We start from the raw sequence: 90,179 nt of genomic DNA on the forward strand, positions 1-90,179 counted from the left end.
TTATGCAGTTACTTTCGCAACAACACCAGCACCTACAGTACGACCACCTTCACGGATCGCAAAACGTAGACCTGGGTCCATTGCGATTGGGTGGATTAATTCTACTGACATTTCAACGTTGTCGCCTGGCATAACCATTTCAACGCCGTCTTGTAATTGGATCGCACCAGTTACGTCAGTTGTACGGAAGTAGAACTGTGGACGGTAACCATTTAAGAATGGAGTGTGACGACCACCTTCTTCTTTAGAAAGTACGTATACTTCTGCGTCGAATTTAGTGTGCGGCTTGATTGTACCTGGTTTAGCAAGTACTTGACCACGTTGTACGTCTTCACGCTTAGTACCACGAAGTAAGATACCACAGTTCTCACCTGCACGGCCTTCGTCAAGAAGTTTACGGAACATTTCTACGCCAGTTACAGTTGTTTTAACTGTATCTTTAATACCAACGATCTCTACTTCTTCACCAACTTTAACGATACCAGCTTCTACACGGCCTGTTACTACAGTACCACGACCAGAAATTGAGAATACGTCTTCGATTGGCATTAAGAATGCTTTGTCGATAGCACGTTCTGGTTCTGGGATGTAAGAGTCAAGCGCTTCAACAAGAGCAAGAACTGAAGACTCACCATATTGACCGGCATCGCCTTCCAACGCTTTAAGCGCAGAACCACGGATAACTGGAGTGTCATCACCTGGGAAGTCATAAGTAGAAAGAAGTTCACGAACTTCCATTTCTACTAATTCAAGTAATTCTTCATCATCAACAAGGTCACACTTGTTTAAGAATACGATGATGTAAGGTACACCAACCTGACGAGAAAGAAGGATGTGTTCACGAGTTTGTGGCATTGGACCGTCAGTCGCAGCACACACAAGGATCGCGCCGTCCATCTGAGCAGCACCAGTAATCATGTTTTTAACGTAATCGGCGTGGCCCGGGCAGTCAACGTGCGCGTAGTGACGAATTGGAGAATCGTATTCTACGTGTGAAGTATTAATTGTAATACCACGTGCTTTTTCTTCAGGTGCTGAGTCGATTTGTGAGTAATCTTTCGCTTCACCGCCGTAAGTTTTTGCACAAATTGTTGCAATCGCAGCAGTTAAAGTTGTTTTACCATGGTCAACGTGACCGATTGTGCCCACGTTTACGTGTGGCTTATTACGTTCAAACTTAGCCTTAGCCATGTTTATAGTCCTCGTTTACGTCGAACACAATTCTGAGCAAAAACTCAGCATCGACATATCGCCTAAAAAATCAAACACCCAATACTTGAAAAGCAGACTAATAAGCCTGCTTTTTAAATCTTTGTAGAAAATCTACTAAACTGTATCTGGAGCTCTTATCGAGATTTGAACTCGAGACCTCTCCCTTACCAAGGGAGTGCTCTACCACTGAGCTATAAGAGCGATTATCCTTCGATGGAGCGGGAGACGAGGATCGAACTCGCGACATGCAGCTTGGAAGGCTGCCGCTCTACCAACTGAGCTACTCCCGCACTGTGTTGGTATATATACCACTTCAATCGAAGTTAATGGTGGTGAGAGAAGGATTCGAACCTTCGAAACTTTCGTAGCGGAGTTACAGTCCGCCCCCTTTGACCGCTCGGGAATCTCACCATATCACACTTATTTCAGTGTTGTTCTTTACTTCACAACTACACACCTTTAAGATGGTGCCGGCACACGGATTCGAACTGTGGACCTACTGATTACAAGTCAGTTGCTCTACCAACTGAGCTATGCCGGCTCTTCTTAGTGTTTCGTACGTTTCGTATCGGAACGGTGTGCAGTTTAGCAAAACTTCCAAACGATGCAAGCGGTTTTTTAAAAAAAACCGCTAAAAACTCATAAAATCAATCCGTTTGATGATAATTCAACCGCTTTGATCACTGCGCGAGCTTTTATTTGCGTTTCATTCCATTCAGATTCAGGATTTGAGTCCGCTACCAAGCCTGCTCCAGCCTGTACATAGACCTTTTTATCTCGAATAACACAAGTACGGATTGCAATCGACATATCCATTTCGCCGTGCCATCCTAAATATCCCACTGCCCCACCAAACACACCTCTTTTCACAGGCTCAACTTCATCAATAATTTCCATTGCACGAATTTTTGGTGCACCCGATAAAGTACCTGCTGGGAAAGTTGCTTTAAATACATCTAGCGCATCGATATCGTCACGAACTTCGCCTTGCACATTTGAGACAATGTGCATGACATGTGAATAGCGTTCAATCACCATTTGATCCGTTACTTGGACCTTACCTATTTTTGATACGCGCCCCACATCATTTCGACCAAGGTCAATCAACATTAAATGCTCAGCGATTTCTTTTTCATCAGAAAGTAAGTCTTTTTCTAAAGCAAGATCTTCTTCTTTAGTTTTTCCACGTGGTCTGGTACCTGCAAGAGGGCGCACTGTCGCAATACCATTTTCTAAACGAGAAAGAATTTCTGGCGATGACCCTACAATATGGAATGGCTTTTTATCAGTAATCGTTTGCCCTTGTACCAAGAATAAATAAGGCGATGGGTTCAAATGACGTAAAGCACGATAAACCTGTAAAGCCTCCCCATCGAAATCAGAGACCATACGCTGTCCCGGAACAACCTGCATCACATCACCAGCACGTATATATTCTTTAACCTTTTCGACTGTTTCTAAGAATTTCGCTTTACCAGTAATTGACTCAAAATGTGGAGGTGTATGAGGCTTAGCTTGCAGACTTACTGGTGTAGCTAACAATTGCTCTAATTGATCTAATTTTTGCTGAGCGTCTTCATAAGCATTACTCTGCTCTGTATCCGCATGAACAATTAAAAATAAAGTATCTTTAAGGTTATCAAAAACTATGACTGTCTTTGATAGCATTAACCATAAATCCGGCAATGTAATTGGGTCAGCTGTAGGAACATTCTTTAAACGTGGCTCGATATAACGGACTGCATCATAGCCTAAATAACCTACTAATCCGCCCGTAAAACTCGGTAAGTTTGGCAAGAGCTCAGCAGATGGCACTTTAAATTGCTTCTGAAATTCACGAATATACTGAAATGGGTCTTGGCAATCTTCTTGTGTAATTGAGCCATCAGCATGTTGTATAGACAGAACACCTGCATTACATGAGAAAACCGCCGACTCACCTAAACCAATCATAGAATAGCGTGCCCAATTTTCGCCACCTTCGACTGACTCAAATAAATAAGCTTGTGTATGGTCTTTAAAACGAGCAAAAACAGATAAAGGAGTTTCTGTGTCTGCTAAGCGTTGGCGATAAACTGGAATCGTGTTGTAACCAGCAGCCTTGAGTTGCTCGAATTGCGCTAATGTTGTCATGAATTTTCTCTAATATGGTTTCGATTTAAAAGTGTGTTTTTCTAGATTCGGTTTAGACACGCCATCGAAAAACCATACGCTTATTCATTCTGATCTCCATTTCATTCATTAGATAATTAACTCAGCAAGACTATCAACAACTTGCTGAGGTTGGCAATCATAGATATTTTCTCCATGATTATAGCCATAGCTGACCACAATACAATCAATTCCAGCACGACGCGCAGCCTCAATATCATTACTTGAATCGCCAATCATTAACGATTGTGAAGCAGATATTTTTAGGCTTTGCATGCAATGCAATAATGGCAATGGATGAGGCTTTCTCTCTGGTAAGCTATCCCCACCAAGTACGACTTGAAAATATGGAGAGAGCTGTAAAGCATCAAGCAAACCTTGAGCAAGTTGTACAGGCTTATTGGTAACGCATGCCATTTGTATATTCAAAGTTTTACAATGTTTTAAAAACTCGGTTACACCAGGATAAATTTGAGTATTTACACAGAGTTCTACACTATATATATCAATAAATTTTTGTAATAAGACTTTGTGCTGTTCAGGATCTAATTTTCCAAAAATATGAAGCAGAACACTTTCACAGAGTTTTGAAGCTCCTTTACCCACCCATTCTCGTATTTGAACTTCTGTTACCAATGGCCAACTTAGCGCCTCTAAACTTAAATTCATAGACCGATACAAATCAGCAGCAGAATCAACCAACGTCCCATCTAGATCAAATAAAATTAAATCGCGCTTACTTAGTTGTGCAACAGACATCTTTTTTCTACTCAAAATTAAAAAGGCATGCGTTTAGCATGCCTTGATTGTAAAAGCAGCAACGGATTATTTAAAGAATAACCATGCCAATACAGCTAAAATTACTAAAATAATAATAGTGATTAAACCAACTGAGGCATTCTTCTGTTGCTCTTTTTCTTCTGCAACACGAGAAACTGGTTCATCAAAAGCGATAGGTGTTTGCTGTTGCGCATTAATATCCACACCCTCTGGAATAGGTGCAGGTTTTGGAATAGAAATATTCTGCGGCATACCATCGCGACGAACTTCTACTTCTGCGGCACGCTCTGCAAGGCTCGGCATTCCTTGATCGCTTAAATCTGGAGAGGATGTCGTATTTACAGGTTCGGCTTCAATTTCAGGTAATTCCGTGATTTTCTGTGCAGGAGCCAATACAGAAAATTTAAAACTAGCAAACTGAACAATATCACCATCATGCAACTGCTTTTCTTGCTCAATACGAATATCGTTTACAAATGTGCCATTCGATGAATTAAGGTCTTGCACCCATAGCGCTTGATCTTTTAGAAGCAATGCAGCATGGCGACGTGAAATTTCAGCAGCTTGCAACAACACATCGGCATCTTGATGACGCCCTACCAACATATCACGATCAACATTAATTTCTTGGCCAGTAATTTCACCAGTAATTGCTTGTAGTTTCCAAGTCATGCGTATGTCCTATTCATTTTTTATCAATCATAACATGCTACTACTGTGCTGTGCTTGTGCGCAGTGTCGTTGTTGTTACTGTATTTTTAGTACGATTAACTTCAGGATCAGGTAACTGCAAGGTTTGCTTTTGAACTGCTGGCTCTACCGCTACAGGTGTAGTTGCCGTCGAGGTTTTTCCACCTGAAGGAACCTGTTGATAATTTTTTGGCTGAGAGGCAATACTAGGTGGTGTCATCTTTTGATTATAGACATCATCAACTTGCTCAGGCAGTTTTGCAAAATTGCCGTTTTTATCCATAGCCAATTGCAAGCTATAAAGCTGGCTATAGCGCTGCTGAGACAAACGGCGCACATCATTTGCATCACCCACAATTGTTGGGTGGATAAAAACAAGAAGGTTACGCTTCACATTACTTCGAGTATCCGAGCGGAATAATCTACCTAAGTATGGAATACTGCTTAACCCAGGAATACCTTGACGGTTAAATTCAACATCATCAGATACTAAGCCACCCAAGACTACTGTCTGTCCATGCTCAGCCAATACAGCTGTTTTTATAGCACGTTTGTTTGTAATCAAATCGGCAGCCTGCCCCTTACTCGCCTGAACATTTGAAACTTCTTGTTCAATTTCAAGTCGAACTGTGCCATTTTCACCTATGTGAGGTATAACTTTTAATGTCACCCCCACATCTTTACGCTCAACCGTGGTGTATGGGTTGATCCCCGTACTGTTTGTAGTGACCGATCCTGTTACAAATGGAACGTTTTGACCGACAACAATATAAGCTTCTTCATTGTCCATCGTTACAATAGAGGGGGTAGACAATAAATTAGAAGCTGTATTCTCTTTTAAAGCTTGAATTAAAGCTCCATAAAGCTGGCGAGAACCATCCGCACCCTCTTTATACTTCCCTAATGCAATTGAACTACCGGCTCCAATTGCACTTCCCAAACCAGAAGCACCGCCAGTTAAGTAACCTGCTGCCAATGAAGCCAGACTTGAACCTGCATTGGTAAAGTTAATTAGACCAATACCACTATTAATGTCACCAAGTGCCCATTGCACCCCTAATTGATCGGCATCTTTACCTGAAACCTCAATAATCGCAGCTTCAATCAGAACTTGCTGACGACGAACATCGAGCTGCTGAATAGCAGATTCAATTTCGCGCATTAATTGAGGATCTGCCTTAACCACTAACGAGTTTTGGGCATTATCCGCAATAATGCTTACCCCATTTTGGCTAAAGCTAGAGATATTGTTCTGATTATTATTGTTCGAATTACCGTTTAAATTAATAGATGGCGTAGAAATTGAACTACCATTTGAACCAGAGGTATTTGAACTAGAATTCTGGTTATTACCCATCAAATTATTGATCGGATTCGATGAATTAGAAGAATTGTTATTACTATTTGACGAAGAAACAGCTTGACCTGTTACGAGGCCTTGCAAAATCTCAGATAAATTTTTTGCACTTGCATATTTCAATCGAAAAACTTTTAAACCACCTAAACGGTCGGCCGAAGGGACATCCAGCATTTCAATCATGTGGCGAATACGCTTACGCGTTTCAGGATCACCCTTAACTAAAATACGATTGGTTCGATTGTCTGCAATAATACGGATACGTGCACCATTAAAATCTTTAGATGCTCCCGTAGCACTCATGGCCTCAAGTTGAGTAATGATTTCTTCCGCTTGGCTCGATTGAAGGTTTATTGCCTCAATATCATTCTGGCCAGTACCATCTAGATTACGAATAATATTTTCAAGTTGATAAATATTTGCCGCACGGTCCGAAACAATCAGTGCATTAGTCCCTGCAATTGCAGCCATATGTGCAAATTGCGGCATTAATGGACGAAGTGCTGGAATTAAATCATTAGGATTGGTATTTTCAAGCCAAATGACTCGGGTAACGATCTGATCACCACGCAATTTATTTCGCGAGTCGTAAGGAATTCCCGAATTTTTAACATTGCTATCTGGAACCAGCTTAATGGTGTTACCCGAAGGAATTGCCACTACCCCATTCACATTTAAGACCCCAAGGAATAGGTCGTAAACTTCATTTTTATTGAGGGGTTTATTCGATATTACTGTGACGTTACCACGCACTCGTGGATCTACTGCAAAGTTTTTACCCGTAATGTCTGCCACTTCATTAATAAAAGCAGTTAAGTCAGCATCACGTAAATTGATCTTCCATGTTTGGGCATAGACGCTGCTGCTCACTGTCGCAATCAATGGGGCTGCTGCAAGTAATGCCCAAAGTGGACGTTGATGATTCAATAAAGCCATAACTTGCGATAATTCCTAACTCTTATGGTGACGTGTTATCACTAAAAATTTTGTTGTATGGTCATCACTTGATCACCACGTTTTATTTCTATTTTCACTTGCCCAGCTCGACGAGCCTGTTCAAGTAACTGCACATCCGTTTGTCCCTGCCCAACCGTTTGACCGTTTAAAGAAACAATCCGATCACCCGGCCTTAAACCTAACTTATTTCGAAGCGCAGTGGGTGTACGTTCTGTAACTTCAAAACCTTCACCAGAGTTCCCACTAACGCCCATGTCACGCAGATATTGTTCACGGTTGCCTTGCATTTGCTGAATAGCCTGTCCTAACGCCTCTTGAGTCGTATTAACAGGTGCCGATGACTGAGGCGCAGTAGCAGTTGGCTGTGAAGCATCTGGCGTCATAGGTTGATATAAACCGTTTGGCAAACCTTTAAATTGGAGTTCACGAGTACTTCCATTACCTTGACGCAATATCACGTGATCCCAATAAACTTCTGCTAACTGATAAGAGGTAGAACCTATTGTTTCTCCTACACGATATCGGTCAGCAATATTATCTAGCTTAATAACAGCCGAAGAAAAACGGTTCGGATAGCCCAGCATTACGCCTTGTAATTCTAGGTTGACATTTTCCTGAGCCGCATTGGCTGAAGGTTCATTAAAAAGCGAAAAAGTACTAATGTTAGGAATTTGCGGCTGCTGTGATCCTAACTCGACTCGATCAAATTGCATCATTTGAGGAGGGGCAATTACCCACCAAAATAATGAAGCTAATTTCCAACACAACCATAAAACCAAAAAGGCAAATACAACTACACTTAACCGATCTAATTTTTGCCACTGTAATTGCTGTAATTTTTCAATCCATACTTTCATTAGTTACCCCCTTGTATTAAGGGTTGACGAGAACTAATGACAAACGTATCTAAACCAGCTTTTCCATCATAAGATGGGATATTAAGTAATAACCTTTGGGTAAGCTGTACATCAAGCATCATGTTGGCATCTAATAAAAGATTCGCCATTTTTTGACTGCGTTGATCACGTATATCAACTTGTAATTGTCCATTTTGATCCGTTAATTGCCCATTTAAAGAAGGCATATTCATACGGTCTTGACGATCACCAATATTATAAATTAAAGCACCGCCACCCCAATGTAATTGACCATCAACTGCTGCGAACCCCTGCTCCTTCTTATAATTAAACTCAATATCTTTCAGTTGAATGCTGTTCGCAGGCCATTGCCAATTCACAATTTGTTTTAATGTTTCAGGTGCAACCTGACCATTCATAGCCTTTACAATTACTTTTTTCCCCACACCATAGCCCATTACCCCAGATAATTGGGTATTTCCACTATGGATATCTACATCAGAAGCGAACCTTAATAAAAACAGGTCTAGAGGTCTAGTTTTCCAATGAATCGAGCCTCTCAAAGTACCACGCCGCCAATCTGCTTGGCCTTGCCAGATATTTCCACTTACATTGTGTAGAGTTTGATTATTCTTTGAAAATTTAGAAATAAGCCACGTCGCCGGGATCTGTAAAATAATAAAAATTAAAAATGCAATGAGGGCAAAAAACCACCACTTCCATTGCTTAGACTTTTTCTTCATTCAGCCTTACCAACATGCAAATTATCGTCCTTATTTTGAGAGTAGCTCCCTAGTCTGACATTATGCATACTTTTTCAACATCGCCAATTCACTTCATATAAAAAAACCAAGCAATCGGGCTTGGCTTCGGTATTAAGACTATAAGTTGAACGTATGACAAAATCATGAAAACTTGACGCTCAATGAACTAAATGCACATTTGATCTCAACAATTCATTTAAAGAGCAATTTAAACACTCAATTTTTTAAATAATATTTATAGCAAAATTTTGAGATATTTTTATCAATAAAAAAGCCAAGCAAATTTGCTTGGCTTTTAAAAACGGAAATTTGATTAGATTAAGAAATCTTCAAGTTTTGCGCCTTTTTCAATTTCAGCAACTAACCAGCGTGGTTGTTTACCGCGACCAGTCCAAGTCTCTTCAGCATTGTTTTTGTTGCGGTAACGAGGCTCAACAGATTTACGAGTTGTTTTCTTACGTTTTTGAGCACCAAACTCAAGAAGTTGTTCAACACTGAAACCTACATTTTCAGCAATCTCGATAATTTGATTATAAGCATCTTCGATTGCTTGATCTTTTTTACTTGCAATTAAAGCTTCTGCTTCTTCTTGTAAGCGTTTTAACTCTTCAACAGATAATTCACTGATATCCGGTTTCATTAATAAATACTCCAGTCTTACAGACAATTCAAAATAATACAGACAAAATTTAAAAACATAAAATCAAGACCAATATTATTTATAATCTATTCAATAAGCAATAGTTTGAAAGCCGTGTTCATCAGAATAACCAAAAAAATTACCTTTTAATTACATTACCAATTATAAATGAAATATATTTTATTAATATTTATTTAAGATAAATGTATTAAGTCATGCCCAACTGATTTTTCTAGCTCAATAATTTTTTGTTTTATTTCCTGTGGTATTTCACATTTTCGTTCTGTTAATTTATCTACGCACACCATAACAGCTTCACCAGTAGCGACTATTTGTTGTTGGGTTTCACTCCACAATATATAAGCCATACGGAATGCGCTATTACGGAGCTCTTCCACGCGAACACCAACTTTCAATACGTCAGGATAAAAAACAGGCTTTAAATATTTACACTGACTTGAAGCAACAACGGTATATAAATGTGGGGTTAATATATTGATTGCTTCCATATATAAAATACGTGAGCTTTCAATATATCGATAATACTGTACATTATTGACATGACCAAAAGCGTCCATATCTCCCCACGCTACTTTCTGTTCATATATTACTGGGTAGACAGACAGTTCTTTCATTTTTACCTCATATTTTAAACTTTAAAAAATTTGCATCATTTTCAAAGATTAGATTTAACTGTTTGATTAACACGTCATCTTCTTTAAGCGTAGACTTAATACGTAAATAGCTCATTAAAATATTATCTGGATATAATGATAATAATGTTTCAGCTTCTGTTTGACGTCCAGTTGCCATATAGACATGCCATTTTGCAAAGGTTAAAACTGGCAAATTCATATATTGATTTTCAAATTGAATAATTTTTTCTTCAACATCGGCATAGTCTGGAACTTGTTTAAGCAACTGTTGCTGAAACCATAGATAAAACACTTCTGGGTCAAACTGCTCTTTTAACAAATGTAGCGTTAAGGCCGCATGCTGCATGCTCATATCTGGCATACGTGCTAATAGTTTTAGCCATAATAACTTACTGCTATAAGGTCGAGTTTGAATCTCAGACTCTAAATCCAAATAACGTTGCTGTAAGGCATGTAAGTCATCGATAGACGCTTGGTCAAATTGCTGAAGAAGCTGCTGTAACCATAAATCACGGTGTTCTGCATCTAGCAAACCGTATTTCATAGAACGTAAATATACCCATGGATGTTGCAGCGCTAATTGCCCCCATAAAGCCGTTAATCTTTGCTGGTAAGCAGTTTCTATTTCTTGTAACCACGGTGATAACTGGTGTTGATATAAAAATTCGAGATGAGTTAATGCACGATCGGCTTCATTTTCGGCTAAAAAGATTTCAATTCGCTGTAACTCTGCCAATTCAAATGCCATCGGTGGTGATTGATCGAGAGCAGCCAATGCTTTTGGATAGTCCCCACTTAAAACCAGAAACTTGGCATCGATAATATTTTTTAAAAGCCCTGATTGAGTAAAAACACGTTCAACAAATACACGTTGATCTTCGGCCGCTTCTAATAACCAAACAATACCTAATTGTTCATAAGGATGAAGGTTTTTAAACTGGAAGATGTTTTCACTTTTTCTTTGTTCACGAGATGAATAACGTTTAATCCACAGCCACAAGAGTTGAGCAATAAAATTTATCACTACAAAAGTAAGAGTTAATCCCCAGACATTTGTTTGCAGCTGCAATTGCCGCCAGTAAATATAGGCATACCCCATTCCATAGCCATAACTAAATAAAGCTAGGGCTGCAAAGAGTATTAAGCTGATTACGAAATAAACCCACAGGAGGTGTTTCATATATCCTCCTTATGAGCCGATTAGCCCAAGTGTAGAGAGTTTAGGAACTGGCACCACAGATAAATGTGCCACTTTAGCAATACGTTTTTTTAACTGCTGACTGGTTGCATCAGGCATTTCATCTAACTTTTGCATCACAGATTGCAACTCATTTTGATACTCAGTCATTTTTCCTTGATTGAGTGCCTGTTCGGCAATTAACAATCTTAATTGCACTTCTTTAAGCACAACGCTTCGACTCATTAAATTAATAGACGGCGTTTCTACTTTTTCTATACGGAACCACTTTTTCCACCAAGACACAGTCTCGGATTGATCCATTTCAAGTTTAGGCTGGCTTAAGGCTTGTTGAATATTCTTATCAATGTTCTGTAATAAATCATCGATTAATTGATGGCGTTGATTTTGAGCCAAAGTGAACTGTTGAACTACCTGTTTATCCTGCTCGAGCGATTGATTCAAGCTATGCTGCAATGCAGGAGCAATTTCATAGTGTACAAGCGATTGCTGTAACTGATTTAATTGATCAACTGCATAAATCAACTGCTGCTGATCAATCGCAAATTGAATTAAATCTAACTTTTGTTTAATTAAAACTGTAGGTGCAATACCTGTCGGTGGAGCATCTGGTTGAACTACTGAACTCGCTTTATTCCCTGTACTTACGGGTTGATTCTGCAACTGTCGCTGTAAAGCAACCAATTGATCATTTAAATTGGCATAGTGCTGTTCTGATTGCAGCAGACTTTGTTTAAGCTCGGGAACAGTACGAGAAATTTGCCACATATCGTAACTGAGCTTAGCCAACCAAGCTACGCCCAGTAAAATGATGATAGAAACAAGTTTTCTCATACGAATCCTTATAATGCCTGAATGTGATGAATCATCCCCGAAGGCGATAAATTTTCAAGTTGAATAATGTGAAAATGAGCCTGTTGCTGATCGCGATACTCTTTAACAATTTGAAAAAGACGAGGTCCTAAAACCAGATATACGCCATCAGGTTGTACATTATTTTTTGAACAAAGCTCTAACCAATATTTCCAGCTCGCTTCACTGGTAATTAAGACGAGCCATTTATTTAAATTATAATTTGAATTCTGTGTCAGATGTTTGAATGTAGAATATGAAGCTTCTGGGCACTGCCGATGATATAGAACAAAATTTAAAATCTGAATTCCTTGTTGTTGCAAGGTCTCCATCATAAATTGGCGTCCACCTTCTCCCCGCCAAAAAGCCACACTACCCGTCTGTTGCATATTGTGCAGAATAGGTAGGTTCAACATCCCCTCAGAAGTTTCAACATCTGGGATATGTGCTTCTATTCCATATTCGTTTAGACAATTGGCTGTTGCTTGCCCTACCGCAATCCACTGAATATGTTTTAAGTCGCTAATTTTTAAACCACTTTTTACTAAATACTCCATACCCAATTCAACAGCAGTTGGGCTGACGACAACAATAGCTTGCGCCTTAATTAATTGTTGGTAAAGCTGAAGTAAGTGTTCAGAAAAGGGTTTTGCAACGAGCTCTAAAAGGGGTAAAGACTCAACCTGATAACCTTCATTTTGCAAAGCTTCTGTTAGTTCAGCTGCACGCGAATCAGGTCGAGTATTAATAAACAGCATGGTTTAGTAGAGGGCCTTTAATAGCTCGCCAGCACCTTGATCAAGTAAGTTTCGAGCAAGGTTTTCACCCAATTGCTGAGCATTATTGGCCTCATCTGTTAGTTCAGCACGTAATAATGTTTGGCCATCAGGGCTTCCAACACGACCTTCGATATGGATTTGACCATTTTGCAGTGTGGCATAACCCGCAATTGGGACCTGACAACCGCCTTCAAGATAGGCATTAAATGCACGTTCAGCACGTACACAAACATCTGTTTCTTCGTGTAATAAAGGTTGAATTAAAGCCAATACATCTTGGTCAGCTGCACGGCACTCTAAACCCAATGCACCTTGTCCCACAGCAGGCAAACTAATATCTGGTGTCAAACAATGACGAATACGTTCTGACAAACCTAAACGCTTCAAACCGGCACTAGCTAGAATAATTGCATCGTATTGACCTTCATCTAGCTTCGCTAACCGTGTACCAACATTTCCACGCAAGTCAATAATTTGCAAATCAGGACGTTGTTTTAAAATCTGCGATTTTCGACGCAAGCTTGATGTACCGACTTTTGCACCTTGTGGTAAATCAGCGAATTTTTCAAACTGATTTGAAACAAAAGCATCTAACGGATCTTCACGTTCGCAAATGACTGCTAAAGTTAAACCTTCAGGCAAAGCCATTGGGACATCTTTCATTGAATGTACGGCTAAGTCTGCACGCCCATCTAAAAGTGCTGCTTCTAATTCTTTAACAAACAGCCCTTTGCCCCCAATTTTTGCTAAAGGCGTATCTAAAATTTTATCGCCCTGCGTGACAAATTTAACCAGTTCCACCGTTAAATCAGGGTGAAGCTCCTCTAAACGGGCACGAATATGTTCTGCCTGCCAAAGAGCAAGTGGGCTTTGTCGTGTAGCAATTTTCAAGGTTTTCATAAATTCAAGCATGGGCTGATCAAACAATACACCCTAAACTTAACTTGATCCCTTAAAATTGCAAGTAAAATCTCGCAAGTCCAAGATAACTCTTTTAAATTTAGAGCTGATGAATTCGCTCTCTAAGCGTAGACAAATGTCGACGACTTACTGAAAGTCGCTCATCTAAGCCACGTAAACGAACCTGATATTGCCCAGAGCTAACGAGCTCTAGTCCATCTAAATATGTGACTGCAACTAAGGCATTTCGATGAATACGAATAAACTGATCTGCAAATTCGGTTTCAAGCTCTTTTAATGTTTCATCTATTAATACACTGCCATTTTTATGTCTCACAGTGACATATTTCTGGTCTGCTAAAAAGTAATAGATATTTTCAACAGGAATCAGCTCAACACCACGATAGGTTTTTGCTGCAATTTGATGACGCTGTGTTTTTAAATCTTGTAAAAGCTCAGAATTCGGTAATGCATTGAGTTGTGCTTGAGTAAGTTGAGTTAGCTGAGTTAAAGCTTGCTCAAGTTCAACCGGATCAATCGGTTTAAGAAGATAAGCTTGAGCCTGAGCTTTAAAAGCTTCTAATGCATGCTGATCGTAGGCGGTACAAAATACAATCGCAGGTCGAGGATTTAGCTGACTTAACTGTTCTGCACAGACAAGTCCATTCATACCTGGCATTTGAATATCAAGCAAGATTACATCCGGTTGATGAAGCCGTGCTTGTTCCAATGCCTCCTGTCCATGATGAGCCGTTGATACAACCTCATGTCCCATCTTTGAAACTAAACGTGATAAACGCTCCACTGCAAGTGGTTCATCATCACAAATTAGCACCTTCATTCATCCTCCTTGTCACCGTTAACTTGGTCCATTTTTTTATGGTTAACTCTGACTGACTTATTATTTTGTTTGATATTGATAGCTCATAATAGTGGTATATAAAGCTTCACCTTTATAAACCTGAAATCTAACGGTGTTCCCATAATACGCTTTCAGGCGCTGCTTAACATTTTCAAGAGCGATTCCATGCCCTTTCCGTGAATTTATTGTATCGTCTGTATATGGGTTGGTAATGACTATACTGACCTGATTTTGCAATATTTCAACCAATACCCCTATAGTTGCTTTGCCCATCATTGGTTCTACCCCATGAAAAATACTATTCTCTAACAAAGGTTGTAATGTCAATAAAGGAATAGTGATCTGTTTTAATTGCACAGATGAAAGCTCGATCTTCCAGTCTATTTTTAAACGTTCTCCCAAACGGACCTGTTCAATCATTAAATATTGTTTACTCAGCTCGATTTCTTCATGCAGACTCACCAATTTTAATTCTTGGAAACTTGCTCGAAATAAACGCGACAAACTAATGAGCATGCTTTCTGCTTTATCTGGATCTATCGCAATTAAACTCACCACATTATTTAAACTATTGAATAAGAAGTGAGGATGAATTCGTGCTTGCATGGCCTGAATACGGGCATTTAACTCGGCATATTGCTGATGCAACCATTGTTCCCTGACATATAAATAACGTAAGCAGAAAGCCCCGAGTAATATTCCATAGCTTAGATATAAAGGTACATTGGTAAAATAAATACTCCAGCCCTGCGTTAAAGAAGCATGTTTATTTAAAAGACCAAACTGAAAAAAATTACTCATTAAAGTGGTCAAAACAACAATACTTTGCAGCATGACAAAACCAATAGCCAAAGCAAATTCTTGACGCAAGCTGCTAAAAAAACCTTGAAAGTGTTCAACCAATGCAAAAAAGGACAATATTACCCAGTTAATAAAAATGATGTATTGAAAAAGCCTTCCCCCGCTTAAGGCTTGCCAAGACTGCGCTTCAGCCAATGCCAAGACCAGTGCCAAAACATTACTTGCGATAATTAATTCGAATAAGTGTTGCCAACGCCCGCTTTTCGTAAAAAAATAGGAGGAATTTTGATTTCGGTATGCTGTAGGAAACAACTTTGTTTGTTGAGCTTCGGCAAGTGATATACTCTTTTTTATTTTACTGAGCCACCATGACCACATCTTCAAATCCCCCTAATTCAGTAACCCCAGACCAAACCTCAGGTATGTGGGGTGGTCGTTTTTCTGAAGCGACGGACGCTTTTGTAGCCGAATTTACCGCCTCTGTTCAGTTTGACCAGCGTTTTTATAAGCAAGACATCGCTGGTTCGATTGCGCATGCTACCATGCTTGCGAAAGTTGGCGTACTGACAGAAGCAGAACGCGATGACATTATTGAAGGTTTAAGCACCATTCGCTCAGAAATTGAAGCTGGAAACTTTGAATGGCGCATCGATCTTGAAGATGTTCACATGAACATTGAATCACGTTTGACTCAACGTATTGGCATTACAGGTAAAAAATTACACACTGGCCGTAGCCGTAACGATCAGGTTGCAACTGATATTCGTCTTTACCTGCGCGACGAAATTGATGATATTTTAAAATTATTAGAACGTTTACAAAAAGGCTTGTTAGGCTTGGCTGCCAAAAATGTAAATACAATTATGCCAGGCTTTACACACCTACAAACTGCTCAGCCTGTGACTTTTGGTCATCACTTGTTAGCATGGTTTGAAATGTTAGTGCGTGATACCGAACGTCTTCAAGATTGTCGTAAGCGCGTTAACCGCATGCCACTTGGTTCAGCTGCTCTTGCTGGTACCACTTATCCAATTGACCGCGCATACACAGCAGAACTTTTAGGTTTTGAAGCTGTATCTGAAAACTCGCTTGATGCTGTATCTGATCGTGACTTTGCCATCGAATTTAATGCGGCGGCTGCACTCATCATGATGCATTTATCACGTATGTCAGAAGAACTGATTCTTTGGACTTCTGCACAGTTCAAATTTGTGAATATTCCTGATCGCTTCTGTACTGGTTCTTCAATCATGCCACAGAAGAAAAACCCAGATGTTCCAGAACTTATTCGTGGTAAATCTGGCCGTGTATTTGGTGACTTAATTAGCTTACTTACGCTCATGAAAGGTCAACCATTGGCATACAACAAAGATAACCAAGAAGACAAAGAACCTTTATTTGATGCAATCGATACGGTTCGTGGTTCACTCATGGCATTTGCAGACATGATTCCTGCATTGGTTCCAAATATTGAAATCATGCGTGAAGCTGCTCTTCGTGGATTCTCAACTGCAACTGACCTTGCTGACTACTTAGTGAAAAAAGGCGTTGCGTTCCGTGATGCGCATGAAATTGTAGGTAAAGCTGTTGCATTAGGTGTTGCGGAAGAAAAAGACTTATCTGAACTCACACTTGAGCAATTACAGCAATTCTCTGACTTAATTACAGCAGATGTGTTTGACAAAGCCTTAACTCTAGAAGCTTCTGTAAATGCTCGTGATCATATTGGTGGAACTTCTCCAAAACAGGTTGAAGCTGCAATTGCGCGTGCCCATACACGTTTAGAACAGTTATACGCTTAAGGATAAAACATGAGTCGCCAAGTATTTTGCCGTAAATATCAAAAGGAAATGGAAGGTTTAGACTTCGCTCCTTTCCCAGGTGCTAAAGGCCAAGATTTTTTTGAAAATGTTTCTAAACAAGCATGGCAAGAATGGTTACAGCATCAAACTACGCTAATTAATGAAAAGCGCTTAAACGTGTTTGAACCAGAAGCTAAAAAGTTTCTGGAAGAACAACGTGAGAAATTCTTCAATAATGATGAAAGTGTAGAAAAAGCTGAAGGCTGGAAACCAGAATAATCGGTTTGTTTTAGCTTATTCATCATTAAAAAGGCGGGTCTATATACATAGATCCGCCTTTTTTTACGTGAAACTTACACAAACATAAAAAGCCTTACATAGAGCGCACAGGACTCTACATGACATCAAAAAGCGAAGAACTTAATATCACTCTATAGCAAGAAGAACACGATCCCTGTCGTGTTTATGCACTTGATTTTCTGTCCTGAACTTCCCCCCAAAGTTCGGGACATTTTTTTATCTATTATTTTTTTAAAAACAAAAAAGCCTTGTTTTAAACAAGGCCTTTAAATATTTCAGCTCAAGATTACTTTTCGTGGACTTTGGCTTCAATTTCTTCAATTTTGGTATGACGAGCATCAAAGCCTTTCGCCATATAAATCACTTGCTCAGCAATGTTACGTGCATGATCGCCAATACGCTCTAATGAACGTAAAACCCACATGACATTAATCACACGAGCAATATGGCGCGGGTCTTCAATCATATAGGTCATTAATGTACGTGTTGCTGATTGATATTCACGGTCAATGTCAGCATCAGCTAAAAGTACACGTAAAGCTTGATCTGCATCTAAACGTGCAAAAGCATCAAGTGCATCATGAATCATGACACGAACTTGGTTACCAATATGACGTGTTTCCATGTAGCCACGCGGTGACCCGCCTTCTTCACACAGGTTTTGTGCAATACGGGCAATTTTCGCTGCTTCATCCCCAATACGCTCAAGGTCAGTATTGGCTTTGCTCATGGCAATCACCATACGTAAGTCAATCGCTGCCGGATGACGACGCGCCAAAATCAACGTTAAGCCTTCATCAATATCACGTTCATATTGATTGACTGTATTATCTTTAAATTGAACATCAATCGCTAAATTTGCGTCGGTATCAAGTAAAGAATGAATTGCATTTGCAACCTGCTGTTCGACCAAGCCACCCATGGTCATAAACTTTGTGTTTACATCTTGCAAATCTTCATTAAATTGAGAAGAAATATGATGGCTTAACACCGGATTACTCGGACTCAAGGGAAGCCTCCAACATGATGGCGCGGGAATAAAATGATTGAGCATTAAAACACAGCAATCATTAAGTTTTTATGACAAAATTAAATTTCAGATAAAAGCTTTTAATTACTGATAAGTTAACCAGCTATTAAGCTCAACCAGATCTTTTTCACCTAACTGGCCTACCGCAGCTTTTAAACGAAGTACATTCAATAAATAGTCATACTGAGCATTAAGATAATCCTGTTTTGCAGAAAAAGCATTACGCTGCGCCAATAAAACATCAACCATACTTTTTAAGCCTTCGTTATAACTCGCTTTTGAAGCTTGAGAAACTAAAGAAGATGAATCCATTGCAGCCTTTCTTGCTTCAAGTTTGGCTTGATCTGTGTCTACCTGCATAAACGCACTTTTCACATCGACATTGGCACGGCGAATGGCTGCATCAAGTTGTGCCTGCGCTTTACTGACTTCTACAGTGGCTTTTTTAATTGATGTTCGGGTCCGTCCACCATTAAATAGATTCCAGTTCATTTCTACCCCGACCTGATCAAATTTTCCGTCAGTCGAAATGAGTGTCTCTGGTGTTTGTTTGGTATAGCCATAACTTGCTACGGCATCTATTTGAGGATAAAGCGCTGCCTTTTCGACACGGCGCTGATCTTCACTATATTTTTGCTGTAAACGGGCTTGCTGGATCTTTAAGTTTTTTTGCTGGGCCAAAGAAAGCCAGTCATTAAGTTCTGCCGGATAAGGCTTTTGAAAATTAAAATCACTGCGCAGTACAGCGAGTTTATCTTGATAAGAACCAATATATTCAGACAGCTGCTCTTGAGCTAAAAGTAATTGAACATTGGTTGAAATACGATTGGCTCTGGCATTTTGATATTGAGCATTTGCTTCACTCACATCACTACGCGCCACCAAACCTTCTTTGAGTTTGGCATTCATCATATTGAGCTGCTCAAGCAAAGCTTTTTCTTCTTGTAAGTATGCAACACTCAATGCCTGCTGACGCAACACATTAAAATAGGCTTCTGCCACATTTAAAACATGATCTTGTTTTTGCAGCCTTAAGGTAATTTCACTTAAGGCAACCGAAGTTTTAACTTGCTTATAACCTTCCCAAGCATCCATTCGAAATAATGGCTGACGTGCAGTGAGAGTGGCTTGTCGAGTCGTTGATGTATTACTTACCAAAGCATCTGACAGGCCTTCTTGATCAACACCCGGAAAATTTGAACGTTTTACAGTTTGCCGATTACGGGTAATATTTCCAGACAATGTGACAGTGGGTAATAATGCCCCTGTTGCTAAGCCTAAGTTCAGTTGATCTGCTTCATATTGTTGTTGATTGGCTTGCCACGTCGGGTCATTTTGTTTTGCGCGCCCATAAGCTTCAACTAAATCTAGAGCAAAACTCGAAGATGCAAAACTCCAAAGGCCAACAGCGACCATTAATTTTATTTTCATTGTTCAAATCAACGATAAAACTTGCCTTTAAGACTAAGAAAAATTCAAATCAAACTCAAGCCATTAAAAGTTTTAGTTTTTTAAGCGTTCTTAGTTTTTGACAAGATTAAAATACAAATAAAAATCAAAAACATGCCAATCCAACCCACCCATGAAACATGCTCACCAACCAAAACAATCGCAAAAATCGCAGCCACTAAAGGTTCAAATAAAGTTAAGGTCGTCGCTTTGCTGGCATTTACTGTTTTTAGACCAAATCCAAAAAGCAAATAACCCAAAAACATAGGAATTAGCATCATATAGCCAGCCACAAGTAGATTGGTTGAGCTTTGTAGTAACCCTCCACCTGTAATCAACAAAGTAGGAAGCAAAATAACCGCTCCACCTCCCATAATCATGCCCATTGCAGCTTTAGCAGCAACACCCCGATCTATTAATCTTTTCGCGGCCCATGAATAAAGCGAATAAGTTGTAGCAGCGACCAGCCCAAGAAAAATACCGAAAAATTTATTCCATTGATTTGTACTCTCTTGGACCGCATGACTTTCCCCCATCGATAACATACTTACCCCAAGCACACCGCACACAAAACTGAGAAACCAAATAGGAGATAAAGCTTTGCGATCAAAGAATCGCTCTAAAATTGCTGCGATTAATGGAGCGGTACCAATTGAAACCACAGTGCCAATCGTAATGCCTGCATAATACATTGAAGAATAAAAAGCCAAGGGATAAATACCCACCGCCGCTATGCCTAAAAGCAGTATTGAAAGATTTTCTCTTATAAATTGTCGGTTTTCACGTATCGCTCGTGATGCAACCAAAGCTTGTAAAAGACCTCCACCACCCATCGCTACAGCGCCAATAGCAAGTGGGCCAAGAGTCGGTGCAAATGCTGCCGCCGTACCTGTTGTTCCCCACAAAACAGAAGCAACCAAAATCGCAATTGTGCCTCCATAACTACTATTTTTAATGAGGCTAATCATGTGGGCATTCTCTATTTAAAATATCTTCTGCCATTTGTTTTGCTAACAGGAGTTGTCGGCTGTTGCCTTCTAAGCCTGCTCGTGCCATAGAACCTTCTAAAAGAAAAGAAAGCTGGGTGGCCACATAGTTAACGCGCTGTGAGTCTGGTATTAATTTTTTTAAATGTTCAGCAACAATAGCTTCTACTTCTTCTTTATGCTGCCTTACAGAACTACGCCCTGCACTATTCGCCGGAAACTCAGCCGCAGCATTCAATAACCCACAACCTCGAAAGCCTTTTTCATAGGCAAATTCCGCATGGTCTTGATAGGCATCAAATACGGCCAAGATGGCTTGTTTCGCTGTTTTTATTTTTTCTAAACGCTTTTGGTAGAGATCAAGCCACTCTTGATGGCGTGCAGCAATGTAGGCATCGACAAGCTCACCTTTTGAAGAAAAATTATTATAAAGCGACATCTTCGCAACATCTGCTTTAGCCGTAACTGTGTTGATTCCTGTTGCCGTAATGCCATCGTTATAAAACAAAGTTGAAGCGGCATCGAGAATTTTCTGTCTTGCTGTTTTATCATTCATAATTTTTTACTTAAGTAGACCGACCTACCTAATAATAAAGATTTCTAACAATGATGCAATCTTTTTAAGCGTTATAATTTGAGCAATATTAATTTCTATAAAAGTACAATGATGAAAAAAGTTCTAATAATGAGTATGTGCGGTGCACTACTTTTAGCTGGATGTAATAAAACATCAGAGCAAGATCAGGCTGTATCTAAAGAGCAAAAAACAACTGAGCAAAAGGCCACTCAAAAACAAGACAGTAGCTGCTTACAAATTATGGTAGCTATGCACACGATTAATCAAAACAGCAAAATAGAAGACTTAAATCAAATTAATGAAAAGCTTAAAACCTGTGTTCCCTCTTTAAAAAATCATGAGCAGCTTAAGCTGATTGATGCATCAACTGCCATGTATCAACGTTTTCTAAAACAAGACTACACTGAAAAAACAGGTAGAGCTTTTGAAGCATTTGGCTATGCCGTTTTAGAACACAAACAAGATCTTAAAAAGGTCATCCAAACTCAAAAAAAACTCTTCGCCCAACTAAGCCCGCGTGATCAATATTTACTTCAACATGAAGGCCAAGCCTACATTGAACTTCTCTATCAAGGTGAAGGCATGTTTACCTATCGACGCCAACCAAGCTATTTAGTTGATGTTTTTTCTAAGTCCTTACCCGCGGACCAAAAAGAGTTTTTAACTCGTATGGCGAAAGACAATCAGGATATTTTTTATAATGATGGTGCTTTGGCTATTTCATGGAAAGAGCTCACTGAACGCGCATTATTTTGGGAAAAGTTTATTCAAAAGTATCCAAAGAGCCACTTTATTAATGATGCAAAACGACTATTTAATGAATATCGCTATTTTATTTTCTTTGGCTTAGACAATACGCCCGTGTCAGATGAATATGCGCCGAACACATGGTTTGATAAAGATGCTCTTCAACAAATTCGGTTTTTGTCTACACAAAATCAGTCGAGTCTAGCGAAACCCGCTCAACTGTTTCTTAAATTTATTGCTACGCCTATCGATGAGCGCAATAAGCAATTTAAAATAGATTTAACTAATAAAAATGGTGATAAAAAATCAAATTATCAGATGACTCATGAACAGCTTGAGCAGCTATTAAAATTTGATTCGCCATGGAACACGGAAGTCTATCGTGACTGCCATATGGATGCGGTTTGTATAGATACAAATTGACAATGCCAGCCAACCTAAAACATGTTAGTCTTTAAATCGCTTGACGGAGCGCGAGTAATAGCTCGCTGAGATTGTGTAAATTCTGTGTTGTCGCAACACAAGTTTGATCACAAGTACCGTTGAACCTGATCAGGTTAAGACCTGCGTAGGAATCAAGCCATCTGAAAACTTACAGCCTTAAATTTATCTCATAAAGATAAATCTGCCATCGTTTTTGGTCGTGCTTGATTCGTTGATGTTATTCATAAGGATCATGTGATGAACCAGTTAACGAATCTTTCTTCTGCTGAAATTTCAGCACAACATGAACAAGATGCAAAAGATTTAACTCGCATCTTACCCGCTTCTAAAAAAGTTTATATTGAAGGCTCTCGCCCTGACATTCAGGTTCCAATGCGGGAAATTTCTTTAACCGACACCCCTACCGGTCTTGGCGGTGAACATAACCCTCCTGTTATGGTATATGACACTTCAGGTGTTTATACCGACCCAAATGTTCAAATCGATTTAGACAAAGGTTTACCTTCAGTTCGCCAAAACTGGATTGAAGAGCGTAACGATACTGACGTACTTTCTGGCTTGACCTCAAAATTTGGTCAGGAACGTTTAAAAGACATTCGCACCGCTGATATTCGTTTTGCCCATATTCAAAATCCACGCCGTGCTAAAGCAGGCAAAAATGTCACTCAAATGCACTATGCCAAGCAAGGTATCATCACACCTGAAATGGAATATATTGCAATTCGTGAAAATCAACGCCAGCGTGAAGGTGTTGATATGCGTCAACATGCTGGTCAGAATTTTGGTGCAAAAAACTTAAAAGAAATTACACCTGAATTTGTTCGCCAAGAAGTTGCTGAAGGTCGTGCAATCATTCCTGCAAACATTAACCATCCAGAACTTGAGCCAATGATTATTGGTCGTAATTTCTTGGTTAAAATTAATGCCAATATTGGTAACTCAGCACTTGGTTCTTCAATTGATGAAGAAGTTGCGAAAATGACTTGGGCAACCCGTTGGGGTGCCGACACCATTATGGACTTGTCGACAGGTAAAAATATCCATGAAACACGTGAATGGATTATCCGTAACTCACCTGTTCCAATCGGCACCGTGCCAATCTATCAAGCACTTGAAAAAGTTGATGGCGTTGCAGAAGACCTAACATGGGAAATCTTCAAAGACACACTGATTGAACAAGCCGAACAAGGTGTTGACTACTTCACGATTCACGCAGGTGTATTACTTCGCTATGTACCACTTACAGCAAACCGTTTAACAGGTATTGTGTCGCGTGGTGGTTCAATCATGGCGCAGTGGTGTCTAGCGCATCATGAAGAAAATTTCTTATACACTCATTTCGATGAAATCTGTGAAATCATGAAAGCTTATGACGTTTCATTTAGCTTAGGTGATGGCTTACGTCCAGGCTGTATTCAAGATGCAAATGACGAAGCACAGTTCAGCGAACTTAAAACATTAGGCGAACTGACTCACCGTGCATGGGAACATGATGTTCAAGTCATGATTGAAGGCCCTGGTCACGTGCCAATGCACATGATCAAAGAAAACATGGACCTTCAACTAGAAGTGTGTAAAGAAGCGCCATTCTATACGCTTGGACCATTAACAACAGATATCGCTCCGGGGTATGACCACATTACTTCTGCAATTGGTGCAGCCATGATTGGCTGGTATGGCACAGCAATGCTTTGTTATGTCACACCGAAAGAGCATTTGGGTCTACCAAACAAAAAAGATGTTAAAGACGGAATTATTACCTACAAGCTTGCAGCACATGCTGCCGATCTTGCGAAAGGACATCCAGGTGCACAGGTACGTGATAATGCCTTATCAAAAGCTCGTTTTGAATTCCGTTGGGATGATCAGTTCAACCTAAGTCTGGACCCTGACACAGCGCGTAGTATGCACGATGAAACCTTACCAAAAGAAGCACATAAATCTGCTCACTTTTGCTCAATGTGTGGTCCAAAATTCTGTTCAATGAAAATCACTCAGAATGTACGTGACTATGCCAACAACCTCACCAATAACGATTCAGAGGTTGAAGAAGGCCTCAAAGCGATGAAAGAGGTTTATCAGGAACAAGGTCAAAAACTGTATCATAAAGTGTAAATATTCAAAAAAAACACTTGCCTAGCCCTGATTCTCGGTTAGGATGAAATAAATAGATTTCGTCCTGATCGAATCATGAGTATTGTTGAACGTCCAAGTTATACATCTAAAGATGTCGAAGTAACATCACGTGAATCTCTATTCCGTGGTTTTATTCAAGTTGAAAAAGTCAGCCTTCGACATCGTCTATTTAATCAATCTGAATATACTCATGTATTGCAGCGTGAACTCGTTCATCGGCCTGAAGCAGCTGGTGTATTACTCTACAACGATCAAAAACAACAGTTTGCTCTGATTGAACAGTTCCGTGTTGGGGCTTTAGATGACTCTCACTCCCCATGGCAGCTAGAAATAATTGCAGGTGTGTTAGATGGTGATGAATCACCAGAAAGTTGTATTCGACGAGAGAGCCTTGAAGAATCAGGTTGCGAAGTTCAAAATTTAGAGCATCTATTTAGCTTTTACCCGTCAGCTGGTGCTTGCTCAGAGTTATTTCATCTCTATGTTGCCCAAACCAATTTACCCGCTGAAGGGGGTGTTTTTGGCGTAGATGATGAGGGTGAAAATATTCAACTACACTTATTTAATTATAGTGAAATCCAGACTCTACTCGACAGCGGACGTTTAAGAAATGCTCCTGTCATTATGGCATTACAATGGCTGGCCCAACACAGCAAAACGATAATAAACCCGAAGAGGTAGGACGGTGACTTTTCAAGTCTCAACACTTTCACAAAAAGACCATGTCATTATACAAATTACCGATACCCACCTATTGGAGTATCCGCACTTAGAATTTGTGGGTATAAATCCTGAAGAAAGCTTTCATGCGATTATTCAACAGATACTTAATAAACATCCTGAAACTGATGCAATTATCCATACTGGGGACCTAGCTCAGGCACCAACGCCTATTACCTACAAACGTTATATTCAATATATGCAAACGCTTGGTCTGCCCTTTTTTCAGACCTTAGGTAATCATGACAATGTTGACCATTTCCCATTGCATAAAGAGAATCATCAGGAACCTGTAGTTATTTGCTTAGGAAACTGGCGGGTTATTTTATTAAATAGTGCGGTTAAAGGTCATATTGATGGGCATCTATCAGCAGAACAGCTAGACAGCTTAACGAATTTACTTGAAGAGTATGCAGATAACCCGATTTTGCTGGCTTGTCATCACCATCCTTTTGCCATGAAGTCAAAATGGATTGATCATCACAAGTTACAAAATTCTAATGCCTTGCTTACTACCTTGGCTCCATTTAAAAATGTAAAAGCTTTAGTCTGCGGGCATGTTCACCAGGACTCAATAAACACTTGGCAAGGGATCGAATTTTTCTCTACACCCTCAACAAGTGTGCAGTTTAAACCCTTTAGCAATGATTTTGCTTTAGATCAAAATGCTCCCGGCTATCGTTACATTCGTCTAAAAAACGATGGTAGTTTTGAAACCGAAGTCTTCCGTCTTGAAAATTTTCAAGGCCATATAAACACTGATATTTCAGGCTATTAGCCCTATTTCTTATATGCTTATATATAATTATGACTGGGGTAAACACGTTTTGAAAATATTTACGGGTCGGAATGACTATCATCTTGCAGGAAAAATCTATATGATGACGACCCGATGGGAAAATCCCATCGATGGTTTTCTATAAAAACACTTGCATATCACCATATTTTTTGCGTATAGATAATACGTGTATGATGAGGAATGCCCTATTATGGCGAATGACAACCACAACCAAGTTTTGGATGAACATACAGAAGTTGTAGTGGAAGGTGACAAAGCTTCTGCAAAACGTGCACGTAAAGTGAAACCTAAAACTTCTGACATAGGCACAACTGCAAGTTTATTTGGTATTGCACCTTATCAACCTAAGAAAAATGAAGAGTACATGTCTGAAGGACAGCTCGAGCATTTCCGACAAATTCTGCAAGCATGGAAAGCTGAATTAATGTCTGAAGTTGATCGTACTTTAAATACGATGCAAGACGAATCAACTGCACTGCCAGATGTAAACGACCGTGCTACCCAAGAAGAAGAATTTGCAATTGAATTACGTACACGTGACCGTGAACGTAAGTTAATTCGTAAAATCGAACAATCTATGGAAGCTATTAAGAATGAAGACTACGGTTTCTGTGAAACTTGTGGTATTGAAATCGGCTTACGTCGTTTAGAAGCACGTCCAACTGCAACTTTATGTATTGATTGCAAAACTTTGGCAGAAATCAAAGAGAAGCAAAATAACGGTTAATTGTGACTGTTGATAATTCTCCAGCCGAGCACAACTCGGCTCTTGCGCAGCGGCGAAACGATGTTTCGCTGATTCGCTACTCAGGTCGGTTTGCGCCATCGCCAACCGGCCCTTTGCATTTTGGATCACTCATTACTGCTGTTGCCAGCTATTGCGATGCAAAAGCCCATCAAGGCAAATGGCTCGTTCGTATCGAAGATACAGATATCCCTCGTATTTATCCCGGCAGTGAAGAGCATATTCTCACATCACTGGAAGCCTTCCAGTTCGAACCCGATGCAGAGATCATCTTTCAAAAAAATCGTTTAAATATTTATGAAAGCGTATTAGACCAACTCAAAAAAGAAGGTCTTATCTATGCATGTCAATGTACCCGCAAAATGCTTGGTTCAAATGCAATCTATGCAGGTACTTGCCGCGATCTCAATCTTGATTTTCAAGGTCAAGCGATTCGGGTAAAAGTTCAAGATCAGCAGATCTGTTTTGATGACCGATTACAAGGACATCATTGCTCCAATCTACAACACGATCTTGGAGATTTTGTTCTTAAGCGCCGTGATGGGATTATTAACTATCAACTTGCAGTCGTTGTGGATGATTATCTACAAGGCATTACCCATGTCGTTCGAGGCGCAGACTTATTAGATAACACCGAACGTCAGATTTGGCTAGGTCAGCTTCTAGGTTATCCTCAACTAAGCTATATGCACCTACCCCTTGCAATGAATGACCAAGGGCAAAAGCTCTCTAAACAAAATCTAGCTCAAGCACTCGATTTATCAAAAGTACCTGAATTACTTCAAAAAGCGATACTAGCCTTGGGACAACCCAACGTTGATTTAGATCAACCTAGACTGATGCTCAAACAGGCTGTAGCACAGTGGAATGTTGATTTGATTCCCCATGAGCAAGAGCTCAGCGGAACATATCTATAAATAATAAAAAAGCCCGATATCAAATCGGGCTTTTTAAACTTCTAAATACTCAATTAGAAGTTCGACTCTTCTCGTTCTGGATTGACTTCTTGTGTTGATGCATCAATCTTTAAGATTAAGCTAATCATCGCAGCACACATCATTAAAGACGTACCACCATAACTAATGAATGGCAAAGTCAAACCTTTCGTCGGCATTAAGCCCATATTCATGCCCGCATTTACTAAAATCTGGAGCAAGAAAATAATACTAATGCCATAAGCTAAATAGCCTGCACGAAGGTAATGATGTTTCAAAGCACGGTGACCAATTTTGATACAACATGCCAGCATCAAGAAAGACAAGCCAATAACAATAGAAATACCCACGAAACCAAACTCTTCACCTAGCACTGCCAACATAAAGTCAGTATGCGCTTCAGGTAAATAAGATAGTTTTTGTACACTGTGCCCTAAGCCTGTACCAAACCATTCACCACGGCCAAAAGCCATTAATGCATTTGATAACTGATAACCTACCCCTAATGGATCTGCCCATGGGTCAGTAAACGAAATCAAACGCTGGAAACGATAGGGTTCAAATAAGATCAAAAACACAATACCTGTGACAATCGCACCAAGCATGATTAAGAACTGAGTTGGCGGCGCACCCGCTAAAAAGAACACCCCAACCATCATCATGACAATAACGACCGTTGCCCCTAAGTCAGGCTCAGCAATAATTAAACCGACCGTGATTGCCATTACCCCACTTAAACGCAATAAGCCTTTCCAATGAGTACGAACCTCTTTGGCTCGGCGCACAACGTAGTCTGCGGTAAAGATTGCCATCATGACTTTGGCAACCTCGGTTGGCTGTAATGTAAAGCCACCGATCTTAATCCAACGTGTAGAACCGTTGACTTCCGAACCCACCACCAAAGCAGCAAGCAACAGAACCATGGTTAATAACCACAGCGGGAAGGTATTTTTAAACCACGTATTCAGTGATATTCGATAGGTCAAATAAGCCACTACACCCGCAGCGACAATCGAAATACCATGACGAATCACATAGTGGAATGGGTTTTCATGCATATATTCAGCATAGGGCATCGAAGCAGATGCAACCATCACGGAACCGATACACAACAATGCAACGACACAGAAAATCAGGACATTACGTGGCGTCACTTCCGCTGGCCATTTAGGCAATATCCGTTCATACCAATGATTGATTTTCTGGATTGTGGTCTGAGCTAAGCCTGCCATACTACATTCCTAATCATGTTTTCTTTAAACCAACGAATTGACGCAGGCAACAAACTGCTGACCACGGTCATTATAACTTTTAAACATATCAAAACTTGCACATGCTGGTGATAACAACACCACATCTTCGGCCTGTGTTTCACGTTGAGACAGCTCTACAGCTTCTTTAAGCGTTGCTGCATGTAAAATTTTGGTTGCACCTTGAATGGCTTGTTCAATCACCGGAGCATCCTCACCAATCAATACCACAACTTTGGCATATTTTTCGATAGAAGAGCGTAATGGACCAAAATCCTGACCTTTACCTTGACCACCTAAGATCAAGGCAACCTTACCTTTTTTCACTTCAATGGCAGCACCTAAACCATCAATCGCTGCAAGCGTAGCGCCAACATTGGTGCCTTTGGAATCATTGTAATAACGTACATCATGCACAGTCTTTACATATTCACAGCGATGCTCTAATCCTTTAAATTGTTTTAAGGTTTCAAGCATAGATTCCATAGGCAGGCCTATTGCCTCACCTAATGCTAGGCAAGCTAAAGCATTTGCTACGTTATGCATGCCTTGAATATATAAATCTGAGCTTTTAATTAAACGCTGTAAACCACGCGCAAGCCAAAGCGTGCCATCACCATCTCTTAAAACACCATATTGATTTAAATCTGGTGCATTTAAACCAAAGCTTTGCATTGGTGTGGTATCTGGAACAAGAGGACGACTTAAAGCGTCATCACGGTTAAATACTACTTTTTTCACACCTTGGAAAATACGGTGTTTTGCTTGATGGTAACCCAACATATTGCCGTGACGATCTAAGTGGTCTTCACTCATATTGAGAACCACAGCAACTTCAGCATTTAAGTGAGACGTGGTTTCTAGCTGAAAACTTGATAGCTCAAGTACAATTAATTCAGGTTGATCTTTTAATAAATCTAGAGCTGGGCGTCCAAGATTGCCACCCACAGCAACTTTCTTATCCGCATCTTTAGCCATTAAACCAATTAAAGTCGTTACTGTACTTTTAGCATTAGAACCAGTGATCGCCACAATAGGCACATCGGTTGCACGGCGTAATAATTGAATATCCCCTACTACCGAAATACCTTTAGCAATAGCTGCCTGAATTTCTGGTAATTGTGGTGCAAGACCTGGGCTTAAAATAATTTCTTCTGCTTGTAATAATAATTCTTGGTCAAGTTGACCGAAACTGGTTTTAACGCCAGCTGGGATCTGATCATGCCCTGGTGGCGTGGGACGAGAATCTGTTACTGCAACTTGGTAGCCTTGTTCATGCAGGAAATTTACAGCAGAAACGCCTGATATTCCCAAGCCTGCTACAACTTTTAACCCACCACGTTGTATTAACATTTTTGCCCCACAATTTATCAATCGACAGAATGGCAAAAATGTTAGCACTTTGCTGTTTTGAATGCTTTTTCAGTTTGAACTTTATTCATCTTTTTTTGTGTCAGTGCGTAAAAAAGCCATCAATGTGATGGCTTTTTAAACGAAACAAGAAATACTAAATTTATTGCCATTTAATCGGCTTAATTTCTTGAACTGTATTGGTAGGTTTATCTTCGCTTGAACAACCACAACCGCCAGCACAACCAAAGGCCATTTTTGGTTTAAGCCATTTTGCCAAGGTTACCCAACCTTGCTTTTCGCAAAATGCTGAGAGTGAAGAAAAGACTGAATTTGCTGTTTTTGGAAATACTTTCTTAAAAACAACGACAGCACTCCAAATCACTAAAACCGCAATAATCAGATATTGAACCATATACAACCTCCTTTCTTGCCTTAACCCCAATAATGGGAAGCAATTTGATAGGTAACAAACGATGCAAAATAAGCTAAACCAAACAGATATGCAGTCATAGCTGCAACATGTTTCCATGAACCTGTTTCGCGACGTACCGTTGCCAGTGTTGCCAAACAATGTGGAGCATAAATGAACCACACTAAAAGTGATAAACCTGTTGCCAAAGACCAACCCGTTCCATCTGCACTAATCAGATGCGATAACCCTTGTGCCACAGCATCATCATCTGTTGCAGACAAGGCATAAACTGTACCTAATGCCGCGACAACCACTTCACGAGCAGCCATAGCTGGAATTAAAGCGATACAGATTTGCCAATTAAAACCAACTGGAGCAAATAAAGGCTGAATAAGATGCCCAAGCATCCCTGCAAAACTATAATCTATGGCAGGTAATGTCGCCCCTTCTGGTGGTTGCGGGAAAGTACACAAGAACCAAAGCAAAATAGAGAGCGCAAAAATGATTCCGCCGACGCGTTTCAAGAAGATCTTTGCACGATCCAATAAACCGATTCCCACACTTTTTAAATCAGGGAAACGATAACTTGGTAGCTCTAGCAGTAAAGCATGCTGCGACTTATCTTTTTGCAAAAACTTCATTAAAAATGAAACGCAAAGCGCACTCACAATACCAGCCATATACAGACCGAAAAGCACTAAACCTTGTAGGTTAAAAATACCCCAGACCATTTTCTCTGGAATGAAGGCAGCAATCAGCAAGGCATAGACAGGTAAACGTGCCGAACACGTCATTAAAGGCGCAACCATAATGGTCGTAAAACGATCACGAGGGTCACTAATACTACGCGTTGCCATAATTCCCGGTACTGCACAAGCAAAGCTCGAAAGTAAAGGAATAAAGGCACGGCCACTTAAACCAGCTTGGAACATTAATTTATCAAGCAAGAATGCTGCACGCGGTAAATAGCCTGATTCTTCGAGTACTAAAATAAAGAAGAACAAGATCAAAATTTGTGGCAAGAACACAACTACGCCACCCGCGCCTGCAATAATTCCGTCAACAACCAAACTATGCAGTAGTGGTTGGGTAATCACAGTTCCCACTCCCTCACCAAGCCAGCCGAAGAAGCCTTCAATACCATCCATGAATGGAGCTGCCCATGCAAACACTGCTTGGAACACAATAAACATCATGAGCGCAAGGCTAAGTAGGCCTAAAACCGGATGTAAGAAAATTCGATCTAGAAAATCAGTACGCTTATCTCCATGATCAACATAATGAACTACATCTTTAAAAATCATATCGATTTTTTGGTGATGAGTTCCAGTTAAACCACTTAGTTCGGTTTGTGGCACACTGTATTTTTCTTGATCAAGGGCATGTAATAAATTTTCAATACCCGCATTACGGACGGCAACTGTTTCAACAACTGGTACACCCAAACGTTGAGACAACTTTTGAGTATTAATTTGGATGCCACGACGACGCGCTTCATCCATCATATTCAGTACAAGTAAAATCGGACGACCCAACTCGATCATTTCGAGTACTAGTCCTAAATGCAATTTTAAGTTAGTGGCATCAACCACACATAAAAAGGCATCTTGCTGCCCTTCTTCTGCAATTTTACCCAAACACACGTCACGGGTAATTACTTCATCAGGACTGGTGGCATTAAGGCTATATGTACCAGGCAAATCAAGTACACGCACTGCTCGGCCTGAAGGCAACTGAAAATGACCAACCTTACGCTCGACCGTTACACCAGCATAGTTTGCAACTTTTTGTCGAGTTCCGGTTAAATGGTTAAAAAGAGAGGTTTTACCACAGTTAGGGTTTCCCACAAGGGCAATACGTAACGCATCACTCATGCGGGTACTCCTTCTTCTACTTGAATTTCAATTTTTTCCGCTTCTGCTTTACGTAAAGCGAAACGAGTAAAGCCGATTTGGATTAAGATCGGATCACCACCAAAAATACCTTTGGTAATCACTTCCACTCGTGTGCCCGGTACAAAGCCCAGACTTTCCAAACGAATTGCGACCAAATCTTGCTGCTCGGACTCTAGTTCTATCCGATTCACTTTGGTGATGGTCGCCGCTTGCTTCACTTTTAAAGCTGATAAACGCACCGCATCCGATCCTAAACCTTTTTTAATAGTATACATATAAATGAGAATAATTACCAAATAAGGTTAAATTTCACTTCTTCTCTAGTTTAATCGACAAACCTTAAAGTTTCTTTTACAGTACAGAGGTTTAGAGGATCTAGTGTATGTTGAATAAAAAACCGCGTATTCCAAGCCCTGTTCAAATTCCTGAACATTTAAGCTTTTTACAAGGTTTTCGTGACTATCTCGTTGCTCAGACGGTAAGTCCACATACACGTAATGCTTATTTATCCGACCTTATTCAATGCAGTGAACTTCATAAAAAATCAGCTCTTCCAGAGTGGACAAGTGATGATATCGCTGATGTTTTGATTGAGTTGACTAAAGCTGGTAAAAGCCCACGCTCGATTGCCCGCTGCTTATCTGCCCTACGCCAGTTTTACAAATTTTTACGTGAACAGAAATTACGAAGCGATAATCCTGTAGCAACCCATCATTCTCCAAAAATTGGCAGAGCCTTACCCAAAGATCTATCTGAAGAAGATGTCGAAGCACTGATTCAGGCCCCCGATATTGATACGGCACTTGGTTTACGCGATCGGGCAATGTTTGAAGTTCTTTACGCATGTGGTTTACGTGTTTCAGAACTGCTGAACTTGCGCCTAGAACTTATTAACTTAAAAAAAGGCTATTTAAGAATTACGGGTAAAGGTAATAAAGAGCGTTTGGTCCCGCTAGGGCAATTTGCTTGTGAATGGGTAGAACGCTACTTGCAGGATGCTCGGCCTCAACTCTATAAAAGCTCTACTGACTATCTCTTTTTAACTCAACACGGCGGAATTATGAGCCGTCAGAACTTCTGGTATGCCATTAAACGTTACGCCTTACAAGCCAATATTCAAGCTGAACTCTCACCTCACACATTACGTCACGCCTTTGCAACACACCTGCTCAATCACGGCGCCGATTTACGCGTAGTACAAATGTTATTGGGCCATAGTGACTTATCAACTACTCAAATTTACACACATGTAGCACAAGTGAGAATGCAACAATTGCATGAAAAACATCATCCTAGAGGTTAAAAAATTTAAAACTTATTATTTGAAATACGCCTAACAATCACTTGATTTCGTTCACAAAGGTTAAGAAAGTTTTAACAATACACGCTAGATTTTTTGTTATGCTTAGCAGCTTCTGACTATAAATACTGATGAAATAAGGGTTATCTATGTCTTTTACCCGATCTCAACTTTTTCTTGCCTGTGCTTTGGCTTCTAGCCTGTTATTCAGTGCTTGTTCTAAAGAAAACAAACCACAAAAAGAAGATGCGCTCACTGCGACCGCACCTGCTACTGGGGAAGCTTCAACCATCATTGAACGCAATGCGAAACAGCGTTTAATTGAAACTTTGCAAAAACAATTTAAGAATGCAAACATCAACGCCAAAATTTTAGATATCAAGCCTACTGAAGTGCCTAACTTATATTGGGTAAATCTCGAAGGAATGACGTCGATTTATACAACCAGTGATGGCAAATACCTGATTCAAGGTGATGTCATTCGTTTAGGCGGTAAAGAACTACATAATATTGGCGATAATCTTCAAGCTTCAGAAAATAAAAAGCATCTCGCTGCTTTAAAAAATGAAGATTTGATCGTTTACCCAGCTAAAGGTGGTAAGGCTAAACATGTGATTTATGTGTTTACCGATGCAAGCTGTCCTTATTGCCACAAATTACATGAGCATTTACCTGAAATTAATGAAAAAGGTATTGAGGTACGCTATATCGCTTGGCCACGCGGTGAACAATTTATGCCGACCATGGAAGCTGTATGGTGTAGTGCAGACCGTAAAGCTGCCTTTAACCAAGCCGTACAAGGCATTAATATTCCACCAGCTCAATGTAAAAACCCTGTCCGTGAACAATATCAACTTGGTTTAAACATGGGTGTAAATGGAACACCGGCTATTTATAATGTTGATGGCGAGTACTTAGGTGGATACCTAACACCGGATGAATTAATTAAACGTCTGGATAAATAACATCCTTTAGGCTGATGAATGATTAATCATCTATCTCTTTTAAAAAGCGCTGCTCTGATTGCAGCGCTTTGTTTTTTCAATAATTAATATTTAAACAACCTCTGTTTAAAGACTGATCTACTCTTCTTTTCCAAACATCGCACTCTAATTCATTGAACAGGCACTAAAAGCGCTAGAGTCTGGCGTTTTTTTTAGCTATGATCTAGCTTCAACTAAATGATTAAATGATGAATGGAGTGTGACGTGAAACCAGTTCGCCTGGCAATACTCGGTCTAGGAACCGTAGGTGGAGGAGCCCTTAAACTACTACAAGAAAATGCCGCTGAAATTAAACGTCGCACCGGTCGAGAAATTCAAATTACCCACGTTGGAACACGCCGCCCTCGTCCAGATCTTGAATTGGAAGGGATTAAACAAAGCGCCGATTTACTTGACATCGTTCGTCAACCAGACGTTGATGTAGTTGTAGAAGTTATGGGTGGGATCCACCCTGCTTACGAAGTTATCATGGAAGCGATCAAACACGGCAAACAAGTCGTGACTGCAAACAAAGCGTTACTCGCTGAACATGGCAATGAATTATTTAAAGCAGCAGAAGACAATGCTGTGCAAATTGCTTATGAAGCAGCAGTTGCTGGCGGTATTCCAATTATTAAAGTGATCCGTGAAGGTCTTGCTGCAAACCATATCGAATGGTTGGCTGGCATTATTAATGGTACAGGTAACTTTATTCTGACTGAAATGCGTGAGAAAGGTCGTGCATTTGATGATGTATTAAAAGAAGCTCAAGAACTCGGTTATGCAGAAGCAGACCCAACTTTTGACGTTGAAGGTATTGATGCTGCGCATAAACTTACCATTTTAGCGTCTTGTGCGTTTGGTATTCCTCTTCAATTTGATAAGGTTTATACCGAAGGTATCAGCAAAATCACTGCGCAAGATGTGAAATATGCAGAAGATCTTGGTTTCCGTATTAAACATCTTGGTATTGCACGTCGTGCTGAAAAAGGTATTGAATTACGTGTTCACCCAACGCTCATTCCAGATGAACAACTTATTGCGAATGTAAACGGCGTTAAAAATGCTGTTTTAGTTCAGGCAAATGCCGTAGGTCCAACACTCTATTACGGCGCGGGTGCAGGCGCAGGTCCTACAGCTTCTGCGGTTGTTGCCGACGTTATTGATATTGTTCGTGACATCTCTTATACCGAAGACGGCGCAGGAACAATTCCTCAGTTGGCTTTTGAAGCATTAACAAATGTGCCAATTTTAAGCCGTGAAGAAATGACCACAGGTTATTACATTCGCTTAAATGCAGAAGACCAAACTGGCGTACTTGCAGATGTGACGACCATCTTAAGTCGCGCTGGAATTAGTATTGATGCAATCATGCAACAATCTCGTTTAAAAGACCTTATTCCAATCGTGATTCTGACTGATCCAATCGTTGAATCAAAAATGGATGATGCTCTTGCACAAATTCAAGCATTACCTGCAATTCGTGGCGAAATCGTAAGAATTCGTTTAGAATCGCTCGATAGTTAATCAGGTTGAGGGAAAGATTCCCTCTCCCGCTTCACCTCTAATTGGAACACCATCATGTCTAATGCCAATCGTTATACTGGTCTTGTAGATCGTTATCGTGACCGTTTGCCAGTTTCGGCAACTACTCGTGCTATCTCTTTGGGTGAAGGCAACACCCCACTCATTAAACTTGAGAATATTCCACGTATTATTGGCAAAGATGTTGAAATTTATGTGAAATATGAGGGTTTAAACCCAACTGGTTCATTTAAAGACCGTGGTATGACCATGGCTGTAACCAAAGCGGTTGAAGAAGGCTCTAAAGCGATTATCTGTGCATCTACTGGTAACACTTCTGCTGCTGCTGCTGCCTATGCTGCACGTGCAGGTATCAAAGCATTTGTTTTGATTCCAGAAGGCAAAATTGCGATGGGTAAAATGGCACAAGCGATGATGTATGGTGCGATCACTATGCAAATTCGTGGTAACTTCGATGATGGTATGCGTCTTGTAAAAGAAGTCGCTGATCAAGCGCCTGTAACGATTGTAAACTCAATCAACCCTTACCGTTTGCAAGGTCAAAAGACTATTGCTTATGAAATCGTTGAAGCTCTAGGCCGTGCACCTGATTACCACTGCTTACCTGTAGGTAACGCAGGTAACATCACCGCTCACTGGATGGGTTATACCGAAGCTGTAGCAAACCAACCTGCTGATCAGTTTGAACAAGTGATTTATGATGCTGCTACTGATCAATTCACTGGTCCAAAACCAGAATGTTTACCGACTATGGTGGGTTACCAAGCTTCTGGCGCAGCTCCATTCTTACGTGGCGCTCCAGTTGAAAGCCCTGAAACTGTTGCAACTGCAATCCGTATTGGTAATCCACAAAGCTGGAACCATGCAAAAGCTGTAGTACGTGACTCTAAAGGCTGGTTTGATGAACTTCAAGACAGCGAAATTTTAGAAGCTCAACGCTTACTTTCTATGTATGAAGGCGTATTTGTTGAGCCAGCGTCTGCTGCTTCTATCGGCGGTGCGATCCGTGATATTAAAGCGGGTAAAATTGCTGAAGGTTCTGTCATTGTATGTACAGTAACTGGTAATGGCTTGAAAGATCCTGACACTGCAATCAAACAATGTGCTGATGCAGTGATGTTGTCAATTGATGCAACAATGGACCAAGTAAAAGATTCGATTTTATCTAATATGTAAGATCTGATTTTCAAAAAACGGCTGTTTAATACAGCCGTTTTTTTATGTCTTTTTTATAGCCATAAAAAAACGCTTCTTGATAGAAGCGTTTCTTAGAATATTGAAATTAAATACGTTTTGGTAAATTACTTAACCAACCCAATAAGTTAGTTGCATCATTATTACGTGCCTGTGTACTTGGTTCACCCAGTAATACAATGACTGCCGGACGTGAATTTACAGTCGTGTGCATTACAACACAGCGACCTGCTTCATTAATATATCCAGTTTTAGACAAGTTGATATTCCAGCCACCATTACGCACTAGAGCATTGGTATTGTTAGATTTCAACACGCGATAACCCAAGTTAAAATCATAAGTCGGTGTGGTTGAGAATTGACGAATCAAGCCATATTGAGAAGCCGTACTTACCAAAATTCCTAAGTCACGTGCTGAAGACACATTACGCGGATCTAAACCAGTTGACTCATAATAGTGAGTCGAACTCATACCCAAGGCACGAGCTTTAGCATTCATTGCAGCTACGAATGCAGGACGCCCACCCGGATAAGTACGTGCTAAAGCTGCTGCTGCTGGGTTTTCTGACTTCATTAGAGCGAACAGAAGAACTTCTGCACGGTTCATCTTGTCACCAACACGTAAGGTTGAACTTGAGTTTTTACCACCTGCACCAGCAAAATCAATTTGCTCAAGTGTAATTTCTTCTGACATGTTTAAACGGGCATCTGCCGTTACAACCGCTGTCATCACCTTTGTAATAGATGCAATTGGCACAGAAGCGTTAGTATTTTTACTGTAAAGCACTTCACCAGTTTGCGCGTCCATCACAAGTGCAGCTCGAGCACTTACACTCGGCTGGGCATTGTAACCAGACGTATCACGGATTGGAGCAATCTTCGGTGCAGATGCTACAATTTTAGGTGCGCTACCACCACGCAAAGTTGTGGTTACCGATGTTGAACCTTGCGGAGTAGGTTCGTCATCTTCATCATTTAAAAATTGGCTAGCATCAGCTGAAGACCAACTTAAGCTTGCAGTACCACTATTCCCTGAGGACGGGTTATTGACGAGTTCTGCAAAGCTTGTTGAACTCAAACTAAGCAAAATAGACATGCTTAGCACATGCATTAAAGACTTTTTAGAATTTTTCACGGCACAATACTCGACTCAGGGTGATACACATTTGCGCTTACTATAATTATGCCTTACATTTGAGGTATAAGGTATAACGCTTTTACCGACACAATTGTGCACAACTATTCGCTCACTATATAAGAATAGGATTGCTAATTTTGTCATTCCATTGCAAGCTAATTTTGCTTTATGTAACAAAAAACTTGTTTTTTGAAAGAAAGGAGGTCTTCTTGATTACAGTTTTAGTTGTGGATGACCATGAACTTGTACGTACAGGTATCTGCCGTATGTTAGAAGATCATGCCGATGTAGAGGTCATTGGACAAGCCGAATCGGGTGAAGAAGCAATTGCTATTGTTCGTCAGAAACATCCTCAAGTTGTGCTACTTGATGTCAATATGCCTGGCATCGGCGGCGTAGAAACAACACGTCGTTTACTACAAACCGCACCAGATACAAAAGTGATTGCAGTCAGTGGCTTAGCAGAAGAACCTTACCCTTCTCTTTTGCTTAAAGCAGGAGCTAAAGGTTACATCACCAAAGGTGCTCCAATTACCGAAATGGTTCGGGCGATTAATAAAGTGATGCAAGGCGGCAAATACTTTAGTGCCGATATTGCTGAGCAATTAGCAAGTTCTTATTTATCCGATACGCAGCAATCGCCATTTGATTCTCTCTCTGAACGAGAAATGCAAGTTGCAATGATGGTTGTAAATTGTATTAGCGCTCAAGAAATTGCAGACAAACTTTTTGTAAGTGTTAAAACAGTGAATCCCTACCGCTACCGTATTTTTGAAAAGCTAGCCATTGATAGTGATGTTAAACTAACTCATCTCGCGATTCGTTACGGTCTGATCAAGCCTTAATCAGACTTACATGCAATTTCCCGTAAACTCATCCTTGTCCCATACGATATTTCGTTTGGGCACGTGGTATGGCTTATATCGCCTTATTATTGCGGTTAGCCTGAATATTATTTTGGTTTTAACCGATGCTCAAATCGACAATAGTCTGCAACAACCCGCTCTATATTCTTACACACTACTCGGCTATTCGCTCTTAAGCCTTCTTCAACTTTTATGCTTTAAGTTTATTGCCACTCAGGCAACAAGGCAGCTCATTTTATTTTTTGTAGTTGATATTATATGTCTGAGTTTACTTACATTTTCTGTAGGTGAACCAAATCTTCAACTCAGCTTGCTATATGTTATTGCCATATTTACTTCGGCCATTTTACTTAGCGCAAGAATGTCGTTGCTCATTACATTACTTGCAGTCATTGCGGTTATTTACCAACGCTTCGTTGGCAGTTTATTTGACTACAATAATTTAAATACGATTGGTAATAGCGCCTTATTGGCCTTCTTATTTTTTGTAGTACACGGAATCGGACAAATTGCGGTCCAGCGTTTTAAACTACTTGAAGCACTAACTTTCCACCAATCAATAGAACTCTATCAACTACAAAATATTAACCGCTATATCTTGGAACAAATTCAAGAGGGCTATTTAGTCCTAGATGAAAACTACGACATTGTTTTAAGTAATCCAGCCGCCTGCTCTCTTTTAGGAATTCCACCTCAATTTGCCAGTGAAAAATATCCCTTAGCAAAATGGCATGCTGACTTATTTGAAATATTAAAGTTTGATAATTTAAAAGAAGGCGATCGATTTATTTTTGAGTCTCGACTGTCGGCTTATTCTATTAATATTAAAGTGCAACATCTTTTGGTGCCGCAACAAGCATTAACACTACTCATCTTACAAGATGCGCAGCAGATTAATCAGCAAGCTCAACAACTCAAACTTGCCGCTTTGGGACAACTCTCAGCAAGTATTGCACATGAGATCCGTAATCCTCTTGCAGCCATTGTTCAAGCAAATGAATTACTCAAAGATAGTGACGCGGAACAGCAAAATACTTTACGCAATATGATTGGCAAGCAAACGAAACGCATTGATAGTATTGTTCAAGACACCTTAGGACTTGCCCGCAGTGAAAGAACGTATCCCATTCAGATTGAACTAAACGACTTCATAAAAACGTTATTAGATGAAGATTTATCTGATGTTAAACATGCGATCCAGCTTAAAAGTTCTGATTTATCCTTAAAGCTATTGTTTGATGAAAAGCAACTCAGACAAGTGCTCATTAACCTTGTTAGGAATGCTCTACGCCACAATGCCCCCGACTCTCCCTATGTTCTGATCAATATCCATTCACAAACAAATAAAATTTATATTGATGTGATCGATTACGGTGAAGGTGTTTCAAAACGTGATATATCTCAATTATTTAAACCATTTTTTAGTACCGAAATTAATGGAACTGGTTTAGGATTATATTTGTCTCATAGTTTTTGTGAGGCAAACCATGCAAAGCTCACTTATGTAGAGCAAAAACAAGGGGCATGCTTCAGAATAGAATGCCCAATAATATATTGATTTTTTATTAGGTTTTTGGGGAAATGGCAGAACAGCAACCACTCGTTTTGCTTGTAGACGATGAAGAAGATTTGTGCCTGTTAATGCAAATGACTCTTGCACGAATGGGGATTAAGACACATCTTGCTTATCGGGTTGAACAGGCCAAACAGCTCTTTACTCAGTTTCATTACGATGCGTGCTTGACCGATTTAAATCTACCTGATGGTAGTGGTTTAGAATTGGTTCAACATGTTTCTCAAACTTACCCACACACACCCATTGCAGTCTTAACTGCATACGGCAATATGGATATTGCAATTGCAGCACTAAAAGCGGGAGCTTTTGATTTTGTCAGCAAACCGATTAACCAAATTCATTTAGATCAATTGTTAAAAAAGGCGCTTAACCAGCCAAAACCAGAGCATGAATTTGGTGAAACAACTCTAGAGAATGACTTATTAATTGGGCGTTCACCACCTATACAAAACTTACGGACAGCTATTAAAAAAATAGCCCGCTCCCAAGCTCCTGTATTTGTTACAGGCGAATCTGGTACGGGTAAAGAAGTTGTTGCGAATCTGATTCACCGCTTAAGCAACCGCAGTGAAGGACCATTTATTGCAATTAACTGCGGAGCAATCCCAACCGAGCTCATGGAAAGTGAACTTTTCGGGCATAAAAAAGGGAGCTTTACTGGCGCGACTCAAGACAAACAAGGTCTGATTTTATCGGCACACGGCGGCAGTTTATTTTTAGATGAAATTGCCGAATTGCCTTTAAGTATGCAAGTTAAATTGCTTCGCGCTGTACAAGAGAAAAAGATTCGCCCAGTAGGTTCAGATCAGGAAATTGATGTCGATTTTCGAGTAATCAGTGCGAGTCACCAAGACTTAGATTTATTAGTTCAACAAGGTAAATTCCGTCAGGACTTATTTTTCCGTATTCATGTTATGGATATTATGTTGCCGCCACTGCGTGACCGTGGTGGAGATATTTTGCTATTGGCCAATCATTTTATTCAAAAAGTTTGTATGGAATGGGGAATTTCAAGCAAGCAATTAACGGCGAGCGCTGAGACTTACTTATTGCAGCAAGACTTCCCGGGTAATGTTCGCGAATTAAGAAATATGATTGAACGAGCTATTACTTTAAGTGATGATGAGTCCATTGATTTAACACACTTAGCACCTCCTCTTAGAGGCAGTAGTGTGAGCCCGCAAATCGTAACGAAACAACTAAATCAAACACCGGCTGTTCAGACTCACCCAAAATTTCCAATGGAAGGTTTAGAACGTTACTTAGAAAATATCGAAAAAGATATTTTACTGAATGCGCTAAATATGACTCATTGGAATCGAACTTTGGCAGCTAAAAAGCTAGGAATGACATTTCGTTCTTTGCGCTATCGACTCAAAAAGTTTGGCTTAGATACTGAAATGGGAGAGGAAGTATAAAAATTACTTCCTACTTCCTCTTTAGAAATAAATCTGCAACGCGCTCTAAATATACGTCTTCTTTCATTTCTGCGGGTAATGGATAGGTCTGGTTAGGTTGAATACCCTGCCCTTCAATCATATTGCCATTTGGCGTGTAGTAGTGTGAGACTGTCATTTGTAGAGCGGCTCCACTTGGCAAAGGAAATAGCTTTTGCACTACACCTTTTCCATAACTTTTTTCACCCATCACCCAAGCACGCTGGTGTTCTTTCATCGCCGCAGTAAAAACTTCTGCCGCCGATGCAGAGCGGTGATTAATTAATATACCCAGTTTTATATTCTGAAATTCATTACCGGGCAAAGCTTGAAACTGCTGGTTGCCTTCCGAACGGCTTTTGGTTGAAACAATAATTCCGTTATTTAAAAATAAATCTGCTGACTCAACTGCTGCCGATAACAACCCACCCGGATTGTTTCGTAAATCGATTAAAACAGCCTTTAAACGTGGAGAACTGTTTTCTTCAATTAATCTTTTAATTTCATTAGCAGTGTCTTGTTGGAATACTCTAATTTTGAGTACGAGCACCTGATTATGTAGCATTACAGGTTCTATATCGGTTTCTATTTTTTTATTACGAACTAAGTTGATATTTCCGTTTAGCTCTTCTGCTTGTACTTGAAGTGTACTTCCAATAGAACCGTAAAGCAGGCCAAGTACCTGATCTTGGTTTAAATTTTTTAAATCTTGGTTATCAATTTTAAGAATCGTCTGACCATTTCTCAAACCTAATTTATAGGAATCAGAACCGGTTTTAAGATCACGAATCATCCATTTATGAGCATGTGATTCAGGGCTTAATGCAAAATCAACTGATGCAAGATCACCCTCTGTGTATTGAATCAGTTGGCGGTATTCTTCTGCCGATAAATAACGCGAATAACGATCTAACCCACTCACTAACCCTTTTATGGCTTTTTGAAACAAAGCATCGTCAGATTTCACATCAACGTAGTTATCTCGAACAATTCCATAGATTTGCACAAACTGTTGAATCGACTCGATCGGCACCTCTGCATAGCTATGTTCCGGTTCTTCCGAATCAGAGTGCAAAGGTGACAATTTTTCTTTTACAACTGGCGCTGCAAAGGAAAATTGGCTGCAACACAGCAACATACTTACAATAAGTTTTTTATATTTAATGTGTTGCAGCATCCAATCACCTTTAACTTATGCAGATAGTGTAATCAGATTACGTCCTTGCATTTCGGCAGGAACAGGAATCTGCATTAAATTGAGAATTGTCGGTGCTACGTCTGCAAGCACACCACCTTCTGCAATTGTTGCTTGTGTTGGACCAACATAGATAAACGGCACAAGCTCGGTTGTATGTTGAGTATGCACTTGCCCACTTTCGTAGTCTTGCATTTGTTCAACGTTACCATGGTCAGCAGTAATGAGCATATGGCCTTTTTTCGCCATAACTGCCTCATAGACACGACCTAAACAAGTATCAACCGCTTCAACTGCTTTAACCGCAGCATCAAATACACCTGTATGCCCGACCATATCACCATTTGCGTAGTTCACAACTAATAAGTCGTACTCACCCGAATTAATCGCTTTAACCAACTCATCAGTGACTTCATAAGCACTCATTTCAGGCTTAAGGTCATATGTCGCAACGTTTGGAGATGGAATTAAAATACGTTTTTCACCTGGATATTCATCTTCACGGCCACCACTAAAGAAGAATGTTACATGTGCATACTTTTCAGTTTCAGCAATACGTAACTGGGTTTTACCTAAAGAAGATAAATACTCACCCAATGAATTTTTAAGGGCTTCTGGCATATATGCAACTGGTGCATCAATGCTTGCCTGATAACGCGTTAACATCACAAATTTAGAAAGATTTGGTACAACTTTGCGTTCAAAACCAGCAAAGTCTTTCTCTACAAATGCGCGAGTAATTTCACGAGCTCGGTCAGCACGGAAATTCATAAATACAACGCTATCACCATCTTGAACTTTAGCAATATCACCAATACGAGTCGCTTTTACAAACTCATCATTTTCATTGGCTGCATAAGCTAGCTCCAACCCTTCGACCGCTGTTTGCGCAGTACGAAGTGCCTCGCCTTCAGTTAACAAGCGATAAGCTTGCTCAACACGATCCCAACGGTTGTCACGGTCCATTGCAAAGTAACGACCAATCATGGTTGCGATACGGCCTTGGCCCGGATATTGAGCAAATAATGCATCTAATTTTTCTAAAGATGGTTGAGCACTGCGTGGAGGTGTATCACGACCATCAAGGAAAGCGTGTAAATAAACTTTTGCACCGCGTTTTAATGCAAGCTCACACATCGCCACAATATGATCTTCATGTGAATGGACGCCACCTTCTGAAAGTAGTCCCATAATATGAACAGCACCGCCAGCAGCTTTAGCTTTTTCAACAGCGTCGATCAACACTTCATGTTTGAAAAAGTCACCAGTACGGATATCTTTAGTAATACGGGTAAAGTCTTGATATAACACACGGCCAGCGCCAAGATTCATATGGCCGACTTCAGAGTTCCCCATTTGTCCATCAGGCAATCCAACATCTTCACCTGAACCAGAAATTAGACTATTCGGATGCTTGGCTTTCATTGCCGCCAAATTTGGTGTTTTTGCTGCAAGAAAAGCATTATCTTCAATCGCTTCACGGTGTCCAACACCATCCATAATGACCAGAACGTGAGGGATCTTGCCAGCAGTTGCATCCGTCATAATCAATTTCTCTTTTGTCTACAATTTCGTCACAATATCTTACCGAATTTTCGGTCAAGACTCTATTTATTCCTATGGCTTTCACCAATATCCGCGATTGATGAAAACCATAAATATCACTTATTACTAGCGAGCGCGGTAAAGCAAATAACTTCCGGCACCAAACATTAACAAGATAGGCACGAGCACAAACCATGCTGGAGATGGAGAATAAACCAAGCTTGCATAGCCCAAGAAATCCTGCAAATAATAGAAACTCAAACCAATAAACAATGCGATCACTAAACGGAAGCCCATCGATTGTTGGCGTAACGGTCCAAAAATAAAAGAACACGCCACGAGAACTAATGCAATGAGTGAAAATGGCGAAGCAACTTTTTGCCAGAAAGCCAATTGGTACGTCTTTGGTACCTGGCTATATTCATCCATATAACGCATAAAGCTAATCAGTTGGCTTGGCGATAAATCTTCAGGATCTAAAGTCACCATATGCACATATTTAGGCTGTAATGCTAAAGCAAGCGATTGTTCTTCATGATCAGTTTTGATGGCATTGCCTGCCGCCAAAATGTCCATTTGTTCAGCTTTTTTCAAAGCCCATTGACCATTTTTAATAAACTGTCCTTGCTGAGCATTAATTAATGATTGCAAGTAATAGTTCTGGTCAAAGTCGACCACTTGAATGTCTCTTAAATTGCCCTGAGAGTTAGCGTAGTCGATATAGATAAATCGTTGCCCTTCACGTGACCAATAGCCTTTAACTTCACCTAAAGCAGCTACTGAACGATGGCTTTTAACACTTTGTGCTTTTTCATTCGTGTAAGGGATAACCCATTCACTTAAAGCAAACGACAAAATAATAAGCAGTAAAGCTGAGCGCATAACCCAACCAACAATACGCCATAAGCTAACACCGACTGAACGCATAACAATGAGTTCACTACTCGTTGCCAATGAGCCCAGTCCAATCACAGCACCAATCAAGGCAGAGATAGGTAAAATTTCATAGAGATAGCGAGGAGCTCCCCACAAGACATAGACGAGAGCTTGCCATGCGTTATAGTCTGGTTTGAGCTCACCCAACTCGCCAAGATATGTAAATAAGACCTGAAGAATGGACAAAACAACTGTGGTGCCAAACATCGCAAGCGCAGTGGTTTTCGTCACATATTTGGCGACTATTCGACGTGCTAACATTATAATTTCACTCGCTTGATCTGTTTCTTGATTTTTGGTCCTAACTTCTGCTTACGTGAGAATAAGGCGGCAGCAACGCCATACACAACTAACACGGCAGGATAAGCCCAAATATCGAGTTCTTCTTTACTAATACGAGTCTTGATTGCAATCATTAATACGATCAGACTAGAAAAAATAAAAATCGCCGGAATAAGACGGTAATAACGACCTTGTCGTGGGCTCACCTCAGACAATGCTACTGATAGCATTAACGCAATAACAATGGTGAATGGCCCAAATAAACGCCATCCCAACTCACTTCTGATGACTGGATCATTCGTTTTTGAAAAGAGTTTTGTTGTTGATAGCGCTTCTACATCGCCACTCTCAAACTTAACATCTTTGTCATTTTCTAAACGTAGACGATAAGACTGGAACTCTGCTTGTGTATATTTTGGTTGTCCCGGGAATATTTCATAGCGACGACCTTGTACCAGATCAACGACATTGGCGGTGTCATTTGCAACTTCTACACGAGTCGCTTCCTTTGCCAAAATCATAACATCTGGCTTATCTTCTTTAGCAGCGCGTTGATAAAAGAAAATATCCTTCAAATTCTTTCGGTCTTCTGACAATGAACCTGCATAGATCGTATATGGCCCAGAGGAAATAAACTCTCTTGGTCGAACCAAATCGAAACCTGTCCGAACAGCTTGTGTTGTTGTCAGTTTTTCAAACTCACGTAGTCCCCACGGCGTCATCCAGAGCATAAGCACAGACTGAAAAACCATATAAACAAGCGTCATTGGAATGAGTAATCGTGCTAATTGATGACGGCTTACACCACTACCATTTAATACAGCCATTTCATGGTCAACATATAAACGACCAAACACCAACATTAAACCAATGAAAAAACCCAATGGTAAAATGAGTGTTAGAAATTCAGGTAAACGATATCCAATGATGCTAAATAAGATACTGGCATCTAAACGCCCCTGCGCCGCCACACCAAAGTATTTGATCAGACGACCACCCATCATGATTAAGGTCAGTAAAGAAATGACCACCAATGAGGTAGAGACAACTTGCTTGACGAGATAACGCCGAATAATCAAAGTAATACTTCCAAAAGGCTAATCGGGACGTGTGCTAGTTTACCCGAATGTTAAAAATATAAAACCGCACATTGCAACGCTATGCTTGAAAGTGTTTCAATGTTTTAATCCAACATAACTTTCTATAGGCAATCACGGCAGCCATGAAATTTACAACTTATACAACTTTTCCCGAACAGACATCTAATGAATCTTTGTGGGTTTTAGTTGATTCAGAACAGCTACAAAGCAACATCAACACATATCAAATCAATAACCTAGAAAGCGTTCTTACTGCCACCCAATTCAAAGGCAACTTCAATGAAACTCTGCCTTTATTCGGGCAAGTTTCAAATCAACCTCATAGCCAATTACTTGGCTTAGGAAAAACAGCCGAACTTCAGGCGGTTAAGCTCGCTAAACTTGCCCAAACCATTATCAAATCGACACAAAATAAATTTAAGCATATCGCAATTGATATTGCTGCGTTACCTGTCGAATACCATTATTTATTCGCTTTAAGCTTAACTCAAGCAGCTTATGGTTATGATGAGTTTAAATCGAAAAAAAATGAATTTGTGTTACAACAGGTTGATTTAATTAGTTCAACAACGAGCCTCGATGAAAAACAACTGGCTTTAGTGCATGCCGTACAGTCTGGTCAGTCGTATGCACGTGACCTTGGAAACCGTCCAGGCAACATTTGCTTCCCTGAATATTTGGCAGAACAAGCATTAGCTTTAGCTGCAGAATTCCCTGACTTACTCAAAGTAACTGTCTTAAATGAACAGCAAATGGCTGATTTGGGTATGTATGCTTTTCTTGCAGTCAGCAAAGGATCTGAACGTCCGGGCCGCATCGTAACACTCGAATACCAAGCTGGAATTGACCAAGCGCCTGTTGTGCTTGTTGGTAAAGGCGTTACTTTTGATACAGGCGGTATTTCTTTAAAACCAGGCCTAGGCATGGATGAAATGAAGTTCGATATGTGCGGTGCAGCCTCTGTATTAGGTACTATTCGTGCGCTATGCGAAGCGAAACTCCCTATTCATGTCGTTGGTGCAATTGCAGCCGCAGAAAACATGCCTTCAGGTAAAGCAACTCGCCCAGGCGATATTGTGACAACCATGAGCGGACAAACTGTTGAAATTTTAAATACCGATGCGGAAGGTCGTTTGGTACTGTGCGACACATTGACCTATATCAAACGCTTCAACCCAGCAGTTGTGGTTGATATCGCAACATTAACTGGTGCATGTGTAGTCGCTTTAGGTAAAGTACTGAGTGGTTTGTTCTCACCAGATGATGCTTTAGCAGCTGAACTTCAACAAGCGGGTGAGCAATCATTTGACCGTGTATGGCGTATGCCAGTGATTGAGGATTATCAAGAATTACTTGATTCACCATTTGCTGACATTGCGAACATCGGCGGTCCATACGGCGGTGCAATTACGGCAGCATGTTTCCTTGAGCGCTTTACACGTGAGTACCGTTGGGCTCATTTAGATGTAGCAGGAACAGCATGGTTATCTGGTCCAGCTAAAGGTGCAACAGGTCGCCCAGTACCATTACTCATGCAATTTTTAGCGAATCGTGTAGATACGAATGGCTAAAGTTAGTTTTTATCTGTTTGAAACCAGTGAAGAACGGCAAGTCGATAGTGCTTGCCGTTTATGCCGAAAGATTTTGCAGAAGCATCCTAAAATCTGGTGGTATTGCCCAGATGTGCAGCTACAACAAACTCTTGATGAAAGATTATGGGATTTCGACCCTGCAAGTTTCATTGCGCATGGCATTGACCAAGCTGAAGCTGCTGTATGTATTTCGGCTAAACAACCGCTTGAACAAGGCTTGTTAGTATTTAATTTTAACAATCATGCACTTGAACAAGTTGATCATTTTAGCCACATTATAGAAATTGTTGAAAATAATGAAACAGCCAAGCAAATTGGCCGAGAAAAATTTAAAATGTATCGCCGTTTGGGTATAGAACCGCGGACCTTTAAATTATAACGCGCTAAAATGTAAATACTGTTGAACAAAGGAGAAGCATGGTGGCATTAAATGTCGGGCAAGATTTTAAAAAAAGATGGTTAAATGCGCCTGAAGCTGTCCGTCATGCCTATCAACAGGATCTGGCACGTATTTGTGACTTATTAGAACCCCAAACCCCTATTCAGCTTTGGGTTTTAAATGACGAAAAAGCGCAGTTAGAATCACAGCAAAAAATTGAACAAGCTTACGCGGACCTTAAGGCAGAGCTTATTGAGCAAGCACGTATCCGTCGTCAACGTGCTTTAGAAAAAGCACTTGCTGATAAACGTGCATCAGAAGCTGCTTATGCTGCGGAGTTGCAAGCAGATGAAATTCGCAAGTTTAATGAACAGACTGAAACATTACAGACTTTACGTAGTCATTTAGAACAAGAAGTTGCAGAACAAACTGCACGTTATCAGAAAAACCCTGAAACCCCAGCCGTCAATTACTCTGCTGGTGTAAAACTTAGTATCACCGATGATCAAATCTTATCTGAGCTTGAAAGTTTACGCATTCGTTTAGAACTTGAAGCTGAAAACTTAATTGAAGAGTCAGTAACGGCTTTCCGAGCCAAACTACATTCGGCAGCTCAAGAAGAAATTGAATACATTTTAAAGAACTCTAAGTTTTCTGATGAAAAAATAGAGAAGTAAAGTTTTAAAACTTCTTCTGTCATAAAACTGACACCTATATGTCACAAAATAGACATAAATATTATTCTTGTAGATCAATTGATTATGAGAATAGAAAGTAGTGATTTTAAGATAATTAATGAGGGTAAGAAATGGACATTCCGCATCAGATTTCAAAGCAACTTGAGCAGCTTAATCAGGGTGAGCAATGGACATTTTCAGCACAAGAACTTTATATGAGTCATAACGACTTTAATTCGCTTTCAATCTTGCTGACACGAGCGTCGGAAAAAGGTGAGTTTTCAATTACACGCACTCAGCATACTAAACCATGGGTTGGCACACATTCGGTTACACTCACCAAGCATTAATTTTTTAAAAATAAAAAAACCGGAACATATGTCCGGTTTTTTTTATTTTGATGATCTGGCTTTTATTTTAAAAAACCATTTTCAGCTAAAAAAGCCATACTAATATTTGACTCAGTTTTTTGTTCAGCTGCTTTATCACCTAGCAATAAACGCTCGATATAACGCGCCAACACGTCGACTTCAAGGTTGACCTTACTGCCTACTTGCCATGTTCCAATATTGGTACGTTCTGCGGTATGCGGAATCAAATTCAAGCTTAAAATATTTCCACGTAAGTGGTTAATCGTTAAGCTAATTCCGTCAACGGTTACAGAACCTTTTTCCGCCAAATATTTAGCAAGTTCTGCCGGTGCTGTAACTTCATAATAGATTGAACGAGCGTCTTCACGCACTACGGTAATTTCACCTACGCCATCAACATGACCACTTACAATGTGCCCGCCAAAGCGCGTTGTCGGTAACATTGCCTTTTCAACATTGACACGTTGTCCAACTTTCCAGTTGCCCAAAGTCGTTCGATTTAAACTTTCACGAGAAACATCTGCTGCATACCAGTTATCGCCCCATTCAATCACTGTGAGACAAATACCATTGGTTGCAATCGAATCACCCAAATGTACATCAGACATATCCAGATCAGTCTGAATACGTAGACGTACATCACCACCTACACTTTGCAGGCTTTCAACTTTACCTAAACTTTCAATGATGCCTGTAAACATGGCTCAATCTCCAAATCTTTTTACACTGCTTAAATTGCAGCGCTTACCAAAGTGCGAGCTGTGTACTATTGCCTGAGGTATCTACACCACCTAGCTCGGCGAAGTGGTAAAGCTGGCCTAATAACTGACGTAATGGTGGTCCTGACTTAGCATGAGTATCAGTAATCACAATAAACTCAAGCACGCGTGCACGTTCAGACTGTCGTTGTTTACTCACTCGATAGCGCGGAACATCTTGTGTTAACAAGGTCACTTTGCCTCGTTCCAGATTGGCCATAAGTAAATCTTTCGGCTCGATATTACCATCAGTTGAATAGCTGGTCAGAATATAGCGTGCATTGATCGTTGAAAGTAATTTCTCATATGCATCTTTTGCATGTTTAGAAGAGTTATATGGGCTTGGACGTTCTTTACGCCATGCTCTATCAATACCACTCTTATAACCTTTGGTATCCGGTGAAGGTAAATCCACCTGATCCCATAAAGTTAATGCATTTAAGACGTGGTAATTACTACTATATGCGTGTTGGTTATATGGTGGATCGAGATAGGCAACATCAACCTCAAAACCACTCATTTGATTTGCTAGATGTTGTGAATCTACACACCACATTTCAGCAGCCGGACGTTTGCGATCACCAATCTCACAAAAACGGCTCGGGGTTAACCAAAGTAATGATTCAATTCGTTCTAACGCAGTTTGAGTACGTCCGCCCCACCCTTGGTGGAAGCTTTTAAATACACCACTCGTGTTACTCACAAAACTAGCTGAATAGAGCAATGGCGCAAGCAAAGCACTCATCTCTACATCATTAATTGCACCTTGTGCCTGCCATGTTGCAATCTGCTGACGAATTGCATCGATACGCATACCGTTACGGCGTTTAAAGAATAAACGGTCACGAGTTGGATCGTATACATCATCGTTACGTGGACAAAGGTTATGCGTTACCCAACCTTTAACTTCAGGTAAGCGATTTAAATAGTCGATTGCCTTTTGATAGCCACCCAGTTCTTTAAAAGCAGGCGCATCTACACAGGCTAAAATCGCATGATTTAAAGCATGACTATAAGGTTCCCAATCATTTGCAATCACACGGTAACCATTTTGACGTGCTAAACGAGATACAACGCCACTGCCGGCAAAGAAATCGGCAAAAATCGGTGGATTCTTTTTCTTGCTATTCAGCGTCCCTGTAATTTCAAGGGCTTCTAAAATTAGATGGAGCAATCGGCGCTTGTTCCCCAAGTACGGCACAAGCTGATGGAAAAGATATTCGTCTGTCGTACGGGCTGCATGACGACGTTTGTGATAAACCGAAGGCTCTGAATTCATACTTTCTCTTGCGTAGGGATTAACCTTAAGCGTATATCTTGATCAATTTGTGTCACATCAAGAAGTGTAAAACGAAGTTGCTCTGCCATATATTCAAATTCTGCATTGAACATGGCCCTTGCACTTTTCCCCAATAAGGTCGGGGCAATATAACTGATCAATTCGTCCACCAAACCTTCTTGCAAAAAGGCAGTAGACAATGTTGCGCCAGCTTCAACCAACACATCATAAATTTGATGTTGCTTAGATAGGGTCTGTAACAGCATTTTTAAAGGCTGAATTTCTAATTGTATCACGCCTAAATCAGCAAGTTCTTGACGATATGGCCCCATCACCATCACAGTTTCAGGATTCTCTAAGATCTTAGCGTTAAGTGGTAAACGTCCTTGGCGATCTAAAACAACACGTTTTGGCTGAGCAACTGTCTCGATATCAAAATTATTGAGTGAACGCACGTTAAGCTGACAATCATCTGCAATCACAGTTTCAATACCTGTAATCACTGCTCCAGAAATGGCACGCCAATGTTGTACATCTTGGCGCGCAGCCGAACCGGTAATCCACTTCGACTCACCTGATGCCATTGCAGTACGCCCATCTAAACTTGAGGCTACCTTTAAACGCACATAAGGCATGCCTGTAGACATTGCCTTTAAAAAACCTTGATTAAGTTTTGATGCTAAATCTTCACAAATGCCAACGTCTACTTCAATTCCGGCATTTTTCAAAATTTGAACACCCTTACCCGCCACCAATGGATTTGGATCAGGACAAGCAACCACTACTTTTTTAACTTGAGCTTTCACCAATGCTTCGGCACAAGGAGGGGTTCTGCCATAATGCGCACATGGTTCAAGCGTGACATAAGCCGTTGCACCTTGTGCACGTTCACCCGCCTCACGTAAGGCAAAAACTTCAGCGTGTGGCTGACCTGCTTTAGGATGAAAGCCTTGTCCAATTAACTGATCATCTTTGACAATCACACAACCAACATTTGGATTAGGCTTGGTCGAATATAGTCCTCGTTTGGCAAGTTCAATGGCTTGCTGCATCCAATACTGATCTTGTTTCAACTCAGACATAAAAATCTCAAATGATTAGTGTTCACGTTGCTGCATTTGCTCTATTTGACGGCGAAATGCTTCAACATCCTGAAAATCTTGATAGACAGAAGCAAATCGGACGTAAGCAACATGGTCAAGGGCAAATAAAGATTGCATGACGATTTCGCCAATAGTTCTAGATTTCACATCGCGCTCACCTAAACGGCGAATCTGCAACTGAATATCACTTAAAACTGTTTCGATCTGCTCTTGTGTGACCGGTCGTTTTTGCAAAGCATGCATTAACGAACGACGCAATTTGGCCTCATCGAAAGGTTCATTTTTTCCATTCGATTTGATCACACGAGGCATTACCACTTCATAACTTTCAAAAGTGGTAAAACGTTCACCGCAACTTACACACTCACGACGTCGACGAATCTGACAGCCTTCGGCGGCTAAACGTGAATCGATGACTTTACTATCTGCGGCGTTGCAAAATGGACAATGCATAGCGGATTTATAGGGTCGATTACTTTGACCTAGTGTAGCAAAATTTCTACACTTACAGAACCAGCATTCTTCAAGACAAAAAAACAGTCCTGAGCAAGATCAAAGCATCACTTTGATCACAGCGCAAGACTGTTCTTTTAAGACAGATATATTAATGATTATTCAATACGTTCGCCATGTTGGCTTAAATCCAGACCCATGCGTTCATCATCAGCATTAACACGAATACCAATCACAAGATCAATCACTTTAAGAATAATGAAAGTCGCGATACCACTGTAAACCATGGTTGCCAATACGCCTTCAACTTGTACCCATAATTGGCCAGCGAATGTTGGAGCTAATGCAACGTTCGCTGCTTTAATAATTTCGTCACTGTAGAATACGCCAGTTAAAATCGCACCGACAATACCACCTACCGCATGCAAACCAAACGCATCCAAAGCATCATCGGCTTTAAGTAAGCGTTTAAGTGCTGTAATACCCCAGAAGCACACTACGCCACCAATAAGGCCCATCACTAAAGCACCGCCTACCCCAACAAAACCTGCTGCTGGTGTAATCACAACTAAACCAGCTACCGCACCAGAAGCACCGCCTAATACAGATGCTTTACCACGAATCATACGTTCAACAACTAACCAAGAGAATGCAGCAGCGGCAGCAGCAACTTGAGTCACTAAAATTGCCATACTTGCACGAGCACCAGCGCCTAGAGCACTACCACCGTTAAAGCCGAACCAACCCACCCAAAGTAAGCTTGCACCCACTACAGTTAAAGTCAGGTTATGCGGAGCCATAGATTCGCGGCCAAGGCCAATACGTTTTCCAAGCATGTAAGCAGCAACTAGACCTGCAACACCTGAGTTGATATGTACAACTGTACCACCAGCAAAATCTAATGCGCCTGCTTTAAATAACCAGCCATCTGCAGCCCACACCCAGTGGGTAATTGGTGCGTAGACAACGAGCACCCAAACTGCAATAAACACCATGAAAGCTGAATACTTCATACGGTCTGCAATAGAACCGCTAAGGATTGCAACTGTAATAATGGCAAAAGTCATTTGGAAAATAACAAAGAGACTTTCAGGAATTGTCCCACTTAATGCATCAAACGCCACTCCGTTTAGCATTGCTTTAGACAAATCACCAAAAAATGCACCTGTGCCAGAGAACGCGATTGAGTAACCAGCAATCACCCACAGCAAACTTACCAAGATTGCAGCTGAAAGGCTGAACATCATCGTACTGAGTACATTTTTTTTACGTACCATACCGCCGTAGAATAATGCCAATCCCGGAATGGTCATTAATAGAACCAATGCGGTTGAAACTAAAATCCAAGAGGTATCACCCGTATCAAGAGTAGGTGTCGGTGCTGGAGCTGCTGGAGTTTCAGCAACTGGTGCTTCTGCAGTAGTTGCAGTAGCTGGAGATGTTGATGCAGCCGCAACTTCCGATGTTGGCGTTGTTACAGCTTCTTCTGCCCAAACGGCAGTGCCACCCAAAAGAGCGCCTGATAGACTGAGCGCCATAAGTATTTTTTTCATTCGTGTCCCCCAACCTCATTTGCGAGTTATTTTCTACTCAGCAAGCTTTGTGCCAATTTAGACAGCATCCGGTCCAGTTTCACCCGTACGGATACGGATTACTTGTTCCAGGTTAGTCACAAAAATCTTACCATCGCCGATTTTTCCAGTGCTTGCGACACGTGTAATTGATTCAATTACTGCGTCGACCATTTCATCACTAATCGCAATCTCGATTTTTACTTTAGGTAAGAAATCAACCACATACTCCGCGCCACGGTAGAGTTCAGTATGCCCTTTTTGACGACCAAAACCTTTAACTTCAGTTACGGTAATCCCTTGTACACCAATGTCAGAGAGTGCTTCACGCACGTCATCCAATTTAAACGGTTTTACAATTGCAGTTACAAGCTTCATGTTTGTTTCCTTCGGCTTCTTTTCACCAGTAAGGTTTTATGTTCAATTTTCATGCCAATATTTCAAAGGTTGAGGGAAATGAATCTTTTGCATGAACTTTCTTTATAACCTATTTAGTGAGCAAGATGTAGATGAGCTATCAAAAATAAAATGAATTTTCAGTAGTGTTACATGCTGATTTAATGATCTATTTGCACTAAAAAAATTGAAACCTATATCCAGCGCTTAAGCAGTGTTAAACTGTAAAGCATAAGGTAATACAACACTTTGGATATTTCATGCTAGAAACTTTGCTACAGGCCATTCTGGAACAAATTGATGAGCCTAAAAAAGATTTGGAAAAAAATTTACGTGCATTATTAAATGAAGCGGTCGAAAAGTTGGATCTTGTTTCCAAACAAGAGATCGACCGTCAAAAGACTGCACTTCAATCAGCCAATCAACGTTTAGAAGAGCTACAAAAACAAGTAAGTTTGTTAGAAGAAACTTTAAAGAATAAAAAATAAGCACCAACGTAGCGCATTTATACTTTACAACGATTAAAAATGAAGCACCATAATGGAACAATAAGATGTCTTTTTCTAAAATTTATACACGGGGACTTTTAGGTTTACATGCACCTCTGATTGAAGTTGAGGTACATGTGAGTCAAGGCTTACCTTCTCTTACTATTGTCGGCCTAGCAGAGGCGGCGGTAAGAGAAAGTAAAGACCGAGTTCGCTCAGCCATTATTAATAGTGGATTTCAATTTCCAACAAAACGGCTGACCATTAATCTTGCACCAGCAGATTTGCCCAAAGATGGATCACGTCTAGATTTACCTATTGCTATAGGTATTTTAATTGCTTCTGGCCAGCTCCCAGAAAACTGTGCCGAAGATTTTGAATTAATTGGTGAATTAGCTTTAGATGGCCATGTAAGACCAGTGTCAGGTACTTTAACTTTGGCAATGGCGTGTCAACAGGCCAAGCATAAAATGCTTTTACCTCTCGATAACAGTCAGGATATTAGCCATTTACCAAATCTTGAATGTTATCCAGTGAGCCATTTAAAAGAAGTTTGTGATCATTTCTTGGGCATCAAATCGCTATCTTCGACTGAACCTGCAACGACCTCAAACCAAATGCCTTATAAATTTGATCTGGCAGATGTAAAAGGTCAGCTACGTCCACGTCGCGCACTAGAAATTGCCGCCGCAGGCGGGCACTCGCTGCTCTTTAAAGGACCACCAGGTACAGGTAAGACTTTACTCGCTTCACGCCTTCCTTCAATTTTGCCACCGCTTTCTAATCAGGAAACGCTTGAAGTCGCGAGTATTTATTCTATTTCAAATACACCCCATACCTTTGGTCAGCGTCCATTTCGTGCGCCCCACCATACAGCATCAGCGATTGCACTAGTTGGGGGCGGTTCACATCCTAAACCGGGTGAAATTACCTTATCTCATTTAGGCGTTTTGTTTTTAGATGAACTCCCTGAGTTTGACAGAAAAGTTCTAGAGGTCTTACGTCAGCCGCTTGAGTCAAAAGAAATCATTATTTCACGTGCAGCTCGGCAAATTACTTATCCTGCAAACTTTCAGCTCATTGCAGCGATGAACCCTTGTCCATGTGGTTATGCGTTTAATCAAGACAGCCGTTGCCAATGTTCACCAGAGAGTATTAAGCGATATCAAAACCGTATATCGGGGCCATTACTTGACCGTATCGATTTACATATTGATGTACCGCCTTTAAAAGCTCAGGAACTGCAAGATCCAACGCCTGCTGAAGACTCTACGGCTGTAAGACAGCGTGTGATTTATGCTTATGAACAACAAATGCAAAGACAAGATTGTTTAAATCAAGCACTTTCACCCAAACAACTTGAGCAATATGCTGTACTTGATAGTACTTCTCAACGAATGATTGAAATGGCACAACAACGTTTGAATCTGTCGGCTCGTGCTTATCATCGTGTTTTACGAGTAGCTCGTACCATTGCCGATTTGGCTCAAAGTGAGATGATCCAAAGTCCTCATCTTACAGAAGCGCTCTCTTATCGAGGCAATCATTCTTAAAATAAAAACAGCGGATTATGAGTCCGCTTTTTTAATATTTATAGAAGTTATTAATAAGAGAATTTATTACTCCCTATGTATTAATAGAAGTAAAGAGGATGCTATGAAAATTTTGGCTATCTCAGGTAGTGTAAGAAAAGAATCTACAAATACTGCTCTATTAAGAGCAATGAAGGATATAGCACCGTCCGACATTGAATTGACAGTTTTTGATCATATTAATAATCTGCCTGTCTTTTCTCCAGATAATGAAGGAGAAAAAACGCCTACTGTAGTGGAAGATTTCATCAAATCTGTTTCTGATGCAGATGGCATTATCATCTCAAGTCCAGAATATATCCGTTGTATTCCAGGTGGTCTCAAGAATGCAATTGATTGGATGGTTTCCCGTACCGAAATTATAGATATACCTATTGTCCTGGTTCATGCATCTAGCCGCGGCGACGACATGCTAGTTTCTTTAAGAAGAGTATTGTCGACTGTTAGTAGCAATTTCTTTGAAGATTTATTTTTAAGGATTTCTCTCATCGGCAAATCTCCTGAACAAATTAGCGAGATGCTACAAACCGAAAAATATAAGTCACAAATTACTCCCTTTCTGCTTACCTTTGTCTCAGAGATTCAAAAATGTAGAAATGAATTAGAGTGAACTTTCTTAAAATAAAAGAGCGGATTATGAGTTCACTGTTCTTTTATTAAGAATCTCATTTAGCTTCTCGATTAAAGCAGTGATTTCTTTCTCCGATAAAGCTGCAAAACCAAAGCGGATACTACAATTAGGATATTCTTCCTGTTTAAACCTATGCTCTGTATCAATGTTAAGTTCTTTTAATTTTATAAGCTGATCTTGAGTAAATGGTTTCTGGAATTTCACCCACAAAGCCATTCCACCTGCGGGTGGCTGTATCTGAACACTCTCTGCAAAAATTCGATTGAACTCAACTAAGGCATGGTCACGGCGTAGTTGATATATTTTTTTCATTTTACGGATATGCCGCTTGATTTCCCCTCGCTGCATTAAATCTGCTAAAGCAAGTTCCGTAATGTTATTGCCTTGCCGATCAATCAATAGAATATCTTCTGTAATCGATTGAATGATTATTGACGATGCCACGACGTATCCCAAGCGAATACCGGGTGCAAAGACCTTTGATAATGAACCCACATGAATGACTAACTCAGAATGAGGCAAACTTGCTAAGGGTGGCATAGGCCGGCTGTCATAATGGAATTCGTGGTCATAATCATCTTCAATAATATAAAAGCCCCATTTTTTTGAAAGCTCTAAGAGTTGAAGACGGCGAGACATGGTCATGGTGACAGTTGTAGGATATTGATGATGCGGAGTTGTATAAATGGCAGCTACAGAATGCTCTTGTAAAATCCGTTCTAAATCTTCAATGACAATACCTTGTTCATCTAATTTAACAGAAATAACTTGAAAACCATTTGATTGAAATGCTTTAAAAGCAGATGGATAATATAATTCCTCAACAACGATAATGCCCTGCCGATTAGGTAATGCTCGAGAGGCAAGAAAAATTCCCATCTGGCTACCACGTACAATACAAATCTCATCTTCAGCAACATTCATAAAACGTTCCATTGACAACATTTGTTGTAACGCCTGTCTTAGCTCAACCATCCCTCGTGGGTCACCATATCCTATGTACTGGTTTTGCGTAATTTTAATCAGTGCATGCCGGTATGCCCGCGAAAATAGTTCGTAAGGAATAAGCCTCGGATCTGGCACACCATCGTTATGTGGGCGTTGAATCACTTCTTGAGTGATTGGTTTATCATTAACTGTTCGCTCAGATACTGGCTCTATTTGAAGCTGTTTTTCCGGCAAAATATCCGCCACAAATGTGCCTTTTCGGGGACGGGTCACAAGCCATCCTTGTGCTTCTAATTCTTCATAGACTGCTTGTACAGTTTTTCGATTAATTCCTAGTTCTTTTGACAAGCTACGAGACCCGGGCAGCATCGTCCCCTGCACTAAACGGCCACTTAAAATTTCCTGACTAATCAAGTTAGTCAGTTTTAGAAATACCGTTTTTTCTTCTCTTTCATCGATACGAAAATGTACTTGCCAAGGTCTTAGCATATTCGCCCCATCTGGACCATATAACTTATAAAAACTGGATGTATTGATTCATCCAGCTATTTTCTATTCTGCCTTCACCTACTTAATTTGGTCAACTGGACTGGAGAAGAGATGAAGACTGCTTCTGTAAACAAACAAGACCTGATGCAACACGCACAGCAAGACATGCAAAAGTGGATTAGCGACTCAGATTTAACTGATCGTCAAAAGCTTGCACTCACTTGCCGTATTTTATTTGACCATGGCCATGATGCTGGTTTAGCAGGCCAAATTACCTGCCGTAGTGAAAATAAAGAGTCCTTTATTACCCAACGTTTTGGTTTAGGTTTTGATGAAATTACTGCCTCAAATTTACTTGAGGTGAATCAAGATTTAGAACCCATCAATCAAGAAGGAATGGCAAACCCAGCCAATCGTTTTCACACATGGATTTATAGAGAACACCCAGAGGTGAATTGCATTATCCATACGCATCCGACTCATGTAGCGGCTCTATCGATGCTACAGGTTCCACTTATGGTTTCCCAAATGGACGTTTGCGCACTTTACGAAGACTGCTCATTTGTAGGTCATTGGCCAGGTGTCCCTGTAGGTAATGAAGAAGGTATTTTGATTTCTTCTGCGCTGGGTAAAAACCGCGCTGTTTTGTTGTCTCATCATGGTCAACTGGTTACAGGAAAAACCATTGAAGAAGCCTGCAACTTGGCTCTTTTAATTGAACGAGCAGCTCAACTGCAACTGCTAGCCATGTCTGCCGGACAAATCCAGCCCATCCCCCATGCTTTAGCAACAGAAGCTCATGATTGGGTGTCTACCGATAAACGCAACAAAGTGAACTTTACCTACTACGCACGTAAAGCTTTGAAAAAACATTCTGGCTGTATTTAAAAAGAGATTTCCACCATGAAACTAAACGGCATTATTGGCTACCCTGTTACCCCATTTTCTGATGACAACACCATTAATCTTCCTGTTTTAAAACAGATGCTGGATTTGCTTATTGAAAACGGCTGCGATGCGATTGCGCCTTTAGGCAGTACAGGTGAAAGCGCTTATCTTGAATGGGATGAATGGTGCTTAGTCGCGCAAACTTCAATTGAAAGTATTAATAAACGCGTGCCTGTCATTATTGGAATTTCAGAACTCACGACTGATCAAGCCATTAAAAAAGCCCAAATCGCTCAAAGCTACGGTGCAGATGCACTCATGGTGATTCCTATATCTTATTGGAAGCTAACAGACCAAGAGATTTTTGAATATTATCAATCAATTGCCCAAGAAACCACACTACCAATTATGATTTATAACAACCCCGCGACTAGCGGTGTTGATATGTCTCCAGAGTTAATTGTGCGTATGTTTAATAGCAGTGCAAATATTACGATGGTGAAAGAAAGTAGCGGTGATATTCAGCGCATGCATAAAATTTATGAGCTATCAAAAGGAGAACTCCCTTTTTATAACGGGTGTAACCCTCTAGCTTTAGAAGCTTTATGTGCGGGAGCAAGCGGTTGGTGTACAGCAGCACCGAACCTGTTAGGTCAGCGACCTCAACAGCTTATTGAACATGTGAAAAATGGTGAATTGGAACAGGCCCAGAATTCATTTTATCAGCAACTTCCTCTACTACGCTTTATTGTAAATGGTGGTTTACCTAAAACGATTAAAGCTGGTTTACAACTAAAAGGTGTCTCTGCGGGCTTACCACGAAAGCCATTATCTAAAGCTACGGATATTGAGCTTAACCAGTTAAAACAGCTACTTTCTGAAATAGAAAACTAATAAAAAAGCGGGTTACTCACCCGCTTTTTTAAAACTCAAACTTAGAATGTTTTAGTTAAACTAAACACCAAGCCCGTGTCATAAGGTTTCTTACCAGCATCAGTCATACCAGAAGTACTAATGTCTGTACCAACAACATCTAGCTCAGCAACAATACCCAAGATGTTATAATTCACACCAACTTTATAATCGATATAGCTATCGTCTTCACCTGGCCCACCCGCAACTACAAGTAAAGAGTCTTTGTTTTTGAGTTTGTTATAACCAACTGAAGCAAGTCCAGTAAATCCTGTGTCTGCAATTGGTGCTGAATAACCGACGTTGAAATACCAGAACTCATCAGAGTGGCCCCAGTAATCATCTGAATAGCTTACGCCCACACTAAGTGCATCACCTTTAAATAAAGAGTCTGCAAACGTTAATTTTCCGTAAAATTCGGTGAAGTCGAAGCCAGTATCACCATTGTATGGGTTAGTAAATTTTGAGTCAGAACCAATGTATCCATAATGAATTACACCCACATCATAAGTTGGTGCAAGCGTATCAGACAATTTTAATGTATTTGTATAACCTAAAGAGATATCGGTTTCAGTTGAAACGCCAGGTGTATTAAAGTCTACGCTTGACCCCCAAAGCGCAACATAAGCACCTGACTTATGAGAAAAAGTGAACCCACCTTGAATAGCTGGGTTATTTGACGATTGGGTAACACCACGGAAACGGTAGTCTGTGGTCGCTGCCACACTACCTGTTGCCGTGATTCCATAAAAAGATGGAGCATCTTCAGCCATAGCCATAGTTGACCCTGCTGCAAAGATACCAAGAGTTACTGCCTTAAGTGCAAATTTCATCATTTTGATCTCCCCCACAATGAACGCACGATTTATAGGAATTAAACAAATTGTGTTACTTGAGCTTTAGCAATTGCTGTGCCAAGTACAAATTTGCTATCAGTGCTCTTCATTAATTTTGAGATCAAACTCACTTTATTATAAAATTGTTGTGTAATTTTTATAAAAATATACCTATAAAAAACATAGTGATAAAATAAAATTCTTATACAAGAAAAAATACTAAACATACGAAAACCCCTTATCGGAAATTAATGAGCGAGGTGAGAAGTATTCATTTGTTGCACATAAATTTTCTATTTAATCTTAGAGGCGAGATATAAAAAGTATGTAAATTTCTGAAGGACAGTGCTTGTAATGATCTGTGATTGCGCATTTCTACTCATTGAATTTGTTTATTTATTACTTGTTTAAAGTAGATGTACTATTTTGGGTCTTTTTTAAGCAATAATATGGATAAAAAGAGTAGTGCACAAAATACAAGCAATGTTTTGCACTAAATTTAATCAACATAAACATATTTTGTTATCCGCCTGTAGTGATCTATTTTTGTACACTCCATTTTTAAAATAACGTTATATAGTAACAATTTAAAAGGTATAAAAATAAAAGTGACGAAAAAAGAAACTTAAAATGAGATTAAAAAGTAAACATATCCAACAAAAAAGAGTAAAAAATGAACACAAGAATCAACTATTTTTTTAACTTTAAATACAAAATAAATGGTAAAAATCCACTAAAAATTAAATTACTTTTTTTATTTTAAACAACAAATTAAGTATAAAAGACGAATTATAAATTTATTAAATAACCCCTACCACATTAATCAAATCCTGCATAGCATATATAAAATAAAATGAACAAAAATATATCTTTTTTACAGATTACTTATACAATTGATGGAAATCCTAGGCCCTGAACAATAACAAGGCACAGGATTTATCGTTTTTATGAGGTTCTTTAAATATGCTAAAAGCACAAAAACTTACATTAGCAGTTCTCATTTCTGCGGCAATAATTTCCTCAGCTCAGGCAAGCGAGCAAAGTGAGGCAAAAGGATTTGTTGAAGATGCGAACGGTTCTATTCTCTTCCGTACAGGTTACATCAGCCGTGACAAAAAACAGGGCGCAAAAGATACTAGCTCATTTGCTCAATCAGCAATTGTAAGTATTGAATCTGGCTTTACCCCTGGTATTGTTGGTTTCGGTGTTGGCGCTGTGGGTGATGGTTCATTTAAGATCGGTGAAAATAAAAATGCCGGTAACCAAATGATCCCATTACATAATGATGGCTCCGCTTATGATCACTGGGCTCGTGGTGGTGGTAGCGTTAAAGCACGTTTCTCGAATACAACAGTACGTTACGGTACTCAAGTACTCGACCTACCTGTTCTTGCAAGTAATACTGGACGTATGGTTCCTGAATACTTTACAGGTACTTTATTAACTAGCCATGAAATCAAAAACCTTGAATTGGTTGCTGGTAAATTTACTAAAGACCAAATGTCTGATCAAATCAATACCGATGCTGACGTAAATGGTAATGGTCTTGATCGTGCAATTGTTTGGGGTGCTAAATACAAGTTTGATGATAATTTAAATGCATCTTACTATGGTTTAGACAGCAAAAATGCACTTGAACGTCATTATATAAATGTGAACTTTAAACAGCCATTGGCTAATGACAGTTCATTAACTTATGATTTCAGTGGTTATCATACTAAGTTTGATGAAAATGCTATTACATATTCAGAAACTACTGATGAAAAATCTAACCGTAAAAACAATATTTGGGCAATTTCAGGAACTTATGCAACCGGCCCACATAGTGTGATGTTAGCATACCAACAAAACAGTGGTAATGTCGGTTATGACTATGGTCAAAATGCTGATGGCTTCCAAAGTATCTATTTACCGAACTCTTACATGTCAGACTTCATCGGTAACGATGAAAAATCTGCACAAATTCAGTACAATGTTGATTTTGGTAAGCTAGGTGTATTACCAGGTCTAAACTGGACAACTGCATTTGTATATGGTTGGGACATCAAAGTTAAAAATGTAACTGATGATGCCCAAGAACGTGAGTTCTTTAACCAAGTGAAATATACAGTTCAAAGCGGCTTTGCTAAAGATGCAAGCCTTCGTATTCGTAACTCGTACTATCGTGCAAGCGACTCATACCAAGGTGCTTACATTGGCGACACCAATGAATGGCGTTTATTCCTTGATATTCCTGTGAAATTATTCTAATTCACAAATCTATCAAGCATAAAAAAACCTACGTCTGGCAACAGATGTAGGTTTTTTATTAAGCTCAAAATATCAATTCAGAAATTCTGAGCTTATCAATTAAAGCTTATTTAGCAGCTTCAATTGCTTTTAATACTTCTGCTTTAGCAACATCAGCACCTTCCCAACCACTGATTTTTACCCACTTACCTGGTTCTAAATCTTTATAGTGACTGAAGAAATGCTCAACTTGGCTAATCAATAACGGAGGAAGATCTGTATATTCCTTCACGTCTTTGTAAAGTGGAGATAATTTTTCGTGTGGAACAGCGATTAATTTCGCATCAATACCACCGTCATCTTCCATGTTTAATTTGCCCACTGGACGGCAACGAATTACAGAACCAGCAGCAACAGGATGTGGAGTTACAACAAGTACGTCTAGTGGATCGCCATCTTCAGACAAAGTATTTGGAACATAGCCATAGTTCGCTGGATAGAACATTGCTGTACCCATGAAACGGTCTACAAACAATGCATCAGAATCTTTATCGATTTCATATTTAATTGGTGCTGCATTTGCAGGAATTTCAATGATGACATAGATGTCATTTGGCGCATCTTTACCTGCTGGGATATTGCTGTAACTCATATCAATACTCTTTCGTTATGAAGTCAGATGTAAAATCCACTCGATTATAGCGTGGATATCATCAAAATGATGCCGATTATACAATGGGCACACGCGAAAGTTGATATGAATGATGACAGAATGACACTCAAGTCAGTTTTATCGTGACCACTAACAGAAAGATTGGACACAATATCGATAAGAACCAAACAATCGAGCGTAAAGTTGCCCAGTTACTTAAATAGCAGATGCCATAAATAACTCTTAAAATAATATATGCCCAACCTAATCTCAGAATAAAATATTCCGGAACAACCATATATTCAGCCATTAAAATAGCAGTTAAGAATAAAGGTAGGCTTTCAAAGCTATTTTGTTGTACGGCATTAGCGCGAGCAGCAAGGCCTGTTGTTTTAGCCAAAAAAGCTCTCGGGTTTTGATTATCAACGGGCTGAAAACCACCTGTAAATTTTGCAATTACGGTAAATGCGTATGGCAGCAAACATGCCACTAAAATAATATAGATAATGCCGCTGATGCCCTGCATAGTGCCATCCATCACTGAAAATACTGTTGATCATGCTATCATAACATTGCGTTTTTACCTGAAATTTTATGCAATCACTTGTCATTACTGATTAATAGGGCCATATATGCAACAACCTGATCAAAAAGAATTGTTTGAAGTCTTAGAGAAGCAAAAACAAAATCAACTTCAGGTAGACCGTATATTAAAAATCGTATTTCCTATTGTCGCTTTTTTATTGAGTGTGATTTGTGCAAATCTAAATTGGCAATCGACACTGGGCACCTTTGTTATTTTAACAATTACTTTTATTGCAGTCGGTATTAAACGGCTTCCTTTATGGCATTGGTTAATTGTGATTACCCTATATTGCCTAGCAGATAATTATTTAAGTTATGGTCAGCTCGATTTAACTCATCTGCGTTTGCAATTGGGCACAATGCTAGTTTTTGTTGGGATGGTAGGAATTGGTCGTCCTTACATAGACCGCTGGTTTATGAAGAGCCACAACAAAATGTAAAAACAAAAAAAGCGCCCTAAGTCGCTTTTTTATTAACTTTTTAGGCTGGCTTACGTAAGTCTTTACGTAAGATTTTGCCTACGTTTGATTTAGGTAATTCATCCATAAACTCAACATAACGAGGGCGTTTATAACCTGTTAAGTTTTCTTTAGCAAAGTTCAAAATTTCTTCGGTCGTTAAGCTTTGGTCTTTTTTCACGATAAAGAGTTTTGGCACTTCACCTGATTTTTCATCAGGAACACCAATTGCTGCAACTTCCAATACTTTTGGATGTTTAGCAATAACTTCTTCGATTTCGCTTGGATAAACGTTAAAGCCAGAAACCAAAATCATATCTTTTTTACGGTCTACAATTTTAGTATATCCACGGCTATCCATAACACCGATATCACCCGTACGGAAGAAACCGTCTGCAGTCATGACTTTCGCAGTCTCATCAGGACGCTTCCAATAGCCTTTCATGACTTGAGGACCACGAATAGAGATTTCACCTTGCTCACCTAAGGCAACTTCTTTGCCGTCATCATCTAAAATAGCAACTTCTGTTAAAGGTAATGGAATACCAATTGTGCCGCTAAATTCAGTAGATGCAGGAGGATTTGCAGTCGCTACCGGAGAAGTCTCAGACAAACCATAACCTTCAATAATGGTTGTACCAGTAATCTTCTTCCACGCTTCTGCTGTAGAAGGTAGAACTGCCATACCACCGCCCATCGCCATTTTTAAATTGCTATGGTCAAGTTGTTTAAATTCTTCATTGTTTACTAAAGCATTAAATAATGTATTTACTGCTGGGAAGAATGATGGCTGATATTTACGTAATTCATTAATTACCGCTGGTAAATCACGTGGGTTCGGAATCAAGATATTTGCCTGACCTTTATACATACCGTACATCGCGCAAACCATGAACGCAAAAATATGATAAAGCGGTAGTGCGCAAACAATACGGTCGCCTTTAGCACCATCATTTGCACCAAATTTACTTTGGAAGATACCATCACACTGTAAAAGGTTGGCAACCAAATTAAGATGTGTTAATTCCGCACCTTTTGAAACACCTGTAGTACCACCCGTATATTGAAGCACGGCAGTATCACTTAAAGTTAAATTTGGACGCTTATAATTACTCGGACTTACTTTATTTAATGCTGTATTAAATTTAACGTACCCTGGAATATTCCAAGCAGGAATTTGCTTACGTACTTTACGTAATACGAAATTTACTAATGTACCTTTAAGCGTACCAAGCATATCTCCTACTGTCGCAACCACAACATGCTTCACAGGAGTTTTACCTAAAATGCTTTGGTAAACACTGGCAAAGTTTTCGATAATCACGAGTACTTCTGAACCCGAGTCATTTAATTGATGCTCAAGCTCACGCGCAGTATAAAGTGGGTTTACATTCACTAATACTAAACCTGCACGTAACACAGCTAATGCAACTACAGGATATTGCAATACGTTTGGCATCATCACTGCCACACGAGTTCCCTTTGCTAACCCCAAATTTTGCAAATAGGTCGCGAACTTACGGCTTGCAAGTTCCAACTCGTTAAATGACATCGCTTTATCCATAAAGATAAAGGCATCACGAGAACCAAATTTTTGGAAATTACTCTCAAAAATATCAACAAGAGAGGTATTTTCCGCAGGCAATGCTACTGTTTCTGGAATCCCTGTTTTTTGGTATTCTGCAAACCAAATCTTTTCCATAATGCCATTATCTCCGATTCGTAATCCTTAGTAATAACTGTTATTCAATGCCCCAGCTATTCTTTAGCTTCTTGGTGCCAGAACATATTTAAAACTTATTGGCACATTCATGACACTTTCGAACAAGATTATGAGACAGAAGTTTTGACAATTTGACCCTGTCAAATTTTTTGCATGGAGTACAAATTGCGTACTCCAAATTGCTGTCCTTTTAATCGTTATCCAATACCAATAAGTTCAGTTCATTGCTTGAACTTATTGCCATATATAGCGTATTTATGTTGCCCGACGCTAGCTTTATCTCTGAATCAACAGTTTATTTGCTTTTTGATATCCACGTGGTAAGAGGTGACCTTTTGAAGCTCGTTTACCCATGTATTTCTGTAGATCATCACCTTTTAATTTTAGATGTTGTTGACCTGCAACCACCTGAATTATTTCATCTAAGTTCAGGGTTGTCATGGATAAAATCTGCTCTTTCGCTTCAAGTTGTATCAACTTATTACCTTTACCCTTATTTAAATTTGGCAGTTCTAATAAATCAATAATCAGGAGTCGACCTGCTGAGCTGAGTACAGCCAAATGTGTCATGTTTTGGGCAGATATTAACGGTAGTGCTTTTGACTTTTCAGGTACCGACAAGAAGCTTTTCCCTGCCTTAGCATTGGTATCTAACTGTTTGACTTGAGTTTTAAAACCATAACCTGATGAGCTAGCAGCAATAAGTTCTGACTCTTCATCATCTAAATAGACCTGAATAAACGCAACTCCACTTGCAGGAGCAAGTTTTGAACTTAATGGCTCGCCTAAACCTCTTGCTGATGGCAAACTGCTAATAGGCAAGGCATAACTACGCCCTGTCTCATCAAGGAAATAAATTCGTTGATTGGTTTTGCCCACCGCATGACTTAAATATTGGTCACCAGCACGATAGTTTAAATTCTCTGCATCAACATCCGCACCTTTTGCAGCACGAATCCATCCCGCTTCAGATAAAACCACCGTTACTGCTTCAGCCGGCATTAAATCTTGTTCTCTAATTTGAACAGCTTCAGCACGTGCAACAATTGGAGAACGGCGTTCGTCACCAAACTTTTTCGCGTCTTCTTTTAATTCGCCAATAATCAGGTTTTTTAAAGATTCTGGGTTTTCTAATTGTTCACGAATAATCGCTGCTTTTGCTGAGAGCTCATCCTGTTCTTGACGGATTTCCATCTCTTCAAGTTTTGCTAAATGGCGTAACTTGAGTTCTAAAATTGCTTCTGCTTGTATCTCATCAATTTTGAAATGATCCATCAATACAGGTTTAGGCTGATCTTCTTCACGAATAATACGAATAACTGTATCAATATCGAGATAAGCAATTAAAAGGCCTGCCAAAATATGTAGGCGTTTTTCAATTCGGTTTAAATGATATTCCAAACGGCGAGTAACCGTTTTTTTACGGATCTCAATCCACTCAAGCAAGATACGTCGAATCGACTTAACCTGAGGACGACCGTCCTCACCAATCATGTTTAAATTAACACGGTAGCTTGATTCTAAATCGGTAGTCGCAAATAAGTGGCTCATCACCGCTTCAGCATCAATACGGTTAGAACGAAGTACAATCACGAGTCGTGTTGGGTTTTCATGATCCGACTCGTCACGCACATCCACCACTAATGGTAGCTTTTTGGCCTGCATTTGGTCGGCAATTTGAGTGATCACCTTAGAACCCGATACTTGATACGGCAATTCGGTAATCACGATTTCATTTTTTTCGATGGTATAAACCGCTCGCATGCGGTAACTACCACGTCCAGTCGTCTGGATTTTGAGTAATTCTTCTGGCGGAGTAATAATTTCAGCTTTGGTTGGTAAATCTGGCGCTGGAATATATTCAGCCAATTTCTCGTCTGATGTTTGCGGATTACGAATTAAGGCAATTGTTCCTTTAATCACTTCACGCAAATTATGTGGTGGAATATCAGTCGCCATACCAACGGCAATACCGGTTGTACCATTCAGCAGAATATTAGGAACTCGTGCTGGCAAAGTAATCGGTTCTTTTAATGAACCATCAAAGTTATCTTGCCATTCACTCGTGCCTTGTCCTAACTCACTTAGTAATAACTCACTGTAGGCAGAAAGTTTTGCCTCGGTATAACGCATCGCAGCAAAGGATTTAGGGTCATCTGGTGAACCCCAGTTCCCTTGACCTTCAATTAAAGGATAACGATAACTAAATGGCTGAGCCATCAACACCATGGCTTCATAACATGCTGAATCACCATGCGGATGATATTTACCTAGTACGTCACCTACAGTACGGGCCGATTTTTTTGGCTTACCACTGCTTTTTAAGCCCAACTCGCTCATGGCGTAGACAATACGGCGCTGTACAGGTTTTAAGCCATCACTGATATGTGGCAATGCACGGTCCATGATGACGTACATGGCATAATTCAGGTAAGCCTGTTCAGTAAATTCGGCTACAGAGCGGTTTTCTGTCGCTTGATGCGCAAGGCTGGTCATAGTCAGCTTATCTTCCAAATCAGTCGTTATTTTAAATGAGTCTTATGCTAAGTGGGCTATGTTACAGACACAAGAGGGACTCTGTCACCTGAGCGTCAAATTATGTCTCATCTCTCTATATTTTTAGTTACTTGCTATAAAGTTAGGCAAAACTAGAGGCCTATCGACTCTAGTCTTTTACCTTGTGTTTCTTCACCTAATATTAAAATTACAGCTGCAACCAAAAGTAAAACAATAGTAAACATTATAAAAACATGGCTAAACCCATTTTTGGAAACCATCATATGAGTGACGACTATCGGCGCCAAAATTCCACCTAAACGGCCCATTGCCGATGCCCAGCCCGAACCAAAAGCCCGAATGTTGGCTGGATATTGCTCTGGTGTATAGGTATATAACACTCCCCATGCACCCAAATTAAAGAAGGACATGAGACAACCCCAAAACATAATGCTATTTACACTATCGGCTTGTCCAAAGAAATATGCAGACAAGGCACAAAAACCGATAAATGCAGCGAGTGTAATTTTTCTACCCAATCGCTCTACAAACCATGCCGCTGCCAAGTAGCCTGGTAGCTGCGCCAAAATCATAAGCAAAACATATTCAAAAGATTTAACGATGTCATAGCCCTGTTTCACTAATAAACTTGGCAGCCACGTAAAGATACCGTAGTAGGAATATACAATTCCAAACCAGATGAGCCAAAGCATTAAGCTTCTGCGAGCAAATTGACCACTCCAAAGTTGTTTAAAAGAGACTTTTTGTCGCATGGCTACAGGCACGACTTCAATGTGGTGAACAATTTGAACGCCTGCTTGAGCTTCTAATTTTTGAACCAATGCATGTGCTTCTTCAACACGTCCACGGTTAATCAGGTAAGGTATGGATTCAGGGAGTTTTTTCCAAATGACTAAAATATAAATCAGTGGGAGGCCACCCATAAGGAATGCAATGTGCCAACCAAATTTAGGAATAATAAAATAAGAAATGAGTGCAGCAACTAACCAGCCCAAACCCCAAAAACTTTCGAGTAGAACGATAAAACGACCACGTACATGCGCAGGTATGTATTCGCTCACCAATGTCACTGCAACGGGTAACTGTCCACCAAGCCCAAGACCAACAATAAAACGGAAAATTAATAACCACTTTAAGTCTGGAGCAAAAGCACATAAGGCAGTGGCAATGCTATAGATCGCCATGGTCACTGCAAATATTGTCTTTCGGCCAAAGCGGTCTGCTAAAGCTCCCGAACAAACAGCTCCAATAGCCATTCCTACAAAACCGATACTCACAATCCAACCGCTTTCGGCTGGTGTTAATGCCCAGTCTTTAACAAGCGTTGTCATAATAAAAGCAATGATCCCTGTGTCCATCGCATCAAACATCCAACCTAAACCAACCACCCACAGTAATGTGTAGTGAAATTTGCCAATTGGAAGATTTTGTATACGTGAAACCAGATCCATAGGAAAAACTCTACTGGAAAAAATAAGTGAGCAAGACAATATATTTAATTGTTATATCATGCTCACATCGAATTCTGCATGATTAATGTTCGTCAGTTGAAGAAGCCGATTCTGCATCATCATCTTTATAAATAAATTTAGGCATTTCTAAGCCAAAATAGATCGCAATCAGACGTAAGGTAAAGCCAAAAATTAAAGTTGAAATAACGGTTAACTCTAGGCTTAATCCTAAATCCTGACAAACCCAGTAACAGATGACTGCTACAAAAGAGATACTCGCATAGAGTTCACGGCGGAAAACGAACGGGACATCGTTACATAAAATATCACGTAAAATACCACCAGATACTCCAGTCAACACTCCAGCTACTGCCGAGACGACAAAACCATGTCCCATTTGTAAGGCAATCTGGCAACCAATGATCGTAAAACCAATCAAGCCTAAAGCATCGAGCACCAAAAAGATGTTATGTAAATGACGCATCCATTTGGCAATAATAATCGTGACAAATGCAGCACAGCATGTCAGAACCAAGTACTCAGGATGTTTTACCCAAGTTAAAGGATAGTGACCAAGCAATACATCTCGCACCGAACCACCACCTAAAGCAGTTACACAGGCAATCAGTACGACACCGAACCAGTCCATACTCCGTCGACCAGCAGACAATGCGCCTGTCATAGCTTCTGCAGTAATCGCAATAATATAAATAACGGTGAGTAACATCGCCCTTTCCCTCAGGCCAAACAGTGAGCGTATTTTAAGATAAACTTACAGAAATTGTGCACAGCATTGCTTAAATTTTTTTCCTGAACCACATATACAAGGTTGTTTCATGGTGACCTGCATATCGACCGTTGGGTCGAGGAAAAACCATTTTTGCTGGTGATAAACAAAATGTGAAACCTCGTGGTGAATTTGGGCTTTTTGCCCATCATGATAATGAGCCTTGAACTCAACCTGTGCATGAGTTTTATCTAATTTTTCGTTGGCATTAACCACCTCTAAACCCAACCATTGATTTTGTTTGCTCCACTCTGCAATGCTATCTTTATGAAGTGCTGTTTGCTGACCTAAAGCAGTCGTTTGCACAATATAATCAATTTGCTGTAATGCAAAAGCGCTATAACGTGAACGCATAAGCTGCTCTGCCGTTAGTGCTTTGGCTGTGCCTAAATGTAAAGGCTCACAACATTGGGTATAGCTGCCTTTTCCACATGGACAAGTTTGTTGGGTCATTTGGTGTTTCTCAAATAAAAAATAGCTCAGAGTTGAGCTATTTTATGATGTTTCTAGACTTAAAACGTCATTTAATCTTTTGATTCATCTTGCTCGATAGAAACAATATGAACTTTCTCAATTTTATGACCTTCCATCGTAATCACTTCAAAGCGATAACCGTCTGCCTCAACAGCTTCACCATTTTCCGGTAAACGGCCTAAATGGAATAACAAGTAGCCCGATAAAGTTGAATACTGTTCACTTTCGTCAACGAGATCACGACCTAATAAAAGTGATACATGGCGAATATCAGTTGAGCCTTCAAGCATTAATGAACCATCTGCCAAGCTTTCAGCAGCAGCGTCTAACTCATCTTCATCTGGGAATTCACCAGCAATCGCTTCTAAAATATCAATTGGTGTTGCGATACCTTCGATGGAACCATATTCATTTAATACGATAGCCATTTGTAAAGGTGCTTGACGCAATTGCTCCATCACCATAAGCACTTGAGCATTTTCATGCACAATCACAGGTTCACGTAGATGCTTTTGGAAATCAATTACACCTGTCTCAATAAAGTTATTTAAAACTTTATGCGTAAGCGCGATACCTTCAATATTATCAAGCTCACCACGTGCAACGATCAAACGAGAATGTGTCATTGACATTAAACGTTCTTTTAAAACTTCAGGTTCATCGTCTAAGTCAATCCACTCAAGTTCAGGGCGTGGAGTCATAACAGATTTTACAGGACGCTCTGATAAACCAAGCACACCTTGTACAAGCACACTGTGATAAGCGCCATTTTCTTCGTCAAAAACTTCATCTGCAAAAGCTTGCGTCGCTAATACATCCTCTTTATCAGAAGATTGAGTATCTGAAGAACTATTATTTTTACTGCCTAACATACGTAAAACCGCAGAGGCACTACGATAACGCAAGTCTGTAGTGGTAACTAGCTTTTCCTGATTGCGACGCATGCTCTGATTGATAACTTCTACCAAAACCGAGAAGCCAATTGCAGCATATAAATAGCCCTTCGGAATATGGAAACCAAAGCCTTCCACCACCAAAGAGAAACCGATCATCATCAAGAAGCCAAGACATAGAATGACAACTGTTGGATGTTTATTGACAAAATCCATGAGTGGTTTTGATGCCCACAACATGATTCCGACAGCAATAACAACCGCAACCATCATGACTGACAGCTCTTTCACCATACCTACAGCTGTAATCACACTGTCTAACGAGAATACAGCATCAAGCACAACAATCTGGACAATAACCATCCAGAATGCAGCATGAACAGGATTATCTTCTTTATGAAGTTGTTTCCCTTCCATCCGTTCATGCAATTCCATGGTGCCTTTAAATAATAAGAACACACCACCGAATAACAAAATCAAATCACGACCAGAGAATGGATGATCAAAAATATGGAAGAGTGGCTCAGTCAGTGTCACGACCCAAGCAATCGAGGCTAAGAGTACAAGGCGCATTCCTAATGCGAGTACCAAACCGACTATACGTGCTTTAGCTCGTTGCTCAGGCGGCAATTTCTCAGCCAAAATCGCGATAAAAACGAGGTTATCGATCCCCAATACAATTTCAAGAACGATTAAAGTTGCTAAACCCACCCAAGCAGAGGGATCAGACATCCATTCAAAGATCATTGATCCTGCTCCTGTGTTGTTTGGATTTTATCTTTATTTGGCAACACAACAGGCGCGCCTATACAAAGGGGGGAAAATGTTTTTTTAAGACAAGAAATTAAAACGGAGCGACTACAACCACTACCCATATTTGTTCATATGTTGTTAAACGATTTTTTAGTATAGGCAAGATTTAACATAAATTCATCATTTTTATTTGTTCATGACCAGCATTCACCAAACCCATACAAAACATGAATCTTTCCTATAAATCTGCTTATAAAGTTGTCATATCTTTTGCTTACTGTAGACAAGAAATATGAACGTGATAAGGTAAAAATAAAACAATGAATAGCGTATTAACAATGGCAGTAAATGATTTACCAATAACAGCTGTAAAAACAAAACAACCTCTTATTGCATTATATTGTGGTTCACGTGCAGGAAATAACCCAATCTACCGAGAAAAAGCAATTGAACTTGCTCATGGAATCGCTGAACAAGGCTTTGGATTAGTCTATGGCGGTGCCAGTATTGGCTTAATGGGACAAGTCGCAGAGAGTGTTCTCGCAAACGGCGGAGAAGCTGTGGGTGTGATCCCTGAATTTATGCTTGATTATGAAGTCGCACATGCAGGCCTAACTGAATTACATGTCGTAGAAACCATGCATGAACGTAAAGCCATGATGGCAGAACGTGCAAGTGCATTTATTGCGTTGCCGGGTGGTTTAGGAACATTTGAAGAAATATTGGAAATAGCCACTTGGGGCCAACTCAACCAACATCAAAAGCCCATGATTTTATATAACGTAAATGGCTTTTATAACGCACTTATTGCCCAATTAGACCATGCAGTTCAAGAAGGTTTCCTTCCCCTTCAACATCGAGCTAAATTAATTGTATGTGATGATGTTGATCAAATTTATAACGTCATTAAAAACTTAAAAATGCCAAAAAGATTTGTTGTCTAGTTGTCCACCTACTCTCCATAAAAAAAGCGGTTCTGCCGCTTTTTTTGTTTTAACTATTTTCACCTCTACCTTCAAAAGAACTTAGATTTAGTAAAGGGGTATTCAACATTGGCTTACTTCTTTTAAATTCAATTTGTTTTACACTAGACCAAAACGTTAATTTTCAAATGTTATGAATGCCACGCCGACTCACCAAGCCTTGCAACCCGAATATCGCTTACTCGTTCTTTTGGTTTCCATTGGCTTTTTTATGCAGGCCTTGGACACAACCATTGTAAATACCGCGATTCCTGCAATGGCTCATCATCTAAATGAAGATCCTTTACGCATGCACAGTGTAGTGGTGGCCTATGTATTATCGGTTGCTGCCTGTATTCCTCTAAGTGGATGGTTAGCAGACCGCTTTGGTGTTAGAAATATTTTCTTGTCGGCAATCGTAATTTTTACTCTGGCTTCTTTAGGTTGTGGTCTTTCTCAGAGTCTCAATCAGCTGTTATTTTTCCGGGTCATCCAAGGCATAGGCGGCGCCTTATTACTCCCTGTTGGCCGATTATCACTTTTAAAAATTATTCCTCGAACTCAGTTCTTAGCTGCGATGAGCTTAATGAGCCTTGCGGGTTTACTGGGGCCTTTGGCTGGTCCAACTTTGGGCGGATGGTTGGTTGAAGTTGCAACTTGGCACTGGATTTTTCTCATCAATATTCCTATGGGTATACTTGGCATATTAATGACACTAAAAGTCATGCCAAATGTAAAAGAACCTTCAGTCAAAACATTCGATTTGGGTGGCTTCATCTTATTAGTCGTGGCCATGATTGGATGGTCTTTAGGGATCGAACACCTAGCCTCACCTGAATATTCAAAATGGTTTAGCATTTCATTATTAGTCGTCGGAATAATAGCAACACTATGGTATGCCTATCATTCACATACTCATCAAAATGCGTTATTTCGTAGCCGACTCTTTAGAAACAAAATTTATGCGATTGGTATTTTAGGTAACTTCTTTGCCCGCTTTGGAGGTAATGCTTTGCCTTTTGTTTTACCACTCATGCTACAAGTTGCTTTTGGTTTTGAACCCTTTATTGCAGGTTTAATGATGATTCCCTTAGTCTTAGGCTCATTATTTTCAAAGCCAATTGTCAGACCTATTATTCAAAAAATTGGCTACCGACGTTTTTTACTCATTAACACAACATTAGTTGGGCTATGTATTGCCTCTTTTGCAATCATGACCGTCGATACTCCAACTTGGTTTAGAGCCTTGCACTTTTTCTTGTTTGGCACATTAAATTCACTGCAATTTGTTGGCATGAATACATTAACCTTGAAAGACTTGCCTCAACAAGATGCGAGTAGCGGTAATAGTTTCTTGTCGATGATCATGATGCTATCAATGAGTATTGGTGTGGCGCTAGCAGGTACCCTCATTAATATTTTTACTAATTATTATGGTGCAGACCACGTGACAACAGCGTTTCATGTCACTCTCATTTGTCTCGGTTGTATCAATGTCATTACTGCTTTTATTTTCTGGCAAATTCCAAAGGATACGTCTGTATAAGCGGTTGCATTTTTAGCATGGTTTCTCGCTCGCGAATCACGCTATGATGTCGACTTCAAATTTTAACGAGTTTTGAATGAGCAAACTGGCTAAAACTTTTTTCACATCACGGCACAATACTCTAATCGGAATTGGCTTAGTTTGTGTTATGGGAGTCTTAGCTTATTTTGGTCTGTTCTATCAACAAAAAGCTGTTGCGCAGGATTATCCGGTGCAAGGGTTCGATGTTTCTCATCATCAAGGTGATATTAACTGGAAAAAAATATCACCGGAAAAATTCCAATTCGTCTATTTAAAAGCGACTGAAGGCGGCGATTACAAAGATTCAAAATTTCAGGAAAACTGGCTCAAGGCACGTGAACATGGTTTTCATGTAGGCGCTTATCACTTTTATCGTCTATGCCGTGATGGTAAAACGCAAGCAGATAACTTTATTTCGGCTGTACCCAACAAAGCCGATGCCCTTCCTCCTGTTGTCGATCTAGAATATGACGGTAACTGTATTAATGCGCACACCAAAGAACAATTACTTAAAGAAATAGGCATCATGCATGACCGCCTAAAACAGCATTATGGCAAACAGCCTATCTTTTATATTTCCAAAACTTTTTACCACATTGTATTAATAGGAAGTTTCCCTGATACACCGCTTTGGGTCAGAGATTACGAAGGAAAACCTGAGCTAAAAGACAAAAGAAAATGGCTCTTTTGGCAGCATAGTAATCAGGGTAAAATTGAAGGAATCACAAAGTCTGTAGATCTCAATGTTTACGAGGGATCTGTCAAACAATGGCATCATTTTTTACAGCAGCAAGGCATCGTGAAAGCACAATAATATGCGCAAAATCATTCATATCGATATGGATGCCTTCTATGCATCGGTCGAATTGCGAGAGCGTCCTGATCTAAAGCATCTTCCCGTCGTTATTTCTTCGCATCATCCGCGAGCTGTGATTGCTGCTGCCTCCTACCCTGCCCGTGAATTTGGTTTGCGTTCTGCCATGTCGATGAGTCAGGCAAGAAAACTATGTCCTCAAGTTGTCATTATTGAACCAAATTTTGAAAAATACCGTACGGTTTCCGCTCAAATTCACTCGATCTTTCAGCAATATACGCTACTTATTGAGCCTTTATCTTTAGATGAAGCTTATTTGGATGTCACTGAAAACCTAAAACAGATTGCAAGTGCAACTGAAGTTGCTATGCACATTCGAGAAGATATTTTTAGATTAACTGGGCTTACTGCATCGGCTGGGGTAGCACCGAATAAGGTTTTTGCAAAAATTGCTTCCGACTGGAATAAACCGAATGGTTTATGTGTAATCAAACCTTCGCAAGTTGCTACTTTTATTCAAGACCTTCCGCTTAAAAAGATTCCTGGTGTAGGCAAAGTCACTCAAGAAAAATTACAACAGCTTCAGCTACATACCTTAGGTGATTTACAGAAAATTGAAGAAGCTGTTTTGGTTCACCACTTCGGTAAATATGGACAACAACTCTATCTATATGCTCAGGGCATTGACCATAGACCTGTTCAAGCTGAAAGAGCTCGCCAACAAATTTCGAAAGAGACCACTTTTGACAGTGATTTTACTTTGGCTCAATGTCAGCCCTATTGGCAGGGATTAGCTGAAAAAGTGTGGCAAACACTAGAGAAAAAACAACTCAATGCACGTGGTGTGAATATCAAACTTAAACTCAAGAATTTTCAGACTTTACAACATAGTAAAAGCTTTAAAAGACCGATCCAGTCGCTACAGGACTTAATCCAAGTTTTATTTTTATTATTAAATGAAATGCAGATTCCCGAACATTTCCAGTTTCGCTTGATTGGTATAGGCGTTTATCAATTACAGACCCAAGCTGATGACTTCCAGCTTAACCTCTGGTAATTGACTAATTTTCACTCAAAAGAGCAACTTTTAAACAAAATAGACTCCCTTTTACTAAAACTTTAGAGTAACCTAATCCACGCATATTCATTACCCATGTATTTGCAACATGCCAAAGCAACCTTTACTTTCGGCATATCGTCCTGTGATTGGCGTGACGACCAAATCCGAATATTGCAGGGCTCTTCTGATACATGGCTTAATTATTCCTTCCTCACAATAATCTACTGAAATTCTTTTCTACTTGCTTGCACCGACCTAGCAACTCTTCATAAAATCAAAACTATTAAATAAAGCCACTTTAGAGCATTTTTATGACGGTAAAGCGTTTACACGTTACTTCACGCTACTGCGAAGTTGCGATTTCAGGTAATTTGGTACACCTAGCTGGGCAACTCGCAGATGATACAAGCGCAGATGTCACAGGGCAGACTCAACAAACTTTAGATAATATTGACCGTCTATTGGCAGAAGCTGGAACAGATAAAACCCATATTCTTTCTGTCATGATTTTCTTAAAAGATATTGAAAAAGATTATGCAGCTATGAATGCGGTTTGGGATGCATGGATTAGCGAAGGGAACCCACCAGCACGTACATGTGTAGAATCAAAACTCTATGCGCCAGATGTGCTTGTAGAAATGACGGTTGTTGCGGTACTTCCATAATTTTTATAATTATAAATCCAGATAAAATTGAGCAATATCTTGGGTGATATTGCTCAATTTTTTAGTAATTTTAAAATTTTGAATTTCAGCATTTTATTCAAATCTTCTTAAATGAGCTCTCAGATCAATTCTGCTAATGTCGAATTTTTAAGGCTTCACAAAAGCGTTTGACATTCTTTCTAGCTGGGGTGTCGCATGCAAAGTTGCTAATTCTGATTCAGGACTCAATAAGTCTCTTCTTAAGTCATGATAATCAGGCACACTACTATAATGAAGCACACGATAGCCAGCCAATTGTAATAGGCGACGCTCATATTGTTGATGCGCTCGGCGTAAACCGTTTTCCCCTAGAACAACGACTACAATTACCTGATAATTTTGATCAAGCACAACAAAATCAGCTGACATATTTTGATATTTACGACGTGTATGCGCGTATTTTGTAGTTAGAAGTGCATCAAAAGATACATGCGCTAATACGGTAAATTTGGGCAAAACAGTTTGTAGTCTGGTTAAGGTCATTTGCTCATGGCTAGTTAACACTGCACGGCGCTTTAAAGCACTATCATGTTGATGCCTTCGTGACAGACTTTTCACTGCCATAACAACAACCAAAAATAATAATAAGATCGTGATTAAATAATACATGGGCCTAATCCTTTAAGTTTTTTATAATGATTTTGCTAGATCACACTTTGTTTTAATTGATAACGACACAGCCGTTTTTTAAAAGGTTCACTCAGTAATTTCACTTGTAGTTATCAAGCTTGGCTTAATTTTAGCCACCCTCACATTATTTATAATCATAGAATCAATAACAATCAAGTGCAGCTCGTCAGATTTTGGCTATTTATCATTATTCGTTACGTTTTTTGTACTTTAAATCCTCAAAAATCTCATTATACGATTTAAATAGAGTCATAAAAAACAAAACAGGCTCTATTTAAGAGCCCGTTTTATCATTATCCACGAACTTTAGATTTAGGTTTGCTTTTCCCACCAAACGGTCTTTTTTCTCCTGTTTCACGAGGAGGTAAACCAGTATGTTGCGTTAGAACCTGTCCTTTTTGTGGACGCTTTTGATTCGAATGATTATTCGTTTGCTGGTTATTTCGTTTAACCGAATCGCCTGCTGTAGACGAATTTTTCTTACGAGCAGACTTATATTCCCCTTCTGTGCCTTTTGGCTGATAAGTCGGAATTAAATGCTGCTTCGAATTACCAATTAAATCTGCACGCCCCATCTCTTTTAAGGCCTCACGAAGTAATGGCCAGTTGTTTGGATCATGGTAACGCAAGAATGCTTTATGCAGACGACGGCGTTTCTCGCCTTTTACAATATCAACTTTTTCAGTATATCGAGCTACTTTAGCAAGCGGATTTTTACCCGAATAATACATGGTTGTTGCCGTTGCCATTGGTGATGGATAGAAAGTCTGTACCTGATCGGCACGGAAACCATTCTTTTTCAGCCAAATTGCAAGATGCATCATGTCATAATCTGAAGTACCCGGATGCGCAGCAATAAAGTAAGGAATTAAATATTGCTCTTTTCCTGCTTCTTTACTGAAACGGTCAAACATTTGTTTGAAACGATCATACGTACCAATACCCGGTTTCATCATCTTAGATAACGGACCTTGTTCGGTATGTTCAGGAGCAATTTTTAAATAACCACCAACATGATGTTGTACTAGTTCTTTTACATATTCAGGGTTGAGTACCGCAAGGTCATAGCGCAGACCAGAACCAATTAGAATCTTCTTCACACCTTTAATAGCGCGCGCTTTACGGTAAAGCTGTACTAAAGGCGCGTGATCGGTATGTAAGTTTTGACAAACACCGGGATAAACACAAGAAGGTTTACGACAGTTTTTCTCAATTTCAGGATCTTTACAGTGCAAACGGTACATGTTTGCTGTTGGGCCACCTAAATCTGAAATAATGCCTGTGAAGTTTGGTGCCGTATCACGGATTTTTTCAATCTCACGTAAGATCGAATCTTCCGAACGGTTTTGAATAATACGACCTTCATGTTCTGTAATCGAACAGAACGTACAGCCGCCAAAACAGCCACGCATAATGTTGACCGAGAATTTGATCATATCAAATGCAGGGAAACGCGCATCACCATAAGTAGGATGTGGCAAACGTGCATAAGGTAAATCAAACACATAGTCCATTTCCTCAGTAGTTAGAGGAATTGGAGGTGGGTTAATCCACACATCACGCTCACCATGGCGTTGCACCAACGCACGGGCATTACCAGGGTTGGTTTCAAGGTGCAAAATACGGTTTGCATGCGCATAAAGCACTTGGTCATTCGCCACTTCTTCAAAAGAAGGTAAGCGAATAACCGCCAACTCTCGTGGTGGTAATTTGTGTTTAATTGCTTTTGATGGTGCTGGCTTTAATTGAACGATTTGAGTGTCATCATCGAGTTTGTCGCCTTCACGCACAATCGGATTTGCAACAATCTCTTTTTGGAAATTTTGATACTGAGCTAAAGAGTTACCCTTTTCTTTTTCAACCTCACAGCCATCAATATCTTCTGTCATGACATATGGGTTAATAATTGGATCAACACGCCCAACCGTATCTACATCATTACTCGCAACTTCAACAAACTTTGCTTTTGATGCTTTGTTATGTTTATTAATAATAAATGCCGTACCACGAACATCAGTAATCTCGTGGATTTTTTCACCTTTAGCCAAACGATGCATTACATCAATAATGGCACGCTCACCATTACCGTACATGAGCAAATCGGCTTTTGAGTCCATCAAAATCGAACGACGGACTTTATCTGACCAATAATCGTAGTGTGCGATACGGCGTAAACTGCCTTCAATACCACCCAATAACACAGGTACATCAGGGAATGCTTCTCTACAACGTTGGCAATAAACTGTTGCTGCGCGGTCAGGACGTTTATTCGGTTCATTGTTTGGAGAATATGCATCATCCGAACGAATTTTACGATCTGCCGTATAACGGTTAATCATCGAATCCATATTACCTGCGGTTACACCCCAAGCAATCGTTGGCTTACCTAAAACGCGGAAGCTTTCAACATTGGTCCAGTCTGGCTGCGCAATAATTCCGACACGGAAACCTTGTGCCTCAAGCACACGTCCAATCACACCCGATACAAATGATGGGTGGTCGATATAAGCATCACCACAGACTAAAATAAAGTCACACGCATCCCAGCCGAGTTGGTCCATTTCTTCTCGTGACATCGGCAAAAATGGCGCTGGTTCAAAACACGACGCCCAATATTTGTCGTAATCAAACAGCGCTTTGGGCGCAGTCTGCATGGTGTAGGCAGTAGACATGGCTTGCGAATCTCGGCTAGCAAATGGAGGAGAGACATCTAAAGATGAAAGCCGATCATTTTAACATGAATTTCATTCATTTTCCCTGTTTATAAAACATGCGAAAACAACAATATAGAAATTAATTTGATTAAAGTTTATTCAATATTTTATTCTTGTAATAAATACGGCGGAACAAAATCCGCCGCAGTTTAATTTTTTATTTATAGTGCTTAGAACAAAGCTTTTGGCAAACGAATCTGAATAATCTCGTTATCGTCAGCCAGTTTTGCGTTACGTCCTGTCGAACCAGGGAAGTTATTATCATTGAAAACTGTCAGCGTTGTACCATTTTCAATAATCACATCTTCGATCGTCTCAAATGGAAAAGCAAAAACCTGCCCCGTACCAATATCCCCTGCTCTAGCTGTGCCATACAACATATTCGGGTTAGCAATTTTAATTAAATCGACTAAATCTTCACGGCTAACTAGTTGACCTGACTCATTTAATTTAATACGAATTAATTTTTTATAGCCGCCTAAATTATTCTGGGTGGCATCACGTTCAATAATGATCCCTTCTTTATCATTAAAGAGTTGGAAGTCACCAATATTGGTTGCCTTACTGTCTAACTGGAACCAATAATATTTTCCTGTATACGCTTTTTTCTTCACATCAAATTGAGAAATCAATAATTGTCTTTCCGTTTCTCGAATTGATTTAATTGGCTTTTCTATAAGAGAGTAAAGATACTGCCCATCTGGCGAAATCGCCATTCCTTCAAAACCGCCACTTTGTTGAACTAGAGGTTCTACAAAATTAATTTGTGCTTTATTAAACTGATTTTGTGGTGAACGTAATTCTTGAGTCGGATTTAACGGATTTGGCAGAGCAATCGGTGCATCTAATAACACGCCATCTGCTGAGAAATGGAGTAAATATGGACCAAATTCATCTCCAATCCAGTAGGTCCCGTCACTAGTACGCTGCATCGACTCTGGGTCAAAATCAGCGCCCGTTAATAAACGCTCAGGTGTATTACCATTGATGATATTAAATGGAATTAATTTATTCGGATCACGCAATTGGATAAAACTTTGTACAGTAAATTGACCGGTGCCTTTAGTTTTAGTTTTGAAATCAGGCTTTATTTTATAAATACGAAGTAAAAAGTCTGATGAATTATCTTGAGTGCCAAAACCATTATCGGCCATTGCCATATAACTGCCATCTTCATTTTTTAATGCAGCTGAAAAACCTTGTACAGGTTGACCTTTAAATGGAGGATAAATTCCATTTGCACCTTTCACATATGCGCCAGAGTCTGGACCAGCAGCATAAGTTTCTACAGGTAACTTAGCAAAAGAAATTAAGGTTGGTTCGGTAACGTTTTCAGTAGGTGATGTTTGTTCTTGATCATTATCATCATTACATGCCGTCAATCCTAAACTGGCACAGCATAATAATGCGACTAAAGTTTTTTTGCTCATGATTTTATACATTTGGTAAAAAATTAAGCAAATTTAATCAAGCTTATATGAAATTTTTACTTCAAAAAGATGAAATCTTTATGGCGAAAATATGACAAGACTAACTATTTAATACAACCTCAAAAATTCGACCTCTTCGCTAAGAACTGATTAAAGTTTTGTTGGCTGATATTCTCCAGCAATTGCTGCTTTTAAAAATTTTTGGAAAGTTGGACATTCCATATGATTTTCAGCAGGACATACAGCAGCATGTTCTAATCCTTGGCTGATAAAATGCAATCGTTTTGCCATTTGCTCTAACTGTTCAGCTTTATCTTTTAATTTTTGCCGATCAAGTTCAGGCTTACCATCTTGTCCAAACATTGCAGCAATCTCATTTAAAGAAAAACCCGCAGCACGACCTAAAGAGATTAATGCCAGTTGATCAATGACCTGCTTGCCATATTGTCGACGTAAGCCTTGCCGCCCTATCGATTTAATTAATCCCTTCTCTTCATAAAAACGTAGTGTAGCCGTTGTGACTTTTGCCTTTTTAGCAACTTCACCAATATCCATAATAACCTCTTGACTTCAAGTGAACTTGAATTTGCACAATAAATTTATCACGTTTCATACGTATAAAAGCAAGGTGTAAAAATGAATACCTCTACGTTGTTCTTTCAAGCTTTATGTCTTGGTATTGGTGCAACTATATTTATGGATATCTGGCTGTTCATATTAAAGATATTCAAAATTCCGACCTTAAATTTTGCCTTCCTCGGCCGCTGGGTTGGTTGGATATTTCAAGGGAAACTTATCCATCAATCTATTGCAAAAAGCCCTCAAATTAAGGGTGAGTATTTATTGGGTTGGATTGCTCACTATAGTGTTGGGATTATCTTTGCATTGAGTTTTCTTTTCATTATTGGTTCAACTTGGCTTAGCCAACCTCAGTTTTATTCAGCACTTCTATTTGGTGTAGTCACCGTTCTCATTCCATTTTTTATTATGCAACCTGCGATGGGTAGTGGCTTTGCTTCATCAAAAACACCCCATCCTTTTTTGAACTGTCTAAAAAGTTTAATGAACCATAGTGTTTTTGGTTGTGGCTTATATCTCACTGCAAAACTATTTCAAATTTAAAGAAAAAGGAGACTGCTCATGAAAACTGTTGCCATCATTTACCATAGCCGCCAAGGTCACACCCAATTTATTGCTCAGCAAATTCAAACTGGTATTTTGCGCCATAAAAATATGAAAGCAGATTTACTCAATGCCGAAGATTTCATCGATAGCCCAGAAATTCTTAACCAATATGACGGCTTAATTTGGGGGTCTCCCACTTATTTAGGTGGTGTATCTTCCAAGTTAAAACAGCTCATGGATGCAACAGGCCCTTTATGGAAAAAACAGAGTTTTAAAGGAAAATTGGCGGCTGGTTTTACCGTTTCATCTCTTCCCGCCGGTGATAAACAATCGACGTTAATTTCGATTTTCACCTTTTGTATGCAACACGGCATGTTATGGGTCGGTAATCCAATCATGCCTGAACAGCACCAAGGCATTCCTTATACGCAAGCAGCCAATCGTCTCGGTTCATGGTCAGGCTTAATGGCTCAAGCTGAACATGGCAGTAATGCAGATGGTTTTGATGAAGGAGATATTAAAACTGCTCAACAATTTGGAGAAAATTTTGCATTGACCTTAAATGCTTATCAAGGAATATAAGGCCATGAAAGCACAGAAACTTTTATTCCTCTTAATTTTATCAGGAATGATGTCTTTTATAGTTTCAGGTATTTCAACTTTCAAGGCTGTAGGGCTAAATCATCACTTTGTTTCATTATGGTTATCGGCTTGGGTCATTGCATGGATATTAGCTTTCCCAAGTGTATTGATTTGTGCTCCTATAGCCCAGAAATTAGTCGACATCATATTTAAGAAAGTTGAAAAAATACGCCTGTAAGTTAAAACGTACAAAACTTGCGGTGATTTGCGGATATTCAGCTTTAGTATTTTTTCATAGTATATAAATCATAGAGAGACAGGATGTCTCATTGAAGAAGAATAAGAACGCAGGAAGCGGTAGTTGACAGGAGTTAGCTACATAAAGCTGAATACGAAGAAACCTCGACAGGATGTCGGGGTTTTTTCATTTCAATTATACAAAATTCTTACTTTATAGATGTGCTGAGCAACAGAACTTATATTGATCCGATAAGTACGGCTGAATACCATCATTTCATTTGAAATTTGATTATTGGTTTTGTATTTTGCTTACCTCATCTTTAGCTCAAGATCATTTTGAGCCATCAGAATTACACCGCCTTAGCCTCAAATTTTTTATTATTGTATTGATGACAATAATGACAGGGTGTACAAGCTTAGGACCTAACAGTGGCTCATTTTCTTGGCGCTCAAATAAACTCTCATCTGGCTTACAAAAAGCTTATTCTGTTCCAGCGAGCACAGCCAATCGGCTATCTCCAATGATTATTCAAAGTGCTGACCAATATAATGTCCCCCCTCTTTTACTCGCAGCAGTCATCAGGCAAGAGTCTAGTTACAATAGTAATGCTCGCTCTCCTACTGGCGCCGTCGGTTTAACTCAAATTATTCCAAGTTATTGGCAACAAACTTGTGCGGGGAATTTATATGATGAAGCCACTAATATTCAATGTGGTGCTTATATCTTAAATCACTATTATCAGTCAGCTGATAGTTGGTTCAAAGCAACAGCTTATTATAATGTGGGACCAACTGGATATGAGCGAAGCTTCTGGACCCGACACAAAGCAAAAAAATATGCTCGATCTGTGAAACGTCATCAGAAAACTTTAAAAAGTGCATTATAAATTAAGTTCGAATAAAAAAGCCCATCTATTAATGGGCTTTTTTACATAGTTAATTTTATTCGTCAAATAAACCTTCAAATAAAACAGAAGATAAATAACGTTCTCCACTATCAGGAAGAATAACAACTATTGTTTTACCAGCATTTTCAGGACGCTCTGCAATTTTAGCTGCAGCAGCCAAGGCAGCTCCACTTGAGATACCTACCAAAATACCTTCTTGAGTTGCACAGTTTCTCGCCCATTGAATTGCTTCTTCACTACTCACTGGTAAGACTTCATCAACCAAATCTAAATCAAGATTTTTTGGAATAAAGTTTGCACCAATCCCCTGAATTTTATGGGGTGCAGGCGTAATACTTTCACCATTTTTAGTTTGAGTAATAATTGGAGACTCAGCAGGTTCAACTGCTACTGAGTACAATGGCTTATTTTGGACCTGTTCAAAATAACGAGAAATACCCGTTATCGTACCTCCAGTACCTACGCCAGCAACTAAAATATCAACCTGCCCACCTGTTGCTTGCCAAATTTCTGGGCCAGTTGTGTCCACATGAATTTGTGGATTGGCTGGGTTTTCGAACTGTTGAGGTAAGAAATAAACATCTGGTTGCTCAGTTGCTAATCGTACCGCTTCATCAACCGCACCTTTCATCCCTTTCGCCGGTTCAGTTAGAACTAAATTAGCACCTAAAGCTTTTAATACTTTTCTACGTTCAAGACTCATGCTGGCTGGCATAGTCAAAGTAATTGGATAACCCTTCGCTGCCGCAACAAAAGCCAATGCAATCCCTGTATTACCACTAGTTGGTTCAACAATATGCATGCCTTCTTTCAACACACCTCTTTTTTCTGCATCTGCAATAAGTGCAGCCCCAATACGGCATTTCACAGAAAAGGCAGGATTACGACTTTCTACTTTTGCTAATACAGTTGCACCAGTTTTAATTAAACGGTTGATACGAACTAAAGGAGTATTACCAATAGCTTCTGCATTATTTGAATAAACTGCGATACCTAAATTATTGGGTGTTGGGAATTGTTGATCGGTAGACATGTTATATCCTTATTAGACTTGATATGAATTTCTTCCATTATAATCATATAAAGAATTATAGGTATAAATTCCACACATAAAGAAACCCCCCCATTCATTAGAATGGGGGTGTTTAGAATAATGAGCTGGCGATGACTTACTCTCACATGGGTAACCCCACACTACCATCAGCGCTAAGAGGTTTCACTTCTGAGTTCGGGAAGGGATCAGGTGGTTCACTCTTGCTATGGTCGCCAGCACAACTGGTATGGATACTTGCTTCGTTTTATTCACTGTGTGATACGTTGCGTTTTCCAAATCTTTACAGATGGGCTGATTGGTCTGATTTTTCGTTGTTCATTTTAGCTAAGTGTTTAACTAAATCAAGTTGCTTTGCATGTTTATGAATCGATT

Annotated in this window: 87 protein-coding genes, 4 tRNA genes, 1 rRNA gene and 1 riboswitch; of the genes, 35 read left to right on the forward strand and 57 right to left on the reverse strand. The window is 39.8% G+C overall.

The features are described from left to right. The 19 genes from tuf to J690_RS19475 all read right to left on the reverse strand — a co-directional run bounded on the left by tuf (nt 1) and on the right by J690_RS19475 (nt 15,834). Nucleotides 1-1,191: an elongation factor Tu gene (gene tuf / locus J690_RS19385; RefSeq protein ID WP_005065785.1), complete on the reverse strand. Its 1,191-nt coding sequence runs from the start codon at nt 1,189-1,191 to the stop codon at nt 1-3. A 147-nt stretch (nt 1,192-1,338) separates the two neighbouring features. Beyond that, nucleotides 1,339-1,413 (reverse strand) — tRNA-Thr (locus J690_RS19390). 13 nt (nt 1,414-1,426) lie between these two features. Then, nucleotides 1,427-1,502: transfer RNA gene (locus J690_RS19395), tRNA-Gly, on the reverse strand. A 37-nt stretch (nt 1,503-1,539) separates the two neighbouring features. After that, nucleotides 1,540-1,623, reverse strand: a tRNA-Tyr gene (locus J690_RS19400). Between the two features lie 54 nt (nt 1,624-1,677). Beyond that, nucleotides 1,678-1,753: transfer RNA gene (locus J690_RS19405), tRNA-Thr, on the reverse strand. A gap of 98 nt (nt 1,754-1,851) precedes the next feature. Continuing rightward, nucleotides 1,852-3,345 carry an anthranilate synthase component I gene (gene trpE, locus J690_RS19410; RefSeq protein ID WP_032037662.1) on the reverse strand — a complete coding sequence of 498 codons (1,494 nt, stop codon included), beginning with the start codon at nt 3,343-3,345 and terminating at the stop codon, nt 1,852-1,854. 108 nt (nt 3,346-3,453) lie between these two features. Next, nucleotides 3,454-4,122: a phosphoglycolate phosphatase gene (locus J690_RS19415; protein WP_005079407.1), complete on the reverse strand. Its 669-nt coding sequence runs from the start codon at nt 4,120-4,122 to the stop codon at nt 3,454-3,456. 66 nt (nt 4,123-4,188) lie between these two features. Next, complete coding sequence (locus J690_RS19420) at nt 4,189-4,815, reverse strand: FHA domain-containing protein (RefSeq protein WP_005065779.1); 627 nt, start codon at nt 4,813-4,815, stop codon at nt 4,189-4,191. A gap of 40 nt (nt 4,816-4,855) precedes the next feature. Beyond that, entirely contained in the window at nt 4,856-7,126 is a 2,271-nt protein-coding gene (gene gspD / locus J690_RS19425; RefSeq protein ID WP_032037665.1) for a type II secretion system secretin GspD, read from the reverse strand. Between the two features lie 41 nt (nt 7,127-7,167). Next, nucleotides 7,168-8,004, reverse strand: a complete 837-nt coding sequence (locus tag J690_RS19430) for a type II secretion system protein N (protein ID WP_005079413.1) — start codon at nt 8,002-8,004, stop codon at nt 7,168-7,170. After that, complete coding sequence (gspN, locus tag J690_RS19435; protein ID WP_017481931.1) at nt 8,004-8,747, reverse strand: type II secretion system protein N; 744 nt, start codon at nt 8,745-8,747, stop codon at nt 8,004-8,006. The genes J690_RS19430 and gspN overlap by 1 nt, the downstream gene beginning before the upstream one ends. 334 nt (nt 8,748-9,081) lie before the next feature. Next, the gene (locus J690_RS19440; RefSeq protein WP_000801427.1) at nt 9,082-9,408 is read right to left on the reverse strand and encodes an H-NS histone family protein; all 327 of its coding nucleotides are present in this window, start codon (nt 9,406-9,408) and stop codon (nt 9,082-9,084) included. A gap of 194 nt (nt 9,409-9,602) precedes the next feature. After that, a complete protein-coding gene (locus J690_RS19445; RefSeq protein WP_002121251.1) occupies nt 9,603-10,043 on the reverse strand; it encodes an acyl-CoA thioesterase in 441 nt (146 codons plus the stop codon). A 7-nt stretch (nt 10,044-10,050) separates the two neighbouring features. Next, a complete protein-coding gene (locus J690_RS19450) occupies nt 10,051-11,244 on the reverse strand; it encodes a hypothetical protein (RefSeq protein ID WP_032037669.1) in 1,194 nt (397 codons plus the stop codon). A gap of 9 nt (nt 11,245-11,253) precedes the next feature. Continuing rightward, nucleotides 11,254-12,096, reverse strand: coding sequence for a hypothetical protein (locus J690_RS19455; RefSeq protein WP_032037672.1), 843 nt, complete (start codon nt 12,094-12,096; stop codon nt 11,254-11,256). Nucleotides 12,097-12,104: 8 nt separating this feature from the next. Then, a complete protein-coding gene (locus tag J690_RS19460) occupies nt 12,105-12,872 on the reverse strand; it encodes a uroporphyrinogen-III synthase (protein ID WP_005065765.1) in 768 nt (255 codons plus the stop codon). A 3-nt stretch (nt 12,873-12,875) separates the two neighbouring features. Then, nucleotides 12,876-13,793 (reverse strand): hydroxymethylbilane synthase, encoded by a 918-nt coding sequence (gene hemC, locus J690_RS19465; protein ID WP_032037675.1) that lies wholly within the window; start codon nt 13,791-13,793, stop codon nt 12,876-12,878. Nucleotides 13,794-13,893: 100 nt separating this feature from the next. Next, the gene (locus J690_RS19470) at nt 13,894-14,634 is read right to left on the reverse strand and encodes a LytR/AlgR family response regulator transcription factor (protein WP_032037678.1); all 741 of its coding nucleotides are present in this window, start codon (nt 14,632-14,634) and stop codon (nt 13,894-13,896) included. Between the two features lie 60 nt (nt 14,635-14,694). Continuing rightward, nucleotides 14,695-15,834 (reverse strand): sensor histidine kinase, encoded by a 1,140-nt coding sequence (locus J690_RS19475; RefSeq protein WP_032037680.1) that lies wholly within the window; start codon nt 15,832-15,834, stop codon nt 14,695-14,697. Between J690_RS19475 and argH the strand changes: the two genes are divergently transcribed. Beyond that, the gene (gene argH, locus J690_RS19480) at nt 15,825-17,258 is read left to right on the forward strand and encodes an argininosuccinate lyase (RefSeq protein WP_002121138.1); all 1,434 of its coding nucleotides are present in this window, start codon (nt 15,825-15,827) and stop codon (nt 17,256-17,258) included. The genes J690_RS19475 and argH overlap by 10 nt on opposite strands. 9 nt (nt 17,259-17,267) lie before the next feature. After that, entirely contained in the window at nt 17,268-17,537 is a 270-nt protein-coding gene (locus tag J690_RS19485) for an oxidative damage protection protein (protein ID WP_000089995.1), read from the forward strand. A gap of 307 nt (nt 17,538-17,844) precedes the next feature. Here J690_RS19485 and phoU read toward each other — a convergent pair whose 3' ends face one another. From phoU to J690_RS19505, 4 genes are all read right to left on the reverse strand, one after another. Next, nucleotides 17,845-18,567: a phosphate signaling complex protein PhoU gene (phoU, locus tag J690_RS19490; protein WP_032005854.1), complete on the reverse strand. Its 723-nt coding sequence runs from the start codon at nt 18,565-18,567 to the stop codon at nt 17,845-17,847. A 105-nt stretch (nt 18,568-18,672) separates the two neighbouring features. Further along, complete coding sequence (gene abuO / locus J690_RS19495; RefSeq protein ID WP_032037684.1) at nt 18,673-20,019, reverse strand: multidrug efflux outer membrane protein AbuO; 1,347 nt, start codon at nt 20,017-20,019, stop codon at nt 18,673-18,675. Nucleotides 20,020-20,099: 80 nt separating this feature from the next. Next, nucleotides 20,100-21,005, reverse strand: coding sequence for a DMT family transporter (locus J690_RS19500; protein ID WP_032037688.1), 906 nt, complete (start codon nt 21,003-21,005; stop codon nt 20,100-20,102). Next, nucleotides 20,998-21,579 (reverse strand): TetR/AcrR family transcriptional regulator, encoded by a 582-nt coding sequence (locus J690_RS19505; RefSeq protein ID WP_032037691.1) that lies wholly within the window; start codon nt 21,577-21,579, stop codon nt 20,998-21,000. Before J690_RS19505 ends, J690_RS19500 begins: the two co-directional genes overlap by 8 nt. Nucleotides 21,580-21,687: 108 nt before the next feature. Here J690_RS19505 and J690_RS19510 point away from each other — a divergent pair, with 108 nt between their 5' ends. The 6 genes from J690_RS19510 to gluQRS all read left to right on the forward strand — a co-directional run bounded on the left by J690_RS19510 (nt 21,688) and on the right by gluQRS (nt 28,108). Then, entirely contained in the window at nt 21,688-22,770 is a 1,083-nt protein-coding gene (locus J690_RS19510) for a hypothetical protein (RefSeq protein WP_032037694.1), read from the forward strand. Between the two features lie 34 nt (nt 22,771-22,804). Continuing rightward, a riboswitch (TPP riboswitch) is annotated at nt 22,805-22,939 on the forward strand. Nucleotides 22,940-23,028: 89 nt separating this feature from the next. After that, nucleotides 23,029-24,906, forward strand: a complete 1,878-nt coding sequence (gene thiC / locus J690_RS19515; RefSeq protein WP_002121180.1) for a phosphomethylpyrimidine synthase ThiC — start codon at nt 23,029-23,031, stop codon at nt 24,904-24,906. Between the two features lie 75 nt (nt 24,907-24,981). After that, on the forward strand, nt 24,982-25,608 hold the full coding sequence (locus J690_RS19520; protein ID WP_032037697.1) for an NUDIX domain-containing protein: 627 nt from the start codon (nt 24,982-24,984) through the stop codon (nt 25,606-25,608). A 4-nt stretch (nt 25,609-25,612) separates the two neighbouring features. Next, entirely contained in the window at nt 25,613-26,425 is an 813-nt protein-coding gene (gene cpdA, locus J690_RS19525; protein WP_005079443.1) for a 3',5'-cyclic-AMP phosphodiesterase, read from the forward strand. Between the two features lie 211 nt (nt 26,426-26,636). Beyond that, nucleotides 26,637-27,173: an RNA polymerase-binding protein DksA gene (dksA, locus tag J690_RS19530; RefSeq protein WP_002121205.1), complete on the forward strand. Its 537-nt coding sequence runs from the start codon at nt 26,637-26,639 to the stop codon at nt 27,171-27,173. A gap of 2 nt (nt 27,174-27,175) precedes the next feature. Beyond that, nucleotides 27,176-28,108: a tRNA glutamyl-Q(34) synthetase GluQRS gene (gene gluQRS / locus J690_RS19535; protein ID WP_032037700.1), complete on the forward strand. Its 933-nt coding sequence runs from the start codon at nt 27,176-27,178 to the stop codon at nt 28,106-28,108. Nucleotides 28,109-28,161: 53 nt separating this feature from the next. On the opposite strand, the gene ftsW is transcribed toward gluQRS, so the two are convergent. The 5 genes from ftsW to J690_RS19560 form a co-directional block, all read right to left on the reverse strand. Then, a complete protein-coding gene (ftsW, locus tag J690_RS19540) occupies nt 28,162-29,358 on the reverse strand; it encodes a putative lipid II flippase FtsW (RefSeq protein ID WP_005079447.1) in 1,197 nt (398 codons plus the stop codon). Between the two features lie 24 nt (nt 29,359-29,382). Further along, nucleotides 29,383-30,729, reverse strand: a complete 1,347-nt coding sequence (gene murD / locus J690_RS19545) for a UDP-N-acetylmuramoyl-L-alanine--D-glutamate ligase (protein WP_032037703.1) — start codon at nt 30,727-30,729, stop codon at nt 29,383-29,385. 160 nt (nt 30,730-30,889) lie between these two features. Next, a complete protein-coding gene (locus tag J690_RS19550) occupies nt 30,890-31,141 on the reverse strand; it encodes a DUF6587 family protein (protein WP_032005839.1) in 252 nt (83 codons plus the stop codon). A gap of 20 nt (nt 31,142-31,161) precedes the next feature. Then, nucleotides 31,162-33,015, reverse strand: coding sequence for a ferrous iron transporter B (gene feoB, locus J690_RS19555; protein ID WP_032037706.1), 1,854 nt, complete (start codon nt 33,013-33,015; stop codon nt 31,162-31,164). After that, entirely contained in the window at nt 33,012-33,275 is a 264-nt protein-coding gene (locus J690_RS19560; protein WP_002121198.1) for a FeoA family protein, read from the reverse strand. The genes feoB and J690_RS19560 overlap by 4 nt, the downstream gene beginning before the upstream one ends. A gap of 143 nt (nt 33,276-33,418) precedes the next feature. Here J690_RS19560 and xerD point away from each other — a divergent pair, with 143 nt between their 5' ends. The 4 genes from xerD to thrC all read left to right on the forward strand — a co-directional run bounded on the left by xerD (nt 33,419) and on the right by thrC (nt 38,040). Then, the gene (gene xerD / locus J690_RS19565; protein WP_032037709.1) at nt 33,419-34,339 is read left to right on the forward strand and encodes a site-specific tyrosine recombinase XerD; all 921 of its coding nucleotides are present in this window, start codon (nt 33,419-33,421) and stop codon (nt 34,337-34,339) included. Between the two features lie 146 nt (nt 34,340-34,485). Then, nucleotides 34,486-35,301, forward strand: coding sequence for a DsbC family protein (locus J690_RS19570; protein WP_002121175.1), 816 nt, complete (start codon nt 34,486-34,488; stop codon nt 35,299-35,301). Between the two features lie 243 nt (nt 35,302-35,544). Beyond that, nucleotides 35,545-36,846, forward strand: a complete 1,302-nt coding sequence (locus J690_RS19575) for a homoserine dehydrogenase (protein WP_002121263.1) — start codon at nt 35,545-35,547, stop codon at nt 36,844-36,846. 54 nt (nt 36,847-36,900) lie between these two features. Continuing rightward, nucleotides 36,901-38,040: a threonine synthase gene (gene thrC, locus J690_RS19580; RefSeq protein ID WP_032037712.1), complete on the forward strand. Its 1,140-nt coding sequence runs from the start codon at nt 36,901-36,903 to the stop codon at nt 38,038-38,040. 106 nt (nt 38,041-38,146) lie between these two features. Here thrC and pbpG read toward each other — a convergent pair whose 3' ends face one another. Next, complete coding sequence (pbpG, locus tag J690_RS19585) at nt 38,147-39,193, reverse strand: D-alanyl-D-alanine endopeptidase PBP7/8 (protein ID WP_155762601.1); 1,047 nt, start codon at nt 39,191-39,193, stop codon at nt 38,147-38,149. A 212-nt stretch (nt 39,194-39,405) separates the two neighbouring features. On the opposite strand from pbpG, the gene gacA reads away from it, so the two are divergent. Genes gacA through J690_RS19600 form a run of 3 tightly spaced genes read left to right on the forward strand, consistent with a single transcriptional unit; the run spans nt 39,406 to nt 43,056 of the window. Beyond that, nucleotides 39,406-40,041 (forward strand): response regulator transcription factor GacA, encoded by a 636-nt coding sequence (gene gacA / locus J690_RS19590; protein ID WP_032037718.1) that lies wholly within the window; start codon nt 39,406-39,408, stop codon nt 40,039-40,041. A 10-nt stretch (nt 40,042-40,051) separates the two neighbouring features. After that, nucleotides 40,052-41,620 carry a sensor histidine kinase gene (locus tag J690_RS19595; protein WP_032037720.1) on the forward strand — a complete coding sequence of 523 codons (1,569 nt, stop codon included), beginning with the start codon at nt 40,052-40,054 and terminating at the stop codon, nt 41,618-41,620. A 23-nt stretch (nt 41,621-41,643) separates the two neighbouring features. Further along, nucleotides 41,644-43,056 (forward strand): sigma-54-dependent transcriptional regulator, encoded by a 1,413-nt coding sequence (locus J690_RS19600; protein ID WP_032037722.1) that lies wholly within the window; start codon nt 41,644-41,646, stop codon nt 43,054-43,056. Nucleotides 43,057-43,066: 10 nt separating this feature from the next. Here J690_RS19600 and J690_RS19605 read toward each other — a convergent pair whose 3' ends face one another. The 4 genes from J690_RS19605 to lptF form a co-directional block, all read right to left on the reverse strand. Next, the gene (locus tag J690_RS19605) at nt 43,067-44,251 is read right to left on the reverse strand and encodes a S41 family peptidase (RefSeq protein WP_032037724.1); all 1,185 of its coding nucleotides are present in this window, start codon (nt 44,249-44,251) and stop codon (nt 43,067-43,069) included. 15 nt (nt 44,252-44,266) lie between these two features. Beyond that, entirely contained in the window at nt 44,267-45,814 is a 1,548-nt protein-coding gene (gpmI, locus tag J690_RS19610; RefSeq protein WP_017400161.1) for a 2,3-bisphosphoglycerate-independent phosphoglycerate mutase, read from the reverse strand. Nucleotides 45,815-45,940: 126 nt separating this feature from the next. After that, complete coding sequence (gene lptG / locus J690_RS19615) at nt 45,941-47,011, reverse strand: LPS export ABC transporter permease LptG (protein ID WP_002121203.1); 1,071 nt, start codon at nt 47,009-47,011, stop codon at nt 45,941-45,943. Then, a complete protein-coding gene (gene lptF, locus J690_RS19620; protein WP_002121169.1) occupies nt 47,011-48,111 on the reverse strand; it encodes an LPS export ABC transporter permease LptF in 1,101 nt (366 codons plus the stop codon). Before lptF ends, lptG begins: the two co-directional genes overlap by 1 nt. A gap of 143 nt (nt 48,112-48,254) precedes the next feature. On the opposite strand from lptF, the gene J690_RS19625 reads away from it, so the two are divergent. The 4 genes from J690_RS19625 (at nt 48,255) to J690_RS19640 (ending at nt 51,130) form a co-directional block, all read left to right on the forward strand. Then, a complete protein-coding gene (locus J690_RS19625; RefSeq protein WP_032037727.1) occupies nt 48,255-49,703 on the forward strand; it encodes a leucyl aminopeptidase in 1,449 nt (482 codons plus the stop codon). Beyond that, complete coding sequence (locus tag J690_RS19630; RefSeq protein WP_002121193.1) at nt 49,696-50,103, forward strand: DNA polymerase III subunit chi; 408 nt, start codon at nt 49,696-49,698, stop codon at nt 50,101-50,103. Before J690_RS19625 ends, J690_RS19630 begins: the two co-directional genes overlap by 8 nt. A gap of 38 nt (nt 50,104-50,141) precedes the next feature. Next, nucleotides 50,142-50,780, forward strand: a complete 639-nt coding sequence (blhA, locus tag J690_RS19635) for a cell division protein BlhA (RefSeq protein ID WP_078224280.1) — start codon at nt 50,142-50,144, stop codon at nt 50,778-50,780. A gap of 131 nt (nt 50,781-50,911) precedes the next feature. Continuing rightward, nucleotides 50,912-51,130 (forward strand): hypothetical protein, encoded by a 219-nt coding sequence (locus tag J690_RS19640; RefSeq protein ID WP_002121224.1) that lies wholly within the window; start codon nt 50,912-50,914, stop codon nt 51,128-51,130. A gap of 62 nt (nt 51,131-51,192) precedes the next feature. On the opposite strand, the gene J690_RS19645 is transcribed toward J690_RS19640, so the two are convergent. The 6 genes from J690_RS19645 to glnK form a co-directional block, all read right to left on the reverse strand. Further along, nucleotides 51,193-51,852 (reverse strand): riboflavin synthase, encoded by a 660-nt coding sequence (locus J690_RS19645; RefSeq protein ID WP_005301612.1) that lies wholly within the window; start codon nt 51,850-51,852, stop codon nt 51,193-51,195. A gap of 43 nt (nt 51,853-51,895) precedes the next feature. Next, nucleotides 51,896-53,188, reverse strand: a complete 1,293-nt coding sequence (locus J690_RS19650) for a DNA adenine methylase (RefSeq protein WP_002121221.1) — start codon at nt 53,186-53,188, stop codon at nt 51,896-51,898. Beyond that, nucleotides 53,185-54,270: a bifunctional diaminohydroxyphosphoribosylaminopyrimidine deaminase/5-amino-6-(5-phosphoribosylamino)uracil reductase RibD gene (ribD, locus tag J690_RS19655; RefSeq protein WP_032037734.1), complete on the reverse strand. Its 1,086-nt coding sequence runs from the start codon at nt 54,268-54,270 to the stop codon at nt 53,185-53,187. Before ribD ends, J690_RS19650 begins: the two co-directional genes overlap by 4 nt. 15 nt (nt 54,271-54,285) lie before the next feature. After that, nucleotides 54,286-54,744 carry a transcriptional regulator NrdR gene (gene nrdR / locus J690_RS19660; RefSeq protein WP_000543541.1) on the reverse strand — a complete coding sequence of 153 codons (459 nt, stop codon included), beginning with the start codon at nt 54,742-54,744 and terminating at the stop codon, nt 54,286-54,288. A gap of 158 nt (nt 54,745-54,902) precedes the next feature. Beyond that, entirely contained in the window at nt 54,903-56,297 is a 1,395-nt protein-coding gene (locus tag J690_RS19665; RefSeq protein ID WP_032037736.1) for an ammonium transporter, read from the reverse strand. A 57-nt stretch (nt 56,298-56,354) separates the two neighbouring features. Continuing rightward, nucleotides 56,355-56,693 (reverse strand): P-II family nitrogen regulator, encoded by a 339-nt coding sequence (glnK, locus tag J690_RS19670; RefSeq protein WP_000780326.1) that lies wholly within the window; start codon nt 56,691-56,693, stop codon nt 56,355-56,357. 278 nt (nt 56,694-56,971) lie between these two features. On the opposite strand from glnK, the gene J690_RS19675 reads away from it, so the two are divergent. The 3 genes from J690_RS19675 (at nt 56,972) to J690_RS19685 (ending at nt 59,401) form a co-directional block, all read left to right on the forward strand. Next, nucleotides 56,972-57,199, forward strand: a complete 228-nt coding sequence (locus tag J690_RS19675) for an accessory factor UbiK family protein (RefSeq protein WP_002121136.1) — start codon at nt 56,972-56,974, stop codon at nt 57,197-57,199. Between the two features lie 65 nt (nt 57,200-57,264). Beyond that, a complete protein-coding gene (locus J690_RS19680; protein ID WP_032037737.1) occupies nt 57,265-58,752 on the forward strand; it encodes a YifB family Mg chelatase-like AAA ATPase in 1,488 nt (495 codons plus the stop codon). A gap of 103 nt (nt 58,753-58,855) precedes the next feature. Beyond that, complete coding sequence (locus J690_RS19685) at nt 58,856-59,401, forward strand: NADPH-dependent FMN reductase (protein WP_032012525.1); 546 nt, start codon at nt 58,856-58,858, stop codon at nt 59,399-59,401. A gap of 24 nt (nt 59,402-59,425) precedes the next feature. On the opposite strand, the gene pdxR is transcribed toward J690_RS19685, so the two are convergent. Further along, on the reverse strand, nt 59,426-60,859 hold the full coding sequence (gene pdxR / locus J690_RS19690) for a MocR-like pyridoxine biosynthesis transcription factor PdxR (protein WP_032037739.1): 1,434 nt from the start codon (nt 60,857-60,859) through the stop codon (nt 59,426-59,428). Nucleotides 60,860-60,970: 111 nt separating this feature from the next. On the opposite strand from pdxR, the gene J690_RS19695 reads away from it, so the two are divergent. Then, entirely contained in the window at nt 60,971-61,747 is a 777-nt protein-coding gene (locus J690_RS19695) for an aldolase (protein WP_032037740.1), read from the forward strand. A 15-nt stretch (nt 61,748-61,762) separates the two neighbouring features. Continuing rightward, nucleotides 61,763-62,641 carry a dihydrodipicolinate synthase family protein gene (locus tag J690_RS19700; protein WP_032037741.1) on the forward strand — a complete coding sequence of 293 codons (879 nt, stop codon included), beginning with the start codon at nt 61,763-61,765 and terminating at the stop codon, nt 62,639-62,641. Nucleotides 62,642-62,682: 41 nt separating this feature from the next. Here J690_RS19700 and J690_RS19705 read toward each other — a convergent pair whose 3' ends face one another. Both J690_RS19705 and J690_RS19710 read right to left on the reverse strand, forming a co-directional pair. After that, entirely contained in the window at nt 62,683-63,495 is an 813-nt protein-coding gene (locus J690_RS19705) for a TorF family putative porin (protein ID WP_017385855.1), read from the reverse strand. A gap of 38 nt (nt 63,496-63,533) precedes the next feature. Continuing rightward, nucleotides 63,534-63,722: a hypothetical protein gene (locus tag J690_RS19710; RefSeq protein ID WP_017385854.1), complete on the reverse strand. Its 189-nt coding sequence runs from the start codon at nt 63,720-63,722 to the stop codon at nt 63,534-63,536. Nucleotides 63,723-64,458: 736 nt separating this feature from the next. On the opposite strand from J690_RS19710, the gene J690_RS19715 reads away from it, so the two are divergent. Then, a complete protein-coding gene (locus tag J690_RS19715; protein WP_032037743.1) occupies nt 64,459-65,745 on the forward strand; it encodes an OprD family outer membrane porin in 1,287 nt (428 codons plus the stop codon). A gap of 106 nt (nt 65,746-65,851) precedes the next feature. Here J690_RS19715 and ppa read toward each other — a convergent pair whose 3' ends face one another. Beyond that, nucleotides 65,852-66,376 carry an inorganic diphosphatase gene (ppa, locus tag J690_RS19720; protein WP_002121243.1) on the reverse strand — a complete coding sequence of 175 codons (525 nt, stop codon included), beginning with the start codon at nt 66,374-66,376 and terminating at the stop codon, nt 65,852-65,854. Between the two features lie 127 nt (nt 66,377-66,503). Continuing rightward, nucleotides 66,504-66,902 (reverse strand): MAPEG family protein, encoded by a 399-nt coding sequence (locus J690_RS19725; RefSeq protein WP_002121258.1) that lies wholly within the window; start codon nt 66,900-66,902, stop codon nt 66,504-66,506. Nucleotides 66,903-67,008: 106 nt separating this feature from the next. Between J690_RS19725 and J690_RS19730 the strand changes: the two genes are divergently transcribed. Beyond that, nucleotides 67,009-67,401: a hypothetical protein gene (locus J690_RS19730; RefSeq protein ID WP_032037744.1), complete on the forward strand. Its 393-nt coding sequence runs from the start codon at nt 67,009-67,011 to the stop codon at nt 67,399-67,401. Nucleotides 67,402-67,441: 40 nt separating this feature from the next. Here J690_RS19730 and J690_RS19735 read toward each other — a convergent pair whose 3' ends face one another. From J690_RS19735 to J690_RS19760, 6 genes are all read right to left on the reverse strand, one after another. After that, on the reverse strand, nt 67,442-69,121 hold the full coding sequence (locus J690_RS19735) for a long-chain-fatty-acid--CoA ligase (RefSeq protein WP_002121274.1): 1,680 nt from the start codon (nt 69,119-69,121) through the stop codon (nt 67,442-67,444). A 297-nt stretch (nt 69,122-69,418) separates the two neighbouring features. Further along, nucleotides 69,419-71,638, reverse strand: a complete 2,220-nt coding sequence (gene parC / locus J690_RS19740; RefSeq protein WP_032037746.1) for a DNA topoisomerase IV subunit A — start codon at nt 71,636-71,638, stop codon at nt 69,419-69,421. Between the two features lie 152 nt (nt 71,639-71,790). Continuing rightward, entirely contained in the window at nt 71,791-73,110 is a 1,320-nt protein-coding gene (niaP, locus tag J690_RS19745; RefSeq protein ID WP_032037750.1) for a niacin transporter NiaP, read from the reverse strand. 82 nt (nt 73,111-73,192) lie between these two features. Further along, entirely contained in the window at nt 73,193-73,837 is a 645-nt protein-coding gene (locus tag J690_RS19750) for a trimeric intracellular cation channel family protein (protein WP_002121256.1), read from the reverse strand. A gap of 45 nt (nt 73,838-73,882) precedes the next feature. Next, the gene (locus J690_RS19755) at nt 73,883-74,350 is read right to left on the reverse strand and encodes a YchJ family protein (RefSeq protein ID WP_017400146.1); all 468 of its coding nucleotides are present in this window, start codon (nt 74,348-74,350) and stop codon (nt 73,883-73,885) included. Between the two features lie 71 nt (nt 74,351-74,421). Next, complete coding sequence (locus J690_RS19760; protein ID WP_032037753.1) at nt 74,422-76,011, reverse strand: TerC family protein; 1,590 nt, start codon at nt 76,009-76,011, stop codon at nt 74,422-74,424. Between the two features lie 326 nt (nt 76,012-76,337). Between J690_RS19760 and J690_RS19765 the strand changes: the two genes are divergently transcribed. From J690_RS19765 to dinB, 4 genes are all read left to right on the forward strand, one after another. Next, nucleotides 76,338-76,961 carry an LOG family protein gene (locus J690_RS19765; protein WP_032037755.1) on the forward strand — a complete coding sequence of 208 codons (624 nt, stop codon included), beginning with the start codon at nt 76,338-76,340 and terminating at the stop codon, nt 76,959-76,961. 172 nt (nt 76,962-77,133) lie between these two features. Next, nucleotides 77,134-78,525 (forward strand): multidrug transporter subunit MdtD, encoded by a 1,392-nt coding sequence (gene mdtD, locus J690_RS19770; RefSeq protein WP_032037757.1) that lies wholly within the window; start codon nt 77,134-77,136, stop codon nt 78,523-78,525. Nucleotides 78,526-78,601: 76 nt separating this feature from the next. Beyond that, the gene (locus tag J690_RS19775; protein WP_032037760.1) at nt 78,602-79,360 is read left to right on the forward strand and encodes a glycoside hydrolase family 25 protein; all 759 of its coding nucleotides are present in this window, start codon (nt 78,602-78,604) and stop codon (nt 79,358-79,360) included. 1 nt (nt 79,361) lies between these two features. Continuing rightward, nucleotides 79,362-80,417, forward strand: coding sequence for a DNA polymerase IV (gene dinB, locus J690_RS19780; protein WP_032037762.1), 1,056 nt, complete (start codon nt 79,362-79,364; stop codon nt 80,415-80,417). A 4-nt stretch (nt 80,418-80,421) separates the two neighbouring features. Here the strand turns inward: dinB and J690_RS24065 are convergent, their stop codons facing one another. After that, nucleotides 80,422-80,538 carry a hypothetical protein gene (locus tag J690_RS24065; protein WP_081310191.1) on the reverse strand — a complete coding sequence of 39 codons (117 nt, stop codon included), beginning with the start codon at nt 80,536-80,538 and terminating at the stop codon, nt 80,422-80,424. Between the two features lie 193 nt (nt 80,539-80,731). Here J690_RS24065 and J690_RS19785 point away from each other — a divergent pair, with 193 nt between their 5' ends. Further along, nucleotides 80,732-81,085 (forward strand): RidA family protein, encoded by a 354-nt coding sequence (locus J690_RS19785; protein ID WP_002121652.1) that lies wholly within the window; start codon nt 80,732-80,734, stop codon nt 81,083-81,085. 147 nt (nt 81,086-81,232) lie between these two features. Here J690_RS19785 and J690_RS19790 read toward each other — a convergent pair whose 3' ends face one another. The 4 genes from J690_RS19790 to J690_RS19805 all read right to left on the reverse strand — a co-directional run bounded on the left by J690_RS19790 (nt 81,233) and on the right by J690_RS19805 (nt 86,453). After that, nucleotides 81,233-81,733, reverse strand: a complete 501-nt coding sequence (locus J690_RS19790) for a DUF2726 domain-containing protein (protein WP_002121669.1) — start codon at nt 81,731-81,733, stop codon at nt 81,233-81,235. Nucleotides 81,734-82,047: 314 nt separating this feature from the next. Continuing rightward, the gene (locus J690_RS19795; RefSeq protein ID WP_017400141.1) at nt 82,048-84,426 is read right to left on the reverse strand and encodes a YgiQ family radical SAM protein; all 2,379 of its coding nucleotides are present in this window, start codon (nt 84,424-84,426) and stop codon (nt 82,048-82,050) included. Between the two features lie 212 nt (nt 84,427-84,638). Beyond that, a complete protein-coding gene (locus J690_RS19800; protein WP_032037764.1) occupies nt 84,639-85,898 on the reverse strand; it encodes an esterase-like activity of phytase family protein in 1,260 nt (419 codons plus the stop codon). 150 nt (nt 85,899-86,048) lie between these two features. Then, on the reverse strand, nt 86,049-86,453 hold the full coding sequence (locus tag J690_RS19805; protein ID WP_032005802.1) for a helix-turn-helix domain-containing protein: 405 nt from the start codon (nt 86,451-86,453) through the stop codon (nt 86,049-86,051). An 81-nt stretch (nt 86,454-86,534) separates the two neighbouring features. On the opposite strand from J690_RS19805, the gene J690_RS19810 reads away from it, so the two are divergent. From J690_RS19810 to J690_RS0104695, 4 genes are all read left to right on the forward strand, one after another. Continuing rightward, nucleotides 86,535-87,020 (forward strand): DUF2938 domain-containing protein, encoded by a 486-nt coding sequence (locus J690_RS19810; RefSeq protein ID WP_032037768.1) that lies wholly within the window; start codon nt 86,535-86,537, stop codon nt 87,018-87,020. An 18-nt stretch (nt 87,021-87,038) separates the two neighbouring features. After that, nucleotides 87,039-87,605, forward strand: a complete 567-nt coding sequence (locus J690_RS19815; RefSeq protein ID WP_032037770.1) for a flavodoxin family protein — start codon at nt 87,039-87,041, stop codon at nt 87,603-87,605. Between the two features lie 4 nt (nt 87,606-87,609). Then, the gene (locus J690_RS19820; protein ID WP_032037774.1) at nt 87,610-87,843 is read left to right on the forward strand and encodes a DUF2798 domain-containing protein; all 234 of its coding nucleotides are present in this window, start codon (nt 87,610-87,612) and stop codon (nt 87,841-87,843) included. A gap of 280 nt (nt 87,844-88,123) precedes the next feature. After that, nucleotides 88,124-88,732 (forward strand): lytic transglycosylase domain-containing protein, encoded by a 609-nt coding sequence (locus J690_RS0104695; RefSeq protein WP_081405253.1) that lies wholly within the window; start codon nt 88,124-88,126, stop codon nt 88,730-88,732. A gap of 55 nt (nt 88,733-88,787) precedes the next feature. Here J690_RS0104695 and cysK read toward each other — a convergent pair whose 3' ends face one another. Next, nucleotides 88,788-89,786, reverse strand: a complete 999-nt coding sequence (gene cysK, locus J690_RS19825; protein ID WP_032037780.1) for a cysteine synthase A — start codon at nt 89,784-89,786, stop codon at nt 88,788-88,790. A 123-nt stretch (nt 89,787-89,909) separates the two neighbouring features. Continuing rightward, nucleotides 89,910-90,024, reverse strand: a 5S ribosomal RNA gene (gene rrf, locus J690_RS19830). Between the last annotated feature and the right edge of the window lie 155 nt (nt 90,025-90,179).

This window comes from Acinetobacter sp. 742879 (genome assembly GCF_000588535.1).
Lineage (GTDB): Bacteria > Pseudomonadota > Gammaproteobacteria > Pseudomonadales > Moraxellaceae > Acinetobacter > Acinetobacter pittii.

Coding starts and splice junctions, on each gene's coding strand:
- tuf (WP_005065785.1), bottom strand. CDS start 1,191: ATGGCTAAGGCTAAGTTTGAACGTAATAAGCCACACGTAAACGTGGGC.
- trpE (WP_032037662.1), bottom strand. CDS start 3,345: ATGACAACATTAGCGCAATTCGAGCAACTCAAGGCTGCTGGTTACAAC.
- J690_RS19415 (WP_005079407.1), bottom strand. CDS start 4,122: ATGTCTGTTGCACAACTAAGTAAGCGCGATTTAATTTTATTTGATCTA.
- J690_RS19420 (WP_005065779.1), bottom strand. CDS start 4,815: ATGACTTGGAAACTACAAGCAATTACTGGTGAAATTACTGGCCAAGAA.
- gspD (WP_032037665.1), bottom strand. CDS start 7,126: ATGGCTTTATTGAATCATCAACGTCCACTTTGGGCATTACTTGCAGCA.
- J690_RS19430 (WP_005079413.1), bottom strand. CDS start 8,004: ATGAAAGTATGGATTGAAAAATTACAGCAATTACAGTGGCAAAAATTA.
- gspN (WP_017481931.1), bottom strand. CDS start 8,747: ATGAAGAAAAAGTCTAAGCAATGGAAGTGGTGGTTTTTTGCCCTCATT.
- J690_RS19440 (WP_000801427.1), bottom strand. CDS start 9,408: ATGAAACCGGATATCAGTGAATTATCTGTTGAAGAGTTAAAACGCTTA.
- J690_RS19445 (WP_002121251.1), bottom strand. CDS start 10,043: ATGAAAGAACTGTCTGTCTACCCAGTAATATATGAACAGAAAGTAGCG.
- J690_RS19450 (WP_032037669.1), bottom strand. CDS start 11,244: ATGAAACACCTCCTGTGGGTTTATTTCGTAATCAGCTTAATACTCTTT.
- J690_RS19455 (WP_032037672.1), bottom strand. CDS start 12,096: ATGAGAAAACTTGTTTCTATCATCATTTTACTGGGCGTAGCTTGGTTG.
- J690_RS19460 (WP_005065765.1), bottom strand. CDS start 12,872: ATGCTGTTTATTAATACTCGACCTGATTCGCGTGCAGCTGAACTAACA.
- hemC (WP_032037675.1), bottom strand. CDS start 13,793: ATGAAAACCTTGAAAATTGCTACACGACAAAGCCCACTTGCTCTTTGG.
- J690_RS19470 (WP_032037678.1), bottom strand. CDS start 14,634: ATGAAGGTGCTAATTTGTGATGATGAACCACTTGCAGTGGAGCGTTTA.
- argH (WP_002121138.1), top strand. CDS start 15,825: ATGACCACATCTTCAAATCCCCCTAATTCAGTAACCCCAGACCAAACC.
- J690_RS19475 (WP_032037680.1), bottom strand. CDS start 15,834: ATGTGGTCATGGTGGCTCAGTAAAATAAAAAAGAGTATATCACTTGCC.
- J690_RS19485 (WP_000089995.1), top strand. CDS start 17,268: ATGAGTCGCCAAGTATTTTGCCGTAAATATCAAAAGGAAATGGAAGGT.
- abuO (WP_032037684.1), bottom strand. CDS start 20,019: ATGAAAATAAAATTAATGGTCGCTGTTGGCCTTTGGAGTTTTGCATCT.
- J690_RS19500 (WP_032037688.1), bottom strand. CDS start 21,005: ATGATTAGCCTCATTAAAAATAGTAGTTATGGAGGCACAATTGCGATT.
- J690_RS19505 (WP_032037691.1), bottom strand. CDS start 21,579: ATGAATGATAAAACAGCAAGACAGAAAATTCTCGATGCCGCTTCAACT.
- J690_RS19510 (WP_032037694.1), top strand. CDS start 21,688: ATGATGAAAAAAGTTCTAATAATGAGTATGTGCGGTGCACTACTTTTA.
- thiC (WP_002121180.1), top strand. CDS start 23,029: ATGAACCAGTTAACGAATCTTTCTTCTGCTGAAATTTCAGCACAACAT.
- J690_RS19520 (WP_032037697.1), top strand. CDS start 24,982: ATGAGTATTGTTGAACGTCCAAGTTATACATCTAAAGATGTCGAAGTA.
- dksA (WP_002121205.1), top strand. CDS start 26,637: ATGGCGAATGACAACCACAACCAAGTTTTGGATGAACATACAGAAGTT.
- ftsW (WP_005079447.1), bottom strand. CDS start 29,358: ATGGCAGGCTTAGCTCAGACCACAATCCAGAAAATCAATCATTGGTAT.
- murD (WP_032037703.1), bottom strand. CDS start 30,729: ATGTTAATACAACGTGGTGGGTTAAAAGTTGTAGCAGGCTTGGGAATA.
- J690_RS19550 (WP_032005839.1), bottom strand. CDS start 31,141: ATGGTTCAATATCTGATTATTGCGGTTTTAGTGATTTGGAGTGCTGTC.
- feoB (WP_032037706.1), bottom strand. CDS start 33,015: ATGAGTGATGCGTTACGTATTGCCCTTGTGGGAAACCCTAACTGTGGT.
- xerD (WP_032037709.1), top strand. CDS start 33,419: ATGTTGAATAAAAAACCGCGTATTCCAAGCCCTGTTCAAATTCCTGAA.
- J690_RS19570 (WP_002121175.1), top strand. CDS start 34,486: ATGTCTTTTACCCGATCTCAACTTTTTCTTGCCTGTGCTTTGGCTTCT.
- thrC (WP_032037712.1), top strand. CDS start 36,901: ATGTCTAATGCCAATCGTTATACTGGTCTTGTAGATCGTTATCGTGAC.
- J690_RS19595 (WP_032037720.1), top strand. CDS start 40,052: ATGCAATTTCCCGTAAACTCATCCTTGTCCCATACGATATTTCGTTTG.
- J690_RS19600 (WP_032037722.1), top strand. CDS start 41,644: ATGGCAGAACAGCAACCACTCGTTTTGCTTGTAGACGATGAAGAAGAT.
- J690_RS19605 (WP_032037724.1), bottom strand. CDS start 44,251: ATGCTGCAACACATTAAATATAAAAAACTTATTGTAAGTATGTTGCTG.
- gpmI (WP_017400161.1), bottom strand. CDS start 45,814: ATGACGGATGCAACTGCTGGCAAGATCCCTCACGTTCTGGTCATTATG.
- lptG (WP_002121203.1), bottom strand. CDS start 47,011: ATGTTAGCACGTCGAATAGTCGCCAAATATGTGACGAAAACCACTGCG.
- J690_RS19625 (WP_032037727.1), top strand. CDS start 48,255: ATGAAATTTACAACTTATACAACTTTTCCCGAACAGACATCTAATGAA.
- J690_RS19630 (WP_002121193.1), top strand. CDS start 49,696: ATGGCTAAAGTTAGTTTTTATCTGTTTGAAACCAGTGAAGAACGGCAA.
- blhA (WP_078224280.1), top strand. CDS start 50,142: ATGGTGGCATTAAATGTCGGGCAAGATTTTAAAAAAAGATGGTTAAAT.
- J690_RS19640 (WP_002121224.1), top strand. CDS start 50,912: ATGGACATTCCGCATCAGATTTCAAAGCAACTTGAGCAGCTTAATCAG.
- J690_RS19645 (WP_005301612.1), bottom strand. CDS start 51,852: ATGTTTACAGGCATCATTGAAAGTTTAGGTAAAGTTGAAAGCCTGCAA.
- J690_RS19650 (WP_002121221.1), bottom strand. CDS start 53,188: ATGAATTCAGAGCCTTCGGTTTATCACAAACGTCGTCATGCAGCCCGT.
- ribD (WP_032037734.1), bottom strand. CDS start 54,270: ATGTCTGAGTTGAAACAAGATCAGTATTGGATGCAGCAAGCCATTGAA.
- nrdR (WP_000543541.1), bottom strand. CDS start 54,744: ATGCATTGTCCATTTTGCAACGCCGCAGATAGTAAAGTCATCGATTCA.
- J690_RS19665 (WP_032037736.1), bottom strand. CDS start 56,297: ATGAAAAAAATACTTATGGCGCTCAGTCTATCAGGCGCTCTTTTGGGT.
- glnK (WP_000780326.1), bottom strand. CDS start 56,693: ATGAAGCTTGTAACTGCAATTGTAAAACCGTTTAAATTGGATGACGTG.
- J690_RS19675 (WP_002121136.1), top strand. CDS start 56,972: ATGCTAGAAACTTTGCTACAGGCCATTCTGGAACAAATTGATGAGCCT.
- J690_RS19680 (WP_032037737.1), top strand. CDS start 57,265: ATGTCTTTTTCTAAAATTTATACACGGGGACTTTTAGGTTTACATGCA.
- J690_RS19685 (WP_032012525.1), top strand. CDS start 58,856: ATGAAAATTTTGGCTATCTCAGGTAGTGTAAGAAAAGAATCTACAAAT.
- pdxR (WP_032037739.1), bottom strand. CDS start 60,859: ATGCTAAGACCTTGGCAAGTACATTTTCGTATCGATGAAAGAGAAGAA.
- J690_RS19695 (WP_032037740.1), top strand. CDS start 60,971: ATGAAGACTGCTTCTGTAAACAAACAAGACCTGATGCAACACGCACAG.
- J690_RS19700 (WP_032037741.1), top strand. CDS start 61,763: ATGAAACTAAACGGCATTATTGGCTACCCTGTTACCCCATTTTCTGAT.
- J690_RS19705 (WP_017385855.1), bottom strand. CDS start 63,495: ATGATGAAATTTGCACTTAAGGCAGTAACTCTTGGTATCTTTGCAGCA.
- J690_RS19710 (WP_017385854.1), bottom strand. CDS start 63,722: ATGTTTAGTATTTTTTCTTGTATAAGAATTTTATTTTATCACTATGTT.
- J690_RS19715 (WP_032037743.1), top strand. CDS start 64,459: ATGCTAAAAGCACAAAAACTTACATTAGCAGTTCTCATTTCTGCGGCA.
- ppa (WP_002121243.1), bottom strand. CDS start 66,376: ATGAGTTACAGCAATATCCCAGCAGGTAAAGATGCGCCAAATGACATC.
- J690_RS19725 (WP_002121258.1), bottom strand. CDS start 66,902: ATGCAGGGCATCAGCGGCATTATCTATATTATTTTAGTGGCATGTTTG.
- J690_RS19730 (WP_032037744.1), top strand. CDS start 67,009: ATGCAACAACCTGATCAAAAAGAATTGTTTGAAGTCTTAGAGAAGCAA.
- J690_RS19735 (WP_002121274.1), bottom strand. CDS start 69,121: ATGGAAAAGATTTGGTTTGCAGAATACCAAAAAACAGGGATTCCAGAA.
- parC (WP_032037746.1), bottom strand. CDS start 71,638: ATGACCAGCCTTGCGCATCAAGCGACAGAAAACCGCTCTGTAGCCGAA.
- niaP (WP_032037750.1), bottom strand. CDS start 73,110: ATGGATCTGGTTTCACGTATACAAAATCTTCCAATTGGCAAATTTCAC.
- J690_RS19750 (WP_002121256.1), bottom strand. CDS start 73,837: ATGTTACTCACCGTTATTTATATTATTGCGATTACTGCAGAAGCTATG.
- J690_RS19755 (WP_017400146.1), bottom strand. CDS start 74,350: ATGACCCAACAAACTTGTCCATGTGGAAAAGGCAGCTATACCCAATGT.
- J690_RS19760 (WP_032037753.1), bottom strand. CDS start 76,011: ATGATCTTTGAATGGATGTCTGATCCCTCTGCTTGGGTGGGTTTAGCA.
- J690_RS19765 (WP_032037755.1), top strand. CDS start 76,338: ATGAATAGCGTATTAACAATGGCAGTAAATGATTTACCAATAACAGCT.
- mdtD (WP_032037757.1), top strand. CDS start 77,134: ATGAATGCCACGCCGACTCACCAAGCCTTGCAACCCGAATATCGCTTA.
- J690_RS19775 (WP_032037760.1), top strand. CDS start 78,602: ATGAGCAAACTGGCTAAAACTTTTTTCACATCACGGCACAATACTCTA.
- dinB (WP_032037762.1), top strand. CDS start 79,362: ATGCGCAAAATCATTCATATCGATATGGATGCCTTCTATGCATCGGTC.
- J690_RS19785 (WP_002121652.1), top strand. CDS start 80,732: ATGACGGTAAAGCGTTTACACGTTACTTCACGCTACTGCGAAGTTGCG.
- J690_RS19790 (WP_002121669.1), bottom strand. CDS start 81,733: ATGTATTATTTAATCACGATCTTATTATTATTTTTGGTTGTTGTTATG.
- J690_RS19795 (WP_017400141.1), bottom strand. CDS start 84,426: ATGTCTACTGCCTACACCATGCAGACTGCGCCCAAAGCGCTGTTTGAT.
- J690_RS19800 (WP_032037764.1), bottom strand. CDS start 85,898: ATGAGCAAAAAAACTTTAGTCGCATTATTATGCTGTGCCAGTTTAGGA.
- J690_RS19805 (WP_032005802.1), bottom strand. CDS start 86,453: ATGGATATTGGTGAAGTTGCTAAAAAGGCAAAAGTCACAACGGCTACA.
- J690_RS19810 (WP_032037768.1), top strand. CDS start 86,535: ATGAATACCTCTACGTTGTTCTTTCAAGCTTTATGTCTTGGTATTGGT.
- J690_RS19815 (WP_032037770.1), top strand. CDS start 87,039: ATGAAAACTGTTGCCATCATTTACCATAGCCGCCAAGGTCACACCCAA.
- J690_RS19820 (WP_032037774.1), top strand. CDS start 87,610: ATGAAAGCACAGAAACTTTTATTCCTCTTAATTTTATCAGGAATGATG.
- cysK (WP_032037780.1), bottom strand. CDS start 89,786: ATGTCTACCGATCAACAATTCCCAACACCCAATAATTTAGGTATCGCA.